At 69.8% G+C, this 112,972-nt stretch carries 101 protein-coding genes, 1 tRNA gene and 2 pseudogenes (1 of these 104 cut by a window edge); 58 read left to right on the top strand and 46 right to left on the bottom strand.

Annotated features, from left to right (window positions below; all coding sequences use genetic code 11):
- A protein-coding gene (locus tag ACFQVD_RS43045; protein ID WP_343966830.1) for a hypothetical protein crosses the window boundary here: on the top strand, positions 1 to 24 show its end. Its footprint begins 150 nt before the window's first position; only the last 24 of its 174 coding nucleotides appear in the window; the start codon falls outside the window, past its left edge; it ends in the stop codon at positions 22 to 24.
- A 460-nt stretch (positions 25 to 484) separates the two neighbouring features.
- Here ACFQVD_RS43045 and ACFQVD_RS43040 read toward each other — a convergent pair whose 3' ends face one another.
- The 8 genes and pseudogenes from ACFQVD_RS43040 to ACFQVD_RS43005 all read right to left on the bottom strand — a co-directional run bounded on the left by ACFQVD_RS43040 (position 485) and on the right by ACFQVD_RS43005 (position 7,126).
- Positions 485 to 1,366 (bottom strand): haloalkane dehalogenase, encoded by an 882-nt coding sequence (locus ACFQVD_RS43040; RefSeq protein ID WP_343966832.1) that lies wholly within the window; start codon positions 1,364 to 1,366, stop codon positions 485 to 487.
- Positions 1,367 to 1,660: 294 nt separating this feature from the next.
- Positions 1,661 to 1,786: pseudogene (locus tag ACFQVD_RS43035) on the bottom strand (oxidoreductase); the annotation flags it as partial.
- Between the two features lie 362 nt (positions 1,787 to 2,148).
- Positions 2,149 to 2,682 carry a hypothetical protein gene (locus tag ACFQVD_RS43030; protein WP_343966834.1) on the bottom strand — a complete coding sequence of 178 codons (534 nt, stop codon included), beginning with the start codon at positions 2,680 to 2,682 and terminating at the stop codon, positions 2,149 to 2,151.
- 335 nt (positions 2,683 to 3,017) lie between these two features.
- Positions 3,018 to 3,188 (bottom strand): annotated as a pseudogene (locus tag ACFQVD_RS43025) (tyrosine-type recombinase/integrase); the annotation flags it as partial.
- A gap of 97 nt (positions 3,189 to 3,285) precedes the next feature.
- A complete protein-coding gene (locus tag ACFQVD_RS43020; RefSeq protein WP_386273921.1) occupies positions 3,286 to 4,212 on the bottom strand; it encodes an ADP-ribosylglycohydrolase family protein in 927 nt (308 codons plus the stop codon).
- 122 nt (positions 4,213 to 4,334) lie between these two features.
- Entirely contained in the window at positions 4,335 to 4,697 is a 363-nt protein-coding gene (locus tag ACFQVD_RS43015) for a hypothetical protein (protein WP_343966840.1), read from the bottom strand.
- Positions 4,698 to 5,069: 372 nt separating this feature from the next.
- A complete protein-coding gene (locus ACFQVD_RS43010) occupies positions 5,070 to 6,386 on the bottom strand; it encodes an MFS transporter (protein ID WP_343966842.1) in 1,317 nt (438 codons plus the stop codon).
- 74 nt (positions 6,387 to 6,460) lie between these two features.
- Positions 6,461 to 7,126: an ArsR/SmtB family transcription factor gene (locus ACFQVD_RS43005; protein ID WP_343966845.1), complete on the bottom strand. Its 666-nt coding sequence runs from the start codon at positions 7,124 to 7,126 to the stop codon at positions 6,461 to 6,463.
- A gap of 429 nt (positions 7,127 to 7,555) precedes the next feature.
- Here ACFQVD_RS43005 and ACFQVD_RS43000 point away from each other — a divergent pair, with 429 nt between their 5' ends.
- The gene (locus ACFQVD_RS43000) at positions 7,556 to 7,750 is read left to right on the top strand and encodes a hypothetical protein (protein WP_343966847.1); all 195 of its coding nucleotides are present in this window, start codon (positions 7,556 to 7,558) and stop codon (positions 7,748 to 7,750) included.
- Between the two features lie 515 nt (positions 7,751 to 8,265).
- Here ACFQVD_RS43000 and ACFQVD_RS42995 read toward each other — a convergent pair.
- The 7 genes from ACFQVD_RS42995 to ACFQVD_RS42965 all read right to left on the bottom strand — a co-directional run bounded on the left by ACFQVD_RS42995 (position 8,266) and on the right by ACFQVD_RS42965 (position 19,466).
- Positions 8,266 to 10,065 (bottom strand): RICIN domain-containing protein, encoded by a 1,800-nt coding sequence (locus tag ACFQVD_RS42995; RefSeq protein WP_343966849.1) that lies wholly within the window; start codon positions 10,063 to 10,065, stop codon positions 8,266 to 8,268.
- A 182-nt stretch (positions 10,066 to 10,247) separates the two neighbouring features.
- Positions 10,248 to 11,705, bottom strand: coding sequence for a family 43 glycosylhydrolase (locus tag ACFQVD_RS42990; protein ID WP_343966851.1), 1,458 nt, complete (start codon positions 11,703 to 11,705; stop codon positions 10,248 to 10,250).
- A 664-nt stretch (positions 11,706 to 12,369) separates the two neighbouring features.
- On the bottom strand, positions 12,370 to 13,035 hold the full coding sequence (locus ACFQVD_RS42985) for a YoaK family protein (protein ID WP_343966853.1): 666 nt from the start codon (positions 13,033 to 13,035) through the stop codon (positions 12,370 to 12,372).
- A 340-nt stretch (positions 13,036 to 13,375) separates the two neighbouring features.
- Positions 13,376 to 13,948, bottom strand: a complete 573-nt coding sequence (locus tag ACFQVD_RS42980; RefSeq protein ID WP_343966855.1) for a histidine phosphatase family protein — start codon at positions 13,946 to 13,948, stop codon at positions 13,376 to 13,378.
- A gap of 446 nt (positions 13,949 to 14,394) precedes the next feature.
- Entirely contained in the window at positions 14,395 to 15,999 is a 1,605-nt protein-coding gene (locus ACFQVD_RS42975) for a serine/threonine protein kinase (RefSeq protein WP_386273915.1), read from the bottom strand.
- Between the two features lie 883 nt (positions 16,000 to 16,882).
- Positions 16,883 to 19,096: a family 2 encapsulin nanocompartment cargo protein terpene cyclase gene (locus ACFQVD_RS42970; protein WP_343966858.1), complete on the bottom strand. Its 2,214-nt coding sequence runs from the start codon at positions 19,094 to 19,096 to the stop codon at positions 16,883 to 16,885.
- A 148-nt stretch (positions 19,097 to 19,244) separates the two neighbouring features.
- Positions 19,245 to 19,466, bottom strand: coding sequence for a hypothetical protein (locus tag ACFQVD_RS42965; RefSeq protein ID WP_343966860.1), 222 nt, complete (start codon positions 19,464 to 19,466; stop codon positions 19,245 to 19,247).
- Between the two features lie 178 nt (positions 19,467 to 19,644).
- On the opposite strand from ACFQVD_RS42965, the gene ACFQVD_RS42960 reads away from it, so the two are divergent.
- From ACFQVD_RS42960 to ACFQVD_RS42945, 4 genes are all read left to right on the top strand, one after another.
- Positions 19,645 to 21,516 (top strand): class I SAM-dependent DNA methyltransferase, encoded by a 1,872-nt coding sequence (locus ACFQVD_RS42960; protein WP_386273912.1) that lies wholly within the window; start codon positions 19,645 to 19,647, stop codon positions 21,514 to 21,516.
- A 237-nt stretch (positions 21,517 to 21,753) separates the two neighbouring features.
- Positions 21,754 to 24,108 (top strand): putative Ig domain-containing protein, encoded by a 2,355-nt coding sequence (locus ACFQVD_RS42955; RefSeq protein WP_343966864.1) that lies wholly within the window; start codon positions 21,754 to 21,756, stop codon positions 24,106 to 24,108.
- A gap of 225 nt (positions 24,109 to 24,333) precedes the next feature.
- Entirely contained in the window at positions 24,334 to 25,236 is a 903-nt protein-coding gene (locus tag ACFQVD_RS42950) for a hypothetical protein (RefSeq protein WP_343966866.1), read from the top strand.
- Positions 25,223 to 26,440: a helix-turn-helix domain-containing protein gene (locus ACFQVD_RS42945; RefSeq protein WP_343966868.1), complete on the top strand. Its 1,218-nt coding sequence runs from the start codon at positions 25,223 to 25,225 to the stop codon at positions 26,438 to 26,440. Before ACFQVD_RS42950 ends, ACFQVD_RS42945 begins: the two co-directional genes overlap by 14 nt.
- Here the strand turns inward: ACFQVD_RS42945 and ACFQVD_RS42940 are convergent.
- The 5 genes from ACFQVD_RS42940 to ACFQVD_RS42920 all read right to left on the bottom strand — a co-directional run bounded on the left by ACFQVD_RS42940 (position 26,415) and on the right by ACFQVD_RS42920 (position 30,524).
- Complete coding sequence (locus ACFQVD_RS42940; protein WP_030912140.1) at positions 26,415 to 26,639, bottom strand: hypothetical protein; 225 nt, start codon at positions 26,637 to 26,639, stop codon at positions 26,415 to 26,417. The genes ACFQVD_RS42945 and ACFQVD_RS42940 overlap by 26 nt on opposite strands.
- 401 nt (positions 26,640 to 27,040) lie before the next feature.
- Entirely contained in the window at positions 27,041 to 27,505 is a 465-nt protein-coding gene (locus ACFQVD_RS42935) for a hypothetical protein (protein ID WP_364148943.1), read from the bottom strand.
- Positions 27,506 to 27,582: 77 nt separating this feature from the next.
- Positions 27,583 to 28,395: an SAM-dependent methyltransferase gene (locus ACFQVD_RS42930; RefSeq protein ID WP_343966874.1), complete on the bottom strand. Its 813-nt coding sequence runs from the start codon at positions 28,393 to 28,395 to the stop codon at positions 27,583 to 27,585.
- A 157-nt stretch (positions 28,396 to 28,552) separates the two neighbouring features.
- Positions 28,553 to 29,467, bottom strand: a complete 915-nt coding sequence (locus tag ACFQVD_RS42925) for a helix-turn-helix domain-containing protein (RefSeq protein ID WP_343966876.1) — start codon at positions 29,465 to 29,467, stop codon at positions 28,553 to 28,555.
- A 148-nt stretch (positions 29,468 to 29,615) separates the two neighbouring features.
- Entirely contained in the window at positions 29,616 to 30,524 is a 909-nt protein-coding gene (locus ACFQVD_RS42920; RefSeq protein WP_343966878.1) for a LysR family transcriptional regulator, read from the bottom strand.
- Positions 30,525 to 30,591: 67 nt separating this feature from the next.
- Between ACFQVD_RS42920 and ACFQVD_RS42915 the strand changes: the two genes are divergently transcribed.
- Complete coding sequence (locus ACFQVD_RS42915) at positions 30,592 to 31,824, top strand: MFS transporter (RefSeq protein ID WP_343966880.1); 1,233 nt, start codon at positions 30,592 to 30,594, stop codon at positions 31,822 to 31,824.
- Here ACFQVD_RS42915 and ACFQVD_RS42910 read toward each other — a convergent pair.
- Positions 31,763 to 32,488 carry a hypothetical protein gene (locus tag ACFQVD_RS42910; RefSeq protein ID WP_343966882.1) on the bottom strand — a complete coding sequence of 242 codons (726 nt, stop codon included), beginning with the start codon at positions 32,486 to 32,488 and terminating at the stop codon, positions 31,763 to 31,765. The two genes, ACFQVD_RS42915 and ACFQVD_RS42910, sit on opposite strands and share 62 nt — an antisense overlap.
- A 364-nt stretch (positions 32,489 to 32,852) precedes the next feature.
- Between ACFQVD_RS42910 and ACFQVD_RS42905 the strand changes: the two genes are divergently transcribed.
- The 10 genes from ACFQVD_RS42905 to ACFQVD_RS42860 all read left to right on the top strand — a co-directional run bounded on the left by ACFQVD_RS42905 (position 32,853) and on the right by ACFQVD_RS42860 (position 42,818).
- On the top strand, positions 32,853 to 34,205 hold the full coding sequence (locus ACFQVD_RS42905) for an ABC transporter substrate-binding protein (RefSeq protein ID WP_343966884.1): 1,353 nt from the start codon (positions 32,853 to 32,855) through the stop codon (positions 34,203 to 34,205).
- Between the two features lie 2 nt (positions 34,206 to 34,207).
- Complete coding sequence (locus ACFQVD_RS42900) at positions 34,208 to 35,164, top strand: carbohydrate ABC transporter permease (protein WP_343966886.1); 957 nt, start codon at positions 34,208 to 34,210, stop codon at positions 35,162 to 35,164.
- Positions 35,158 to 36,003 carry a carbohydrate ABC transporter permease gene (locus ACFQVD_RS42895; protein ID WP_343966889.1) on the top strand — a complete coding sequence of 282 codons (846 nt, stop codon included), beginning with the start codon at positions 35,158 to 35,160 and terminating at the stop codon, positions 36,001 to 36,003. The genes ACFQVD_RS42900 and ACFQVD_RS42895 overlap by 7 nt, the downstream gene beginning before the upstream one ends.
- Entirely contained in the window at positions 36,000 to 38,009 is a 2,010-nt protein-coding gene (locus tag ACFQVD_RS42890) for a beta-galactosidase (RefSeq protein ID WP_343966891.1), read from the top strand. Before ACFQVD_RS42895 ends, ACFQVD_RS42890 begins: the two co-directional genes overlap by 4 nt.
- Positions 38,006 to 38,743, top strand: coding sequence for an SDR family NAD(P)-dependent oxidoreductase (locus ACFQVD_RS42885; RefSeq protein WP_343966893.1), 738 nt, complete (start codon positions 38,006 to 38,008; stop codon positions 38,741 to 38,743). The genes ACFQVD_RS42890 and ACFQVD_RS42885 overlap by 4 nt, the downstream gene beginning before the upstream one ends.
- Positions 38,740 to 39,453 (top strand): FadR/GntR family transcriptional regulator, encoded by a 714-nt coding sequence (locus ACFQVD_RS42880; RefSeq protein ID WP_343966895.1) that lies wholly within the window; start codon positions 38,740 to 38,742, stop codon positions 39,451 to 39,453. The genes ACFQVD_RS42885 and ACFQVD_RS42880 overlap by 4 nt, the downstream gene beginning before the upstream one ends.
- A complete protein-coding gene (gene dgoD / locus ACFQVD_RS42875) occupies positions 39,450 to 40,595 on the top strand; it encodes a galactonate dehydratase (protein ID WP_343966897.1) in 1,146 nt (381 codons plus the stop codon). The genes ACFQVD_RS42880 and dgoD overlap by 4 nt, the downstream gene beginning before the upstream one ends.
- Before the next feature lie 2 nt (positions 40,596 to 40,597).
- Complete coding sequence (locus ACFQVD_RS42870; RefSeq protein ID WP_343966899.1) at positions 40,598 to 41,236, top strand: bifunctional 4-hydroxy-2-oxoglutarate aldolase/2-dehydro-3-deoxy-phosphogluconate aldolase; 639 nt, start codon at positions 40,598 to 40,600, stop codon at positions 41,234 to 41,236.
- A 41-nt stretch (positions 41,237 to 41,277) separates the two neighbouring features.
- Positions 41,278 to 42,282, top strand: a complete 1,005-nt coding sequence (locus tag ACFQVD_RS42865; RefSeq protein ID WP_343966901.1) for a sugar kinase — start codon at positions 41,278 to 41,280, stop codon at positions 42,280 to 42,282.
- Positions 42,283 to 42,359: 77 nt separating this feature from the next.
- On the top strand, positions 42,360 to 42,818 hold the full coding sequence (locus ACFQVD_RS42860) for a PepSY domain-containing protein (RefSeq protein WP_343966903.1): 459 nt from the start codon (positions 42,360 to 42,362) through the stop codon (positions 42,816 to 42,818).
- Positions 42,819 to 42,978: 160 nt separating this feature from the next.
- Here ACFQVD_RS42860 and ACFQVD_RS42855 read toward each other — a convergent pair whose 3' ends face one another.
- Positions 42,979 to 43,641: a hypothetical protein gene (locus ACFQVD_RS42855; RefSeq protein WP_343966905.1), complete on the bottom strand. Its 663-nt coding sequence runs from the start codon at positions 43,639 to 43,641 to the stop codon at positions 42,979 to 42,981.
- 125 nt (positions 43,642 to 43,766) lie between these two features.
- On the opposite strand from ACFQVD_RS42855, the gene ACFQVD_RS42850 reads away from it, so the two are divergent.
- Both ACFQVD_RS42850 and ACFQVD_RS42845 read left to right on the top strand, forming a co-directional pair.
- Complete coding sequence (locus ACFQVD_RS42850; protein ID WP_343966907.1) at positions 43,767 to 43,979, top strand: hypothetical protein; 213 nt, start codon at positions 43,767 to 43,769, stop codon at positions 43,977 to 43,979.
- A 134-nt stretch (positions 43,980 to 44,113) separates the two neighbouring features.
- Positions 44,114 to 44,386 (top strand): hypothetical protein, encoded by a 273-nt coding sequence (locus tag ACFQVD_RS42845; protein ID WP_343966910.1) that lies wholly within the window; start codon positions 44,114 to 44,116, stop codon positions 44,384 to 44,386.
- 98 nt (positions 44,387 to 44,484) lie between these two features.
- Here ACFQVD_RS42845 and ACFQVD_RS42840 read toward each other — a convergent pair whose 3' ends face one another.
- The gene (locus ACFQVD_RS42840; protein WP_343966913.1) at positions 44,485 to 45,114 is read right to left on the bottom strand and encodes a uridine kinase; all 630 of its coding nucleotides are present in this window, start codon (positions 45,112 to 45,114) and stop codon (positions 44,485 to 44,487) included.
- Positions 45,115 to 45,408: 294 nt separating this feature from the next.
- On the opposite strand from ACFQVD_RS42840, the gene ACFQVD_RS42835 reads away from it, so the two are divergent.
- Positions 45,409 to 45,801, top strand: a complete 393-nt coding sequence (locus ACFQVD_RS42835) for an isoamylase early set domain-containing protein (protein WP_343966915.1) — start codon at positions 45,409 to 45,411, stop codon at positions 45,799 to 45,801.
- Positions 45,802 to 45,951: 150 nt separating this feature from the next.
- Here the strand turns inward: ACFQVD_RS42835 and ACFQVD_RS42830 are convergent, their stop codons facing one another.
- Positions 45,952 to 47,064 (bottom strand): acetate/propionate family kinase, encoded by a 1,113-nt coding sequence (locus ACFQVD_RS42830; protein WP_364148926.1) that lies wholly within the window; start codon positions 47,062 to 47,064, stop codon positions 45,952 to 45,954.
- A gap of 207 nt (positions 47,065 to 47,271) precedes the next feature.
- Between ACFQVD_RS42830 and ACFQVD_RS42825 the strand changes: the two genes are divergently transcribed.
- Positions 47,272 to 47,640 (top strand): STAS domain-containing protein, encoded by a 369-nt coding sequence (locus ACFQVD_RS42825; RefSeq protein WP_343966919.1) that lies wholly within the window; start codon positions 47,272 to 47,274, stop codon positions 47,638 to 47,640.
- A gap of 66 nt (positions 47,641 to 47,706) precedes the next feature.
- On the opposite strand, the gene ACFQVD_RS42820 is transcribed toward ACFQVD_RS42825, so the two are convergent.
- Entirely contained in the window at positions 47,707 to 47,925 is a 219-nt protein-coding gene (locus ACFQVD_RS42820) for an EF-hand domain-containing protein (protein ID WP_343966922.1), read from the bottom strand.
- A gap of 156 nt (positions 47,926 to 48,081) precedes the next feature.
- On the opposite strand from ACFQVD_RS42820, the gene ACFQVD_RS42815 reads away from it, so the two are divergent.
- From ACFQVD_RS42815 to ACFQVD_RS42795, 5 genes are all read left to right on the top strand, one after another.
- Positions 48,082 to 48,564: a GNAT family N-acetyltransferase gene (locus ACFQVD_RS42815; protein WP_343966924.1), complete on the top strand. Its 483-nt coding sequence runs from the start codon at positions 48,082 to 48,084 to the stop codon at positions 48,562 to 48,564.
- A 333-nt stretch (positions 48,565 to 48,897) separates the two neighbouring features.
- Positions 48,898 to 49,938, top strand: a complete 1,041-nt coding sequence (locus ACFQVD_RS42810; RefSeq protein WP_343966926.1) for a lytic polysaccharide monooxygenase auxiliary activity family 9 protein — start codon at positions 48,898 to 48,900, stop codon at positions 49,936 to 49,938.
- A 111-nt stretch (positions 49,939 to 50,049) separates the two neighbouring features.
- Positions 50,050 to 50,559: a cellulose binding domain-containing protein gene (locus tag ACFQVD_RS42805; RefSeq protein WP_343966928.1), complete on the top strand. Its 510-nt coding sequence runs from the start codon at positions 50,050 to 50,052 to the stop codon at positions 50,557 to 50,559.
- 289 nt (positions 50,560 to 50,848) lie between these two features.
- Entirely contained in the window at positions 50,849 to 53,221 is a 2,373-nt protein-coding gene (locus ACFQVD_RS42800; protein WP_364148922.1) for a Tex family protein, read from the top strand.
- 602 nt (positions 53,222 to 53,823) lie between these two features.
- Positions 53,824 to 55,167: a ricin-type beta-trefoil lectin domain protein gene (locus ACFQVD_RS42795; RefSeq protein WP_343969883.1), complete on the top strand. Its 1,344-nt coding sequence runs from the start codon at positions 53,824 to 53,826 to the stop codon at positions 55,165 to 55,167.
- 70 nt (positions 55,168 to 55,237) lie between these two features.
- On the opposite strand, the gene ACFQVD_RS42790 is transcribed toward ACFQVD_RS42795, so the two are convergent.
- The 3 genes from ACFQVD_RS42790 to ACFQVD_RS42780 all read right to left on the bottom strand — a co-directional run bounded on the left by ACFQVD_RS42790 (position 55,238) and on the right by ACFQVD_RS42780 (position 58,410).
- The gene (locus ACFQVD_RS42790) at positions 55,238 to 56,680 is read right to left on the bottom strand and encodes a WGR domain-containing protein (RefSeq protein ID WP_343969880.1); all 1,443 of its coding nucleotides are present in this window, start codon (positions 56,678 to 56,680) and stop codon (positions 55,238 to 55,240) included.
- A 169-nt stretch (positions 56,681 to 56,849) separates the two neighbouring features.
- Entirely contained in the window at positions 56,850 to 57,476 is a 627-nt protein-coding gene (locus tag ACFQVD_RS42785; RefSeq protein WP_343969877.1) for a DUF998 domain-containing protein, read from the bottom strand.
- 259 nt (positions 57,477 to 57,735) lie between these two features.
- On the bottom strand, positions 57,736 to 58,410 hold the full coding sequence (locus tag ACFQVD_RS42780) for a hypothetical protein (protein ID WP_343969874.1): 675 nt from the start codon (positions 58,408 to 58,410) through the stop codon (positions 57,736 to 57,738).
- 136 nt (positions 58,411 to 58,546) lie between these two features.
- Between ACFQVD_RS42780 and ACFQVD_RS42775 the strand changes: the two genes are divergently transcribed.
- Positions 58,547 to 59,710 (top strand): sensor histidine kinase, encoded by a 1,164-nt coding sequence (locus ACFQVD_RS42775; protein ID WP_343969871.1) that lies wholly within the window; start codon positions 58,547 to 58,549, stop codon positions 59,708 to 59,710.
- Between the two features lie 25 nt (positions 59,711 to 59,735).
- A complete protein-coding gene (locus ACFQVD_RS42770; RefSeq protein ID WP_343969867.1) occupies positions 59,736 to 60,386 on the top strand; it encodes a response regulator transcription factor in 651 nt (216 codons plus the stop codon).
- On the opposite strand, the gene ACFQVD_RS42765 is transcribed toward ACFQVD_RS42770, so the two are convergent.
- From ACFQVD_RS42765 to ACFQVD_RS42735, 7 genes are all read right to left on the bottom strand, one after another.
- On the bottom strand, positions 60,380 to 60,823 hold the full coding sequence (locus tag ACFQVD_RS42765; RefSeq protein WP_343969864.1) for a protocatechuate 3,4-dioxygenase subunit alpha: 444 nt from the start codon (positions 60,821 to 60,823) through the stop codon (positions 60,380 to 60,382). The genes ACFQVD_RS42770 and ACFQVD_RS42765 overlap by 7 nt on opposite strands.
- On the bottom strand, positions 60,823 to 61,503 hold the full coding sequence (gene pcaH / locus ACFQVD_RS42760; RefSeq protein ID WP_343969861.1) for a protocatechuate 3,4-dioxygenase subunit beta: 681 nt from the start codon (positions 61,501 to 61,503) through the stop codon (positions 60,823 to 60,825). Before pcaH ends, ACFQVD_RS42765 begins: the two co-directional genes overlap by 1 nt.
- Positions 61,500 to 62,675, bottom strand: a complete 1,176-nt coding sequence (locus ACFQVD_RS42755; protein WP_343969858.1) for a 4-hydroxybenzoate 3-monooxygenase — start codon at positions 62,673 to 62,675, stop codon at positions 61,500 to 61,502. Before ACFQVD_RS42755 ends, pcaH begins: the two co-directional genes overlap by 4 nt.
- A 62-nt stretch (positions 62,676 to 62,737) precedes the next feature.
- Positions 62,738 to 63,484 carry an IclR family transcriptional regulator gene (locus ACFQVD_RS42750; protein WP_343969855.1) on the bottom strand — a complete coding sequence of 249 codons (747 nt, stop codon included), beginning with the start codon at positions 63,482 to 63,484 and terminating at the stop codon, positions 62,738 to 62,740.
- A 24-nt stretch (positions 63,485 to 63,508) separates the two neighbouring features.
- Complete coding sequence (locus ACFQVD_RS42745; protein ID WP_343969852.1) at positions 63,509 to 63,952, bottom strand: SRPBCC family protein; 444 nt, start codon at positions 63,950 to 63,952, stop codon at positions 63,509 to 63,511.
- Positions 63,953 to 63,975: 23 nt separating this feature from the next.
- The gene (locus tag ACFQVD_RS42740; protein ID WP_063766221.1) at positions 63,976 to 64,881 is read right to left on the bottom strand and encodes a phosphotransferase enzyme family protein; all 906 of its coding nucleotides are present in this window, start codon (positions 64,879 to 64,881) and stop codon (positions 63,976 to 63,978) included.
- Entirely contained in the window at positions 64,881 to 66,329 is a 1,449-nt protein-coding gene (locus ACFQVD_RS42735; RefSeq protein ID WP_343969848.1) for a helix-turn-helix domain-containing protein, read from the bottom strand. The genes ACFQVD_RS42740 and ACFQVD_RS42735 overlap by 1 nt, the downstream gene beginning before the upstream one ends.
- Positions 66,330 to 66,561: 232 nt before the next feature.
- Here ACFQVD_RS42735 and ACFQVD_RS42730 point away from each other — a divergent pair, with 232 nt between their 5' ends.
- The 3 genes from ACFQVD_RS42730 to ACFQVD_RS42720 all read left to right on the top strand — a co-directional run bounded on the left by ACFQVD_RS42730 (position 66,562) and on the right by ACFQVD_RS42720 (position 68,121).
- Complete coding sequence (locus ACFQVD_RS42730; RefSeq protein ID WP_030912059.1) at positions 66,562 to 66,846, top strand: hypothetical protein; 285 nt, start codon at positions 66,562 to 66,564, stop codon at positions 66,844 to 66,846.
- Positions 66,847 to 67,113: 267 nt separating this feature from the next.
- Positions 67,114 to 67,842: a glycosyltransferase family 2 protein gene (locus tag ACFQVD_RS42725; protein WP_343969844.1), complete on the top strand. Its 729-nt coding sequence runs from the start codon at positions 67,114 to 67,116 to the stop codon at positions 67,840 to 67,842.
- A 36-nt stretch (positions 67,843 to 67,878) separates the two neighbouring features.
- On the top strand, positions 67,879 to 68,121 hold the full coding sequence (locus ACFQVD_RS42720) for a hypothetical protein (protein WP_343969841.1): 243 nt from the start codon (positions 67,879 to 67,881) through the stop codon (positions 68,119 to 68,121).
- On the opposite strand, the gene ACFQVD_RS42715 is transcribed toward ACFQVD_RS42720, so the two are convergent.
- Positions 68,099 to 68,683 carry an HD domain-containing protein gene (locus ACFQVD_RS42715; protein WP_343969838.1) on the bottom strand — a complete coding sequence of 195 codons (585 nt, stop codon included), beginning with the start codon at positions 68,681 to 68,683 and terminating at the stop codon, positions 68,099 to 68,101. The genes ACFQVD_RS42720 and ACFQVD_RS42715 overlap by 23 nt on opposite strands.
- Before the next feature lie 244 nt (positions 68,684 to 68,927).
- Between ACFQVD_RS42715 and ACFQVD_RS42710 the strand changes: the two genes are divergently transcribed.
- Entirely contained in the window at positions 68,928 to 69,818 is an 891-nt protein-coding gene (locus ACFQVD_RS42710; RefSeq protein ID WP_343969835.1) for a nucleoside hydrolase, read from the top strand.
- Between the two features lie 37 nt (positions 69,819 to 69,855).
- Here ACFQVD_RS42710 and ACFQVD_RS42705 read toward each other — a convergent pair whose 3' ends face one another.
- Positions 69,856 to 70,221: an STAS domain-containing protein gene (locus ACFQVD_RS42705; protein WP_343969832.1), complete on the bottom strand. Its 366-nt coding sequence runs from the start codon at positions 70,219 to 70,221 to the stop codon at positions 69,856 to 69,858.
- Between the two features lie 99 nt (positions 70,222 to 70,320).
- Positions 70,321 to 70,695 (bottom strand): STAS domain-containing protein, encoded by a 375-nt coding sequence (locus ACFQVD_RS42700; RefSeq protein ID WP_343969828.1) that lies wholly within the window; start codon positions 70,693 to 70,695, stop codon positions 70,321 to 70,323.
- 99 nt (positions 70,696 to 70,794) lie between these two features.
- On the opposite strand from ACFQVD_RS42700, the gene ACFQVD_RS42695 reads away from it, so the two are divergent.
- Positions 70,795 to 72,033, top strand: coding sequence for a hypothetical protein (locus ACFQVD_RS42695; RefSeq protein WP_343969825.1), 1,239 nt, complete (start codon positions 70,795 to 70,797; stop codon positions 72,031 to 72,033).
- A 334-nt stretch (positions 72,034 to 72,367) separates the two neighbouring features.
- On the opposite strand, the gene ACFQVD_RS42690 is transcribed toward ACFQVD_RS42695, so the two are convergent.
- Positions 72,368 to 73,708, bottom strand: a complete 1,341-nt coding sequence (locus ACFQVD_RS42690; RefSeq protein WP_343969822.1) for an APC family permease — start codon at positions 73,706 to 73,708, stop codon at positions 72,368 to 72,370.
- A 133-nt stretch (positions 73,709 to 73,841) separates the two neighbouring features.
- Here ACFQVD_RS42690 and ACFQVD_RS42685 point away from each other — a divergent pair, with 133 nt between their 5' ends.
- Positions 73,842 to 74,237, top strand: coding sequence for a hypothetical protein (locus ACFQVD_RS42685; protein ID WP_364148893.1), 396 nt, complete (start codon positions 73,842 to 73,844; stop codon positions 74,235 to 74,237).
- A 209-nt stretch (positions 74,238 to 74,446) separates the two neighbouring features.
- On the opposite strand, the gene ACFQVD_RS42680 is transcribed toward ACFQVD_RS42685, so the two are convergent.
- The gene (locus ACFQVD_RS42680) at positions 74,447 to 75,562 is read right to left on the bottom strand and encodes a glycosyltransferase family 4 protein (RefSeq protein ID WP_343969816.1); all 1,116 of its coding nucleotides are present in this window, start codon (positions 75,560 to 75,562) and stop codon (positions 74,447 to 74,449) included.
- Between the two features lie 102 nt (positions 75,563 to 75,664).
- Between ACFQVD_RS42680 and ACFQVD_RS42675 the strand changes: the two genes are divergently transcribed.
- The 3 genes from ACFQVD_RS42675 to ACFQVD_RS42665 are packed head-to-tail and all read left to right on the top strand — an operon-like array spanning position 75,665 to position 80,977.
- Positions 75,665 to 76,456, top strand: coding sequence for a PIG-L deacetylase family protein (locus tag ACFQVD_RS42675; protein ID WP_343969813.1), 792 nt, complete (start codon positions 75,665 to 75,667; stop codon positions 76,454 to 76,456).
- Between the two features lie 34 nt (positions 76,457 to 76,490).
- The gene (locus ACFQVD_RS42670; protein WP_343969810.1) at positions 76,491 to 77,552 is read left to right on the top strand and encodes a lysylphosphatidylglycerol synthase transmembrane domain-containing protein; all 1,062 of its coding nucleotides are present in this window, start codon (positions 76,491 to 76,493) and stop codon (positions 77,550 to 77,552) included.
- Positions 77,553 to 77,605: 53 nt separating this feature from the next.
- On the top strand, positions 77,606 to 80,977 hold the full coding sequence (locus ACFQVD_RS42665; protein ID WP_386273888.1) for a BTAD domain-containing putative transcriptional regulator: 3,372 nt from the start codon (positions 77,606 to 77,608) through the stop codon (positions 80,975 to 80,977).
- A 6-nt stretch (positions 80,978 to 80,983) separates the two neighbouring features.
- Here ACFQVD_RS42665 and ACFQVD_RS42660 read toward each other — a convergent pair whose 3' ends face one another.
- Positions 80,984 to 81,529, bottom strand: a complete 546-nt coding sequence (locus tag ACFQVD_RS42660; RefSeq protein ID WP_343969805.1) for a hypothetical protein — start codon at positions 81,527 to 81,529, stop codon at positions 80,984 to 80,986.
- 222 nt (positions 81,530 to 81,751) lie between these two features.
- Here ACFQVD_RS42660 and ACFQVD_RS42655 point away from each other — a divergent pair, with 222 nt between their 5' ends.
- The 5 genes from ACFQVD_RS42655 to ACFQVD_RS42635 all read left to right on the top strand — a co-directional run bounded on the left by ACFQVD_RS42655 (position 81,752) and on the right by ACFQVD_RS42635 (position 86,232).
- Positions 81,752 to 82,231, top strand: coding sequence for a DedA family protein (locus ACFQVD_RS42655; protein WP_386273885.1), 480 nt, complete (start codon positions 81,752 to 81,754; stop codon positions 82,229 to 82,231).
- Between the two features lie 154 nt (positions 82,232 to 82,385).
- Complete coding sequence (locus ACFQVD_RS42650) at positions 82,386 to 83,312, top strand: D-alanyl-D-alanine carboxypeptidase family protein (RefSeq protein WP_343969798.1); 927 nt, start codon at positions 82,386 to 82,388, stop codon at positions 83,310 to 83,312.
- 95 nt (positions 83,313 to 83,407) lie between these two features.
- Positions 83,408 to 83,854, top strand: coding sequence for a RidA family protein (locus ACFQVD_RS42645; RefSeq protein ID WP_343969795.1), 447 nt, complete (start codon positions 83,408 to 83,410; stop codon positions 83,852 to 83,854).
- A 358-nt stretch (positions 83,855 to 84,212) separates the two neighbouring features.
- Positions 84,213 to 85,193, top strand: coding sequence for a hypothetical protein (locus ACFQVD_RS42640; RefSeq protein WP_343969792.1), 981 nt, complete (start codon positions 84,213 to 84,215; stop codon positions 85,191 to 85,193).
- 295 nt (positions 85,194 to 85,488) lie between these two features.
- Entirely contained in the window at positions 85,489 to 86,232 is a 744-nt protein-coding gene (locus ACFQVD_RS42635; RefSeq protein ID WP_343969789.1) for a hypothetical protein, read from the top strand.
- Between the two features lie 71 nt (positions 86,233 to 86,303).
- Here the strand turns inward: ACFQVD_RS42635 and ACFQVD_RS42630 are convergent, their stop codons facing one another.
- Together ACFQVD_RS42630 and ACFQVD_RS42625 are read right to left on the bottom strand one after the other, a co-directional pair.
- Positions 86,304 to 87,161, bottom strand: coding sequence for a TrmH family RNA methyltransferase (locus ACFQVD_RS42630; protein WP_343969786.1), 858 nt, complete (start codon positions 87,159 to 87,161; stop codon positions 86,304 to 86,306).
- Positions 87,154 to 87,963: a DUF4184 family protein gene (locus tag ACFQVD_RS42625; RefSeq protein ID WP_343969783.1), complete on the bottom strand. Its 810-nt coding sequence runs from the start codon at positions 87,961 to 87,963 to the stop codon at positions 87,154 to 87,156. Before ACFQVD_RS42625 ends, ACFQVD_RS42630 begins: the two co-directional genes overlap by 8 nt.
- Positions 87,964 to 88,150: 187 nt before the next feature.
- Between ACFQVD_RS42625 and ACFQVD_RS42620 the strand changes: the two genes are divergently transcribed.
- The 9 genes from ACFQVD_RS42620 (at position 88,151) to ACFQVD_RS42580 (ending at position 101,507) form a co-directional block, all read left to right on the top strand.
- Positions 88,151 to 88,777 carry a hypothetical protein gene (locus ACFQVD_RS42620; protein WP_343969780.1) on the top strand — a complete coding sequence of 209 codons (627 nt, stop codon included), beginning with the start codon at positions 88,151 to 88,153 and terminating at the stop codon, positions 88,775 to 88,777.
- A 242-nt stretch (positions 88,778 to 89,019) separates the two neighbouring features.
- Positions 89,020 to 90,801 (top strand): substrate-binding and VWA domain-containing protein, encoded by a 1,782-nt coding sequence (locus ACFQVD_RS42615; RefSeq protein ID WP_343969777.1) that lies wholly within the window; start codon positions 89,020 to 89,022, stop codon positions 90,799 to 90,801.
- A 190-nt stretch (positions 90,802 to 90,991) separates the two neighbouring features.
- The gene (locus ACFQVD_RS42610) at positions 90,992 to 92,746 is read left to right on the top strand and encodes a sigma factor (protein WP_343969774.1); all 1,755 of its coding nucleotides are present in this window, start codon (positions 90,992 to 90,994) and stop codon (positions 92,744 to 92,746) included.
- A gap of 521 nt (positions 92,747 to 93,267) precedes the next feature.
- Positions 93,268 to 94,395, top strand: a complete 1,128-nt coding sequence (locus tag ACFQVD_RS42605) for a GNAT family N-acetyltransferase (protein WP_343969771.1) — start codon at positions 93,268 to 93,270, stop codon at positions 94,393 to 94,395.
- Between the two features lie 153 nt (positions 94,396 to 94,548).
- On the top strand, positions 94,549 to 95,379 hold the full coding sequence (locus ACFQVD_RS42600; RefSeq protein ID WP_343969768.1) for a glycosyltransferase family 2 protein: 831 nt from the start codon (positions 94,549 to 94,551) through the stop codon (positions 95,377 to 95,379).
- Between the two features lie 2 nt (positions 95,380 to 95,381).
- Positions 95,382 to 96,323, top strand: coding sequence for a glycosyltransferase family 2 protein (locus tag ACFQVD_RS42595; protein WP_343969765.1), 942 nt, complete (start codon positions 95,382 to 95,384; stop codon positions 96,321 to 96,323).
- Positions 96,320 to 97,123: a polysaccharide deacetylase family protein gene (locus tag ACFQVD_RS42590; RefSeq protein WP_030911982.1), complete on the top strand. Its 804-nt coding sequence runs from the start codon at positions 96,320 to 96,322 to the stop codon at positions 97,121 to 97,123. Before ACFQVD_RS42595 ends, ACFQVD_RS42590 begins: the two co-directional genes overlap by 4 nt.
- 254 nt (positions 97,124 to 97,377) lie before the next feature.
- Positions 97,378 to 100,182 (top strand): hypothetical protein, encoded by a 2,805-nt coding sequence (locus ACFQVD_RS42585; protein ID WP_343969759.1) that lies wholly within the window; start codon positions 97,378 to 97,380, stop codon positions 100,180 to 100,182.
- Positions 100,183 to 100,277: 95 nt separating this feature from the next.
- Positions 100,278 to 101,507, top strand: coding sequence for a DUF418 domain-containing protein (locus ACFQVD_RS42580; protein WP_343969756.1), 1,230 nt, complete (start codon positions 100,278 to 100,280; stop codon positions 101,505 to 101,507).
- A gap of 18 nt (positions 101,508 to 101,525) precedes the next feature.
- Here the strand turns inward: ACFQVD_RS42580 and ACFQVD_RS42575 are convergent, their stop codons facing one another.
- Positions 101,526 to 102,848: a GH39 family glycosyl hydrolase gene (locus ACFQVD_RS42575; protein WP_343969753.1), complete on the bottom strand. Its 1,323-nt coding sequence runs from the start codon at positions 102,846 to 102,848 to the stop codon at positions 101,526 to 101,528.
- Between the two features lie 265 nt (positions 102,849 to 103,113).
- Complete coding sequence (locus tag ACFQVD_RS42570; protein ID WP_343969750.1) at positions 103,114 to 104,139, bottom strand: phosphotransferase family protein; 1,026 nt, start codon at positions 104,137 to 104,139, stop codon at positions 103,114 to 103,116.
- Positions 104,140 to 104,336: 197 nt separating this feature from the next.
- Between ACFQVD_RS42570 and ACFQVD_RS42565 the strand changes: the two genes are divergently transcribed.
- On the top strand, positions 104,337 to 105,425 hold the full coding sequence (locus ACFQVD_RS42565) for a GNAT family N-acetyltransferase (protein ID WP_343969747.1): 1,089 nt from the start codon (positions 104,337 to 104,339) through the stop codon (positions 105,423 to 105,425).
- Here the strand turns inward: ACFQVD_RS42565 and pdxR are convergent.
- Positions 105,379 to 106,854: a MocR-like pyridoxine biosynthesis transcription factor PdxR gene (gene pdxR, locus ACFQVD_RS42560; protein ID WP_343969744.1), complete on the bottom strand. Its 1,476-nt coding sequence runs from the start codon at positions 106,852 to 106,854 to the stop codon at positions 105,379 to 105,381. The genes ACFQVD_RS42565 and pdxR overlap by 47 nt on opposite strands.
- Before the next feature lie 67 nt (positions 106,855 to 106,921).
- Between pdxR and ACFQVD_RS42555 the strand changes: the two genes are divergently transcribed.
- From ACFQVD_RS42555 to ACFQVD_RS42530, 6 genes are all read left to right on the top strand, one after another.
- Positions 106,922 to 107,563 (top strand): pyridoxamine 5'-phosphate oxidase family protein, encoded by a 642-nt coding sequence (locus ACFQVD_RS42555; protein WP_343969741.1) that lies wholly within the window; start codon positions 106,922 to 106,924, stop codon positions 107,561 to 107,563.
- A gap of 206 nt (positions 107,564 to 107,769) precedes the next feature.
- A complete protein-coding gene (locus ACFQVD_RS42550) occupies positions 107,770 to 109,455 on the top strand; it encodes a serine/threonine-protein kinase (protein WP_343969738.1) in 1,686 nt (561 codons plus the stop codon).
- Positions 109,456 to 109,474: 19 nt separating this feature from the next.
- On the top strand, positions 109,475 to 110,893 hold the full coding sequence (locus tag ACFQVD_RS42545; RefSeq protein WP_343969735.1) for a hypothetical protein: 1,419 nt from the start codon (positions 109,475 to 109,477) through the stop codon (positions 110,891 to 110,893).
- A 55-nt stretch (positions 110,894 to 110,948) separates the two neighbouring features.
- Positions 110,949 to 112,049 carry a DUF2510 domain-containing protein gene (locus ACFQVD_RS42540; protein ID WP_343969732.1) on the top strand — a complete coding sequence of 367 codons (1,101 nt, stop codon included), beginning with the start codon at positions 110,949 to 110,951 and terminating at the stop codon, positions 112,047 to 112,049.
- 21 nt (positions 112,050 to 112,070) lie between these two features.
- Positions 112,071 to 112,673: an oligoribonuclease gene (gene orn, locus ACFQVD_RS42535; protein ID WP_343969729.1), complete on the top strand. Its 603-nt coding sequence runs from the start codon at positions 112,071 to 112,073 to the stop codon at positions 112,671 to 112,673.
- 76 nt (positions 112,674 to 112,749) lie between these two features.
- Positions 112,750 to 112,825 (top strand) — tRNA-His (locus ACFQVD_RS42530).
- The last annotated feature ends 147 nt before the right edge of the window (positions 112,826 to 112,972 follow it).

Below are 112,972 nucleotides of genomic sequence, written 5' to 3'. Positions count from 1 at the left end.
ATCATTCGCTCTGGCGAGCGCTGACATGACCTGGACGTCTCCGTGTCTCTATCTCCCCGGGAAAGCGGCTTGCCGTCTGGTCCCGATGCGATGTTCGCGGTCACCGTCCGCCGGGAGTACCGCGTCACGAGTCCAAGCCCGGCCATGCGCTTCGCCTGCGTCTCCAGCCGTGAGAACTACCGCGAGCTGCTCGAAGATCCCTCGTCTACCTTCGTCTGGTTCTTCCCGCCGGCGGCAGGTCTGACCGGCGAGCTGGTGCAGTTCACGGTAGATGGCCGGGACAGGAACATCCGCCGCAGCGGACGGGCCAAGGGCCAGGTCTTCACCGTGACCACTGGAACCAGCAAGGAAACGGAGCCGCGGGAGGTCACGATCTCCTACACCTTCCGCACCCGCGCAAACCGCGGACGCCGTGATCATCGAGCAGTCCTGGCGGGAGCCCGAGCGCTTCTCCGCCGTCTTCGACCGCTACTACACGGACTTTTCAGGAGAGATCTCGCAGCCAGGAGGCGATGGCCGCCCCGATTTGATCGGGAGCGTCTTCTTGAACCATGTGGCCACCCGTGATCGTGATGTGTGCCTGATTCGGCCACGACCGGGCGATGGCCCGGTGTGTTTCAAACATTGTTCCTGGAACCGCCTCGATGAACAGCTTGGGAACCGAAGACTTAGCGAGCCATTCCGCATAACGCGTGACGACATCGTGAACATCGCGTGGTTCGCCCGCAACGGGAACCTCGCGTGGCCAAGTCAGCGTCGGTCGGCGTGACTCGCCCGGTTCCGTGTAGGGACGACGGTAGACGGCCATCTCCGCCTCCGACAGCCCTCGCAGCACCTCTGCAGGCAAGACGTCGTCAACGAAGAAGTTTTGGTCGAGGACCATCTCTTCACCTGCAGTGGAGCGGATCGCCTGGAAGAGCGCAACCGCAGGCTCCGGCCAGTCGCTCCACGAGGGAATCGGAGCCACGAACGCCTCCATGTAGGCGATACCCCGGAGTGCGGAAGGCTGACGGTACGCCCAATCGAAACCCAGGGCCGAACCCCAGTCCTGCAGCACCATGACCACCCGCTCACGTACGTCGAGGGCCTGAAGGAACGCATCGAGATAGCGGCGATGCTCGACGAAGCGGTATGAGCCCGGCCCGCTGGCCGGAAGTTTCGCGGACTCGCCCATCCCGATCAGGTCCGGGGCGATGCAGCGCCCTTTGTCCGCCAGATACGGGATTACATTCCGCCACACGTACGACGAAGTCGGGTTGCCGTGAAGAAAGACGATCGGATCACCTTCTCCCTCCTCGACGTATGCCATTTCAAGCCCATCGACCTCAATACGACGCTTCCGATATCGTTCCTCAGTCGAGATCATGACTCTCCTCATTTCGCGGGTTCTTGCTTCGGTCGGAAATTCTGCAGCACGACCCGGGTCTTGCCACAAGCCCCCCGGTGCGCCATAGTGTGCGACCGCTGTCAGCCTTGACCTCACGAGAACCCGGCGACCTTCGAGGCACTGTTCCAGGCCGCGGCCGGCGACGTGCACCGGTGTCCAACGCCCGCGGCACGGAGCCGGCTTGGGCCCGGCCGGAGTGAACACCTGCCCGACGGCGGGGACGGCCGAGGGACCCACCGGCCGCGTTCCCGTGGTGTCGGGGTGGGAGGCGCGGCCCGCGTGCATGATCTGAGCGAAGATACGCCCGCCGTTGGTGTGGACCGCATCGGTGACCGGCAGCCAGGCCGTGACCTGGGCGTCGGTGTGCAGTACCGGGGTGCCCGGGTTGGACTGCCCGATGAGGCTGGACTGGATTCCTTCCGTGTGGTCGATGACGAGGGCGTTCAGGGCGGCCGCCTTGTCGACTTCGATGGGCAGGGCATGACGGCAGGTGATGTCGAAGGAGCCGCGGCCGAGAAGATCGGCGATACACCGCCTCGGCGGACGTGACCGACCTCAGCCGCAGTACCGGTGAGGACAGAGCAGTGTCCGTGCCCGTTGCGTGCCCGTCAGAGAAGTGATCAAGGAGGACTCACGGAGAATCACGGTCACTCGCCCTGCTCCTCCGCACGTCAGCGTCTTCCCAGCTCAACAGCCAGGCACGATAGAGACTTCCCAAGCTGATGACGCCGCCCGATCTCTTCCGTGCCGGCCTTACCGCATCACCCGGCGCTCAGCCAGTATCGGAAATATGAGCTGGTGGACTTGAGTACGACGGGATCACTGTGCAACGCCGGCCAAATTTGAAGAAAGTAGTGATCGATCACCACATCGGAAAAATTCTTTTCACGGGCGGCGTCCATTCCACGCGCGTGATACCGGAAGCGATACGTCCCGGGGCCGGCGGATAACGAAGGGATGCCGTGAACGCCTGCACCCCCCGATTCATACAGCGAGATGTAACCTGACGGCGACTCGAAGCTGATCTCTACTATGTCTTCATAGCCCTCAAGGTCGGCACCCGGATCCTGATCGGCTACAGCTACGGTGAAACTCACCGTGCCCGTGTGAAGACCGGTGATCAGGAAGGCGATGCCCTTTTCCACTCGGATGATCCCAACGGGGTGAGCTGGAGAGTCGTCCAACATGCCGTCTGGATAGCAGTCGTCATCCTCATCGAGGAGGTAAGCATGTCTGTAGTGCACTTCGACGTCCATCTGTGCGGTTTCCACCGTAGGAGTTTCGTCTCTTTCCATGGCCGAGGAGCATAGGGGGCTCCACCGACAAGATCACTGCGCTGCCGCGCACCTGCCTCCTGATCACCACGCCAATCCGGGGTTGCACTTCGGGTTGCAATACAGGGGCGTTCAGAGCCGTTCAGGATGGACCGCACACGTCCGCCGGCCTGCATTGAACTGTCCGGAACAGCGCGAAGCCGATCTTTTAATCCGTAGGTTCTTGGTTCGAATCCCAGGCTCCCTGCCTGCGAAAACAGCAGTTATCGATCCTGCTTTAAAGGGCGATGACAGCAGCCTTTGACAGCCATGAGGGCCGAACCTCGCCAAGAGTCCGGCCATCAGCATGTCTTTGATCACCCAAAAAGCTTCTTGGCGACCACGTCGACGGCCGCCCGTTCGATGTCCGGGAGCGCGTGCGTGTACGTGTTCACGGTCAGTCCGATTTGACTGTGCCCCAGTGTCTTCATCACGGCTCCAAGCGAGGCGCCGAAGGCGAGGAGAAACGAGGCGCAGGCATGGCGTAGATCGTGAAGCCTTAGTCAGTGGAACCCCACCAACAAGCGTGATCTGATCCTTCCCAATGCCTTCCTACGTGATCAGGATCGATCATCACCCCCAGCGTTACGGTTGGGAACCGCCTGAGGCGCCCGGTTCACGGCTGAGTGGTGGGACATCCGCCCAGTCCGGTAGCGGCTCGCATCGCCTTCTCCACTCCGAAGGCGGACGGGCGCTCCCTGAAGCCGCGATGATGCCGCCGACGATGGCGCAGGTGGTGTCGATGTCACCACCTGCCGCCGCGGTGGTCCACATGGCCGCTTCGAAGTCCTGGCGTTCGCGGGCGGCGACCCAGAGGGTGAAGGGCACTGTGTCGTGCGCGCTGACCTGCCGCCCGTTGCCCAGCATCGTGGCGGCGAGGTCGGGATCATCGATGGTGAGGAGTCGCCGGGCCTCGACGATGCCGTCGTGGACCATGCTCGCGGGCACGTGTTCCCTGATCCTGTCCAGAAAACCCCCTGCTGAGAGATGAGGCTCCGTGACGGTCGTCGCCGCGGCCACGGCCACGGCTATCGCGCCGGCCACTGCTTCAGGGTGGGTGTGGGTGACCTGCGCCGACAGGGCGGCCTGGTGGACGACGCGCGCGAGATCATCGGCGAACCAGGCGCCGAGCGGCGCCACCCGCATCGCGGCGCCGTTGCCCCACGACCCCTTGCCGTCGAACAGTTCGGCCGAGAGCATCCGCCAGTCACCACCTTCGCGGACGAGACGGAGCATCCGGTTGGTTGCCGGGCCGTACCCGCGGTCGAAGTCGTGACGGGTGGCGAAGCCGACGGTGAGCCGATCCTGGTCGATGGTGCCGTGGTCGGCCAGGACTCGGTAGACGGAGCACGCCATCTCTGTGTCATCGGTCCACTGCCATGGAGCGGGCGGAAGCAAGCGGTCGGAGAAGGCTTGTCGATTGGCCGGAACGAAGAACTGGGAGCCGAAGGCGTCGCCCAAAGCCAGGCCGTGAAGAGACGCGGTAGCACGCACAAGAAGGCTGGAGGACATCTCCTTCATTGTGGGGTACGCCGCATCTTCACCGTCATGACGGGAGAAGCGGCCCTTGGGCACGGACGTGTTCTCCATACCGGCCGAGCGGGTGGTGAACGTCCTACGGGACCGCTTCGAAATCACAGTTGTACCGTCCCGGAGCTGTCGATCAACCTGACGCAGAAGAGCGTGAGCGCTATACCTGTTTCGACAAGGTCCTGGTCGCCGGCCCGGGTTACTACGGCATCACCTCCCATGCCGGAGGCCGGGCAGTAGAGCATGGAGATGGTGGCATGGGGAGCGGTGGTGGTGCCGAGTTCACCGAGGACCGTGTCAACCAGTGGCTGGGTGTGTATCAGGCCAACCTGCTCTACGCACAGGAGCGCGGTCGAGGCGAGGACCGACGGATTGACGGCGGGACCGCTGCGAACGCAGATCGAACAATGGATGGATCTCGGGACGCGTCTGCCTTGACCTGCAACGATCGAGGCGGTCGCCGCCATGGAAAGAAGTGCCGCCGTAGGCCGGCGACCATGGGGCGCAAGAAACGGTCACGGGCTGTAAACCCGTCGGCGATTTGTATCGCCCTTACGATCCCTGATGCCGGGTGGTCTCCGTACGCGGTTTAGGGCGGTCGACGATGCGCGCTTCATCCCTCGATACGGCTCACTACCAGACAGACGCGACCTGCCCGGTTTGTATACCTACGCCCAGCGCAAGGTAGACCGAACAGTTCATGCTCCACCATGGCCCGACGAACGGGTATGCGGAGAGTGGTATCCCGTCGCCTCCCGCTGGGAGGGTCGCGGTGATGGCCGCCGAAGGACTTCCCATCCAGGTCCGCTGCCGCGTTCAAGCGTCTCGGAGTCGGGCTTTCATGCCTGGAGAGACCGGCCGCCCTCGGCCCGGCACTCAACGCCGTGGTGCTGTTCACCAGTCGCCACATCCACACCGCCTTGTGAGGCGTCTTCCTTGGAGCGTGGCTTCAGGCTGCCCCGCCCACCCGTACGGTCCATCTCGCGCCACTCCGGCCGCAGTCCCGTCAGATTCGTGGTGAGAAAGTACACGGTCCCGCAGACGAGCAGTACCGGCGCGAGTCCGACAGCGGCCACCGCCGCCCCAGCGAGCAGGCCGCCGAGAGGGATCCCGGCCCAGCCCAGCGAGTCACCGAGCGCGTTGACCCGGCCAAGCATGCGGCGCGGCACCCGTTCGAAGAGGACTGCCCCCAGCACTGGGTTGATGAAGCCGGCCCCGAACCCACTGACGGCAAAGACGGTCAATACTACCCACAGCGGGGCATCGAAGGCGAGGATCAGGAATCTCGGTGCCCCGGCCAACAGGAATCCGGCGAGAAGCACCACCCTGCGATTCAGCCTGTGCGCGGCCGCCGCAGCGATCAGGCTCCCGGCGACCGCCGCGGCTCCCATCACACTGCCCATCAGGCCGATCGCGGTCGGCCCGTTGCCGGACTCTCTGGCCCAGACGGGGATGAGCACCGCGTTGATCGCCGCGTCCAGCAGGTTGGTGATCCCCACCATGACGATGATGGTGAGCAGCAACGGCTCGCCGCGCAGGAAGGTGAAGCCCTCGCCGAATCGTCGCCAGTAGCCCGGTCCCGTTTCGTCTTCCTGCGACAAGGCTTCCTCGGTTGCGTGCCCCATACCGCGAGGCAACGCCAGTCCGATGATCACTGATCCGAGAGCGAAGCAGCCCGCGTTGACGACAAGCCCTGTCAAAGGGCCGAGCAGCGCCACCAGTGAGCCGCCGACTGCTGGACCGACGGTGGAAGCAAGCCGTTCGATCACGCCGGACAGACCGGTGGCCCGCTCCAGCGGTACTCCACCGCGCTCAGCCGCTTCCGGCACCATGACTTCCTTGGCCAGGTCGCCTGGGCCACGGGCCGCGCCAATCACCGCGACCAAGACCAGCAGGAGCGGAAAGGACAGCAGGTGCAGGGCGTGGAGCAGAGGAACCATGGCAGCGGCGGCCGCGCTGACCAGATCCGTGGTCCAGGAAACAGGCCGTGGGCCGATCCGGTCCACCAGTGGCCCGGTGAACGCCTTGACCACCACATATGGAGCCATCTGAAAGAAGGCGACCAGCCCGGTCTGGGTGGCGCTGCCGGTCGTCACGAGCACGAACCAGGGCAATGCCACGGCCGAGATCCGAGTACCGGTCAGCGACACGGCCATGGCCGCCAGCACCCCACCCAGCGGCCGTAAGGACCGCTGGCCGGATATCCGGCCAGCGCCCGAAACCCCCTCCCTCATAACCTCTCCGTTCCTGCCGCATTCTCGGGACCGGCCTGAACTGCCGCCGCTGCGGGCGCGTCCAGCTCAGGCAGGAGGTAGGTGATAAGGGCGACCCGTTCGGCTCCCTCCGGGGCCCTCGCCGCCATCTCCGGCGTATCCCGCCGGTAGCGGGCGATGACGTCCCGCAAATCCCGGTACAGAGCGGCGGTCTCCTCGGGCGTGAGCCGAAGGGCCCAGTCGCTCATGTCGAAAGAATCCCGCCACGCGCGAGGCATCGTCTGCAGCTCGTTCAGCGTCTGCTGAGTGCGCAGGGTGTAGATGGCGGCGACAGACCGCAGGTAGGCCAGTGCGGCCTCGGGCTCTCGCTCGGCCAGGTCCGGGTCATTGAACCAGGTCGTCCGGTATACCGAGCGCCACCAGCGCTCTCGCGCGTTACCGCGTTCCGTGTCCTCCTCGACAAAACCGGCCGCGCCGAGCTGACGCAGGTGGTAGCTGGCCGTGCCGGAATTCACGCCCAGCCGTTCCGCGAGGCGGGTAGCCGTGGACGGGCCGTACTTCCGCAGCAGCCCGACCAACTGCACGCGCACCGGGTGCGCCAAGGCGCGCAGCCCCTTGGCGTCCAGAACAACCGCGTCCGCTTCGGTCTGCGGACCATCCAGCTTCACTCTCGGGTCAGTCATACCGTCACCCTAAACTGCGAAGACTTCTTCGCAAAGATTCCTTCGCGAACAAGTCTTCGCGGTTTGCGGTCCCGGCCGAGCACCGGAACCGGCCGTACGCAAAAAAGTTGGACCTCCAGGTCTTCTGACCGGTGGGACGAGATGGGCGGCTAACGGTGCCGGCGGCCGGACCACCCGCACCCTCCGGTGTCGGACCGGTTCCTCCCCGGAAAGGTGGCGCGAACGGGGACGCGTGTTCGATACATAGCGGAAGCCCCTTCCCGTCGCGACTCAGGCCGGACAGCTGCGGGAGTGTCCCGAACTTCAACCGTTGTCCGGATGCCGCGCAAAGTTGAACCGGCTCTCTCCAGGTAGTCATATGAGTGCGCACAGCAATGGAGAGGCGGCCCGCAGCAGGTGGGCCGCCCTCGCCCAAAGGAGAAGACCGCGATGAACCGCAGCACGATCGCCGCTGGGCTGATCACTCTCGGCGCCGTCCTGGCCGCGCCCGTACTAGCCGCCGGTCCGGCTCACGCGACGGCCTCCCCCTCCGACCCGTGGGACGGACTCGGGATCGGAATCGGAGACGGGGTCGGGAACGGGATGCCCCTCGACTACGGCAACATCGGCATCGGCATCCTCTAGGGGTAACCGCAAGGACCCGGTCACACCCGGCTGCTCACCGTCGGAGGAAAAGCGCGGCGGAGGGGTCACGTCTACCGGTGGCGGGTGATGGGGGCGCCCCCGGCCCGCCACTGGCCTTCGCCCATGGTGGCCGCACGCCGCCGAGCGGGATCCGGGCCCCTCCAACACCCCTGAACCGCGCTTTCAGCACGCACGACGACGCGCGACCCGCAACTCGGTCAGATAGCCACCTTCTCCACCCGTACCGCCGGGTCGATCCAGTGAGTCGACGTGGTGACGTTGCACTCGGACAGGCCCTACCGTGACGCGCTCGAACGCGAGGGCATCGTTGCGCACAACGCCATACTGAGGTTCCCTCAGTAGTTCGGACACCGGCGGTGTGCCATCAGGCTCCCGGGTCCGCATGTCCGAAGGCGCAGAAGGCTGAGATCGTGCGCGGGCGAGGACCTGCTCGGGTCTGGAGACCTCGATCGGAGACAGCCGGTCCCGGTGGTGCCCGTCGCCCGCCGGACCGGTCAGGTCGCCCGGAGGTGGAACCGCTGGCAGATGTTGTTCAGCCACGACCACTGCACGATGTCGGTGCCGTCGGCGAGCCCGCAGTTGGCGAGGTCGAGTGCCTTGCCGCTGTGCCGTGCCAGGAACCTGACCGAGCCGTCGGCGAGCACCTCAAGGCGCCACTGGGCGTTGGTGCCGGAGCAGGCCCCCTGCGCCACATCGGCGCCGTCGGCGGTGGAGGCCGCGTTCACGATCAGGCAGCTGCCGCTGCTGTGGGCGGGTTGGATCCGCTGGTAGCCGTTGTCGGTGTGGGTGAAGGTCCACTTCTGGCAGGCGGTACCCAGCCAGGGCCACTGCCGGACGTTCGCGCCGTTGCCGGTCGAGCAGTCGGTGACGTCGAGCACCTTGCCGCTCTGCGCGCTGGCGACGGCGGCCGTGCCGACCGGCTGCAGCCGCCACTGCTGGCAGGTGTTGCCCAGCCAGGCCCACTGCCGGACGTTCGCGCCGTCGGCGGTGCCGCAGTCGGCGACGTCGAGCACCTTGCCGCTGCTACGGCTCTGCAGCCGTAGCCAGCCGTCGGTCGTGGTGATCGGCTGCCACTGCTGGCAGGTGTTGTCCAACCAGGCCCACTGCCGGACGTTGACGCCGTCGGCGGTGCCACAGTCGGCGAGATCGAGCACCTTGTTGCTCTGCTTGTTGACCAGGCGGTGGTAGCCGTCGGCGGTGGAGTCCAGCACCCACTGGGCGGCGGAGCCGGCGCAGGAGTGCTGGGCGACGTTGGCGCCGTCGGCGCCGGAGCCACCGGTGGTGGCCAGGCACAGGCCGCTGTTGCGGTTGACGAGTGTGTACGCGGCCCCCTTCACCGCCGCGGTGAGCGGGCCGCGCTCACCGGAGGGCACCGGCAGGTCGACGGTGGTAGCGGCGGGCGTGCCGAAGTCGGGGGTGCCGTCCGCGTTCCAGGCGAACTTCTGCGCCCTGGTGGAGCGGGTGTTCCCGCACCCCTGGGCGGTAGAGGCGTTGCCGTGGTAGACGATCCAGTCCTCGGAGCCGTCCGGGGACTTGAAGAAGCCGTTGTGTCCGGGGCCGTACACGCCGTTGCCCTGCTGGAAGACCGGGTTGGCGGACTTGGTCCATGACGAGGCGCTGAGCGGGTCACTGCCGGTCAGCGTCAGCATGCCGAGCTTGTAGTCCGGGGTGTTGCAGGAGCTGGCCGAGTAAACGATGAAGGTCTTCCCGCCCCGCTGCAGCACCTCCGGGCCCTCGTTGACCCGACCGCCCACGGTCTCCCAGCCGTAGGTGGGCCGGGAGATGAGCACCTTGGAGCCGGTGATGGTCCAGGGGTTGGTCATCCGCGCGATCCACATGCTCTGGTCCGCTCCCTGCCACTCCGACCAGAGCAGGTACAGCTGGCCGTTCAGCTGGAGATAGGAACCGTCGATGTTCCAGGTGCTCGGCATCGGCGAGCCTTTGAGGCTGTAAGGCCCCAGCGGGTCGTCGCCGGCGCTCTCCAGCACGCTGAGGTGCTGGCGGTCGAGGGTGCCGCTCTGCCCGGAGGTGTACATCATGTACCAGCGGGTTCCGCTGGGGCCGTTGAGCCGGTGGAACTCGAACGCCCAGAAGTTGCAGCAGGCGCCGGCGGAGGTGTCCGACCAGACGTACTGCGGAGCGGCGGTGCGCAGGCCCGCCAGGGTCGGTGACTTGCGCATCACCAGCTGGGAGTTCCAGGTGGTGCCGGCCAGGTAGTAGTTGCCCTGGTGGTACTGCAGCCACGGATCGGCGCCGTCGGCCAGCAGCGGGTTGCGGAAAGTGGTCTCCCCCACCGCCTGGGCGGGCGCCGTGAGGGCGGCTATGCAGCTGAGACTGAGAAGAAGCGCACAGATTGCGCCAATGATGCCCTTTTTTCGCGACATGGGGGCTCCTGGAAACGCTTCGGAATGGGTGTGGCGGGAGCAGCGGGCCGCCCGCATCGAGCATGGGCGGCCCGGGAAACCAGGCCGGCGGGTCACTCCAGGGTGAAGGTGGCGCCGGTACGGAAGGCCGCCGAGCCGTCGTCGCGCTCCACCCACATCTGGAGGTCACGATGGCGCAGGTAGTAGCCGGGGAAGTTGACGGACTCCAGCGACACCGCCGAACCGTCGGCCAGGCCGGCCCGGCGGGTGAAGGTGGCGTCGGCACGGAACGTCGCCGAGCCGTCGTCGCGCTCCACCCATGCCTGGAAGCCGCGATGGCGCAGGTGGTAGCCGGGGAAGTTGACGGACTCCAGCGACACCGTTCCCCCGCCGCCCAGGCCCGGCACGATCCGGAACTGTGAGTCGGCCAGCGGTGAGACGTTCGCGTCGAGGCGGGCCCGGAACTCCCAGTGCCGGACGAAACGATCGGGCTGGTCGTAGGACCTCAGCCGCACCGGTGTGATCCCGTCGGGTACCGGGATGCCGAAGTTGGGGGTGCCGTCCGCGGTCCAGTACACCTTCTGGAGCCTGGTACGCCGGTTGGGATCGTTGAGTGGGTCGCCGGAGATGTCCCGGTAGTTGCGGTCGTGATAGACGAGGATGTCGCTCTGCCCGTCCTCGGAGACGGTGAAGGAGTTGTGGCCCGGCCCGTACTGGCCGGTCGTGGCGTTGGTGGCGAACACCGGGTTCTGGCTCTTGGTCCAGGAGGAGGCGTTGAGCAGGTCGGCCGAGGCCGAGGCGGTCAGCATGCCGAGGCAGTAGTTGGCGTCGGTGGCGCTGGCGGAGTAGGTGAGGAAGATCCGGCCGTTGCGCTGGATCACCGTCGGCCCTTCGGCGACCTTGTACCCGCGTGTCTCCCAGGCCAGCGTCGGCACGGTCAGCCGCGTCGTCGACCCGGTGATGGTCCACGGGTTGGCACCCATCCGGGCGATGTACAGGTTCGAGTTGGTGGCGATGCCGGGTTCCTGCTGCGCCCAGGTCAGGTACCGGACGCCGCCCGCGACGAACGTCGAGGCGTCCAGCGCGAAGGTGTCCCAGGGGGTGGCGATCCGGCCGCGTTCGGTCCAGGTGCCGGTCAGCGGGTTGGCGGCGCCGCTCTCCAGCACGTACATCCGGATCCGCCAGACGTCGTCGGCACGGCCGGCGGCGAAGTAGACGTACCACTTGCCGTTGATGAAGTGGATCTCCGGTGCCCAGATGTGGGCTCCCATCTCGCCGCTCGCGTGCCTGCGCCAGATGACCGTCTCGGGCGCGGTGGACAGGCCCTGCAGGGTGGTGGCCCGGCGCAGCACGATGCGGTCGTACTCAGGAACGGTGGCGGTGAAGTAGTAGTAGCCGTCGGTGTGCCGGAAGATGTGGGGATCGGCTCGTTGCGTGGCCAGGGGGTTGGTGTACTGGACGGCCGGTGTGGCGTGGGCCGCGGGGGCCGTCAGCAGGGCGGCGATCAGGCTCAGCACGACCATGGCGGTCAGCGCCGCCGGCCGCGACGGGCGGCGCAGGAGCCTGTTCATCGGCTTCCCGCCTGCCCGATCGTCACGACGTCGACCGCCGCGCGGGGGGTGATGCGCAGCATGCTGGTAATCTCCTAACGCATGTTAACGCTAACAAAAAAGCAGGTGACGGGCCGCGAAAGTCATGAGGGGATTTCACGGAGGTTTCCGCCCAAAGCGTTAACGCAAACATTGCTGACGTCAAGAGCGGGCGTCGATTCCCCGCCGCACTTCGCAGGGTGGTGAGAATCCGGGCCGCCACCGGCCTCGGCTGCCAGGCCGTGATCAAGTGCGGCAGGCCGGATCTTCTGCCACGCTCTCCACGCTTTCGTCGGCGACGGTCGCCCACAAACATATGCGCTGCCGCACCGCCGCGACCGGCCGAGCCGCTCCGTACACCTGGGTGACCCGGCGCCGCCGTGGCCGACACCGCCCCTGCCGTTCCGACCGGATGTGGCGGTCGCCGGGAAACCCGGCAGACCCCAGCCGGGCACTCTGCGGAAAGACCCGCCGACCGCCCCGCACCTCCCGAGGCGATTCACTGGAACTCCTGAGACGACGGCCTCTACGGCGGTGGCGGCCTATGGTTGGCGCTGCCCACGTTCAAGAAAAGGCCGGCGTGTCATCGCGGCGGACGGATCGGTGGTCCAGGGCTACTTGATCGGCCGGTGAGACCGGTAGCGAGTCAGCGGGCACGTGTCGGCGAGGTGCGCCAAGCGTAGAGGGCGGTTATCACGGCCATCAGGAGGGTCAACGCCGCCAGCGTGGCGTTGAACCCCAAGTGTCGCAGTAGCAGGACACCCACACAGGCTCCGAGGACCAGCGAGACGATCTCCCCCGCGCGCCGGCGGGCCCGCGTGCGCTTTCCGGTGCCGAGCACCGAATCAGCCGCCAGGTTGGCCAACGTACCGGTCACCACGGTCGTGCTGATCTCGGGGATCTTGAGGCGGCGCACGACGGTGTTCCGTCCGCCCATGGCGAGTCCCAGGGCGACGATCAGCGGGTAGCGGCCGGCCTGGGTGGTGGGCAGGAGGAACGAGCCCACCGTGGTGACGGCGAACAGGCTGGTCTCCATGGTCATGGCGAGGACCATCCTGCGGCGGACGTTCGACACCCTGTCGGTGAGCCGACCGGCCAGCCCGGCCCCGAGGAAGAAACCCAGCACGGCGATGGCCGTCGCGACGAGCGGGAACTTGGACGGGTCGCCCGCGGCGAAGCCGAGGATGAGCAGGTTCCCCGTCATGTTCGCCATGAACACCTGACCGATGCCCACGTAGCTGATCGCGTCCACGAGTCCGCTGATGGCGGTCAGGCCGGCCAGCGACACGTCGGACGGCCGACCGTCCCTCACCTCCGGCATCGTGACCGAGGGAATCCGTGGGCGCCGGTGCCCCCTGTCACGGCGCTTCCCCGCGGCCGGGCGTGAACTCCCCTGGACGGCATAGTCGAACCTCTCGTTGCCCGGTACCCGCGTCGGCTGCCTCTGAGCGGACACTCTCCACCCGAGGCGGAAGGAGAAGGCCATACCGAAACCCGGGCTCGTCGAATTTTGGCCAGCATTTTCGGATGACCGCGAACAGCACTATCCGGCTGTCAGGCCACCGGTCGATCCCGGTACCGCGACCGCAATGCTGGACGTCGGGCCGTACGGCGGGGTCTCTCAGCACCGTGCCTGAGGTCGTGGCTCGCTGTCAGACCGGCGGCCGGTCAGGCTCTGTCGCGCGCAGCTGCCAGCGGCCGTGGTGGGCGGTGAGCCGAACCCGGGCCAGCGGCGGGACGTCGACGCGCCAGAACGAGGTAGGAGGCGCGGCGAGCACGTTCACCAGCGCGGCCCGGATGACCGCGGCGTGCGTCACCGCGACCGCGCGGCCGTGGAAGGAGTCCCGCCACAGGCCCGCCAGCCAGTCGCCGGTCCGCTCGATCAGATCCACGACCGACTCCCCGCCGTGCGGCCTGGCGGCAGGATCGGTGAGCCAGTCCTGGATCGCCTCGGGTTCGGCGACCTGGACCTCGGCGAGCCTACGACCACGCCAGCGCCCGTAGTCGCAGTCACGCAGCGCGGGCTCGATCGACGGGTCCAGTCCGAGCGCCGCCGCGGTCTCCCTGGCCGCGGCGGCGGGGCTGCACCAGGCCGTCGCCGCGGACTCCCACCCGTTCCCGGCCGCCTGCCCACCTCGTTCGGTGAGCGGTTCGTCGGCCGGGAAGGACGCCCGGGAGAGTGCGACGGTGGGACCATGACAGACCAAGATCAAACGGATCGTCACACGGCGGCTCCGAATGGTGAGCATTTGATTTCCTTACGGCCCACGGACGGAGCCGGACTCGCATCGTACGTTGTCATCAACCTGACTACGACGGCGAGTGGAATCGGTCGGATCTGAGCCGGCATGCCACTGTGAACGTACCGTTGCGGCCTTCTGGACCACGTCTGCGCATCGTCGTAGCCTCCCCACGATCGGGACGTGGCATTCCCGAAGGAGACGGTTCCATGGCACAGGCCGCCGTTACCGCCCCCAGCCCCTCCGCGAAGTCCCCTCTTGGGCGATCTTCGGTACGGTGCTGCCGCTCCTCCTCCCCTACTTCGTCGGAACCAAGGCGGTGATCGCCTCGGTGCAGGTGGGGCGTCGCCTGGCGGCGTGGCCGCCCGGACGTCCCACGACCGGCGCACGACGTGACCGAGCGGGACGTCCGACGACCGCTCGCGGCCCCGTCAGCGGGGGACATAACAGTAGTTCGAACTGTTCTTGAAACGGTGGACGGCTTTCGGCTTGTCGAACCGCCACCGGCAGCCGGCGTCACGTCGGGCCTGGGTCAGATACATGGTCTGGTCTCCCTTCCGCCTGACGCAGTAGGCGCCCGGCCTGGGGATCTTCCGGTATTCCACCCACTCCCAGCCGATCGCCCTGCAGTAGCCGGTGAAACGCCCGGGGCCGAGTTCGACGAGTCCTGCCGATGCCGGTTCGGGCGACGACCGTCCGGGCCGCAAGTCTCCGGGCGAGGGTTCGGGGCCGGTGGAGGCGGAGGGGTCGCGAGAGAACGGGGGCACCGCCGGCTCCGTCGCGGGGCGACTGCTCCCGACGGGAGCGGACACCGATGGTGCCGGCGCCTCAGGAGAGGCCACCCCCGTACCGGCGGAGGCAGAAACACGGCCGGTGACGTCCTCCGGCGTTCCCATCGCGCCGGCCGACACCCGCGAGGTCCCCGGCACGGTCGAGTCTCCGACGGGTAGCAGAGCAACGGAGGCCCCGGCGACGACCGTGAGGAGCGCGAGGACCGCGAGAACCGTCGTACGCCTCCTCCCGCGCGCGTCCGGGTCCGTGTCGGCGCCCATGACGCCGGAGGCGTCCGCTCCGCCCCTGGTCGGGAAACCCGACTCCGCGTCCCGGACCGACGAGTCATCTCCACCGTTCCCGCCCGGCGAGCCCGGCCTCCCTGCCCGGACCGGTGATCGCGGAGCGCCGTCTCCCCCGGGAGTGCCCAGGCGGGGGACAGCGCGGGTCTCCTGTGAGCCGTCAGAAGCGGGCCCCCTCCCACGCACCAGCCGATCGAGGATCTGCTGCGCCGTGGGCCTCCGGCCGGGGTCCTTGGCAAGGCATTCGGCGAGCAGGTCTCGCAGCGGCGTCTCGATCCCGTCGAGGTCGGGATCGAGGTTCAGAATCCTGTTGATGACCACGGGGATGGCGTCGTCACCGAACGGCGGCCGGCCGGTGGCCGCGAAGGCGACGGTGGAGGCCCAGGCGAACACGTCCAGGGCGAGACCGGGCCGACCGGCGCTCAGTTGCTCGGGGGCCATGTAGGCGGGTGTTCCCACGATCCTGCTGGTCACCGGGCCGGTCCCGGCGAGGTCGCGGGCGATGCCGAAGTCGATGACCCGGGGGCCGTCCGGGCCGATCAGCACGTTCTGCGGCTTGAAATCCCGGTGGACGATTCCGGCGTCATGCAGGGCGACCAGGGCGGTGGCCGTGCCGATGGCCAGGCGTTCCAGAGCGCTGCCCGAACGCGGCCCCTCCTCGGTCACCAACTCCTGGAGCGCGCGGCCCGGGACGTACTCGCTCACGATGTACGGGCGGTTCCCCGAGATGCCGAAATCCAGGACCTGTGCCGTGCAGAAACGAGCGACCCGTTTGGCGACTTCCAGTTCGCGCTCGAAGTCGTCACGGACGGCGCTGTCTCGACCGAGCCGGACATGGAACAGCTTTATGGCCACGAGAGCGCCGGAATCCGTCTCGCCCAGATAGACGACGCCCTGCCCACCTTCCCCGATCTTCCGAACAATGCGATAAACGCTGATTCGCGAAGGCTCCCCTGATTCCATAGATTGATCATCCTTCATGCGCCCTTCGCCGGATATGAACTGTTCGACATAAATATCGGCCACGACAGCACAGGTCGGCGCCCCCAGAGACCACACTCCGGAGATGGCGGCTAAACTCCCCGGCCGCGATCATCCGTATGACGGTGAGGGATTCCCCGAACAAAGAAGAAGTGTTCAACCTGACATCCCGTGGAGGACGGAATGGTCACACCGCGCCCTTCCGCCCGGTAGAGATTCGCGAAACCGCCGGCCCAGGCTCGGATATCGCAGTCCGCATTCGCCCAGCGCATGGACCGTCACCTTGAACGCGACGGCCATGTACCCGACCGGCGTCGCCGGCCCCCGCATGATGTCAACCGTGTCAGCGAGCGGGCTTGACTCCTCCCCCGCTTGAAAGCAGGGGACTCCTGGCTCACGCCGTCTGACGGACCGGCGGACCCGTCAGGTCTTCCACGATCAACACCAGCCGGGTTGAGACCAGCCCGGACGAGCATCACGCGGGCGGAGTTCTCATCCCTACCGGCACCCCTTCGACAGGGTCTGTCCGCGCTTCGGTTTCCGCCTGACCATCATCTTCTGGTGGCGGGCCGGCCACCGGGCTGTTTCCCGCCGTGCTCGGCGGGGGGGCAGGTCGTGGTCGTCGCCGCTGATTGATGACAGACGCAGCCGGTAGGTGTACCGGGCCGTGCCTGGCCTCCGACTCGCCTGATGCCGTCATACGGAACCGAGCGAGAGGGAACAGAGCCGGGTCCCGCTCCTGACCGGGGCCCGGCCGTACGATGAACCTCACTCCGGACCGGAACGCGGTCGCACGGTGAACTTCCCCTTCGGCGGCCCGCGGCCGGGCTTCCCGACCGGAGACCGGTCACGGTGGGTGTGTCGTTCAGCTCCCGCCGACGTAGGCGGCGAGGGTCCCCAGCCCGGTGGGACCGCCGACCGGGCGGGTCGTGGCGGGTGGGTGGCGCAGCTCGGACTCGTCGTAACGGCGGGTCTTCATGTGCCAGAGCAGGACGCCCGCCATCCAGTCCTGCAGCTCCGCCACGTATCCGTTGAGTGTCTCCCGAGCCTCCTCGTCGAGGTCGAAGTCGTCGAACAGAGCCGGGAGCTCGGTGGCGACGGTGTGCTCGAACTGCCGCATTCGAGATGTCATCAGGTCGTTGACGATGGCGACCGCCTGTCGCAGGTCGCAGTTGAGGAAGTCCTGGACGACCAGCACGCAGTTGTGCAGCTCGCCTTCGAACTGGATCTCCTTCTGGTAGGAGCAGAGGTCGTTGACCAGGCAGGCGTAGTCGGCGGCCGAGTCGTCCAGCCCGCGCATCGTCCGGGTGTTGTAGACCTCGGGCGGCACCGACTGGCCGTGGGCCAGCCGGGACAGGCTCATGGTGAGGTCGGAGCCGAAGGTCTTGCGGCGCATCTCGATGTAGTCGACCGGGTCGGGAACCCGGTTCTGGATGTGGTTGGCCAGCTCCCACAGCCAGCTCTCCGTCATGTCCTCGACGGCCCGGCGGAACCTGGCGCGCGCGCTCTCCGTCATGGGGGGCGCCGTACGGAACCACAGGTCGGCCAGGCCACGCTCGATCGGGTTGGCCGGCGGCGGGGTGGCGGAGAGGTCGAGCGGCATGAACGCCGACAGCCGCTCGTTGAACACCTTCGCGCCGAGCATGTCACGCCGGGGCCCGAACACAACCGGAAAGTAGTCGTCGGCATAGGTCCCCCAGGTGAGCCAGAACGTCGAGATGTCCAGCTCGGGGCCGGGCGCGTCCGGGTTGATCGCCCCGGCACAGACGGCGAAGTCGTAGCCGTCGAGCTTGTGCTCGGTCCAGACGGCCAGCCCGGGGAAGCCGGGTAGCTGCTCGAACATTCCCATCTCGCGCGCCCACTCCACCGCGTGGCGGCGGGCACTGTCCAGGTTGGGGTTCATCCTGGCCTGGTACGGCATGTAGATCTCGGGCAGCGGCACCGGCCCCACCTTCCGCAGGGGGACGTGGGTGTGGCTCCTGATCCCACCCGGGCCGGTGATGCCGGGCGCCAGCCTGATACGCGCCGCCGAGGTGCCCAGGCCGGTGGGACCGCCGAGGAGGGCCGGGGCGACCGTTGAGGTCTGCGAGGTCCCGTTCATGTAGCGGCTGGAGCGCATGTGCCACTCATGGCCACCCGACTGCCAGTCCTGGAGTCCCTTGACGTACGCGAGGACGTCGATGCGGGACTTGAGGTCCAGGCCGTGCTCCTCGAAGAGGGCCGGCAACTCGGTGAGGGCGGTGTTCTCGAACTGGTGCAGCCTGGAGGTGATCAGGTCGTTGACCGCGTCGGCCGCCTGCTGGGTGTCGTAGCCCAGGAAGCGCTCGAAGACCAGCACCCCGTTGCTGAGCTCGCCCTCGTCGCCGACCTCCCGCTCGTAGGAGAAGAGGTCGTTGCGCAGGTGCACCCCGTCGGAGAAGGTGTCCCTCAGCACGCGCATCGGCCGGCTGGCGGCGATGGCGGCCGGGACCTCCGCGCCCGCGGCGTGCTCCACCAGATTGGCCGACCAGGGGGCGCCGCCGACCTTACGCCGCATCTCGATGTACTCGATCGGGTTGGCGACGCGTCCGGCGTTGATGTTGGCGAGCTCCCAGAGGGACTCGTCGAGGAGGTTCTTCGTGCTCTCGACGAACCGGGCCCGCCAGTCGGCGGACATGGCCGGGATGGTCCGGGCCCACAGGTCGGCCAGGCCGCGCTCCACCGGATTCTCCGGCTCGGGAGCGGGCCCGGTGGGGTGCACCGGCATGAAGGCCGCCAGCCGGTCGAGGTATTCCTTGGCCCCGGCCAGGTCACCGCTGCGCTTGAAGGCCTCCAGGAAGTGGTCGTCGAAGAAGAACACCCACACGTACCAGTCGGTGATGAGATCGAGTTCGGGGGCGGGCGCGTCGGGATGGGTGTAGGCGCAGAGCAGGCCGTAGTCCATCGCCTCCAGCCTGTCCTCGTCCCAGATGCCGAGGTCGGGATCGAGGATGCCCATGTCGTGCGCCCAAACCCTGGTGTGCTCGCGCGCGGTCTCCACGTGGGGGTTCAGCCTGGCCGGATACGGCAGGTAGAAGTCGGGGAGCTCGAAGGGTTGCATGTTCTGTCCTTCCGTATCCGACGTCGACGCGTCCGGGGGCGCCCTGGGCATCGGGCGTCAGGAGCACGGCGAATCGATGAGGTGGCCCCTCTTTCCAGAGGCCACGACAGGCAGAACGTTACGCAATGACCACGGAGAGTGAAAGGGATTATCGCGAATACGCCATGGCACGGTCAGGACATCCGGCGTCCACCGACCAGTGCTCCGGGCGACCCGGGCGCGACGCGCCGGCCGCGAGGTCGCGGAGCTGGTCGGCGAACGCGAGTGCCTGTTCCGGTGTCATCCGGGGCTCGGTGCCGACGTAGAAGACCACGATGTCCCCGCTCGGGGACGTCGTGGCGGTGAACGGGAGAGACGGGTGGATAACCATGATGGGGTCATCCTTGCCTGCCCCACCGACAATTCGCAGGTCCTTTTTTACGCCCGGCACCCTCGTCACGTGAACCAAATACACGTACTCGATACCGCCGATCGACGCCCGTCAACGCTGTGAGATAAGTTGTCGTCCACATGTCAAATGGGCTGACGTGGGAAAACGGAGGCTGGCGATGGCAGGGGACGAGGCGAGCGTCACCGCCGCCGACATCGCACGGATGGCGGGCGTCGGCCGCGCGGCCGTGAGCAACTGGCGGCGACGGCACGAGGACTTCCCCGAGCCCGTGGGCGGGACTGCGACCAGCCCGACCTTCTCGCTCGGCGCCGTCGAGGCGTGGCTGCTCCAGCAGGGCAAGGTGGCCGAGCTCCCGCTACGCGAGCGCGTCTGGCAACAGGTCCGCGCCGCCGGCGACGACCTCAGGCTCGGCGAGGTCGTCGCCGAGGCCGCCGAGCTCCTGCTCGGCCAGGGCAGGCCGCACACCGTCCCGGCCCCCGCGTGGGAGCTGATCAGGCGGTACGCCGAGGAGGAGGGCGGCCCCCAGGCCGTCCGCTTCCTGCTGGACCGCTACGCCGACGTCCACTCGCGCCGCCTGGCCGAGACACCCGCCGAGATCGCGGACTTCATGGCCCACCTGGCGGGGCCCGGCGCGCGGTCCGTCCTCGACCCCGCCTGCGGCCTCGGCGTCCTCCTCGCCGCGGCGGCCCCGGGGCGGCGCGCGTACGGGCAGGAGTACGACGACTCCCTGGCCCGGCTGGCGCGGTCACGCCTGACACTGGCCGGAGCGGGTGGGGCGCCGGAGACCGGTGGCGAGGTCAGGGCGGGCGACTCGCTGCGCCGTGACGCCTGGCCCGACCTGACCGTCGACGCCGTCGTGTGCCATCCCCCGTTCAACGAGCGCCACTGGGGATACGACGAGCTGACGAGCGACCCGCGCTGGGAGTACGGGCTACCGCCCAAGATGGAGTCGGAGCTGGCCTGGGTCCAGCACGCGCTCGCCCACCTGGCGCCGGGCGGCGTCGCGGTGCTGCTGATGCCCGCGATCGCCGCCAACCGCCGCTCGGGCCGCCGCATCCGCAGCAACCTGCTGCGGCGCGGGACCCTGCGGGCCGTCATCGGCCTCCCCCCGAAGGTCGCGTCGGGCGGCACCGCGCTGCCCGTGCACATCTGGGTGCTGCGCAAGCCCACCGCCGACGACCCCACCCCGTCCCGCGTTCTGATGGCCGAGGCCGACCTGGGAAACCTCGACACGGTGGCCGAGCGGTGGCGCGAGTTCCGCGCGGATCCCGACCTCGACGTCGACAGGCCGGGCGAGAGCCGCACTGTCCCGATCATCGAGCTGGTCGACGAGGACGTCGACGTCACCCCCTCCCGTTATCTCGGCACCGAGGAGCAGGTCTCCGCGGAGGGTTACCTCCTGCTCCGCGAGCGGCTGGCCGAGCGGCTCGGGCGGCTGGCCACCCTCGTCCCCGAGGCCGTCCCCGGCACCGGCCAGGAGTTGCCGTCCGTCACGCTGGCGGAACTGGAGCGGATCGGGGCGCTGGCCGTCTGGCAGGCGGGGCGCTTCGAGATCGACGGCTCGGGCGATCCGGTACTGACCGACCGGCACGTCCTGGACGGGGGCGCGGTGGAGACCCGCACCCGCCCCGAGGGCCGGATCAGGATCGAGCCCGGAGACGTGGTCACCGCCATCGGGACCGGCGGCCTGGCCACCCGGGTGATCGAGGAGCCCGGCCTGCTGCTCGGTCCCCGGCTCGTCCTGCTGCGCCCCGACCCCGACCGGCTGGACCCGTTCTTCCTCGCGGGCTTCGTCCGGGCTCTCTCCCCGGGTGCGACGACCGGCACCCAGTCCGGCTCCACCCGCTTCGACCCGCGCCGCGCCCAGGTGCCGCGCCTCTCGGTCGAGGAGCAGCGGAGGTACGGCGACACCTTCCGCGGGATCTTCACCTTCGAGACCGAACTCCGGGAGCTGACCGCCTCGGGCCAGGCCGCCGCCACCGCCCTGACCCACGCCCTCGCCGCCGGAACCCTCGCTCCCCCGACCTGAGGTGTCCTCCCGTACGGGCGGCACGACCCGGCCCTGCCGACAGCTGCGGGGTCGACACCGCCGAGGCTGACGCGTTGCCGACGCCAATGTGTCCGCTTTTTGATGATTTGTCGGCAAAGCGATAACTCCCGTTCAATCAGCCCGGCCACTCTGTCACCGATAGATGAGCAGCCGTTCGCGGCCACCGCGACCGGACGCCCCAGCCGAGGCGTGGGCGATGTTGTGAAGGAGTGACGCATGCGCGGCAACAGGATGACGCGCCGTACCAGGAGAGTGGCGGTGTGGGCCACCTCGACCTTCATCGCCTCGATGCTGGGTCTCGGCACCGTCCCAGCTCTGGCGGCCGACGGTGACACGGTTGTTCTCGCCGAGGACTTCTCCTCTGGGCGGCTTCCCAGCGGGTGGACCAGCCACCTCGGCACCTGGCAGGTAAAGAACGGCCGCCTTGAGGGCACCTCCGTCAACGGACAGCGTGCTCGCGTCACGTTCGGCACCAGCTACGAGAACTACCGGCTTGAGGCCACGGCGAACTTCCTGCAGGTGGCGAACGACTCCCGCTGGCTCAACGTGGCCGCGGACTTCCACGGTGCGCAGGACTACGGTTCGGTGTTCGTGGTGCGCAGCAACACCAAGCTGAGCAACGGTCTCGAGTACGCGGTGAGCAAGGCGGCCGGCGCGGCGTACGCGTCCCCCGTCACCGCCGCCGCGGGCGTCGCGCTCAACACGAACGAGACGCACGCGCTCTCGCTTGAGGTGCGCGGCACGCGGGCCACCCTCTCGATCGACGGTGTCCCGTACCTGTCGACGAAGGACATGTTCCGCGCCGACGGAACCCTCGGCCTCGTCGTCAACAACTCCACCGTCGCCTTCGACGACATCAAGGTCACTCGACTCGCCCCCGAGGCGACCCCGCCGGGCACGCCACCGGGCCTGCACGTCTCGCAGAACGACACCCAGGCCACGCTGACCTGGTCCGCGCCCACCGACGCGGGCAAGACCCCCGCGGGAACGCCCGCGACCGTGACCGGCTATGAGGTCGCGATCGGCACCACCGAAGCCGACCCGGCCGGTCTGGCCTGGTCTCCGGCGGCTGGAACCGCGCACACCTTCACCCCCTCCAAGGCCGGTGTCTACAAGCTGTGGGTGCGTGCCGTCAACAGCGAGGGCAAGGTGAGTGAGCCGGCGAGCGCGACCGCATCGCCGGGGGTTCCCAAGATCAAGGGCTTCAACAAGGCGGTCAGCGGCGGCGCCTGGAGCGCGGGCCACGTGCAGGGCATCGCCATCGACCAGACGAACGGGTACATCTACCACTCGTTCACCACGCTGCTCGTGAAGACCGACCTTGAGGGCAACGTCGTCGGCACGGTGGGCGGGTTCACCGGACATCTCGGTGACCTCGACTTCAACGAGGCCGACGGCCGCGTCTACGGCTCGCTGGAGTACAAGGCGCAGAAGGCCTTCTACATCGCCGTCATCGACGTCGACGCGATCGACAGAATCGGGATGGCGGCGCAGAACTCCGAGATCGTGAAGACCGTCTACCTCAGCGAGGTGGTCAATGACTTCACCGCCGACATGGACGGCAACGGGATCTTCGACGGCGACATCGGGAACACCCCCGACCACCGCTACGGCAGCAGCGGCATCGACGGCGTCGGCTTCGGCCCCAAGTTCGGCACGACCGGCGGCAAGCAGTACCTGACGGTGGCCTACGGCGTCTACTCGAACCTCAACCGCACGGACAACGACCACCAGGTGCTGCTGCAGTACGACACGAGCGACTGGGCCGGCTACGAGAAGCCGCTCGTCGAGGCGGCCCCCCACCACAGCGGCCCAGAACAGGCACCGGGCAAGTACTTCGTCCGTACCGGCAACACCACGTACGGTGTGCAGAACCTGGAGTACGACGACTTCCTGCGGCGCTGGTTCATGGGCGTGTATGCCGGCGCCAAGCCGACCTTCCCGAACTACACGCTTTTCGCGGTGGACGCCGCGACCCGGCCCGTGCCCGGCGAGCTCGTCGGCAACGGCGGGGAGCAGGGCCTGCTGATCCCGCTGGCGGAGGACGGCCGCACGCACGAGGCCGGCGGCGTCCGCGGCTGGGTCCAGAAGGCGGACGTGGGCATGGAGTCGCTCGGAGACGGACTCTTCTACCTCGCGCGCAACGGCACCAGGAACGGGCAGCAGACCTCCGACCTCACGCTCTACCGGTGGACCGGCGACGCCAACGCGCCGTTCGCGGCGGTGAACAGCGAGAGCGAGCTCTACCGCGCCCCCGTCATCACCTCTTCGGCTCCGGCAGGCGGCCAGGTCGGCAAGGCGTACTCCCACACCTTCACCGCCTCGGCGTTTCCGAAGGCGAGCTTCACGGTCACCGCCGGCAAACTGCCCAAGGGGCTCACCCTTGACGCCGCGTCCGGCATGCTCTCCGGCAAGCCGGTGAAACCCGGCAAGGCCACCTTCACCGTCACCGCCACGAACGAGGTCGCCCCGGCCGCCACGCAGAGTGCGGTCATCAAGATCAAGCCTTCCAGGAACGACACGAAGGGCAATGGAAAAGAGGGCGGGAAAGGTTCCTCCCACAACAGGTAGGTGAGACAACCGGATCCAGGCGCCCCGCGAAGGCGATGCACATCACCACGCACGCGGGTGCTCCGCATCTCTCATGATCGCTTTCGCTCGGTGGCCAAAGCCTGCCGTCCTCACGCCCGCCGAGCGGGGCCGTCGGCGACATGGGAGACAGACAACATCAAATAGAGCCCGTGCGGGAGTACGATGCACGGAAATGAAGTGTCGGCGATGACCGTCTGACACCGGGTGAAGCGTGAGCGGAGGTCGTCGATGGGCGAGGGGGCGTTGTCACCGGGCCGGGCGGGGTCGGCGCGAGTGGGGTCAGGCTGGGCGAGCGAGCGGTTCGGCGAGCGTGCCGAGGTCGTACGGCGGCAACTGGCCGTCTCGCTGCTTGAGGCGATGGGCAACGCGCAGGACGCGCAGAGCTCCGCGCACAGCGACAAGCGGTACACCTACGGCTTCACCATGATGGCCAGGCGCTACGAGGCGCTCGCCGAGGGACTGCGCGACGAACCGGGCTTCCGGCTGGTCAGGCCGCACGGCTCGCCGCACCACCTGGTGGTGCTCGGCGGCAACCTGCTGCTGCCGTTCCGCTACGCCGAGGACGACCGCACGCCGATCTCCGAGGCCCGGATCAGCGACGGCCGCATCTCCTCGCTGGTCCGCGAGCTGTTCGACCGGTTCGGCCCCGCGACCTCCTACCGGCAGGAGGAACTGGACCTGGCACTCGACGGGGACGGTGCCCAGGAGGAACTGGACCTGTCCGCGGGGGCGGACGGTCCGGCCACGGTCCGCCCCGCGCTCACCGGGCTGCCCGACGAGACCCGGCTGGTCCCGGTCGCCTACGCGGGCAACGCGCAGGCCGGCCTGCTGCGGCTCTACTGGGGCGAGGCGGAGCTCGTCGACGAGTTCGGCAGGATCCGCTGGCTGCACCACGAGCCGATCCCGCTGCCGGCCGCCCCCGCCGGTCCCCTCGCCGGCCCGTGGGCGACGGAGCCCGGTGCCGCGTCGCGTTTCGACGGCGGTCTCCTGCCCGACCTCGCGCTGAGCACGCGGTCTTCGGCCGAGCGGAAGAATGGCAAGATCTTCCCCGTAGGCAGTGAGGCACCAGAGGAAACCGTGGTCACCGGCGACAATGAGCAACCGTAACCAGCCCCCCCTGTTCGGCGTCGCCGAGGGCGGCCCGAGCCCGCAGGCCGTTACCGACGCGTTCGACCAGGCGCGGCTGACCCAGGCGCGGCAGCTGGCGGGGATGACGAAGAAGGACCTGGCCGAGCGGATCGGCGTCACCCCCGCGGCGGTGGGGCAGTACGAGACGGGCATGACCCGTCCACGCCCCGAGCTCGTTCCCCGCCTGGCCGACGCGCTCGGCGTGCCACCGGCGTTCTTCCTGCTCGGCCGCCCGCACGGCAAGCTGGACGGGTCCATGGCGCACTTCAGGAGCCTGCGCTCCACCCGTGCCCACCAGCGCGCCAAGGCCGCGGCCTTCGTCGAGCAGGTCTGGGAGCTGGCCCACGCCCTGGAGAAGCAGGTCAGGCTGCCGGACGTGGCCCTTCCCGGTTTCTCCGGCGGCGAGGTCCACTCCGGCGTCGAGTTGCCCCGCGACCCCGTCCAGGCCGCCCGCGCCCTGCGGCGGCTCTGGCGGCTGGGCACCGGCCCGCTGTCGCACGTCGTACGGCACATGGAGGCGCAGGGGATCGTCGTGGTCCTCCCGCCGCCGGACGAGGACGCCACCACGGTGGACGCCTTCTCCACCTCCCAGCTGCCGCGCCCGATCGTGGTGCTGACCGCCAACCGGTTCGACGACATCCACCGCTACCGCTTCACCGCCGCCCACGAGCTGGGCCATCTGGTGCTGCACGGTGACGCGGCCTCGGGAGACACCCAGCAGGAGCGCGAGGCCGACGTCTTCGCCGCCGAGTTCCTCACCCCGCGCGACAGCATCCTGCCCGAGCTGCCCGGCCGCCTCGACCTGCGCAGGCTGGTCGAGCTCAAGCGCACCTGGGGCGTGTCCGTCGACTCCCTGCTGTACCGCTGCCGCGAGGTCGGTCTGATCTCCGACTCGGCGGCGAGCCGCGCCTACCAGCGGCTCAAGACGCTCCGCGACCAGCCGGGCTTCGCCGCCGAGCCGATAAGCGGCTACCCCGGCGAGCAGCCCGTGCTGCTGCGCCAGGCCTTCGACCTGGCCGTCGGCGAGACCGGTCTCACCATGGAGCGGCTCGCCACCCAGCTGGCCTGGCCGGTCTCCCGGGTGCGTGAGCTGCTCGACCTGCCCGACCCGCGCCCGGCGTTGCGCCTCGTGCCCGACGCGTCCGCGGCAGGCGGCCCTACTCGGCCTCGACGCGCTCCCTGATCCACTCCATGCCGTCCTGCCAGGAGGCGAACGCCTGGAGGTAGCGGCCGTCACGGGCATGGAAGGCGTGATACCTGAAGTCCCCGTCGCTGCCCGTACGGATCAGGTCGTAGACGTCACCCTTGGAGCGGTACCACACGCACTCGCCGTCAGCGGGACGCGAGGGCGAGGCATAGGCGAACTCACGCGTGATGGACATGTGACGGATGCTACGGATCGACGAATCCGCAGGCAATGCCGTATCCATTTCATTCAGGGATAAAGTTCACCCTCCGTCTCGGCCGGCTCGCGGGCGACCGTGACGATCAGCCGATGCCGTCGCGCCACGGCGCTCCCCCTGTGTCTCCTCCGCTCCCGAGGGGAGCGGCTTCTCGCCGGCCCGCCCGTGGACGTCCCGCCGACTCTAGTAGTGCTAGACAAGAGATCTCTGACAGAAATATCGCGGCTCGCACATCTAGCGGCGCTACGGCAAGTGATCCGGCCCCGGACGAGACGACGCGCCCGCTCGTCCGGCATCCGGGCTGCCCCCGGGCCGCCCCGGGCCGCCCCGGGCCGCACGGAGACCCCGGGCCCGCCCGGCACGGGCCCGTGTCTCCGCCGTCACCCGGCGGGCGGTGTGGGGGTGGGGGTCACCCGGTGGTCGGTCAGGTGCAGGTCGCCTCCGAGCGTCTCGCGCAGCTCGTCCAGGACCTGCCTGGCGCCGAGTACGGTCCACAACTCCCCGACGAGATGGGGGTTGTACTCCGGCGCCTGGTCCATCCACTGGTCCTTGCCGTGCTGGGTGACGAAGGTGCTGATGAAGAACCGGCCGGCGGAGGTCTCGCAGGCTCCGGTACGGATGTCGACCGCGTCGACCTGGATCTCGGCCTTGCAGCCGACCTTCCTGGCGAGCTGCTCGACCGTGGGCGGCGGCCCCGCGGGGACCGCGTCGCCCGCCGCCACGGCGGCGGGGGGACCCGCGGGCCGGTCCGCGCTGCAGGCGATGGAGAACGACAGGGCGAGGATCGCCGCGGCGATCGCGCGCGCGTTCCTGACGACACCGGACTGGCACGAATGTGTCAACATCCTGGAGATACGCACGTCCGGCCCGACAAGTTCACCGCCCGCCCAGGTTGGCCGCCTGGGGAAAGGCGCGTCGCCGGTCAGGGAACCCGGCCGACGGCGCCCACCGTGACGGCGCCGGCTCCCGGCGGGATGACGACGTCGCTGGGGTCGGGCCGCCAGTCGTAGACGGGCACCAGACCGGGTTCGAGGATCTCCAGCCCGTCGAACAGTCCGCGGATCTGGGTGAGGGTTCGGGGGAAGACACCGCCCGCGGTGGTCGTGCCGTAGACACCACGGCCCTGGCGGACCTGCTCCTCGCTGAGGTCGCCGGAGGTGACGTGGGAGATCACCACGTGGCTGCCCGAGGCCAGCCGCCGCCCGAAGGAGGTGGCGATGTCGGCGGCCTCCTTGTCGTCCGCGACGAAGTGCAGGATGGAGACCATGAGGACGGCGACCGGCTGGTCGAAGTCGATGCGCTCGCGGACCTCCGGGTGATCCAGGATCGCGTCCGGCTCCCGCAGGTCCCCGGAGATCACGGTGGTCTGCGGGTTGTCGGCGAGCAGCGCGCGGGCGTGCACGAGCACGATGGGATCGTTGTCGACGTAGACGATCCGGGAGTCGGGCGCCTCGCGCAGGACGACCTGGTGCACGTTCTCCTGTGTCGGCAGGCCGGCGCCGATGTCGATGAACTGGCGGATCCCCGCGGCGGCGAGATGCCGCACGGTGCGCCCGAGGAAGGCGCGGTTGGAGCGCGCCACGTCCTTCACGTTGGGGACAAGCTCCACGATCCTGTCACCGGCCGCCCGGTCGGAGGCGAAGTTGTCCTTGCCTCCCAGGTAGTAGTCGTACATACGGGCCACACTCGGGACCGTGGGGTCGATTCCCGCCGGTGCCTGCTCGCGCTCAGTCATATCCTCGCCTTCACCACTCTTTCGCGCATGCTAGACGAGTGGCCGGTACTTCAGATCATGAAACGACATATCATCTGATCGAAAATTAGGACGGCCCCGAACTCCCGGGCAGCGCATTCCCCCGGAACCGCCGGCGAACAGCCCTTGCGGTCCCGTATCAGCCCGAGAGCTCCTCACGAAGGTCCTCCAGGAACCTCCGGCTCTCGGCGAAGGAGTACGCCTGGACGCACAGGCGGTCCATGACCTGCATGTAGTGGTCGGTCTCGTCGAGCTTGTCCAGGTAGAGGGCGCTGTTGAGCTGTTCCATGTAGACCACGTCGGGCAGTTCCCGCTCGGGGAAGCGCAGGATGGAGAACGGACCGCCAGCCGCGGCGTGACCGCCCCGGTCGAACGGCATGATCTGCAGCCTGACATTGGGCATCTCGACGGCTTCGAGCAGGTGGTCCACCTGGGCGCGCAGCACCTGGGGCCCGCCGATGGGCCGCCGCAGCACGGCCTCGTCCATCACCGCCCAGAGCGTCGGAGCGTCCGGCCTGATCAGCCGCTGCTGACGGGCCATACGGAGCGAGACCCGGCGGTCGACCTCGCTCGCCGAGGCGCCGCCGTGCACGAGCATGATGACGGCCCGCGCGTACTCGGGGCTCTGCAGGAGGCCGGGGATGAACTGCACCTCGTAGGTCCGGACCGTCGAGGCCGCCTCTTCGAGCCCGACGTAGACCTCGAACCAGTTGGGGAGCAGGTCGTTGTACTTGTGCCACCAGCCGGGCGCGTTGGCCTGACGGACCAGTGTCAGCAGCGGGGCCCTTTCCTCGGTATCGGTCACCCCGTACATCGTCAGCAGATCCGCGACGTCGCGTTCCTTGAAACCGACCCGCCCGAGCTCCAGCCGGCTGATCTTGGCGTGCGAGGCGCGGATGGCGTAGCCGGCCTGTTCACGGGTGATGTTCTTGGCGACGCGCAGCCTCCGCAGCTGGGCACCGAGAAGAATGCGCAGGACGGTGGGGCCGCCACCTCCCGCGTAGCTGAGAACACCGCTCTGCGCGCCGCTGTTCTCGGCGGTCCCTCTGGCCATGCCGGCTCCCTGTCGCACCTTCCTACGGTGCCACAGTTTCACATATACAGTGCGAATCTCACAGTCCCGCTAGGCACGCACTTGCGTATGCACTTGCAATCGCATGTGCATACATAGACAAATCTTCCTTTACAGCCCATTTTCCGACTCAGGAACCCGTGTCCGAAACCGGTACCCCGAGCGCGTGCCCGACGGCCGCCTCGTTGAACGCCCGGATCGCCGCCGTCTCCGCCGCCTTCACCCAGGCCAGGCCGAGGATCGAGGGAGGCAACCCTGTGACGGGGACGAAGCTGACATCCGGGCGCCCGTGGTAAGCCGCCGTGGGTGTGCAGAACAACATGCCGCCCCGGTTGAGCGCCACCTGGGTCAGTCCCTCCTGGCTGGTGGCCACCGTACCGGCCCGGGGAATGGGACGGCCGGAAGGGGTCGCGGACGGTGCCACATGCTCGCGCCACGTGCGCGGAGCCGGGCCGTCCAGGCCGATCAGAGATACGCCGGCCAGTTCCTCGGCGCCGATGCTCGCACGGGCGGCCAACGGGTGGCGTGAGGAGACACCGAGCCGGTACGAGACCCGGTTCAGCCCTTCACCCGTCGCCAGATCGGGCTCGTCCACCGGGAGCAGCGTGAACGCGATGTCCACCTGCCCGGCCCGCAACTTGCCGAAGGGGTCGGAGAGCGGGATCTCCACCAACTCCGCCTCGCACCCCGGGTACCAGCGCTCGAAGACACGCACGCTGCCGGTGACGACATCCGTGGGCGTGGCCAGGAAGCCGAGCCTGATCACGCCTGTCACCTCGCGGGCGGCCGCCTTGGCCCGGCTGACCGCGTTCGCGAGGCCGTCGTAGGAGGGGCGCAGGTCGGCCAGGAAACGTTCGCCCAGGGGCGTGAGGCGCACGCGCCTGCTGGTCCGGTGGAAGAGCCCGCCGCCGAGCCTGGTCTCCAGCGAGCGCATGAGCTGACTCACCCTGCCGGGCGACAGGTAGAGGCGCTCGGCCGTACGCGCGAAGTGCAGCTCCTCGCTGAGTACGACGAAGCACTCCAGCTCCCTGAACTCCATCCCCACCTCCACCTGATCGTTTAGTCCACCTAAACCAAGCCTTCGACCTTCGCCATTGTTCCCGCTGGTGACCGGCAGAAAGCTGGCCGGCATGACCATGACCGATGTTTCCGCCGCTCCCCGGGCGCGCTGGCTCGCCGTGTCCTCGGTCGCGGTGGGCACCTTCACCATCGTGACCAGCGAGATGCTGCCCGTTGGCCTACTGACCTCGATCGCCGCCACCCTCGGCGTCTCCGACGGGACGGCCGGGCTGATGATGTCGGCGCCCGGGCTGGTAGCCGCCGTCTCCGCGCCCGTGCTGGCGATCACCGCCCGACGGCTCGACCGGCGCATCACGCTGCTGGGGCTGATGGCATTGCTGGCGGTGGCCAACCTGGCGGGCGCGTTCGCGCCGAACTACCCCGTCATGCTGGCCGCCCGGGTGCTGACCGGGGTGAGCATCGGCGGGTTCTGGGCCTTCGCGGCCGGACTCGGCCTGCGACTGGTGCCCGAAGGGTCCGTCGGGCGGGCCACGTCGATCATCTTGGCCGGGGTGTCGGTGGCGTCGGTACTGGGGGTGCCCGTGGCGACGTTCATCTCGTCGTTCGCGGGGTGGCGGACCGCGTTCATCGCCATGGGGGTGCTGGCCTTGGTCCTACTCGCGCTGCTGGCCGCCACCCTGCCGCCTCTGCCCGGCGAACCCCGAGCCCACGCGTCCGAGCCGTTGCCCCGCGAGGCCCCGGCCCGCGCGTCGGAGGGGCGGTTCACGTGGCTCTCCGGCCCGCTCAAGGTCGTCCTCGTCCTGACCGTCTTGATCGTGGCCGGTCACTTCGCGGCCTACACCTACGTCCGGCCGTTCCTGGAGCAGGTCTCGCACGCCGGTCCCGCCCTCGTCAGCACCGCCCTCCTCCTGTACGGCGCCGCGGGCGTGGCCGGCAACTTCGCGGCAGGCGCACGGGTGGCCAGGAACCCCAAGCCGGTCCTGGTCACGCTGGCCGTGCTGATGGCACTCTCCATGGCGGCGCTGCCCCTGATCGGCCTGCCCCTGATCGTGCTCATGGTGTGGGGCCTGGGCTACGGCGGCGTGGGGGTGACCCTGCAGCTCTGGATCATGCGGTCGGGCGGCGGCGAAATGGGCACGGCGCTCTTCGTCGGCGCCTTCAACGTCTCCATCGCGCTCGGCTCGTTCGCCGGCGGCCGGATCGTGGACAGCGTGTCGATCTCCGCGGTGATGTGGGTGGGAGCGGCGCTCGCCGTGATCAGCGCGGCCGTCGCCGGCTCGACCTGCCGGACGGGTTCATCGCCGAGACCGGAGTCGTGATCTCCGGCTTTCTTCCTCGGTACCGGCCCGAGGCGAGGTCGCAGGTGTCGTCATGTGCGACATCCCGGCCGGCCGCGGTACGGCGGGACAACATGCCGCGCACGATGTCGCACAGCTCGCTCGTCTCCCTCGGCGACAGCACCCGGCTGAGGCGGCGCTCGACCGCTCCCCCGCTCAACGATCCCGGCGCCCTCGTCGCGTTGAGGTAGCCGGACAGGAACGCGATCCGGAACAGCTTCTCCTGCGAGGGCGACTCGGCGGCGGCCCGCCCGGCCGCCTCCCCTCTGTCCCGGGGCGCCTCCAGCCCACCGAACAGCAGGTGCGCGGCGGCCCGTTGCAGGGCCAGCCCGTACAGGCGCATGGCCCCGTCCGGGGAGAAGGCGACGATCGAACGCCCGACGGCCTCGGCCGAGTCGGGCGACAGGTCGGCGATGCCGGTCTCCTCGCCGAGGCGGGTGTAGACGCGCACGACCTGCTCCCCCACGTACCCGGGCTGGAGGTGCTGGGAGAGCGTGACCGTCACCGTGGACCCGTCGGGGTTGCGCACCTCGGCGATGTCGGCCGCGTGGGTGACGTAGGCGGTGGAGTGCGCACGCTCGCACCACGGAGGGCACGGAGCCTCGATGTGGGGGCGAGAAGTCCTGACAGAGGCAGTGATGTCCATCCCGATCCTTCCAGCGTGAGGATGTGCACCGTCAAGGGCGTGCGCGAGCCGTGAGCCGGGGTCCGGCTCGCACGCCGGTGTTCGATGTGGCTCTCACCGGCAGGTACGCAGGATCCGGGCGCCGAGTTCACCTGGCCGCCCGGCATCCGGCGCGACGATCTCGGCCACGCCTGGCGATCCATGGATAAGAGCAGGTCAAGTGGCATCTAACGACAAGCAGGCAACGTAAGGCAACGACTCGGAAACACTCTTGTATTATTAATAAAATATGACTAATGTCCCTCGGTAATCGGATCCTGCAGGTCTGCCAGGCACTGCCCGGAAGCTGTCCACCGGGCATCTCCTCCGTTCACAGGGAGTCAACATGGGATCGAAGATGCCGAGGGTGGCGCGGCTTGCGGCCGTGGCCGCCGCGGCCGTGACACTGGGCGTGACCGCGGCCTGCGGCGGCGCGTCCGGCGAGCCCGCCGCAGGTCCGGCGGGCGGTGACCCGGCCCAGCCGGTCACCCTGAAGTTCTGGTCCTGGGTGCCCAACATCCAGAAGGCGGTCGACGCCTTCAACACCTCCCACCCCGGCATCAAGGTCCAGTTGGAGACCATCACCGCCGGCCCCGACGGCGGCTACGCCAAGATGCTCGCGGGCGTCAAGGCGGGCAACGCGCCCGACGTGGCCCAGGTCGGCTACGACTCCCTGCCCTCCTTCCTGGTCAACGGGGCGCTGGAGGACATCACCCAGCACGCGGAGCGGCACGCGTCGACGTTCGTCGACTGGCAGTGGCAGACCGGGGTCTTCGGCGGCAAGGTCTACGCCATCCCGCAGGCCAGCGGGCCGATGGGCTTCTACTACCGCAAGGACCTGTTCGACAAGTGGGGCATCGAGGCCCCGAAGACCTGGGACGACTTCGCCGCCGCGGCCAGGACGATCCGGAAGAAGGACAAGGACTCCTACATCTCCACCTTCGCCGCCAACCAGGCTCCCTGGCTGATCGCCCTCGCCCAGCAGGCCGGGCAGGGCTGGTTCGGCACCGAGGGCGACGCCTGGAAGGTGACGATCGACAACCCCGACACCCGCAAGGTGGCCGACTTCTGGCAGAAGATGCTCGACGACAAGCTGGTCAAGACCGAGGCCGACATGTCCAACGCCTGGTACAAGGACCTGCAGACCGGCGGCGTCGTCGGCTGGATCGGCGGCTCCTGGGGAGACGCGATCATCCGCGGCAACGCGCCGAAGACCTCCGGCAAGTGGGCCGTCGCCCCGATGCCCCAGTGGGCGGGCAGCACCGGGTTCGCCTCGGCCAGCTGGGCCGGCGGCTCCTCCTCGGCCGTGCTGAAAGGCACCAAGCACCCCGCCGAGGCCACCGCCTTCGCGGTATGGCTCAACAGTGACCCGCAGAGCGTCAACATCCTGCTGTCGGCCGGGTACGGCTGGCCGTCGGTCAAGGACACCGGCCAGATCACCAACCTGCAGCAGGACGACACCGTCTTCCCCTTCTACGGCGGCCAGAACATCTGGGACGTCTTCAAGGAGGCCGACGCGGCCGTCAGCGGCGACTGGCGCTGGCCTCCGGTCAGCGAGGCGCTGTACGCATCGGTCACCGACAACGCCAAGGCCGCGGTGCAGGGCGAGGGCACGCTCGCGGACGCGTTCGCCAAGAGCCAGCAGGCGATGGTCGAGCAGCTGAAGGCCAAGGGCCTCAACGTGGTGACGGGAGGCTGACGGTGACGGGGGTGCTGCAGAGGGAGACGCCGAAGGCCGGAGCGGAGGCGGACCACACGCGTCCGCGGCACCCCCGCCGCTCCCGGTCACACGTCGCGGTCTTCGTCATACCCTTCTTCGTGGTCTTCGCGCTCTTCTTTCTGGCGCCCATCGGCTACGCGGTCTACCAGAGCTTCTTCAAGCTCACCAGCAGCGGCCTCGGGCTGACCGAGCCGACCCTGGACTTCGCCGGTCTCGACAACTACGTCACCGCGCTGACCTCGCCCGCCTTCGTCGGGAGCATCGTCAGGGTGCTGCTGTTCAGCCTGATGGAAGTGCCGATCATGGTGGTCTGCGCGCTGGCGCTGGCCCTGCTCCTGGACTCCGCCCGCGCGCGCTTCCGGGCGTTCTTCCGGGTCTCCTTCTTCCTCCCCTACGGCGTGCCCGGCGTGATCGCATCCCTGCTGTGGGGCTTCCTGTACGTGCCGCAGACCAGCCCGCTGATCGACCTGCTGGCCGCGGCGGGCCTGCCACACGACTTCCTCGGTCCCGACACGGTGCTGCTGGCCATCGCCAACATCTCCACCTGGCAGTTCGCCGGCTACAACATGCTGGTGCTGATCGCCGGTCTCCAGGCCATCCCGCAGGAGCTGTACGAGGCGGCCAGGGTGGACGGCGCGAACGAGCTGCGGATCGCCTGGCATGTCAAGATCCCCCTGGTCCGTGCCCCGCTCGTCCTGATCACGGTGTTCACCCTCATCGGAACGCTCCAGCTCTTCGTCGAACCGCTGGTCCTCAAACCGCTCACCACGGCGATCAACAGCGACTACACCCCGAACCTGGCCGCGTACAACCAGGCCTTCGCGCAGAGCAACATCCACCTCGCGTCCGCGGAGGCGACGCTGATCGCGATCATGTCGTTCGTCATCTCGTTCGGGTTCCTGCGCATGGTCAACAGGAAGGGGAACCGGGCATGGTGAGGCGGATCCGTCCCTCGTCGGTCGTGGTGCTGGCCCTGCTGGGCGCGGCGGCGGTCTATTTCCTGCTGCCGGTCGTCTGGGTGCTGATCGCCGCGACGAAGAGCTCCGCCGACCTGTTCGGCACCTTCGGGCTCTGGTCGCCGGAGCCGCAGCTCGGCACCAACCTCGGCCGCCTGTTCGGCACCGAGGACGGCCTGTTCGGCCGCTGGATCCTGAACAGCTTCCTGTACGCGGGAGCCGGTGCGCTGGTCACCACCCTGCTGTCGGCCGGCGCCGGGTACGCCATGGCCAAGTATCCGTTCCCCGGCAGGGAGGTGCTGTTCAACCTGGTCCTCGCCGGGGTCCTCGTGCCCGCCACGGTGCTGGCGCTGCCGACGTACCTCATCTTCAGCGAGGTGGGGATCACCGGCACCTTCTGGTCGGTGCTGCTGCCCAGCGTCGTCAGTCCCTTCGGGGTCTATCTCGCGCGCATCCACGCCAATGCGGCGATCCCGGATGCGCTGCTGGAGGCGGCGCGGCTGGACGGCGCCGGAGAGTACCGCATCTTCTTCCGGATCGTCCTCAAGATCATGAGTCCGGCGCTCGTCACGATCTTCCTGTTCCAGTTCATCGGCGTGTGGAACAACTACTTCCTGCCCCTGGTGATGCTCTCCGACCAACGGCTCTACCCGGTCACCCTGGGCCTGGCGCAGTGGAACTCGCAGACCTTCAGGGACCCGGCCTTCTACGAGCTCACGGTCACCGGCGCGGCGGTGTCCGCGCTCCTCCTCATCCTCACCATGGCCTCGCTCCAGCGTTTCTGGCGCGCGGGCCTGACCTCAGGGAGCGTCAAGGGTTGAACAGGATCACCCACCTCTACGACCGGCTGGACGGCCTCGGCTTCGGCGCCGACTACAACCCCGAGCAGTGGCCCCCGGACGTCTGGCGCGAGGACGTCCGGCTGATGCGCGAGGCCGGGGTCAACTTCGTCACCCTGGGCATCTTCTCCTGGGCCACGGTCGAGCCCACCCCCGGCGAGTACGACTTCGGCTGGCTCGACGAGGTCATGGACCTGCTCGGCGAGGCGGGTATCGCGGTGTCCCTCGCCACCGGCACCGCGTCGCCGCCCTCCTGGCTGCCCCGGCTGCACCCGGAGACCCTGCCCGTCACCCGTGACGGCGTCACCCTGTGGCCGGGGTCGCGTCAGCACTACTGCCCCAGCTCCCCCGTCTACCGCGACGCCGCCGTGGCGCTCGCCCGGCGGCTGGCCGTCCGGTACGGCGAGCACCCGGCCCTGGCGCTCTGGCACGTCGGCAACGAGTACGGCTGCCACCTGGACGAGTGCTACTGCGAGGTCTCCGCGGCGGACTTCCGGCGCTGGCTGCGCGAGCGGTACGGCGACCTCGACGCGCTGAACACCGCCTGGTCGACGACCTTCTGGAGCCAGCGCGTCACCGACTGGGCCGAGGTGCACCCGCCCAGGACGGCCCCGACGCTGACCAACCCCGCCCAGGAGCTCGACTTCCGGCGCTTCAGCTCCGACGCCCTGCTCGCCTGCTACCGGGCCGAGCGCGAGGCGCTGCTGGAACTGACCCCCGGCGTCCCGGTGACGACCAATGTCATGGGCCTGTGGCGGTCCGTCGACTACTTCTCGTGGGCCGCCGAGTTCGACATCGTGGCGCTGGACATCTACCCCGAGCCCAAGGACCCCCGGGCCCACGTCGACGCGGCGCTCTTCCACGACCTGATGCGCTCGCTGCGCGGCGGGCAGCCGTACCTGATGATGGAGAGCGCGGCGGGAGCGATCAGCTACCGGCCGCCGAACCGGCCCAAGCACACCGGTCTGAACCGGCTCTGGAGCCACCAGGCGCTGGCGCGGGGCGCCGACGCGGTCATGTACTTCCAGTGGCGCGCCTCCGCGGGCGGCGCCGAGAAGTTCCACTCGGCGATCGTCTCGCACGGCGGAACCGACAACCGGATCTTCCGCGAGGTCACCGCACTGGGGGCCGAGCTCGGCGAACTGCGCGACGTGACGGGCTCACGGGTCCACGCCGACGTGGCGATCGTGCACGACTGGGCGAACTGGTGGGCCCTCGAACTGGACGCCAGACCCGGGGAGCTGAAGCTGCCCGAGCGGCTGCGCGCGCACTACACGCCGCTCTGGCGGGAGAACGTCACCGCGGACGTGGTGCCGCCGGACTCCGACCTGTCGGGCTACCGGCTGGTGGTCGTGCCCAACCTCTATCTGTGCTCGGACGCCGCCGCGGCGAACCTCCGCGAGTACGTGCGGGCGGGCGGGCACCTGCTGGTGTCCTTCTTCAGCGGCATCGCCGACGAGTGCGACCGGGTACGCCTCGGCGGCTACCCGGGGGCACTGCGCGAACCGCTCGGACTGCGGATCGAGGAGTTCTGGCCGCTGAGCGAAGGCGAGCGCGTCAAGCTGGTCCCGGGCGGCCCGGAAGACCGGGAAGGCACCGGGAACGCCGGAGGCTTCGGGGGGACGGCCGACCTGTGGGCCGACCACATCGTGCCGGAGGGCGCGAGTGAGCTCGCCGCCTACGCTGACGGACCGCTGGCCGGGCTGCCCGCGGTCACCCGGCACACCTTCGGCTCGGGCACCGCGACCTACCTGGGCACCCGCCCCGACGAGGACACCATGCGCGAACTGGTCCGCGACGCGCTCCGCCTGGCCGAGGTCTCCCCCGTCCTGCCGAACCTCCCCGACGGCGTCGAGGCGGTGGCGCGGGTCGCCGGAGACGGCCGCCGATTCCTGTTCCTGCTCAACCACGGAGACCGTCCGGTACACGCCGCGGGTGTCGAGCTGGCGCCCCACGACGTCACGGTGATCCGCCAGGAGGACGCGTGACGGGCCGCTTCGCCGACAGGAGCGCCGTGGTGACCGGAGGCGCGTCGGGCATCGGCGCGGCGACCGCCAGGCAGCTGTCCACCGAGGGCGCTTCCGTGCTGGTCGTCGACGTGTCCGAGGCCGGGGAGGCGCTGGTCGCCGAACTGCGCGCGGCGGGTGGCGAGGCCACCTTCCTGGCGGGCGACGTGAGCCGCGAGGAGACCTGGGACCGCATCGCCGGACGGGGACCGATCGACGTGGTCGTCAGCAACGCGTACACCGTCGAGGTGGCGCCCGCGCACGAGACGTCGCTCGACTCGTGGAACCGGCAGATCGGTGTCAGCCTCACCGGGACCTTCCTGGCCGCCCGCCGGCTGTTGCCCGATCTTGCTCGCACCGGTGGCGCCATGGTAATCACCTCATCGGTACACGCTCTCGTCGGGCTTCCCGGACATCCCGCCTACGCGGCGGCGAAGGGCGGGTTGACGGCGCTCACCCGGCAGCTCGCGGTGGAGTACGGCCCGGCCGTACGCGTCAACTGCGTCATCCCCGGGCCGATCATGACCCCGGCCTGGGACCGGGTCGACGAGGAGGGCCGTGCCGGCAGTGTCAGGGCGACCGTGCTACAGAGGTTCGGCTCGCCCGAGGAGGTCGCCTCGGTCATCTCCTTCCTGGCGTCGTCCGAGGCCTCGTTCGTCACGGGCGCGTCGCTGGTCGTCGACGGCGGATGGAGCATAGTGAAGGACTCGGCATGATGGCTGTGTACAGCGGACGGGGCCTCCACGGACAGACCGTCGAGGCGATCGCCGCGATGATCTTCAGCGGTGAGTGCCGCGAGGGCGACCCCCTCGACGTGTCCGTCCTGCAGGACAGGCTCGGCGTCAGCTCGACCGCGCTGCGCGAGGCGATGAAGGTCCTCACCGCCAAGGGGCTCATCTCCGCCCGGCCCAAGCTGGGCACGTACGTGCGTCCGCGTTCCGACTGGAACCTGCTCGACGGCGACGTGATCCGGTGGAAGTTCGCCGGCCGCCCCGACCACGGCTTCCTGCGCGACCTGCATGAGCTGCGGGCCATCGTCGAGCCGCCGGTCGCCCGCCTGGCGGCGCTGCGCCGTACCCCCGGGCAGCTGGAGGAACTGCAGGCCGCGCTGGACCGGATGGCCGAGGCGGGGGACGCGGGCGATCCCGGCGCCGTCGTCGAGGCCGACCTGCTCTTCCACCGCGCGCTGCTCGCGGCGGGCGGCAACGAGCTGCTGGTACGCATGGAGGTCGTGATGGGCGCCGGGCTCGCCGGGCGCGACCGGCTCGTCCACGGCTCCCGCGACAGCGACGACCCGGTGCCCAGCCACCTGGCGGTTCTCGACGCCGTCAGGGCCGCCGACGAGGCCGCGGCCGAGGCCGCGATGCGGGATCTGCTGGCCAAGGCGTGGAACGACGTCGAACGGCTACACCTGGAGGGAAAGTGAAGATCGAGAGGATCGAGACGTTCCTCGTCCCTCCGCGCTGGCTGTTCTGCCGGGTGGAGACCGACGACGGCGTCGTCGGCTGGGGGGAGCCCGTCGTCGAGGGCAGGGCCGAGGTCGTGCGGGCGGCGGTCGAGGTCCTCGGTGAACACCTGCTCGGCCAGGACCCGTTGCGGATCGAAGACCACTGGCAGGTGCTGACCAAGGGGGGCTTCTACCGGGGTGGTCCCGTGCTGTCGAGCGCGGTGGCCGGGCTCGACCAGGCGCTGTGGGACATCGCGGGCAAGCACTACGGGGCGCCGGTGCACGCGCTACTGGGCGGACCGGTCAGGGACCGTGTCCGGGCGTACGCGTGGGTCGGCGGCGATGACCCCGGCGAGCTGCGCGAGGCGATCGAGAAGCAGGTCGAGGCCGGGTTCACCGCCATCAAGATGAACGGGTCCGGCCTGATGGACCGGTCGATCGGCGCGGCGGGCCTGGCCGCCGTCGTCGAGCGCGCCGAGGTCGCCAGGGCGACGCTCGGCACCTCCCGTGACTTCGCCGTCGACCTGCACGGCCGCGCCGGAACGGCCAGCGCACGGCGGATCATCGCCGCGATCGCCGACCTGCACCCCATGTTCGTCGAGGAGCCGCTGGCGCCGGAGTACCTGCACCGGCTCGGCGAGCTCACCGCGTCGACCGAGGTGCCCATCGCGCTCGGCGAGCGCCTGTACTCCCGTTCCGACTTCCTGCCCGTGCTGGGCTCCGGGCTCGCCGTGGCACAGCCCGACCTCTCCCACGCGGGCGGCATCTCCGAGGTACGGCGCATCGCCTCGCTCGCCGAGACGTTCGACGTACAGCTCGCGCCGCACTGCCCGCTCGGGCCGATCGCACTGGCCGCCAGCCTCCAGGTGGCCTTCGCCACGCCGAACTTCCTCATCCAGGAGCAGAGCGCCGGCATCCACTACAACGAGGGCGCGGAGCTGCTCGACTACGTCCTCGACCCCACGCCGTTCGCCTTCGTTCAGGGGTACGCCCACCGCACCCCGCTGCCCGGCCTCGGCGTGACGGTCGACGAGCAGGCGGTACGGCGGGCGGACAAGCGGCCCCACGCGTGGCGCAACCCGCTGTGGCGGCACGACGACGGTTCGATGGCGGAGTGGTGATCATGGAATTCCCGGAAACGGCCCGCCTCCTCGAACTGCTCCGGGAGCGGCGCCTGCTGGCCATCGTCCGGGGCCGCGACCCGGAGGGCTCGTTCCGCACGGCGTACGCGCTCGTCGAGGAGGGGATCGACGTCCTGGAGGTGTCGCTCACCGGCACCGGGGCGCTCGACGTCATCGCCCGGGTACGTGCCGAGTTCGGAGACGCCGTGGTCCTCGGCGCCGGAACCGTGCTGACCGCTGCCGACGCGGACGCCGCCGCCTCGGCCGGAGCGGGCTTCGCGGTGACCCCCGCCATGGGCGAAGGGACGGCCCACGCCATCGAGCTGGGCCTTCCCACCCTGATCGGCGCGATGACGCCGACCGAGGTGTGGAACGCGACGACCGCCGGAGCGACCGCCGTCAAGGTGTTCCCCGCCTCCGTGGGCGGACCCGGCTACCTCTCCGCGCTGCTCGACCCCTTTCCCGGTGTGCCGCTCGTGCCGGTCGGCGGCGTGCGCGCCGACCAGGTCCGCCCCTACCTCGACGCCGGGGCCGTGGCCGTCGGGGTGGGCTCTCCCCTGGTCGGCGACGCCCCGCACGGAGGCGATCTGGCCGCGCTGCGGGAACGCGCCCGCGGCTTCCTGAAAGCGGTGCGGCCTTGACACTCGATGAGACCCGACGGCCTGCCGGAGGCGGTGAACCGGTGACGACACCGGACGGGAACGGCGGGCGGCACATGATCGACGTGCTGACCGTCGGAGAGGCGATGGCCTCCCTGCACGGTGCGGGTCCGCTCCGTCTCGGGGGCAGCCTCGGGCTCTCGGTCGCCGGGGCGGAGGCGAACGTGGCGATCGGGCTGGCCAGGCTCGGCCACACCGCCCGCTGGGCGGGCGTGATCGGAGCCGACGAGCTCGGGCTACTGGTGCTGCGCACGCTGCGGGCCGAGGCCGTCGACGTCCGCGCGGTCCGGGTCGACCCCGAGCACCCGACGGGCCTGCTCATTCAGGAGAACCGGATCGGCGACGTCGCCCGTGTCCACTACTACCGGTCTGGATCGGCCGGATCGCGGTTGAACCCCGCCGATGTGGCGGCCGCGCTGACCTCTGACGGACGCGGGGGCTCGGGCGGGGACGGTGAGGTGGGCGGGGGGACGCCGAGGGTGTTGCACGTCACCGGCATCACCCCCGCACTCGGCCCGGAGCCCCGGGCCGCGATCGAACACGCCGTGCGGCGGGCCCGCGAGCTCGGCGCGCGCGTGTGCCTCGACGTCAACCACCGCGCCCGGCTGTGGGACACCACGGAGGCGTCGGCCGTGCTGGGCGGCCTGCTGCCGTACGTGGACGTGCTGGTCGCCTCGGACGGCGAGCTGGCGCTCGTCGTGTCCGGCGGTGCCGAGGGCGCGCTCCTGGCGGGGGTGGATGAGGTGGTCGTCAAGCACGGGGCGGCGGGTGCCGAGGTCTGGACGGCCGACGACCGTGTCGCGCTGCCCGCCCGTCCGGTCCCGGTGGCGAGCACGATCGGTGCGGGGGACGCCTTCGTGGCCGGTTACCTCTCCGGGCTGCTGGACGGCCTGCCGCCGGCGGGCCGCCTGGACCGCGGCGTCACCCTGGGTGCGTTCGCGGTGGCGACCCACGGCGACTGGCACGGCCTGCCGACCCGCGAGGAACTCGGCCTGCTCTCCCTCGCGGCGGGCGAAACCGTCCGCTGAACCGACCGGCGGGCCTTAACCTGCTTTTAGGGTTGGCGCAGCGTGCCACTAACGGGGCACCCGGCAGGCTCGTGGGCATGCGAAACACTACGAAACTCACCATCGCCGCCACCGGACTTCTCGCCGTCATCGCCGGAGGCGGCGCGGTCGCCTCCGCCGGAACCCTGACCCCCACCCCGGCCCCCAGCGGCACCGCGACGACTCCCGCCCCGGTGAACCCGACGTCCGGCACCGAGAGCACCCCCGCGCCCGGCGAGGCGGAGGCCAAGATCTCGCGGGACGAGGCCGTCAGGATCGCTCAGCAGAAGGTGCCCGGCGCCAAGCTCGTCAAAATCGAGTTCGACGGCGACGAGACTCCCGCCAACTGGGAGGTCGAACTCCGCGAAGGCGATGTCGAGCACGACTTCGACATCGACGCCACCACCGGCGCGATCCTGGAGCAGGACCGGGAGACCGCGGACGACGACGCCGACGACAGGGACGACCGGGACGACCACGACGACCACGACGACCACGACGACCGGGACGATGACTGACCGGCCGGCCGGTGTTGAGGAGCCCGTGGCGCCCCGGTGTCACGGGCTCCCCTGCCGAAGGGCCGCGGGGCACGGCCCTCGACACCCCGCCCGACGTCCTCGGCGACGCCTTCCAGAGGTGCCCCCTGCCCGGTGAGGGCCGCCGCGGAGAACGCGGCCGTCAGCGCCGCCGCACCCGGTAGGCCAGCGCCGCGAGGGCGGTGACCCCCAGGAGCCCCGCGACCAGGTACGAGGGCCGCCACCAGGAGCCGCGCTCCATGACCGCCACGGTGGTCGTACCGCCGGGCGAACCCCCCGCGGGCACCGCCGCCGGGGTGGCGACGGGTGTGGCGGGAGCGCCGGAGGCGGGATCGCCCAGGGGGACGGCCGGCGGCCGGATCGCCCCCCAGTGCTCCTGCGGCGGCTGGGCGGCGATCGACTGCCTGAGCTCACTGGGAACCGGGGCGATCTCCAGCCCTCCCGGCACGGTGAGGGTGCCGATCCGGTATGGCGCGAACCAGCCCTGGACGGCCTCCACCTCCCACGTTCCCTTGGGCAGCGAGATCGCGGCGGCGTAGTGGGCGGGCTCCGTCAGCTCCACCCCGACGAACTTGAGGTTCTTCTTCCCGTCGGTGAACCTCAGCGCGACCTCACCCAGGTCGTCGCCCAGGTACGGGTGGGTGCCGTGCTGGAGCAGCCAGAAGCCGAGCGTGTACGTCGTGTCCGGGTCCGTCTTCGCGGGAACCGGGTCCATCACGGTGATCGCCCAGCCTCCGGCCCTCGCCGGTGCGGCCAGGGTCAGCAGGGGAACGATGAACGCCAGGAGGACAAGGATTCGTCTCATGCGGGAGGTACACCGGCCGGTCCGGTCAGGTTCCCGTCACCGGGCGGGCGCGAGGTGGGAGCGGCGGACCCGGCGAGGCGGCCGCGGCCGGGAGTCGAGGCCGAAAGCAGGGGTATGGACAGCAGATGAGCCTTCAGGAAGAACTGCGGCAGGTCGAAGAGGATCTGGAGAGACTGCGTAGCGAGGTCGCCGAGATGCGCAGGCAGGTCGGAGAGCTCGGCCCCACCGACCCCGTCGAACGATCAATGATGATCAACCAGGCCGACGAGCAGGAGATCCTCGTCAACGAGCTCGACGCCAGGCGCGAAGACCTCCTCAAGCGCATCGGCAAGGAGTGAACGGCACGACGGAACCCCCGACACCAAGAGGCCCCTACCTGTGATTCGTCACATTTGGTTATCTCTGACTTCCCAGGGTAACCATAACAGCGAACCACCATCAGGGGGATGAAATGATCAGTACGCTTCACAAAATGGGCGTGAAGTCCAACGCGATGTACATCGCTGGGATCGCCTCGGTCGGCCTGTCCTTCGCGGCGTGGCTGGCATCGAGTTCGGCGGAGAAGGCAGGCATCGACCGGGCGGACCGGTGGGGGATCTTCATCGGCGAGTGGGCGCCCACCTTCTTCGGGATCGGGATCGCGCTGCGCATGGAGGAGACCCGCGACGAGATGCGGCCGACGGAGCAGGAGATGCTGCACGGCACGTATGCCGAGGGCAGGATGCCCTCGCGCGCGGGTGTCTAGCGGCGCTGCCGGATGATCGAAGGCGGGGCGCGTCCTTCCGGGACGCGCCCCGCCTTCGTACCCGGCCCACCTGTCGCCCCGTCCTGCCGAAAGACCGGTCACGGCGCTGTGACCAGGGCCGGATGTCTCGGGTCGTCGACGCGGACGACCAGGTCGGCGACCCGCGCCGGTGCGACCTCCGCCTCGTAGCGCGCGTAGGCGGGCAGCGTCCAGCGCTCCTCGTCCGGGGTGCGCCGGGCGAGCGCGCCCGGTGAGAGCCTCAGGTGCACGGTCAGGTCGAACGGCAGCCCCCTGCCCAGCAGCAGGGGGCCGGCCAGCAGCAGCACCCCACCCGGGGCGACGGTGACGTAGGGCGCACGGGTGGCCCGATCGATCGTGCTGTCCCACAGCGTGGGCAGCACCTTCCCCGACCGGCCGGGAGCGAGCGGCCCCAGAACCTCGCGGACCAGCCCTTTGTAGTCGAACCAGTCGGTGTAGAAGGATTCAGGATCGGTCCTGCCGTACTCGAAACGGAGCGAGGCCGGGCGCAGGAAGTCGGCGGAGAGGACACGGAGCACCTCCCGGCCGCGGAGCCGGAGCGGGTCGACCAGCGCGTCGGCGAGATCCCCGGGCCGCGCCGCCGGCGCTCCGTCGAGCGCGACGCGCACCCAGGAGTCGCGGGGCTCCGCGTCCACCCGGTCCGCGACTTCCTCCACCAGTGACGACGGCGAGATCGGCGTTATGTCCACTCCACCATCCTGGCCGACACCCGACCTGTCCCCGACCGTTGATCGGCCGACGGCCATGCCCGGGTCAAGGTCGGACGTGATGCCGATCAAAAGTCGGCCTGCCCGGGTTGTCCCGCCGCTACCGGCGGTAACGATCCATATGGGATCGACGGCTCGGCCGTGACCGGGCGTCGGCCTCCCGGTCGCGTCACGTCCCTGTCGGCGCGGCCCGGTGGTTGGCGTGATCTTCACGTCTTTCCGCAACCGAGATCACGGCACGTTACGCACGGAGACAGTGATGTCAGGAGGATTTCAGTGATCAAGCGCGGTAAGCCGACCAAGAACGGCCAGGTCAAGCTGACTTTCACCATAACGGACGGCCCGGCCAGGGGAGGGGTTTCACTGGTCGGCGACTTCAACGGCTGGGACCCCTACGCCCACCCCATGCAACGCAAGGAGAACGGCACCTACCAGGTGAGCCTGACCGTCCCCGCACGGCAGCCCATCCGTTTCCGCTATCTCGCGGACGGCGGCGTGTGGTTCGACGACGCCGACGCCGATCACCACGACGAGCACGGCGGCCGGATCAACCCGGTGGACGTCCAGGAGGCGCCGGAAGGAATCACCTCGGCGCCCGGCGTCGGCAAGCCGATGCGGCAGACGCTCACGGCGGGACAGCCGGTCACGAACTCGGTATCCGCCTCGTAAGGCCTGGCAACAACCACGCATGGAACGGGATCCCGCTCACGGGACAGACCGTTGCGCCGTCTCCGCGATCATCGGGGTGACCTGCCCCTTCCCGTCCCTGCGAGGGCGTGAAAAGGCAGGCCGCCCCGCCCGCGGACGGTGACCGGGTTCTCACGGACGGCCGCCGAGCACGCCGAGGGTGTCGCGGGCGAGTTGAAGCTCCTCTCTCGGACGGATCCCCAGCACGGGCACGGGTACGCCGGGTGCGCTGACCATCCCGTCGACGTCGAGGTCGGTGCGGACGGGCGGCTCGACCCCGAGCAGCGCGAGCCCGCGGCAGACGGCTTCGCGGACCTCCGGCTGATCCCAGCCGATCTCCCCGGTGAAGACGAGCGCGTCCAGCCGGTCCAGGCTCGTCGCGGCCGCGGCGATCTCCCGGCTCACCCGGTACGCGAACACCTCCAGGGCCAGGGCCGCGGCGGGATCGCCGGAGGCGACCAGTTCCCGGGTGTCGCCCGACTTCCCGCCCGAGAGTCCGAGCAGTCCCGACCGGTGTTCCAGGCCGTCGCGCAGCTCGTCGAGTGTGAGCCGGGAACCGGACAGCAGCCAGAGCAGCATGCCGGGGTCGACGCTCCCCGAACGCGTGCTCATCGGCACTCCCTCCAGCGGGGTGAACCCCATCGAGGTGTCCACGCTGCGGCCCTCGCGTACCGCGCACACCGAGGAGCCTCCGCCGAGGTGGGTCAGGACGACCTGGAGTGCGCGAACGGGCCGGTCGAGCAGTTCCGCGGCCCGCCCCAGCGCCCAGGCGTAGGACAGGCCGTGGAAGCCGTAGCGGCGCAGGCCGTACCGGCTCCTCCACCGCGCGGGCAGCGCGTAGGTGGCGGCGCGGTCCGGAAGCGCGGCGTGGAAGGCGGTGTCGGGGCAGAGCACGTGCGGGAGGCCGGGCAGCCGGCGCCGGGCGGCCTCGACGAGCGCGAGCGCGGGCGGCACGTGCAGCGGGGCCAGGTCCGCGTACTTTCCCACCGCGTCCAGCACATCGTCATCGACGACCGTCGGCCTCCGTACGGCCTCGCCGCCGTGTACCAGCCGGTGGCCGACCGCGGCGAGGTCTCCGTCCGGAGTGTCGGCGAGGAAGTCCCCGATCGTCCGCTCCGCCGCCCCGGAGTCGGGACTCCGCTCGCTGTGCTCGGTGCGCAGGACCTCGCCGTCGCGGACGAGGTGAAGCTGGAGGCTCGACGATCCCGCGTTGACGGTGAGCACTGCCAGTCCTTTGGTTCCCATTTTCCCGGCCTGCCCTGGAGGGGGACGGGCAAACGGCGCCTCCCCGAGCCGGTCCGCTTCGCGTCGGGCGCCGTCCTGACATCCGCCGTTTCACGGTCACCCGTTGAACTGTCACAAGCCACGGGCGTACGGTGGTGTCATTGGCACCGGTCCTTGCACGGCTCCCGACAGGGCGCTGTCTCCAACTGCCGTAGACAGCGGGGCGATATGACTCGGCTTTCCGTCACCGTGGACGCGCGTCCGCAGTTCTCCGTAGTGACCCTGATCGGCGATCTGGACAAATCATCGGCTCCACTGCTGGAGGAGAGGATCGCGGAGTTCATGAGGCGGGGTCATGTCTGCCTGGTCGTCGACACGACGGAGCTGGGATTCTGCGACTCCACGGGCATCTGGGTGCTGTTGACGAGCCTGCGGCGCGCCTACGAGCGGAAGGGCTGGCTGCGTCTCGTCGGCGTGCACGGATTCCTCGGCCGCCTGCTCGATCTGACCAAACTGCGAGACGCGTTTCCCATCGCCTCCACGGTCGAGGAGTCGGTGCACGAACTCTCCGGTGGGAGCGTCATCGCCTCCCGCTGATTCCCGGACGCCCTCCGGTGATCGGCCCTGGGCACGCCCGCTCTCCGAGGAGAGCGGGCGGGCGGATCAGCCGCGGTAGACCAGGCGAACGAACTCCTCGAACGAGAAGCGACCGTCGCCGTCGGAGTCACCGACCCGGTTCAGTGACCCGATGGCCTCCGCGGGCAGGTCGGGGAAGTGCCCGCGGAACTCCGCCTCCGTGACGAATCCGTCACCGTCGGCGTCGATGGCCGCGAACGCCTGCCTGAGTTCCGCCAACCGCTCCCCCGTGGGCTCTGTCGACATGGTGACCCGCCTCTCTCAACGACCCGCACTTCGATCAGCAGCCAACTTACGGGAGGAGCCACTCACACAGCTACACCGCCACATATGTCATGTTTTATTATCAAAAATCCGCTTTGCTGGCGCAGTCCCTCCGTACCCCGCGCCTAGACTGCGAGCATGATTCGCCCCGCAACACCGGATGACATTCCGACGATCATCGACATGATCCACGGCCTCGCGGAGTACGAGAAGGCCCCGGATCAGGTCAAGAACACCCCGGACCTGCTCCGTGAGGCGCTCTTCCGCCCCTCCCCCAGCGTTTTCTGCCACATGGCCACCGACGGGGACAGGGCCACGGGGTTCGCGATCTGGTTCGTCTCCTACTCCACCTGGACCGGCACGCACGGGGTCTACCTCGAAGATCTCTTCGTCCGCCCCGAGCACCGGCGTGGCGGGTACGGCAGGGAACTGCTCACCGAACTGGCCCGTATCTGCGTGGAGCGCGGCTACGACCGGTTCGAGTGGTCGGTGCTCGACTGGAACGCCCCCGCCATCGACTTCTACCGGTCGCTCGGTGCGGAACCGCAAGACGAGTGGGACAGGTACCGGCTCGCGGGCCCCGCGCTCGAAAAGCTCGCCACGACGGAGAGAAAGCGGTAGCCACACCGGGTTCGTCCTCGCCGCCAAGACCGGCCGGAACACCATTCCGGCCGGTCTTGGCGTTTTTCGCGTGGCATTCCCCGAACCATCGGAAGCCCTCGCGTGAAAACCTCACCGGAACACGCTCGGACTGTGAACCTTTCATCTCGCGGAACCGCCGTTCACCCCTCCGACCTGCTACGACAGCCTGTCCTCGAACCCGTGGAAAGGCACTCCGTTTACACCCCGGGATCGACGACCTAGAGTCCGTCTCGCGTGGGCGCCTCACCGCCATTGATCAACTACTCGTCACCCCTCGAAAGGGAGGGTAATTCTGTGAGTAAATGGCGAAGTATGGCCATCGCCAGTGTGGCCACATTAATGACCGCACTGCTCGCCGTCGTCCTCGTTCCCCAGTCGGCCTCGGCGCACGGCGCCATGATGACGCCTGGCAGCCGGACCTTTTTCTGCTGGCAGGACGGCCTGTCCCCGCAGGGGAACATCGTGCCCATCAACCCGGCCTGCTCGGCGGCGGTGGCCCAGAGCGGGGCCAACTCGCTCTACAACTGGTTCAGTGTGCTGCGCTCCGACGGCGCCGGGCGGACCCAGGGGTTCATCCCGGACGGACAGGCGTGCAGCGGCGGCAACCCCGGCTACAGCGGGTATGACCTGCCGAACGCCGACTGGCCGGTGACGCACCTGACCTCGGGCGCGCAGATCCAGTTCAAGTACAACAAGTGGGCCGCCCACCCCGGCTGGTTCTACCTCTACATCACCAAGGACGGCTGGAACCCCAACCGGGCACTGACCTGGGGTGACCTGGAGAGCACGCCCTTCCACACCGCCGACCACCCGCAGAGCGTCGGCTCGCCGGGCACCAACGACGCCCACTACTACTGGAACGCCACGCTGCCCTCGAACAAGACGGGCCGCCACATCATCTACTCGGTGTGGAAGCGCTCCGACTCGGCCGAGACCTTCTACAACTGCTCCGACGTGGTCTTCGACGGCGGCAACGGCGAGGTGACCGGTGTCGGCCGGGCGGGCCCCAGCCCCCAGCCGACCGTGACGCCGACCGTGACGCCGCCGCCGGGGAACGCGGCGTGCACCGCCTCCTACAAGACCGTCAGCTCCTGGTCGGGCGGCTTCCAGGCCGAGGTGACCGTGAGCAACCCGGGTTCCGCCGCCATCAACGGCTGGACCGCGACGTGGACGCTCGGCAGCGGCAGCACCATCAACAGCCTGTGGAACGGCACGCACACCACATCGGGGTCCACGGTCACGGCCAAGAACGCCGACTGGAACCGCACGATAGCGGCCGGAGGCTCGACCACCTTCGGGTTCACCGCCTCGGGCACCAGCGGCTCCCCGACCGTCACCTGTACCAGCCCATAACGGGACATGGTCCCGCCGGTGCCCCGACGGGCGCCGGCGGGACCACATGCGTTTCCCCGTCTCACCCCGCCATGTCCGTACCGGGCCCGTGTCCTCGCGGAAGGGATTCCCGTGCCGCCCACCACGAAGATCGCGCAACTGCTGGGTCTCGTCTCGCTCGGCGCGGCGGTGGCCCTGATCGCGGTGGCCTGCGCAGGCCGGACGCCGGAGGGCGGGCACACCGCGGCGCACCTCCCCTCCCCGATCCCCCGTCAGGCCACCTCGGCGCCACCGCCTTCCCCTGCCGTCCGGCCGGACACCCCGGCCGCGCTCCCGGCCGCGGCGAAGTGCCGGGCGACGGTCACCCTGGTGGAGTCGTGGCCCGGCGGCTACCGGGGCGCCGCGACGATCACCAACGACGGTGAGCAGCCACTGGGCGGCTGGTACATCCAGTGGATGCTGCCACAGGGCGCGACCCTCACCCAGGCGTGGAACGGCACCCACATGCAGAGCGGCCCCGTCGCGATGATCCACGCCTTGGGCGACAAACCGCCGCTGCGGCCGGGAGCGACCGCCACCGACATAGGCTTCGTGGGAGCCGCCGCGACACCCCCGACCTTCACCGAGATCACCTGCGGTTAGCGGCACCCCGGGCTGGGCGCCCGCGGCCGGTCGGCCGAGGCCGAACGCGTCCGCCGACGTCTCCGCCCGGGCCTCGAACCGCCGGCGATCAGCTCCCCGCGCGCCGGGCGGCGGCGCGCGGAGCACCGGCGGCGGAATCCACCTCAGAGGCACCGAGACCGCGGCGTCCCGGGCGTCCTTCCCCTTCGGCTCTTTTCCGGCTCTCGCGTGATTCCCGCCTCCGGCTCTCCGACCCGCCGGGGAGGTGAGGCGGTAGCTTGGGGACCGCCATCAAGAAGGAAGAGAGATCGTGACCACGTCTATTCATCAGCGGATCGCCGAAGAGCTGGGTGTGCGCGAGCGACAGGTGCGGGCGGCGGTGGACCTGCTCGACGGCGGCGCCACCGTGCCGTTCATCGCCCGCTACCGCAAGGAAGCCACCGAGATGCTCGACGACACGCAGCTGCGCACGCTGGAGGAGAGGCTGCGCTATCTGCGGGAGCTGGAGGAGCGGCGCACCGCGATCCTGGAGTCGATCGACGGCCAGGGCAAGCTCGACGACGCCCTGCGGGCACAGATCATGGCGGCCGACTCCAAGGCCCGCCTGGAGGACATCTACCTTCCCTACAAGCCCAAGCGGCGGACCAAGGCGCAGATCGCCAGGGAGGCGGGGCTCGAACCGCTCGCCGACGGCCTGCTGGCAGACCCGTCGGTCGACCCGCGGGCCGCGGCGGAGGCTTTCGTCGGCGAGGGGGTGGCCGACGCCGCCGCCGCGCTTGACGGTGCCCGCGCGATCCTGGTCGAACGGTTCGGCGAGGACGCCGACCTGGTCGGCGAGTTGCGCGAGCGGATGTGGACGAAGGGACGCCTGGTCGCGGCGGTCCGCGAGGGCAAGGAGGCGGAGGGCGCCAAGTTCTCCGACTACTTCGACTTCGCCGAGCCGTTCACCAAGCTGCCCTCGCACCGGATCCTGGCGATGTTCCGGGGGGAGAAGGAGGAGGTCCTCACCCTCACCCTGGAGCCGGAGCCCGAGCCCACCGGCACCTACGAGGGCCGCGTCGCGCACCGCTTCGGCATCGCCGACCAGGGAAGGCCCGCCGACGCGTGGCTGGCCGACACGGTCCGCTGGGCCTGGCGCACCCGCATCCTCGTCCACCTCGGCATCGACCTGCGGACGCGCATGTGGCAGGCCGCCGAGGAGGAGGCGGTCCGCGTGTTCGCCGCGAACCTGCGCGACCTGCTGCTCGCCGCGCCCGCGGGGAGCCGCGCGACCATGGGGCTGGACCCCGGGTTGCGCACCGGCGTGAAGGTCGCGGTGGTCGACGCGACCGGCAAGGTGCTGGCCACCGACACGATCTACCCCCACGAACCGCGCCGCCAGTGGGACCAGTCGCTGGCCACCCTCGCCGCGCTGGCGAAGAAGTACGACGTGGAGCTCGTCTCCATCGGCAACGGCACCGCCTCGCGCGAGACCGACAAGCTCGCGGGCGAGCTGGTGAAGCTGGTCCCCGGGCTGACCAAGGTCGTGGTGTCGGAGGCCGGGGCCTCGGTCTACTCCGCCTCGGCGTTCGCCGCGCAGGAACTGCCCGGCATGGACGTGTCGCTGCGCGGCGCCGTGTCGATCGCCCGGCGGCTCCAGGACCCGCTGGCCGAGCTGGTCAAGATCGACCCCAAGTCGATCGGCGTCGGCCAGTACCAGCACGACCTCGCCGAGACCAAGCTCTCCCGCTCCCTCGACGCCGTGGTGGAGGACTGCGTGAACGCGGTCGGCGTCGATGTCAACACCGCCTCGGCACCGCTGCTCACCCGGGTGTCGGGCATCGGCTCCGGACTCGCCGAGAACATCGTCCAGCACCGCGACGCCAACGGTCCGTTCCGGTCCCGCAAGGCGCTGAAGGACGTGGCCAGGCTCGGCCCGAAGGCCTTCGAACAGTGCGCGGGCTTCCTGCGCATCCGCGGCGGCGACGACCCGCTCGACACCTCCAGCGTGCACCCGGAGTCCTACCCGGTGGTGCGGCGCATCCTGCAGAGCACCGGCGGCGACATCACCACCCTGATCGGCAACGGTACGGTGCTGCGGGCCCTGCGCCCGGCGGAGTTCGTGGACGACACCTTCGGGCTGCCGACCGTCACCGACATCCTCTCCGAGCTGGAGAAGCCGGGCCGTGACCCGCGCCCTGCCTTCAAGACGGCGACCTTCAAGGAAGGCGTGGAGAAGCTCTCCGACCTCACCCCCGGCATGCTGCTGGAGGGCGTGGTCACCAACGTGGCGGCCTTCGGCGCCTTCGTCGACGTCGGCGTGCACCAGGACGGCCTGGTGCACGTGTCGGCGCTGTCGCACAACTTCGTCAAGGACCCGCGCGAGGTGGTCAAGCCCGGTGACATCGTCCGGGTGAAGGTGCTCGACGTCGACATCCCCCGCAAGCGCATCTCGCTCACCCTGCGCCTGGACGACGACGTCAAGCCGTCCGGCCCGCGAGGACCGCGCGACCAGCGCGACCAGCAGGGCGGTGGCGGTCAGCGCCAGGGCGACGGCGGCGGCCGGCGGGGTGGCGGGCAGGGCGGCGGGCAGGGACGCGGCGACCGGCAGGACCGCGGGGGCCGGCAGCGTAACGCGCCGAGTGGCGCGATGGCGGACGCCCTGCGCCGCGCCGGGCTCGACGGCTCCGGCGGTCGCCCCTGACCCCGGACCGGGACGGTCCGGACACCGGGTAGGAGACCCTCGTGCGGCGGCTTCCGGGAGGAGACCGCCGCACCGCACGCGGCCAGGACGAGGACGGGCCCGGCGGCCTCCGCGAACGAGGCCACCGGTGCCGCGCGATCCCCCGCGCGCCGTCAGCGCATCGCGGGCGTTCTGACGCATTCAGCTGACAGGGACGACTCCTGGAACGGTCCCCTCTCCGACCTCCCGCTTCCCGCCCCCACACAGATCAGGGCGCTTCGCACAGGGAGGCGAACCAGGCCGCACGACTTTTTTTACCTCTTGCATTGACTGGAGAACGAAGTCTGACCTAGGGTCCCGGGCAAGCGAGATCTTGCCTTGAAGGGACCCCCCATGACTCGCTCTCTCCAACGCGGGGCGTTGGCGGACGCGAGACGCGCCGGCCGCTCTCCGCCCGGGCAGGACCTCGCCTCCCCCTGCCGTATCCGTCGCGGCAGGCCTCCAGGACAGGCCGAGCGACGTGCCGTCACACGTCAGGCCCACCGGGCCGCGTACGGCCACTCGCGAAAGCACGCTCGTCACGTCCGGCCCTCGCACGCCCCCCAAGACGGAAGGAATCAGCGATGATCTCCACCAGCCCGCGTCCCCTACCGGAACCGCCCGGCGGCGCGCGACGCCCGCGAACCCCGCTCGCGCGAGTCGGCGGCCTCCTCGCGGCGATGCTCCTCACCTCCGCGGCCCTCGTCCCCTCCGCCGCGGACGCCCAGACCACCGCCGTCCGGAGCAGCACCGCCCAGAGCACCGCCCAGGTCGCCGCCCCCGGCCCCCTCGTCTGGTCCGACGAGTTCGACGCCGCCGCGGGCACCGGCCCCGACACCACCAAGTGGCGCCGCGACGTCGGTGGCGGCGGCTTCGGGAACAACGAGCGGCAGTACTACACCGCCGGCAACGAGAACATCGCCCACGACGGCGCCGGCAACCTGGTCATCACCGCACGCAAGGGCAACCCCGCCGGTTACTCCTGCTGGTACGGCTCCTGTGAGTACACCTCGGGGAAACTGACCACCGCCGCGACCTTCACCCGCGCCTACGGCCGCTTCGAGGCGCGGATGAAGCTGCCCCGGGGCAAGGGCATGTGGCCGGCGTTCTGGATGCTGGGTGACAACATCGGGTCGGTCGGCTGGCCCGCGAGCGGCGAGATCGACATCATGGAGAACGTCGGCAGCGTGCCGGGACAGGTGCTCGGCAGCCTGCACGGCCCCGGTTACTCGGGGGGCAGTCCGCTGAGCGGCAGCTACACCCTGCCGGGCGGTCAGGCCTTCGCCGACGCCTTCCACACCTTCGCCGTCGACTGGGAGCCCGGCTCGGTGACCTGGTACGTCGACGGCATCCAGTACTCCAGGAAGACTCCCGCCGACACCCGGGGCAACCCCTGGGTCTACGACCACCCGTTCTTCATGATCCTCAACCTGGCCGTCGGCGGCAACTGGCCCGGCTCGCCCGACGCCTCCACGGCCTTCCCCCAGCAGCTGACCATCGACTACGTCCGCGTCTACGCCCAGGGCGTCGGCAGCGGCGGCCGTACCGGGCAGATCACCGGCATCGCCGGCAAGTGCGTCGACGTCGCCGCCGCCGGCACCGCCAACGGCACCGCCGTCCAGCTCTACGACTGCAACGGCACCGGCGCCCAGCAGTGGACCATCGGCACCGACGGCACCATCCGCGCCCTCGGCAAGTGCATGGACGTCACCGCCGCCGGCACCGCCAACGGAACGCAGATCCAGCTCTACGACTGCAACGGCACCGGCGCCCAGCAGTGGGTCCACACCGCGGCCCACGACATCGTGAACCCCGCCGCCGGCAAGTGCCTGGACGCCACCGGCCAGTCCAGCGCCAACGGCACCCGCCTGCAGATCTGGGAGTGCAGCGGCAACCCCAACCAGAAGTGGACCGTCCCGGCGGCCTGACCACCCCGTCATGGGCCGGGAGTGCTCGGCCCATGACGGGCTCGGCCGTGGAGCCGATGTCGCCCCTCGGTCAGAGCAGGCGCCTGATGTCGCCGTAGGCCCGGTAGAAACCGCCCCGCTCGGAGAAGCGGACGCCCTCGACGAGGTAGCGGGCCCCGGCCTCGCGCACGCCCTTGGGGAACTGCACGTTCCGCCGCACGTCGTAGCCCTCGCTGACCACCCGCACCCGGAGCCGCTCGCCCTCGCGGAAGCACTCCACCACCACGCCCTCGCCGGTGTGCGAGACCGTGTCGAGCACCACGGTTTCCAACTCGGTGGTGGGCTCCACCACCGCCAGCCCGGCGGACGCCTTGACGTCGACGGACTCGGGGACGCTGCCCCCCTGGGCCGCCACGATCGCCTCCTCGCTCACGTCGATGCAGGCCAAAGTGCCGTCGGTGGTCACGATGTAGAGGCGGTCGTCGAGATACTGCATGGAGAAGGCGGAGCCGCAGCCGGTGGCCAGCTTCCACAGGCGCTCGCCGCCCTGGTCGAAGCAGTAGATCGAGGAGTGGTTGTCACCGGCGAAGACGTAGCGGCCTTCGGGGGCGGTGGCGCAGGAGAAGACCGTGGCGTCGCAGCGGTAGACCGCCTGGCTGACGCCGTCCGACTTGCGCAGCCGGTGCACGGCGCCGCGCGAGGTGCCGGCGTAGACCGAACCGGTCTCCTGCCAGCCGAACAGCACCGCGCCGTTGATGGGCGTCTCCCAGACCGGCACGCCGTCCGCGGCGTCATAGCGGGCCACCCCGTTGGAGTGTCCGTGGTAGACGGCCTCGTCGTCACAGCGGACCATCCAGGCCGAGTCGCCCTTGCCCTTGCGCGCCCACTGGAACTCGTCCTCGTGGTCGATCGTGGTGATCCGCCCAGCACGGTCGGAGACGCCCAGCACGCCGTCGTGGATGTCCAGCCAGTAGATGTCGACGTCCTCGGCGATCTCGTACGCGACCCTCGGGACCTTTCCACCGAGGTCGTAGACCTTGCCGTCGTCGGCACCCGCGTAGATCCAGAAGTCGTCGCCGACGATGCACTTGACCCCGTCGGGGAGCCGGAAGCGGCCGGTGACGGTGCCGCCGTGGGTGACGGTGTAGACGTCACCGCGCTGGTTGCCGACCCAGCAGCGCTCGGAGTCGACGAAGATGCCGAACGCCGCCGCACCGCTGGCGAAGCGCCAGAGCACCGGCGCCTGGGCCGCGGTGGAGCGGGCGCTCTCCACGCTGCGCCTGGTGACCGCGCGGCGCTGGCGCACTCCCTGCACGGCGGGGGCGTAACCCCTGCGGATCTTCTCGTTGATCTTCTTCGCGGCGGCCGCCTCGGCCTTCGCGACGCTGGCGAAGGCCGATGCCTTGGACTGGCCGGATTCGCCGATGCGGCCGTACCTGATCGTCACCTGGGTTCCGTCGAGCACCACCTCGTAGAACTTGTGCGAGCTCCCGCCGTCCTCGGACAGTTCCAGGTACGTGCTCCGCGCGGTCATGCTCCACCCTCTCCGTTGATCGTCGCTTCCGGAGCGTAGAGCAGCTGTACGACAAATAAGAAAAAGTCAGGAAAGTAGAGGAATGGTGGTCGATCAGCGGCCGGACCGTCCGTGTTCCGCGCTCCGGTCTCCCCTGACCGGAAGTACGTCACCCCGGATCGCGAGAGGGTCAGCCGCGAGCGGCCACCGGGAGTGGGCGGCGGGTACGGCCGCACCGGGCTCCGGCCATCAGGCCCAGCATGGCCAGCACCGCCACCTCGAAGCCCACCACCAGCCGCTGCGTCACCCCGGCGGGGATGTCCTCGCCCGCCAGGTCCACGCCTGCCATCCGCACCACGTACGGGAGGACCACCAGGACCAGCACGCCCAGGGAGGCCAGGCTGAGCAGCCGGATCGCGCGGGCGTACGGGCCGGCCGCGTGCCGCCTGGCCAGGAGCAGTCCGGCGACCGGCATCGTCAGGAAGGCCACGAACGCCGCGTACCTGTGGATGCCACCGGACATCGACAGCGGCACGCCCGGCTCGTCGGTGGGGAAGGCGCCGATCAGCAGCATGCACAGGCCCCAGATTCCGACCAGCAGGGCCGCCGCGCGGTCCTCGTCCCGCCGGGCCAGCACGGCCCCGATGACGGTCGCGGCGGCGGCGAAGAGCGTGAGCGACAGGGGCAGCAGCCAGCCGTCCGCCTCGAACGCGTACTCGCTGATCACCGTGTGCACCGGGTCGAGACCGGTGACCACATGCAGCCCGAGCATCGTGGCGGCCCCGGCGCCGATCGCCGCGTAACCGCCGAATACCATCGCAGATCCCGTGAACGCCTGACTTCCCATGCCTCAACGATGGCGACGATCAAGATTCCGGAATATCGGAGAGAGCCCCCTGACGTCCCTGAACGGCCCCGTAAGGATCTCGGGGCCAGGTAGTGCCGTCCTTCCGGGGGCGCTCCCCGCGACATCTCCCTGACCTGCGCGAAAACCCGCGGTGGTAGGGCGGCCCTCATCAGGGTCGCCCCCGGGACGAGGCCCGTCTCCCGCGGGCACGCCGCCCGTCGGGAGGCGGTCACGCACCGACCGGCGCGCGGTGCGGGTTCCACTCCTCGTCGCTCATCCGGATCATCGCCACGCCCACGGCACCGAAGACGACCAGCAGGAGAAGCGGCCCCGAGTAGCCGAGCAGCGGATTCCAGAGCCGGGCGCCGACCAGCCAGACCACCAGCCCGACGAACACGCCGGCCGGGAACCACCACCCGGCCCGCCCCGCGCGGGCGTACGCCACGGCCACCAGGACCAGGCCGAGGAAGGAGCCGGCCATACCCGGGATCTGCCAGGCGACGATCAGCGCGGGCTGGGCGGCGTCCTGCAGGATCTTCGTGGCCGTCTCCACCGGGAGCTGCTGGTAGAGCACGATGTCGAAGAAGTCGGAGATCATCAGCGCGGAGAAGTTGATCAGGCCGAGCACGGTGACCACCCCGGCCAGGTGGGCGAGGACGACACCCCTGCGCCGGACGAGGTGAACCATGCCGATCACGCCGGGCACCCAGAGCACCCAGGCGTAGTGCAGGAGCGTCGCGCTGACCCCGGTGGCCCCGGGGTTTTCGGCATAGCCGAGGGTGTCCTCGACTCCGAACTCCAGGGGATCGACGATCATGCCCAGCAGCAGGCAGAGGGGGGCGAGGATCAGGCTGACGCCCGCGGCCCCGCGACGGAACGCGTCAGGATCGGTAAGAGTGAACATGGCTCGGAAACTACGAACCGGGCCCCATCTCCGTCATCAAGGCCCGCCTTGACCCGCAATCCCCCCGAAGATGGATGTCAACCGCCCTTCCCGCCCCTTACCCTCACGTCATGCCGCACCCCCCTCCCCCCGCGTCATGAGCCGCCGTTTTCCGCCCACCGCCGTCGACTGGCTGATCGCGGCGGTCATGGCCGTGTTCGGGCTCGCCGAGGAGCTCAGCGAGCGCACGTCGGCCTTCGACCACGAGCAGTCCCCGTGGTGGCTGATCGCGGTGCTGGCCGCGGCGGCACTGGTGCTCGTACGGCGCCGTGCCCCGTTCACGGTCCTGACCGTCTACTCGCTGGCGAGCGCGGCGAGCTTCGCGTACTTCGGCGACCTCGCCGCCGCCTGGCAGTTCTACACCCAGCTCATCCTGCTGTTCACCCTGGTCAGCGAGGTTCCCCCGCGAGATCCCAGAACCGTGGGCGGGCTCGTGGTCACCGGGCTCTTCATCGGGTCGATGATGCTGGCCGTCGACCAGCACTTCGGCCCGGGGGACATGGCGGTGGCCGTGGTGATGGCCTCGATCGCCGGCGGCACGGGCCTCGCCGTGTGGCGGCACCGGCAGGTCGCGCTTCAGGCCCGAGAACACGGCGAGCTGCTCGCCCGCGAGGCCGTGGCCGAGGAGCGCACCCGGATCGCCCGCGAGCTGCACGACGTGGTCGCCCACAGTGTCAGCGTCATGGTCATGCAGGCCGGCGCGGCCAGGCTGATGCTCCGCCCCGACCAGCTGGTCGAGCGCGAGACGCTGACAGTGGTGGAGGAGGCCGGCCGCGAGGCGGTCGAGGAGCTCCGCCGCATGCTCGGCCTGCTGCGCACCGACTCCAGCGAGGACGGGCTGGCCCCGCAGCCCAGCCTGGCCCGGCTGGAGGACCTGGTGGAGCAGGTACGCGCCGCCGGGCTGGAGGTGGAGCTGACCGTGCGGGGCGAGGCCCGGCCGCTCCCGGCCGGGCTGGAGCTGTCGGCCTACCGGATCATTCAGGAGGCGCTGACCAACACGCTCAAGCACGCGGGCCCGGCGCGCGTCACGGTCACCGTCTCCCACCTGCCTCGTACGCTCAACCTGGAGGTCGTCGACGACGGCCCCAGAAACGGCCACGTCGGTCCCCAGGGTGCCGGGCACGGTCTGATCGGCATGCGGGAGCGGGTCGCGCTCTTCCACGGGCGGCTCGCCACCGGGCCGCTGCCGGCCGGCGGTTACAGCGTCAGCGCCTCGTTCCCGCTGGCGATGCGGGTCAGCGGGGAGAGACCCGCGGACTGAGCGGGAGACCATGAAGGAGAGCCGAATGACCATCACCGTCATGCTGGCCGACGACCAGGCCATGATCCGCCGTGGGCTACGGCTCGTCATCGGCACCCAGCCGGACATCCGGGTGATCGGCGAGGCCGCGGACGGGCGCGAGGCCGTGGAGACGGCCAGGCGCCTCGGGCCCGACCTGGTGCTGCTCGACATCTCGATGCCCCGGATGTCCGGCATCGCCGCGGCCCGCGAACTGCTGGCCGACCAGGCCCCGCCGAAGATCCTCATCCTGACGACGTACGACACCGACGAGAACCTCGACGGGGCCCTGCGCGCGGGGGTGAGCGGCTTCCTGCTCAAGACCTCGCCGCCCGAACAGCTGTTCACCGCGATCCGCACCGCGGCGCGGGGCCTGGGCGCGCTCGACCCCGCCATCACCACCCGGGTCATGGCGGGGTACGTGGGCACCTCCCCCCTCCCGCGGACCGTCACCCAGCGGGAGCGGGAGGTCCTCACCCTGATCGGCCGCGGCCTGAACAACTCGGAGATCGCCGCCACCCTGTTCGTCGCCGAGTCCACGGTCGGCACCCACATCAACCACCTGCTGGCCAAGCTCGCCCTGCGCGACCGCGCCGAGGCGGTCAGGTACGCCTACGAGCACGGCCTCGTCCGCCCCGGCGAGCACCGGGATCAGTAGGCGAAGAACACCGTCTCGCCGTCACCCTGAAGGCGGACGTCGAACCGGTAGGACCGCTCCCCCTCCGGCACCGCGACGAGCGTGCTCCGGCGCACCGGATCCACCTCGGCGGGGAACGGCGCCTCAGCGGTGAGGTAGACCCGGGTCCAGACCGGCTTGAGCAGGCCGCGCGCGAAGATCAGCAGAGGAATGTAGCCGTCGGGCCTGGCCGTGCGGAAGCGGTAGGAGCCGTCGGCCCCGGTCTCGCAGCGACCGAACAGCCCCGGCTGGCAGATCTCCAGCAGCGCGTCGGACACCGGTTCGCCCGCGCCGTCCAGCAGCCTGCCGCGCAGCTCGATCATGTCCGGATGGTCCTCCGGCACGACGAGGGGTCCCTCTTCGTACGGCAGGGCGAACGAGAAGAACGGGCCCACGGTCTGCGACGGGGTCTGCGACATCACTCCTCCTCAAAGGGGGTCGCACCCAGCACGACGTCCCAGCGGTAGCCGAGCGCCCACTCGGGCTCGGTGACATCCAGGTCGAAGGCGGAGACGAGCCGTTCGCGGTCCTTCGGCTCCGGGACCGACTGGAAGATCGGGTCGTAGGCGAACAGCGGGTCGCCGGGGAAGTACATCTGGGTGATCAGGCGCTGGGTGAAGGCGGTGCCGAACACCGAGAAGTGGATGTGCGCCGGACGCCAGGCGTTGGGGTGGTTACGCCAGGGATAGGACCCCGGCTTGATCGTGACGAACCGGTAGCGGCCCTCGGCGTCGGTCAGGCAGCGGCCGAATCCGGTGAAGTTGGGATCGAGCGGGGCAGGGTGCTGGTCCACCGGATGGGCGTACCTGCCGGTGGCGTTCGCCTGCCAGACCTCCAGCAGCGTGTTCGGCACCGCCCGGCCCCGGCTGTCGAGGACCCGGCCCGTGACGATGATGCGCTCGCCGATCGGCTCGCCCGCGTGCTGCCTGGTCAGGTCGTGGTCCAGCGGCCCGACCGGCCGGTGGCCGTAGACCGGGTCGAGCAGCTCCGCCGCCTCCGGATCGAGGGCGGGTCGCACCGGCGGGTACGAGGGAGCGCGAAGCAGGGTGCTGAGATAGCCAGGGGTGAGGTGGTGCGGGTGCGGATCTGTGAGGGTCACGGATGGGCTCCGAAATCGAAGGGCAGGCCGACGTAGTTCTCCGCGAGCGTGGTCGCGGCGGCCTCTGAGGAGGTGACGTAGTCGAGGTGTGCGGTCTGCAGGCGCCGCCCGTAGGGGTCGTCGGCGTCGAAGGTGTGCAGCAGCGTGGTCATCCACCAGGAGAAGTGCTGGGCACGCCAGACCCGTTTCAGGCAGTTGCCGGAGTAGGCGTCCAGCAGATCGCCGGAGCCCGTCGCGTAGAACTCGGTCAGGGCCTCGGTCAGCAGCCGGACGTCCGCGACCGCCAGGTTGAGTCCCTTGGCCCCGGTGGGCGGCACGATGTGGGCGGCGTCCCCGGCGAGGTAGAGGTTGCCGTGGCGCATGGGCTCGGCGACGAACGAGCGCATCGCCGACATGTCCCTGGAGATGATCGGCCCCTCGGCCAGCGTGAAACCGGGGACCGTCTCCAGGCGTGCCCGCAGCTCGGCCCAGATCCGCTCGTCCGGCCAGTCGTCGAGCGAGGCGTCCGGGGGGACCTGGAGGTAGAAGCGGCTGATCTCCTCAGAACGCATGCTGTGCAGCGCGAAGCCCCGCTCGGTGTGGGAGTAGATCAGCTCCTTGGCCGACGGAGGGATCCGCGCGAGGATGCCGAGCCAGGCGAAGGGATAGTCCCGTTGGAAGACCGTCAGGACGCCCTCGGGAATCGACCGCCGCGAGACGCCGTGGAAGCCGTCGCACCCGGCGATGACGTCACAGTCGAGGCGCTCACCCTGGAAGGTGAGGTAGGGGTCCCTCTCCAACGAGTGCAGGGCGACGTCCGGGACGTCGAAGAGAATCTTCCCTCCGTCGGCCAGTCTGCGGGCGACGAGGTCCTTGACGACCTCCTGCTGACCGTAGACGGTGATGGCCCGGCCGGGAACGAGCTCCTCGAAGGGGATGCGGTGCCCGGCCCCGCCGTACCGCAGCTCGATGCCGTGGTGCGGCAGCCCCTCGGCGCGCATCCGGTCGCCGACGCCCGCCTCGTTGAGCACGTCCACCGTGCCCTGCTCCAGCACCCCGGCCCGCACCCGTTGCTCGATGTAGTGCCTGCTCCGTGCCTCAAGGACCACCGAGTCGATGCCCCGCAGGTGGAGCAGATGGGAGAGGAGCAGCCCGGCGGGGCCCGCTCCGACGATCCCGACCTGAGTTCGCATGCGTCGAGCATTCCGCACCGTCCACCCCCGCACGCGTCACTCTTCCGCTCAGCGGAAATCTCTCAGCTCCGCAGGGCGGCGAGATCCCGGGAGAGGGCCCCGGCCGCGGTCAGCACGGCGGATGCCAGCCGGCGCTGATCGGCGTTGTGCCGCCAGGCCACCAGTGACAGCGCCGCCACCACCCGGCCGGTCGCCCCCCGTACCGGCACCGCGACCGAGCAGGTGCCCACCGACATCTCCTCCTGCGTACAGGCGATCCCGGTCCGGCGGATCTCCTCCAGCTCGGCACGGAGCCGCGTGGGGTCCACCACCGTGTTGGGCGCGTGCGGGGTGAGCTCCCCGGCGAGCACCCGCTCCACCGTCTCCGGGTCCGCGTAGGCCAGCAGGACCTTGCCGACCCCGGTCGCGTGCAGCGGCAGCCCTCCGGCCACCCGCGAGACGATCGGCACGGAGGTGGGCCCGCGCAGTCGCTCCAGGTACAGCGCCCGGTCGTCACGGAGCACCGCGAGCTGCACGTTGTCGCGGGTCGCGGCGTAGAGGTCCTCCATGTACGGCAGGGCGAGCTCGCGCAGCTCCCGAGGTTCCGCCGCCTGGGCGCCGATCTGCCACAGCAGCATTCCGACCCGGTATGAGCCGTCGGGGAGCCGCTCCACGAATCCACCCGCCACCAGCTCCGCGACCAGCCGGTGGCCGGTGGCGGGAGGCAGCTCGGCCCGGTGGCAGATCTCGGTGAGCGTCAGCCGCACGTCTCCCGGCAGGAACGCGCCGAGGATCGCCATCACCTTTCCGGTGACCGTGGGCGCTCTCACGCGTCCCGCTCCGGCCGCCGAGGCCTAGGGGGCGGAGCCCAGGCGGGTGGCCAGGATCCCGGCACGGGCGAGCTGCACCTCGCGGGCCTTCTTCGCGGCGTAGCCCAGCATCGGCCTGACCCAGGCGTGCACCACGAGGATGTCCTCAACCTCGGTGCCCCCGTTCTTCTCGCTGAGGGTGAACCGGTAGTCCAGGCGCACCCCGCCGGGACTGTCGACCTCGCCCTCGACGGTACGCGGCGTGTTCCGCAACGTCACCTTGATCATGTTGTCGTACTTGACGACGCCGAGGAACCTGAAGCGTTCCACCGAGGTGTAGCGGGTCTCGGTCTCCCCCTGCTCGATGTCCTTGACCGCGACCACCATGGGTGAGAGCCCTATGTAGCTCTGCGGCTGGCTCAGGTGGGCACGGAGCGCCTCCGGGGTGTTATGGACGTAAAAAGTATTGCGAAGCGTGACCTTTGGCATGCTCTGTCCCCGCTTGAAGATCTTTATTGGGAGACACTAGCGGGTTCCGCCATGTACCAGCGAGCATGTTGTTCACCTCGGGTGAGGGAATCGAGCCTGCGAGGCAACTCGCGCCGGGAGAAGGGATCCGCGGCGGCGTTGCGGATGTGGATCCCCACCGCGTAGATGTCCCTGACCTCCATGAGGGTGGAGTATCCCGGCCAGGAACGCAGATCGCTGCCGTACGCGTCGGCGAACGCGTCCACGTCGGCGGCGGTCAGCCCGAAGCGCCGCTGGCCGTGGTAGGTGTGGACCAGGTCCCACTCGCGAGGGCCGACCGCGACGCCGTCCCAGTCGCAGAGCACCACGTGGCCGTCCGTGCAGCGCAGCAGGTTGTCGATCCAGGCGTCACCGTGCAGCAGCACGGGCTCGTCCTCCACGCCGAGGTCCAGCCAGCGCTCCGTCAGCTCCGCGATGCGGTCGCGCAGCCAGGCCCGCTGGCCGGGAGTTAGCTCTTCGGAGCGGTCCACGGCGCGGCGCACCTCGCACAGCGGATCGACGAACCGCCGCAGAGCCATCGGCGGCACCGGCAGCAGGTGCAGGCTGCGCAGGATCTCACCCAGTTCCGTGGTGGTGGGGCGGCCGCTGGCCGGCACGTAGTGCCAGAACGTGACGACCCTGCCCTCGTGCACCACGGGCTGCTCGGAGATCTCATCGGCCGGGCGCACCGCGGGGAACCCCTGCTCGGCGAGCCAGCGGGCCACCGCGAGGACCAGCGGCAGCCGGGTCAGCGCGTTGGGCGCGGTGGCGATCCTGACCACGATCTCACTGCGCAGCTTGAAGACGGCGTTGCTGCGCACCCGCAGCAACTCCGCGTCCCGGTGATCGATGCCGAGATCCTCGCAGACCTCCCGCAGGACGGTGAAGGCCTCCTCGGCGAGCGACCCCATCAGCTGACCGGAGCCGCGCCGGCGACCAGGTCGTTCAGGCGGCGCACCGCCGCCACCCTGTGCCTGGTCTGCGGCACCTCCGACAGCAGCGCCCTCGCACGGTTGAGCACGATGGAGGTGCGGTGCTCCGGCGGGACCTGAAGCAGTGCCTTCTCCGCCAGATGGCAGGCGTCGTCGACCTTGCCGTCGCGGACCAGGTGCGCCGCCTGGTCGAGCAGGATCAGCACCGGGTCGATGGCGTACGGTTCCGAAGGGCTGGTGGGCCCCGGCTTCCAGTCGACATCCTCACCCAGCTCGATCAGGGTGCCGATCCGGTAGAACTGCAGCCGCCGCTCGGAGAAGCGGAAGGCCAGGTGGTCGTGGCCCTCGGGGGGCATCCTGGCGAAGATCCGCTCCGCCTCGGCCAGCGCGACCCTGGCCGCCTTGTGCTCGCCCATCCGGGCCAGTGCCCGCGCCTCGGCCGCCGCGCCGAGCGCCGCCGGGGAACTGGGCGCGCTCCCCGCGAGCATCCTGGCCTCGCGCGCCAGCCGCACGGTCTCGGCCAGGTCTCCGTAGTAGTACGGCAGCATCGCCTGCTGTGCCCGGACGAGGGCGCGCAGCCGCACGTCGCCCATGTCGTCGGAGGCGTTGCGCGCGGTGCCGTACCAGGCGTGGGCCTGACGGGTGTCGCCGAGCTTCATCAGCGCGTCGGCCGACAGCAGCGCCAGCATGACCGTGGCGTTGAGCAGGCGGCGCTGGGCCATCGCGGGCTGACGGGTCAGGGAGAGCGTCCTGACGTCCGACAGCTCCAGCATGAGCCGGTAGAGCATCGGCACCGGCGCGCTGCTGATGTACTCGCGCCGGTAGCGCAGCACCTGCTCGTCGAGCCGGTCGAGCTGTTCCTCGGAGACGGTGGAGATGGCGAGCGTACGGTCCAGGTCCTGACGGGTCCGCTCCACCTCGGCCAGTAGCCGGCCCGTCATCACGGACCGCGAGCCGAGCAGGGCCTGGTGGAACAGCGCCCGTCGCTCGATGTCGTCTTCGGACCGCTCCCGCTCCTCGGCCTGGTAGGGCGAGCGTCCCTCGCCGCCGGAGACGACCACGACCTTGGCGCCTCCGCCATCCTCGCAGTAGTCTCCGGCCAGGCCCAACCTGACGGCGTTCGCGCGGTACAGTCGGGCCAGCAGATCGATGGTCTGCGGGCGCGGTCTGGCCCGGTTGTTCTCCCAGGCGTTGAGCAGGTCGATGCTGGCCCGCGCCTCGCCCAGGTCCTGGCGCTCACAGAGCTCCTCCAGCTCCTGAACGGACTGCCTGGCCGACCATCCCCTGGCCAAACGGTGCGCCTTGAGCAGGCTCACCCCGCAGCAACCATGGATGGCCTGCGCGGTCTGCCAGTGGGTCCACTGCCTGGACGCCGCCTGCTCGCGCCAGCGTCGCGCACATGCGGGCGAGTGCTCACCTCGGGCCACGGCGTCCCTCTCCCGGTCGCTGTTTACGCAACATTAACAAGGGCGCACCACAGCGTAAACGCGTCCGTGCGCTGGATTCCTTTTATTCGCGGTTTCTCCACGGAACATCCATGACTTTCCGGTCTATTCCACTGATCCCGAGGGGGTTTGCGGAAGGACCGATTGCCTCAAGTGCCACGAAACCGCACTCTGCAAAGAGGCAAGTCACGAGTGTCCGCCAGGAGTGATCCGGATGATGGCAGAACGCGGCGAGGCCGTCGACCACCTGCGTCGGTTGGCAGCCCAGTTGGAGGCACACGCCTTCCAGGTACGCCTGAGGTCGGCAGCGGGGCTTTATCCAAGGCTCCATGTGATCAACCCGATGGCCCCCGCCAGGACCGAGGACGTGCTAGCCGCCCATGAGGACGACGGCGAGTGGTGGTTCTGGTTGTCCTGGGCCGGTCGCATCGGCCACGCGGAGGACGTCGCCACGGCCGCGGAGCGTGTGGCCAGTGTTCTTCATGTGATACGGAGATAGGTGATTCTTGGGGCTGACATGGGTAACACCCGATGATCCAGCCCAGAATGGAGCGGCATCGTGAAAAGGATCCTGGTCGTGCAACGCCCCCGTCCCCCCCGCAACCCGGTACCGCTCGACCTGCGCAGCCCCTCAGGTCGTACGCTCCCTTTCTGACCGTCGGCGAAGAGACCCTCCCCGCACACCCATGGGCGGGGTCTTCCATCCCAGACGGACTTGCAAGGGGCTTTCAAGCGTTCTGCAGGCGGTTCGGTAGACCTTATACGCATGAACAGCGCCCCTTTCGCCTTCAGTGTCAGTGTGGTCGTCCCCGCCATGAACGAGGCTGAGAACCTCCCCCACGTCTTCGCGACCCTGCCGTCCTGGATCGACGAGGTGATCCTGGTCGACGGCAACTCCATCGACGACACGGTGGCCGTGGCCAAGGCCCTCCGGCCCGGGCTGCGCGTCGTCAGGCAGACCGGCAAAGGCAAGGGCAACGCTCTCACCGAGGGTTTCGCCGCCGCGACCGGTGACATCATCGTCATGATCGACGCCGACGGATCGACCGACGGCAAGGAGATCCACGCCTTCGTGACCGCGCTGGTCGAGGGCGCCGACTTCGCCAAGGGCTCGCGCTGCGCCCCCGGCGGAGGATCCGACGACATCAGCCCGATCCGCTCGCTCGGCAACACGGTGCTGACCAAGATGACCAACCGGCTGTACGGCACCCGCTACACCGACCTGTGCTACGGCTACAACGCCTTCTGGGCCCGCCACCTCGACGTGCTCGACCTCGACTGCGACGGCTTCGAGATCGAGACCCTGATGAACATCCGCGCCGCCCAGGCCGGACTCGTCATCCGCGAGGTTCCCAGCCACGAGCGCAGCCGGATCCACGGCGCCAGCAACCTGCACGCCGTCCGCGATGGCCTTCGGGTGCTCCGCACCATCCTCCGCGAGCGCGAGGGCCGCGTCGGCGGCGTCCGGCTCCGCCGGGAGCAGGTCGCCGCCTGACCTCCTCGGCCGGCGAGATCGTCCGAAGACCCGCGGATGATCCCCCGCTACGGAGAGATCGACATCACCGAGCACCGTCGTCTCGAAGGCGGCACCTCCGGCTCCGGGCACTTCCTTCTCGCCGCCTCCGGCCGGGATGGCGAGGAGGAGTTCCCCCGGCCCGAGGGCCGGGGCAGCGGCCCGTACTCCGCCGGAACCTTCCTCAAGGCTGTGGACACGCCCAGCGCGCTCCCCGCCCGAGACCGTCCGGTGAGCGTCAGGTGTCTCGATCCCCGTTGAGCACGCGTGTCACCCACTCGAGCGACCCCGTGCCGAGTGCTTCGTCCGCGAGGCGTTTGGCGGACGGCGTCTTCAGCGCGGCGAGAGAGCTGTCGATCCACGGCTGCATGTTCTGATACCCCTGCTCGCGGTACTCGATCGCCTGGATCAGGCACTCCAGCTTGTCCGCGTCACGGGCGCAGACGGCTTCGAGGCTGGTCTTCTCCTCGTACTCCTCGACCGCGCCGCTCACCATCTCCGCCACGGGCCCGGGGAGACCGCGCACCTGGTCCGCGGTGACCTCCTCGTTCTGTGCCGCCTTCAGGTAGGGCTTGGCGAGGTAGGGGATGTCGGTGACCCGCGACTCCTGCGTGTCGTGGAACAGGCTCATGAAGGCCGCCCGCTCGGGGTTGCCGCCTTCCAACGCGGTGATCACGCTCGCGATGATCGCTGTCCGGAAGGAGTGGTCGGCGATGCTTTCCGGGTCCCGTACTCCCGCGACCAGCCAGCCCGTGCGCCGGTAGCGCTTGAGCAGCCCGATCTCATACAGCAGGCCGGCCAGCCTCGACGGTTCCTCGGCCATGGAAGCCCCTCTCCCCCTCGGTGGATCACACTTGGAGCTTGAACTCCTACCCGGTCTGAACCCCGGGGATTCTTCCCGTCGCACCGACTGAGCGGCGCGAGAGTTGACACTTCATGACATGCCGGACAATCGACCAGGGATCTGACCGAGCGGCATGATCGCGCTAAATGACTCGCGTCATCTCCTCGCGGGTTCATACGATCAGTGGACTTTTCACCACAACACAGGAAGGTCGCGAGACGCGATGCTGGATCTGTTGTTCGATCTGGAGACCCAGGATCCCGACGACGTGCTGACCCTGTGCCTGGTCGCGACCCATCCGGCGGTACGGCTGCGCGCCGTCACCGTCACCCCGGGATCACCGGCCCAGGTCGGGCTGGTCCGGCGTGTGCTCGGGCTGGTCGGCCGGGACGACGTCCCGGTGGGCGCCAGTGATCCCGGCACCGGCAAGGACCACGTGTCCGCCTTCCATCACCGCTGGCTCGGCACTCCCGTGCCGGCTCTGCCGGACGCCCCGCCCGATGCCCTGATCGCCCAGACCCTGGAGCACCACCCCCGGGCCACGCTTCTCACCGGCGGACCGCTTCACAACCTCCGGCGGTTCCTCGACGAGCAGGCGGGGGTGAGGCTGAGCCGGTGGGTGGCCCAGGGCGGGTTCGCCGGTGACAACGTCGTGCCGCCCGAGCACCGGCTGCCGAAGTTCGACGGCCGTACCGCGTGCCCGACGTTCAACTTCAACGGCGCCCCCGGGGCGGCCCGGCTCGCGCTGTCGTCCGGCGACCGGATCGCCCGGCGCGAACTGGTGTCCAAGAACGTCACCCACGGAGTTCGCTACGACCGGGAGTTCCACGAGCGGCTGCGGCCGTACCGGGACCGCACGGCCGGACTCGCCCTGGTGTTCTCGGGCATGGAGCACTACCTGCGCAAGAAGCCGGGGGGAAAGCTGCTGCACGACCCCACCGCGGCCTGCGTGGCCATCGACCACGCCATCGCCGGCTGGGCGGAGGTCGAGATGGTCCGGGAGGAGGGCGGCGCGTGGGGCGCGTGGCCGGCCGCCGGCAGCCAGACGTTCATCACGACCGCGCTCGATCACGATCGGCTCTTCGAGACCTTCGTCGGCGAGGGCACCGTTTGATCTCGCACGGTGGTCGCGCGTCGTGCGGAACCCCGCCTCAGGCCGCTTCCAGCGCCTCGGCCACGGAGGGGAACATCTCGAACACCTGGGTCAGACCGGCCAGGTTGAGCCGCCGGGCGAGGTTGCCCTGAACGCCGGTGAGGATGACCCGCACCCCCTCGCTCAGGCCGTGGTGGCGAACCTGGAGCAACTCGCCGATCCCCGAGGAGTCGCAGAAGGTCAGGGCCGACAGGTCGAGGATGAGAAGCTGCGAGGGCAGGACACCCCACGCCCTTCCCATCTCCTCCCGCAGCACGCGCGTGTGGTAGTGATCAAGCTCTCCACTCGCCCGCACGACGAGCGCGGTGCCGTGCAACCCCGAGGTGGCGGTGAAAGCAGGCTCCGCCTCATTTCCCACGAACATGACCAACCTTCTGACCTACCTTGTCCCAAACAACACAACTGTCTCATACGCCGTGAACCCCCCCGGTAGACCACGGAGCACGCCGGTCTCACCGGTCGTTCACGTCGTCCCGGGAAACACCTTCTTCGCCTCCTCGACCGTACGGCGGGTGTCGAACAGCTCTGCCACTCCGAGGCGGCTCAGCCGGTTCCTCATCGCGGCGGAGAGGCCGACGAGGACGAGCGAGCCCGTCAGGCGACGGACGCGGGTGAGGGCGTACATCAGCACGCCGTACCCGGTGGAGTCGCAGAAGGTGACCTCGGTGAGGTCGATCACCAGGCGCGGGTGATCGGTCGCCCGCAGGGCGATGTCGGCCTGCTCCTTCAACAGGGGCGCGGACCCGTAGTCCAGTGCCCCCGCCGCGTACAGGGTTGTGAAGTGACGGTGCCTGTCGGCCCGGATGTGGAATCCCGCACCGTCTTCGCCCCTCGACATCGGTATCCCCTCCTGACTATGTGCCAGGTGCCCCCGAACAGGCGGTTCCAATCCTGGCGGGCACGACCAACCGATGGTGATATAAGGAACAATGACGACATGTTGAAACCGCGTCCGATGGCGGTCACGGTCATCGGAACGCTCCTGGTCGCCGCGTGCGGTGCGGGCCGGACGGCGCCCGAACCCAGCTTTACACCGACGCCGAATCGTCCGGACTCCCAGAGCCTGACGCTCCCGGCCACCGCCTCTCCCGATGCCGGGTCCCGGAATCCCGCGGCGACTCCCCCGGCGAACACGGTGATCGCCGCGTCCGCCGAGTGGGCGGTGGAGGCGGGAGGCTCGAAGCTGTCGGGCGCCACGGCACTGCTCGACGTGGCGGCGACCGGCCCCCGGGACGCCTGGGCCGTGGGATACCAGGACAGCGCGGAGGATCGGGAGGGCACGCCCGCGATCCTCCGCTGGGACGGGAGTCGCTGGCGACAGGTGCCCCTGGGCGAGGTCGACGCCTACCACCTGGAGGCGGTCAGCGCGGGCGGCCCCGACGACGTGTGGGTGGCGGGCAACGGCTCGAGCCCGTTCGCCGCACACTGGAACGGGCGGGCGTGGAGCACGCACCGGCCCTTCGGGGTGGCCGAGGACTACCGGCTGGCGGACGTCGCGACGAGCGGCGGCACCGCGTGGTTCGTCGCCAACGGCCCCTCGGGGGCCGTCGTCGTGGAATGGCGGGACGGCGAGTTCCGCAACGCGCTGAACATCGAGAAGAGCATCCTCGAGGCGGTCACCTTCAGGAAGGGACATGTCTGGGTGGCGGGGACGGGCGAGACCGGTGCCCCGCTGGTCTGGCACGGCGTGGATGGATCGTGGGAGCAGACGGAGACGCCCCAGATCCCCGGTGGCAGGCTCAACCGGGTCTGGCAGGTCTCTCCGACAGAGGTGTGGGCGGTCGGACGGATCTCCACCGCCCCGGACGCGTTGCCGGACCCGAAAGGCGCGCAGCCGCTGGTCATCCGCTGGGACGGAAGCCGCTGGACCCGGGCCGAGCTGCCGGTCTCGCGAGGTGTCCTGCACGGTGTCACCGCCTTCGGACCCGGCGACCTGTGGATCAGCGGCGTCGACGCCGACCACCCGGGGCAGGTGCTCATCCTGCGCTTCGACGGCACCGCCTGGTCACGCGAGTACGGTCCGCTGTTCCGCGCCTACACCGCCACCCAGCAGTACGACGAGACCGACGACGTCGGCGACACCGGTCTGGCCCGGGTGCCGGGCACCGGCACGCTGTGGGCGGTGGGCTCGGTCGGCATCGGCGACGACGAGAGAGCCTTCGTGCTCCGCCGCTGAGTCCGCCCCGGCTCTCCCCGCGCGATCACGAGGTCGCCTACCTGGAACAGACGGTGCCTCTGCCGGAAACACGAGCCCCGTACTCTACCGACACAACGCGCCTCAGCCCTCAAGCCGCCACGACTGACCTCATCAACCACACAGCCGGGATGCCGGCCCCGTACCTCCGCCTCCGCCCGGTCCGCGCTCGGCGAAAAAATCTGCGAAAAAGTCAGTCAGCTGGCGTAGTCTCTCTCGAACTCCAACAAAGAGGGAGTAGGACATGAAAAAGGCCCTAATCCTCCAAAAGCCCCGGCCACCTCGGAAGCCCGCCCCCCTCGACCTCCGCACCCCCTCAGGACGAACTCTGCCCTTCTGACAGGAAGAGCCGGTTGACGAACCAGAGGATCATCCCGATCGCGAGCAGGACCCCTGCTCGGATGTAGACGTCCGCCCCCCTGCCGGTGACCGGCAGCGCCAGGACGAGACAGACCAGCGCCCCCAGGGCGGGCATCCAGCTCGGTGCCCGGAAGTGCTCGTGGTCCACCTGCTCCCTGCGCAGGACCAGCACCGCCACGTTGACGATCATGAAGACACAGAGCAACAGGAGCACCGTGGTGTCGGCCAGGTTGCCCACGTCGCCGGTGGCCACCAGCACCGCCGCGACCCCCACGGTGAAGACGATGGCCACCCACGGGGTGGATCTCGTCGAATGGACCGACGCGAAGATTCGCGGCACGATCCCCTCTCGCGCCATGCCGTAGACCAGGCGCGAGGCCATGAGCATGTTGATCAACGCGGTGTTGCCCACCGCGAGCAGTGCGATCAGAGCGAACAACTTGGGCGGGAACGCCAGCCCGGCGACCTTGACCACTTCGAGCAACGGGCCGGACGAGGTGGTCAGCGTCCTGGTGTCGACCAGCATGGTCGCCGTGAACGCGACCCCCATGTAGATGATCGCCGCGACGGCCAGGCCGCCGAAGAGCGCCCGGGGAAAGTCCCGCTGCGGGTTCTTGGCCTCCTCGGCCAGGTTGACCGAGTCCTCGAAACCGAGCAGCGCGTAGAAGGCGAGCGCCGTGCCTCCCAGAACGCCGAGGAAGGCGCCGTTGACCGGGTGGAACTCCAGGGCCCGGGACGGCTCGCCGTCACCGGACAGCAGGGCGTAGATGCCGATCGCGATGATGACCAGCAGGCCGAACGCCTCGATGATCGTCAGCACCACGTTGACCTTGATGGACTCGGAGATGCCGGCGAAGTTCACCAGGGTGACCAGGCCGAGGAAGATGAACGCGCCGACGACGACCGGCAGCGTGACGAACTGCGCGAGGTAGTTGCCGCCGAAGGCCCGCGCCGCGGCACTCGCCGAGGTGATCCCGCTCATCATCACCGCGAACGCCACAATAAAGGTAACAAAAGGGATATTGAACGCTTTATTCACATAAAGCGCAGCACCTGCGGCCTGCGGATATTTACCGACGAGTTCGGCGTAGGCGGTCGCCGTCAGCGCCGCCAGCAGGAAGGCGACGAGGAAGGGCAGCCACAGGGCTCCCCCGACATAGCCCGCTACCTTCCCGACCAGCGCGTAGATCCCCGCGCCAAGGATGTCGCCCACCACGAACAGCAGCAGGACCCTGCGCCCGATGACCCGCTTGAGCGAGCGCTGACCGGAACCGGATTCGACGATCACCTCAGCCATACTCCGCTCTTACCCACCGCGAGGGAGAAATCACACCGGGTCACTTGAGTCACTTCTGTAAGCACGATGAAAGTGGCGCGCAAGCCCCTATGCTTACCGTCTTGCCTGTCACGAAATGCAATGAAAGGCAAAAATGTTCCGCGCCCTTTCCTCCCGCCGCATCGCCGTCGCCGCCGCGGGGGCCGCTCTCATATCGATGACCGCCGCCTGCGGCGGGTCGTCCACCAACGACGCGATCTGCGCCGAGGCCGCCTGGTCGAAGATCTTCACGGACTACAGCACCGCCGCCACGGCGGGCGCCGGTGACCTCGGCAAGTTCAACGACGCCACCGCCAAGCTCGCCGCCGACCTCAAGGCTCTGGCGGACACCGCGGACGGCGACCTGGCCGCCGCGCTCACCGACCTCTCCACGTCGTTCGGGTCATTCAAGATCGACCCGAACGACCCGGCCGCCGCGGCCACGGCCGCCGGGACGTTCGGAACGAAGATCCAGGAGGCGAGCAACAAGCTCGTCGCCGCCTGCTCGTAACCGGATCCGTGCCTCCTGGCGACAGGGGGCACTCCCGGTACGGTCGCCGCTCCGCCTGCGGGGGGCAGTGCGGCGCGGCGGCCGTACCGAACATCCTCGAGGCCCCTGCCACCGCGCGGCAGGGGCCTCGCCGTTTCACCCACCCCCGACCGGGGGCGAAAAGGCGCCGGCCCGAGTGTTCCCCCGGACCGCACGGGGCCGCGGACCCGTCAGGCCCCGCGGGTGCGAGCCTGCTCGTAACAGCGTTCGAAGCCTTCGAGCACCGTGGGCCAGGAACTGCGGACGGGCTCGGTCTCCCGGTTGTTCGCCGCGATCGCCTGGCGCAGCTCACGGTCGCGCACCAGCCTGGCCACCGACGCGACCAGGTCGTCGAAGCTCCGCCCGAGCAACCCCTCCTTGCCCTGCCGGACGAAGTCGGCCACCCCGCTCTGCGCGCGCGCCACCACCGGTACCCCCGCCGACCTGGCCTCCAGCGCCGCCAGCCCGAAGGACTCGCGGGGCGCGGGAGCGACGAACACGTCCGTCGCGGCGAGCAGCTCGCGGATCTGGTCGCGGCTGTAGCGGCCGGGAAGCGAGACCCAGCCGGTCATCCCGTTGGCCCTCAGATAGCGCTCCATCCGCGATCGGGCCGGGCCGTCCCCGACGATCGTGGCCCGCATCGGCGTCTCCCGAGGCACCAGGGCACGGGCCTCCCGCAGGAGCCGCAGCAGCCGGACCGGCTGCTTGCGGGGCGCCAGCCGCCCCACCGCGACGACATGCACCGGGTCGGACCGTACGGAATCCACAGAAACGGCGGGGGATACGGCGCGCCAGCCGGAGACGTCCAGGCCGTTGGAGACCACGTGCACCGGCACGCCGGGACCGGCCACCGCGCGGATCGGCAGGGCGGCCGCCTCGCTCACCGCGGTGCCCACCAGCCCCCAGCGGTGCCATCCGAACAGCAGCCGCAGCCCTCGGTAGAGCGCCCTGGTGACCGGATCCCACATGCTGTGCACCGTGACGACCAGGGGCAGCCCCGCCCGCGTCGCCGCCCGCACGCCCATCCAGGCGAACGGCGAGACCGCGCCGGTGTGCACGTGCACCACCTCGGGGCGCCGCGCTTTCAGCAGACGGAGCAGGTGTCCCACCCCGAACGGGTGGACCGGCAGGTCGAAGGGGAGTCCCGCGACGATCCTGTGCACTCCGGGAAGAGGCTCCCCCGGGGTGGCGGTCGCCACCTCGACATGGTGACCGGCCTCCCGCTGCATCCGGATCAGATCGGCGACCTGCACCTCGATCCCACCGAGGCGCGGCAGGTAACAGTCACTGATGTGGAGGATCCTCACGATGCCAGCGTAGACCCGCGTGAGATCATGCCTGCGTGCCCCCCGAGGGCACATCCAGCCCTCGCGAACGGAGTCAGCCTGATCAGCAACGTCAAGACAGCGGTGTTCTTTCATGCCCATCCCGACGACGAGGCCCTGCTGACCGCGGGCACCATGGCGATGCTCGCCGCCGAGGGACACCGGGTGGTGCTCGTCGTGGCGACCTCGGGTGAGCGAGGCCAGGCCGACCTCGAACCCGGTGAGGCACTGGGCGCCGCCCGGATGGCCGAGCTCTACGCGTCGGCGGCCACGCTCGGCTGCGCCCGGGTGGTGAACCTCGGCTACGGAGACTCCGGGCTGGCCCCCGGCGGCGGGATCGCCGACGACAGGCCGGACAACGCCTTCATCGACGCCGACGCGGAGGAGGCCGCCCAGCGGCTGGCCGCCGTCCTCACCGAGGAGAAGGCCGACCTGCTGACGACCTACGATCCGGCGGGAGGCTACGGGCACCCCGACCACGTCCAGGTGCACCGGGTCGGCGGCCGGGCCGCCGAGATCGCGAAAACCCCGATCGTGCTGGAGGCCACGGTCAACCGTGACCCTCTGCTGCGGGGACTGCGGCTCGTCCGGAGGTTCTACCCGCAGCTCGACATCCGCGCCTTCGAGCGGGCCTACTCCCCCGGCGAGGTGATCACCCACCGGGTCGGCGTGCGGCGCTTCGCCCGCCAGAAGCGGGCGAGCATGGCCGCCCACGCCTCCCAGGCCACCGGCGCCGACACCCGCACGCTCGGAGTCATGCTCAAGATCCCCCAGCCCCTCTACCGTCTGGTCTTCGGCACCGAGTGGTACGTCAGGCGGGATGTCCCCCTGGGCTCCCGCCTGAGGCACCCGTTCGAAACTCCTCCCCGAGGATGAGTCCGGAAGCGGCACACTGGGGCAGGGGTGTTACGTGAAGAGCAGATTGCTCCAGGTCGGGTTGTCGGTCGCGTCGCTGGCGCTGGCCGCCACGCTTGTGATCTTCCTACCCCAGATAGTGGCGGCCCTGACGGGCAAGCACGTCTCCTGGTCACAGATCGGCGCCCAGTTCGCCGGGCTGGGGCCCGGAGAGGTCGCGCTGATGGCCGGCGTCTGGCTGCTCAGCCTGCTGGCCTACACGTTCGTGCTGACCGCCTCCCTTCCCGGCCTGACCCACCTGCAGGCCCTGACGCTGAACGCGGGCGGCAGCGCGGTGAGCAACCTGCTCCCCTTCGGCGGCGCGGCCGGGGTGGCTATGACGTTCGCGATGACCAAGGGCTGGGGTTTCTCCGTCCGGGCCGTCGTGGTCTCCACGCTGACCAGCGGCATCTGGAACACCCTGTTCCGGTTCCTGCTGCCCGCGGCGGGAATCGTGGCCCTGCTGTTCAGCGGGCAGCCGCTCAGCCCCGCGGTGGCCAGTGCCGGCTGGGCGGGCGCGATGTCCATCCTGGTACTGGTCGCCGTGGTGACCGTCGCGCTCTACTGGGACCGCGCCGCCGACGTCCTGGGCCGGGTCCTCGACGCCCTCACCCGCCTGCTCCCCCACCGGATCCGCCCCGGCGACCACGCCGCCTCCGAGGCGCTGGCCAAGCTGCGGGCCGACACCTCCGAGATCGTGCGGAACCGCTGGGCCGGGCTGACCCTGGGCATGATCTTCTTCCTCGGCTTCCAGTGGCTGATCCTGGTCGTCTGCCTGCACGCGACCGGCGCCTACCCGGGTCTGGCCCAGTCGATCGCCGCCTTCGCCCTGTCCCGGGTGCTGACCACGGCCTTGGTGACTCCCAGCGGTACGGGGATAATGGAGGCCGGAACCATCGGCGCGCTGGTCTTCTTCGGTGCGCCGCTGGACTCCGCCACCGCCGCCGCACTGCTTTTCGGGTTCTGGACCTACACTGTCGAAATCCCCTTCGGTGGACTGGCGCTCGGCGCGTGGTCGTTCCTGCGCCGGCGTGAGAACGCCGCACCGGCCCCTGAAAAGGAGTCGATCAGCCGCTAGATTGGGAAATACCTTGTGTGCGATTGGAAGGCCCACATAGCGTGGCGGCTGACATGGTGGCGTTCCGAGTTCTCGGCCCGGTCGAGGCGCATTCCGGTGAGGACCAGCTCGACCTGGGCGGGCTCCGGCAACGTGCGGTCCTGGCACGCCTGCTCGTCGCGCGCGGACAGGTCGTCCCCGTCGACTCCCTGCTGTACGACCTGTGGGACGACGACGCGGCCAAGGGCGCGCAGTCGGGCCTTCAGGTCTACATCTCCCGGCTGCGCAGGGTGCTGGAGCCCGGCCGGCCACGCGGAGGTCCCAACCGGCTGCTGGTGACCGTGGCCTCGGGCTACGCGCTGCGCGCCGCCCCCGAGCAGGTCGACGCGCTCCGCTTCGAGACGCTGGTCCGCACCGCCGGAGAGCACCTGGAAGGCGACGACCCCGCCTCCGCGCGGCCTCGCCTGGAGAAGGCCCTGGGCCTGTGGCGCGGCACCCCGTACTCCGACTTCGCCGACCAGCCGTGGGCCGAGGCCGAGGTCAACCGGCTCGCCGAACTGCGTCTGGTGGCCCGTGAGCGGCACGCCGACAGCGGCCTGCGGATGGGCATGCCCGCGGAGGCGGTGCCCGACCTGGAGGCGCTGACCACCGAGCATCCGCTCCGTGAGGAGGGCTGGCGGCTGCTGGCCCTGGGCCTGTACCGCTGCGGGCGGCAGGGCGAGGCGCTGGCGGCGCTGCGCAGGGCGCGCACGATCCTCTCCGAGGAGCTCGGGATCGACCCCGGCCCGGCGCTGCGCAAGCTGGAGTCCGACATCCTGTCCCAGGACCCCGGCCTGCAGCTCGCCACCCCGCCGCCGGCCAGGCAGCGCCAGCAGGTGACCGCCGACACCTGGCCGCCCAGGCCGGCGGTGGCCCAGGTGGAGCTTCCCCCACTGGAGCCCGAGCCGTTCGTCGGCCGCGACGCGGAGCTGAGCAGGCTGACCACCGCCGCGGCCAGGACCGGCCGTTTCACGGTCGCGATCATCAGTGGTGACGCGGGCGCGGGCAAGACCACCCTGGTCCGCCAGCTCAACAGGCGGCTGTCCGAGGACGGGTGGGGCATCTCCTCCGGGGCCTGCCCCGACAGCAGTGCCACCCCCCCTGGCTGGGCCTGGGTCGAGATCCTGCGCACCCTGGTGAGCGCGGCCGGTCCCGGCGAGTACGCCGCGCTGCTGGCCCCGCTGCTGGACGACGCGGCCCCCGAGCCCGACGACGACCAGGCCTCCGGCGGATTCCGGCTGCACCGGGCGGTGGGCGGCTACCTCGCCGCCGTCGCCAAGGAGACGCCGATCCTGCTGACCCTGGAGGACCTGCACTGGGCCGACGACCAGACGCTGGCGCTGCTCCGCGCGCTGCCGAGCCTGCTGGCCACCAGCCGGGTGCTGCTGGTGGTGACCTGCCGCGACAGCGAGCTGAGTGACCAGCAGGCCGACGTGCTGGCCGCGCTGGCCAGGCTTGGTCCCGTCCGGGTCGGTCTCACCGGGCTCGACACCAAGGCGGTGGCCGAGCTGGTCCGGGCGACCTGCGTGCGCGAGGTGGACGAGGACGCGGTCAACAGCATCGTCGAGCGCACCGGCGGCAATCCCTTCTTCGTCCGCGAAACGGTGCGCCTGCTCGACGCCGAAGCGGTGAGCGACCGCGCGACGGCCGCCGAGGTGATCTCCGGCGTCCCGTCCGGCGTCCGTGACGTGCTGCGGAGGCGGATCTCCCGGCTGCCCGCGGCCGCCCAGCAGATCCTGCTGCAGGCCGCGGTGATCGGCCGCGATGTCGACGTGGACGTGCTGGTCGACGTCTCCGGCGACGAGGACGCCGTGGTCGACGCGGTGGAGGCGGCGCTGCTCGCCGGGCTGGTCACCGAGCCGGGCCCCGGCATGCTCCGGTTCGACCACGACCTGGTCCGCGACACGCTTTACTCCGACGCCTCCCGCCTGCGCCGCTCCCGGATGCACGCCACGGTGGCCGCGGTGATCGAGCGCAGGAATCCCGGTGACGTGGCCGCGCTGGCCCACCACTACGACTCGGCGGGCACCAGCGAGACCGCCATCAAGGCGGTGCACTACGCCCAGCTCGCCGCCGAACAGGCCGAGCGCCGCTTCGCCCACCGCGAGGCCGCCACCCTGTGGGAGCAGGCCATCGCCGCCTTCGACAGGTCGGGCATCACCCACACCCCCGACAGCACCAGGGAGCGCCTGCTGCTGACCCTGCGGCTGATCAAGGCATTGGCGCTCTGCGGCGACATGGCCGCGGCCCGCAGGCGGCGACGTGAGGCGATGGACGCCGCACTGCCGCTGGGCAACCTGGAGCTCACCGCCCGGGTGGCCGCCTCGCTGGCGGTGCCGCACAAGGGCATGGCCCGCGACTTCACCCGTACCGCCTGGGAGATCGTCGACGTCGCCGAGCAGGCACTGGTCGAGTTGCCCGCCGGTGAGCAGTCGCTGCGGGCGAGCCTGCTGGCCACGCTCGCCCTGGAGTTGGAGGGGTCGGCCACCCCCCGGGGCGAGCAGGCCTCGCTGGAGGCCGAGGAACTGGCCAGGCGGTCCGGTGACCCCGCCCTGCTCGCGACCGCGCTGAGCGGGCGGCTGCGCCAGTCGTACGGCATCACGCCGGTGGGCGAGCGCGAGGTCATCGGCAGGGAACTGCTGGAGGTCGGCAGGGCGACCGGGCAGATCTCGGTGCAGGCACTGGCCCACCTCGTGCTGATGGAGTGCGCGGCCGCCTCGGGCGCGTTCGCCGAGGCCGACGCGCACGTGGCCGCCACCGAGAAGCTGGCCAGGCAGTACGGCCTGTCCGCGCCGGCCGCCGTGGTCGCCTGGTACGCCGGGCAGCGCCTGATGATCGCCGGTGACTTCGCCGGGGCCGAGCGCGCCTACCGCGACGCCGCCCGGCTGACCGCCAGGGCCGGCATGCTGGAGGGCCGCCAGGACCTGCCGCTGATCACCACGTTCTGCCTGAACCTGGTCAACGGGCAGGCCGCGGAGATGGTCGGGCCGCTGGCCGAGGCGCACCAGCGCGGGGCCAAATGGACACTCGACGCCTACGCGGTGGCCCTCGCCTCCGCGGGTCATCATCGCGACGCGAGAGCCGTCATCGCGGTGAAGACGCCGGTGCGCCCGGACTTCCTCTACGAGCTGGCGATGATCTGGCGGGCCCTGGCGGGCATGCTGCTGGACGACCGGGAGCGGATGATCGAGGCGTACGACACGCTGAAGCCGTTCGCCGACCGGATCGCGGGCGCCGGCACCGGCGTGGTGGCACTCTGGCCGGTCGCCCTGACCCTGGGCGACCTGGCGTTGCGGCTGGGCTTCACCGACGCGGTGCGGCCGCACTACGAGAACGCCCTCGCGGTGGCCGAGCGGGTCGGCGTGAGCCGGTGGGTGGAGGCGGCGCGGCGCTCCCTCGGCGGCTGACCGGCCTCAGCAGGCGACCATGAACTTCTCGCTGCGCAGCGGGGCGTCGCCGGGGACCGAGAGCACGACGCGGTACCAGCCGGGGTTGTTGACGATCCTGGGCTGCCACTCGACGACCTGGGCCTCGCCGGTGAAGCCGGAGCCGGTGCCCAGGTAGGCGTGCCAGCGGTGGGTCTTCGAGCTCCAGCGCTCCAGGCGCCAGCCGTAGGAGACGGTGGCCCGGGGGTCGTCGTTGCCGACCACGCTCTGGGCCCGGTAGGGCCTGTCGCAGGGACCGAACGCGTCGATCTCGCTGACGGTGACCTCACCGGCCACCGGGGCCTGCTCCGTGATGGCCGGCATCGACTGCGAGGAGAGCACCACGGTCCGCACCGGTTCCCCCGTCGCCGTGCCGGCCGTGCTCGCCGTGCCGGCCGGGGTCCGGGCGCCGGTGCCGTACGCGGTCTCCACCCCCAGGTAGGCTCCGGTAAAGGCAAGGGTGGCGACGAGCAGCTTGGCGACACTCGCGGTTCCACTCGCCACCACCGGCGCCACACTGCTACGCGAACCCATCACAGACACCTTCCTCCGTTACTCCCAGGTGTATGCCAGGGCGGTTGCTCTGGAGTTGACGTCCGCTTGCAGTCTGTGTGCCTGAGAGGGCTCCGCCATAACGGATGAGGTAAGCCTGGCCTAATATCGAGTCAAGCAGGCGGAACAACCATGGCGGTGATGTTCAGAGTGCGATCTGTTGCGGCGGGTATCCCTGACCCGGCTTCCGCGGCCTTTCTGGGCATGCCCCTGTGGCTCTGGGTGATCGTCGGCGGCGTGGCCCTGTTCGGCGCGTTCCAGGTCTACTACTGGGTCGGCCACGTCCTGGGCTCCAGGCTCTACACCTCCCGGCTGGGCGTCAAGATCGGCCAGGAGAACATCCTGCGGGTCGAGAAGGTCGTCAGGAAACGGGGCGCGCTCGCCGTCTACGCCTGCTTCTGGGTGCCCGGGCTGCGCCACACGCTGCCCTGGGTGGCCGGAGTGCTGCGGATCTCCTATCCCTGGTACGTCGTGGCCAGCGCGCTCGGCTGCCTGACCTGGGTGCCGGTGACGTCGTTCGGCCTGTACTCGGTGATCTGGGGCTGGCTGGAGTTGGCCGTGCGGTCGCCGCTCCTGGCGGGCCTGGCGGCGGTGGCGGCGATCGCGGTGATCGCCTGGTTCGTCCACCGGCGCCGGCGCCGGGTCGCCCGCAGCGAGGTGGAGAGCCCGGCCGCCGCTCCCTGAGTCTCCGTTCGCTCCGAGGCCTTCGGGCCGTTCGGCGCGTCGGCACCGAGAGTCGCCTCTCCCGGTCTCGCCCGCCCGACGCCGATGTCAACTTTTCCATAGCCAAACAGCCAACTTCCGCATATCGACGGTGGCCTCTGTCAGCATGGCTCGCATGCATCACGGGGGAATCCGCCTCATCACCCGCGCGGCCCTGGTCGCCACGGCCGCCCTGGTCACCGCGCCGCAGGCACCGGCCCTGGCCGCCGGACCCCCGACATCCGCCCCGGCCGCACCGGTTTTCAGCGCCGCACCCGCCGGCCGAGGGCGTGCCTCCGTGCCCTCGGCGCCGGGGCGGGCCGCGTACCTGTACGACACCGGCACCGGAGCGGTCCACCTGAGCAAGCAGGCCGGCAAGCGGATGCCGGTGGCCAGCCTGACCAAGGTCATGACGGCGTACGTCGTGCTCAGGGAGGCGAGGCTGGACGACACCGTCACGATCCAGGCGGCGGACGTGCGGCACGCGGCCTCGAACGGCGCGACCCACGCCTCGCTGCGCGCCGGAGAGCGGTTGACCGTCAGGGACCTGCTTTACGCGGTCATGCTCCCCTCGGCCGCGGACGCCTCCCATGCCCTGGCCCGCGTCTACGGGCCGGGCAACACGAGGTTCGTGGCGAAGATGAACGCCACCGCCCGCTCCATGGGCCTGGTCGACACCGCCTACGCCAGCGCCGACGGCCTGCCGAAACCGGCCCCCGGCCATTCCACGGCCCTGGACCAGGCGAAGCTGGCCGAGATCGCGCTGCGCGACCCGGTGCTGCGGACCATCGCCTCCAGCAGGCGCCACGTGGTGGCCAGCTCCAAGGTCCATCGGGCGCACTCCTGGACCAACTCCAACAAGCTGCTCGGCAAGACTCCCGGGGTCCTGGGCCTCAAGACCGGCTACACCGGCGCCGCCGGATACTGCCTGTCGTTCGCCGCCGACCGCGACGGCCACCGCCTCGTCGGCGTCATCCTCGGCGAGTCCAGCGCCGACCGGCGCTTCCAGACCGCGAGGCGGCTCCTGGACTGGGCGAGCGAGCAGACGCCGCCCGAGCTGTGATCAGGCGGTACGACCCGAACTCGCCGACGATCCGTGCGTACCGCGAGAACACGAAGGATTGGACGTACCGGCGCCAAGTGCCTACGGTTTGCCGCATGACAGAGCGGTTCGCGATCCTGAGTGGTTCGACCTTCGAGGAGCAGATCGGGTACGCGCGGGCGGTGGTCGACGGCGACCGGGTGCACGTGTCCGGGACGACCGGCTTCGACTACGCGACCATGACGATCTCCGACGACGTGGTCGAGCAGGCCGGGCAGTGCCTGCGCAACATCGAGGCGGCGCTGAGCGAGGCGGGCTGCTCGTTCGCCGACGTCGTCCGGGTGCGCTACCTGCTGCCCGACCGCGAGGACTTCGAGCCCTGCTGGCCGACCCTGCGCGACCGCTTCGGCGGGGTCCGCCCCGCGGCGACGATGCTCGTGTGCGGCCTCGCCGACCCCCGCATGAAGATCGAGATCGAGGTGGACGCGCGCCGCCCCGCGGCACCGGCCGCCGTTGAGGCCGATGACGTCGCGCCCGATACGGCGCCCGCGGCGGAATCGTGATCGTCGAACGCGCGTGACCCTCGACCTGTCCGGCCGCCGAACGACGCCGTCAGCCGGGTGTGGAGATTCCCGCCGGCCGCCGGAAAAAGATCACTGACGAGAATGCGACAAAATAGCATTAAATAATATATTTCCGCAATTACTGCCTAAATAAGTCGCCGAATTGACGGATGATCTTCTTGGGCTCCCCTCCGGATACGGCCGCACGGAGGGCGGTGACCGCTGTCCCCAAGATCTTCCGAATGGAGAAATGGCCGCGCGCCCGATATTTCTTCCCACCCTCACATCCGGGGCAATACCCTGGTAGGAACTGAAGCACGTGGTATCGAGGCCCCGGAGACGCGCCCGGAGGGAAACCGTGCTGAAGTCGAGACTGCGCGACCGGGGGTATTCCTCGCGGAGGGGGACGGCATGGGGAGGCGCGGCCAGGCGTTATCGCGTCGAACCCCAGAGACGGCGGCGACCAAAGTCGCTGGCCGGTTCTGTGACATGGCCGTTTGAATTCATCTGGATTCGAAGGGGATGGTCCACCATCACGGCGAGCCGTCCATCACGGCGGAGACAACTGGCGCGATGGGTCATACTTTTCTATGCCACCAATGTGCTCTGGAACATGTGGGAGACCTACCAGGGCAATCCGCAGGGCTTCACGACCTACCTCCGCGGCGAACAGGACCTCCTGCCGCTCCTCTATCTCCCGCCGCCCCTGCTCAAGGCGGACCTGTCCTCGTGGATGGACCTGTCGTTTCTGGCCGTGATGCTCCTGATCCTGTTCTGGGCGATCGGCCCGCACAGCCTGCTGAAGGTGACGATTTATCTTCTCGTCGTATTCGGCATAGCGCTGATAGCACCGATCAGCCGCGGATCCACCCGCGCCGCGGTCGTCTCGGCGTGGACCTGGTGGATTCAGACGGCATGGCCGTGGCTCGTCAAGGCCGCCCTGAGCCCCTGGACGACAGCGGTTCTCGGCCTGCTGCTGGCGGCCGGTTGCCTTTTGGCCTTCCTTTTCACCGGCCACCAGGTCATCCGTATGGCCGGAGGACTGATCACAGACGAGATGGACCTGCTGGACGCGACGCGATTCCTTACCTTTGTTCTCGGGGGCGCGATCGTTCTCGGCGTTATCTCGGAGATAGCCGCGTGGTCCGTTCAGCTCATGCGAAACAGCCACGCCTTTCCCGGTTGGCCGCCCTTCCTGTGGACCGTCTTCATCACGACCCTGGCCGCCACCACCGCCGTCACCCTGGAGATGGCGTCGGAGGTCCGGCCTCCCGCCGCTGAGGAAACCAAGCCCGCGACCCCTCACCGTGAACCCGACGAGGATGACCCCTGGCTCTGACCCGGGACCGCCTCGCACGCTGAGATCAGCGGTGCGGGGCGGCCGCCACCACCTTCGCTCCTCTCGCGCGAAGGCACCGCGCGTCAACCCGTGGCACGCGATCGCGGCGGCGGCCACCACGTTGAGCGAGTCCACGCCCGCGGCCATCGCGGTGGAACCCATGACGTGGACCCGGCCTTCCCGGAGGTCGGCGAAGGGCCCGGCCCAGCGGATGCGGTCGTTTCCAAGAGAACACCAAGCCTGTCTTGCAAGGTTCCTGCCAGCGGCGACGTGGTGTCGCCTGAACGGGAGAACCATGAGCGGGAAAAAGAGCACGCTGGCGGTCGGCGTGCTGGCCGGGTTGCTCGTCGGCGGTTCGGGGATGGCGATCGCCAACGTGGCCGGCGACGACACGACGATCACCGCCTGCGTCAACGCCAGGGGCTCCGTCAGGATCCCCGTGCAGAGCGCCTCGGACCCGGAGACGGTGGGTTCGGCCACGCCCAGCCCCCTGCCCTCGGGCTCGTGCCTGGCGGGGGAACAGCCGCTCACCTGGAACCGGCAGGGACCGGCCGGCCCCCAGGGCCCCGCGCTCGGCGGGCGGACGAGATACCTGAACATCACCAGTGGACCGGAGCTCAAAAACTTTCGCGACACAAACGTGCTCTGGATCCCGATGGACGCGGGATCGTATGTGATCGACGCCCAACTGACGTTCGCGGCCAATGTCACCCAGACCCGAAAGGCCTACTTCGCCGAGTGCACCGTCCTCGCCGCCCAGCCCCACGCCGATCCGGGTGGCTCCTTCTCGACCGGTTACACGGACGAGGACTGGACGTCCCTGGCACTCCGTTACGCGTTCACCTTCTCCGATCCCGGGTTCCTCATCATGAACTGCAAGGGGGGCTCCTTCGTCGACGACTCCTTCAAGGTGCGCAACACCAGCAACAGCGTCGTCATCCAGGAGGTCTCCTCGGTCACCCAGGAGACCTATGCCACCCCGCCGCCCGTTCCTACGGCGCTGCCCTCATCGTGGCCGACTCCCGGGGCGGGAAACTGAGCCACGACCGCCGCGCAGGCGACCTCCGGCTGGAAAGGAGCGGATGTACCGTGGAGCCGGGCCGGTAGAGCTCAGCCCGCGCGCATCAGGCCGTGGCAGGCGATGGCGGCGGCGGCGACCACGTTGAGGGAGTCGACGCCGAGACCCATGGCCGTCGGGCTCATCGGGATGCAGACCGGCTCGTCGGCCTCACGCAACCAGCGGGAGGAGAGCCCGTCCCCTTCCGAGCCGAGCAGCAACGCCACCCGGTCGGCCATGTCGACCCTGTCCAGAGGCGTGGCGGACTGGTCGGGGGTGAGGGCCAGCGTCTGGAAGCCCGCTTCGCGCAGCTCGGCCAGACCCGCGTACCAGTCGGTCATCCGCGCGTACGGGATCGCGAAGACCGCGCCCATGGAGACCTTCACCGATCTTCTGTACAGCGGGTCGGCGCAGCGCGGCGAGAGGACGACCGCCTCGACTCCCAGCGCGGCGGCGCAGCGGAAGATGGCGCCGACGTTGCCGTGGTCGACGAGGTCCTCCAGGACCAGGACACGCCGGGGCCGGATGCCCGGCTCCGGAGCCGCTCTCTCCGGAAAGGAGGCCCTGCCGGACAGGATCTCCTCGACGGAGGGCAGTGGGAGACGTTCCATCGCGGCGAGGGCACCCCGGTGGACCTGAAAGCCGGTGAGGCCCTCCACGACGGCGTCGTCCACGATGTGGACCCGGCCTTCGAGGGTGTCGAGGAGGTCGGCGAGGGGCTCGGCCCAGCGGGGGGTGAGCAGCACGGAGCGCACGGGGTAGCCCGCCGCGACGGCGCGGCGGATGACCTTCTCCCCCTCGGCTATGAAGAGGCCGTGCTCGGCCTCCAGGCTCTTGCGCAGCTCGACGTCGCGCAGGTCGGCGTAGTCGGCCAAGGGGCCGGCCAGGTGGGGGTCGATGGCTTCAGGCACCCTCGAATACTGTCACGACCCGCCTGAGCTGCCATATCAGCGCGTGGACCAGGAGCATGGCGGAGCAGCCGACGATTACTCCCGCGCCCAGCCTTGTCACGAGTTCCGCCATGCCGCGTGGCGGGAAGGCGATCGGCCAGGCGATCGCGCCCAGCAGGACGGACAGGGCGGTGGCCAGGAACACGGCCATCCGCCCGCGGGCGGAGATGATCAGCCGCTCGGGGACCGGCCGGGGCTCCATCCCGGACAGCCCGCGCCAGGCCCACCAGAACACGACCGCCAGGCCGACCACCGTGGAGGTGTACTGCAGCAGGCGGAACAGCGGAATCACGTCCGCCACCCGGGTGTCCAGCCAGCTCCAGCCCCACATCGCGGAGCTGTAGGAGTGGGTGAAGGAGTCCCAGAGCTTGTGGGTGAGGGCGCCCACCGCGCCTCCGGCGATCACGGCGGGCAGCCGCCGCACCCCGTACATGCCGGGAGTCAGGGCTGCGGCGCGCCCGGCGAGGCCGGGGGGCAGTAGCGCGGTCAGCGGGTCGCGGAGCACCAGGTGGAAGACCGCCAGCAGCACGGCCACGGCGAACGGGTCGATCGTGAGGACGCCCTCGTAGGAGTGCCAGATCGTGTAGTCGGGCAGGAACGGGAAGAAGATCGGCAGATCGGGCACCATGGCCCCCAGAGCGAGTGCCCAGGGATCAAGCAGGCGGCGCATCCGCTCCGAGGAGACCAGCGGCAGCACGGCGGCCACATGACTGGGCGTGAACGGCACGGGTTTCCCTTCGACGATCCACTGGGGCAGATCCATCCTGTGACACGAACACAGCGCGCGGGCACGCCGCCGTGCGGCCGGGGCTTGGCCGAGGGAGGCGAGAGGCCGTCCCCCCGGGAGGGGAGTGGCCGGCGCGGCGGGGAGCCTTGCCACTTCCCCACATGCGAACACTCTGTGACGACTAGATTACCGGACGCCGTTGATCGGGGATTCGGAGGTTGTCGTGACCGACCAAACTGTGCTGGTGCCCAGCGTCGAGTGGCTGCGCGACGCCCGCAGGGCCCGCCTGCTCTCCGTGGTCACCCTCCTCTGGCTGGGCGCGGAGAGCGTGCTCGGCATCGCCGCGGGGCTGGGAGCGCACTCCGTCGCCCTCATCGGCTGGGGCACATCGGCCCTGGTGGAGGCGGCGGCCAGCCTGATCGTGGTCTGGCGGTTCACCGGTTCGAGGACCGGTTCCGCGCACGCCGAGGAGCGGGCACGCAAGGCGGTGGCGGTCAGCTTCTGGCTGCTGGCCCCCTACCTGGTGCTGCATGTGGCACACGACCTGGACGCGGGGCACCGGCCCCTGCCGAGCCTGCTCGGGATCGCTGTGACGGCGACCAGCGCGATCGGCATGCCGTTCCTGGGGGTGGCCAAACGACGGCTGGCCATCCGGCTGCGCTCGGCGGCGACCGCCGGCGAGGGGACACAGAACCTGATGTGCGCGCTGCTCGCCACCGGGGTGCTGGCCGGACTGGCACTGAACACCGCCGGGTGGTGGTGGGTGGATCCCGCCATGGCGGTGCTGCTGGCGGCGGTGGCGGTGCGGGAGGGGTTCAGGGCGTGGCACGGGCACTCCTGCCGGCACTGACCGCGCGCGTCGACCGTGCGCACCGACCGCGCGCCTCCGGCGGACGGGCACTCCCGGCACCGGCGATCACCGATCGATCCACCAGGACGCAGGGTGTCACCACAAACACATATGGTGATAACAGCACCAAAAGGAGTGTTTTGCCACAGTAACCGTTCCAAGTACAGTTCCGTGAATGTTGCGGACAACCGCCCGATAGGGTGACCCGCTAGCTTCCTGACATCGACATCGAAGAGGGAACCGTGGGACGTCACCGTACGGATGAACTCGAGGACGGCTACCCCTCCTACAAGGAGGCGAAGCCCAGGCGGAGGCGTGGCGGACGCGGCAAGGTGCTGGTCCCGCTGGCCGGTTCCGTCGCCCTCGCGGTGCTGCTCGGGGTGGCCGCGTTCGTGGTCATCAACCGTGACCGTGGGTGCGCGGGTGACGCGCTGCCGCTGCGGATCACCGCCTCGCCGGACATCCAGCCCGCCCTGTCCCAGATCGCCGAGCGCTTCAACAAGGCGGCCCACGAGGTCGAGGGCAGGTGCACCACCGTCGCGGTGACCAAGGGCGCCTCGGCGACCGTGGCCTCCTCCCTGGGCGGGGTCGGCGGCAAGGCCGCCGCGATGGACCTGTGGATCCCGGACTCGGGACTGTGGGTGGCGAACCTGCGGGCGAGGAACCAGGATGTGCCGGAGGCGGGCGCGTCCGTCGCGCACTCCCCCATCGTCATGGTGGCCTCCGGCTCGGTGGTGCCGAACCTGAAGAAGAGCTTCGGCGAGGCCAGCTGGGGCGGCATGATCAACGCCGCCAACGTGGCCAATGTCGACGGTCCCGGCCGCAAGGTGCGCGTGCTGGTGCTGGATCCCTCGCTCAACGCCGCCGGGCTCGGCGCGCTGCTGGCCGCCGCCGGGGTGGCCACCGCCTCGGGCGCGGGCGAGGAGCAGCTGGTCGGCGCGCTCAAGAACCTGTCGGGATCGACCTCCACGGTCCGCGACCAGGACGCGCTGCTGTCCAGCCTCGGTGTCAAGGGCAGCAAGGCTCCGCTGGGCATCGCCTCGGAGCAGGGTGTCTGGGCGTTCAACAAGGTCAAGAAGCCCGAGGTTCCCGCCGTGCCGCTCTATCCGGCCGAGGGGACCATCAACCTCGACTACCCGGTGGTGATCACCGCGAAGGACGCCGCCGTGCGCAAGGCCGCCGAGGCGTTCCAGAAGGAGCTCGACAGCGAGTCCTCCAGGAAGACCCTGCAGGATCAGGGCTTCCGCACCCCGGACGGCAAGGGCGGAAAGGCGATCTCCGGCTCCGCGGGCTTCCAGGCCAAGGCGCCGCAGGCGATCGAGACGCCCGACGGCAAGACCGTCGCGAGAATGTCGCAGACCTGGTCCCGGATCAAGCTCGGCACCAGGCTCGTCACCCTGCTGGACGTCTCGGGGACCATGGCCCTGCCGGTGCCGGGCACCGGCCTGACCCGGATGCAGGCGATCAGCAGGATCGCCGTCGAGGGCATGAAGCTCTTCCCGGCCAAGAGCGAGATGGGGCTGTGGGAGTTCTCCACGCACCTCGACGGCCAGGGGGTCGACTACCGTGAGACGGTCCCGGTCGGCCCGCTCACCGAGGACATGAACGGCGTGCTGCGCAGGGACGTGATCAACCAGAAACTGATCGGGGCCCAGGCCAAGGCGACCGGCGACACCGGGCTCAACGACACCCTGGCCGCCGCCTACCAGCAGATGACCGACGAATACCAGAGCGACAAGATCAACACGGTGCTGATCCTCACCGACGGGGCGGGCAACGACGACCCGGACGGGGGGATCAGCAACCAGCAGATCCTGAAGCGGCTGAAGGAGCAGTTCGACCCGGAGAAGCCGGTCAGCGTTCTGATCATCGCGTTCGGCCCCGACGCCCCCAAGGGCAAGCGGCAGATGGACGCCCTGGCCAAGGCGACCGGCGGGGACGCGTACATCGCCAAGGACGTCCTGGAGGTCAGGAAGTTCTTCCTGGAGGGCATGAAGCGCCGGCTCTGCGCTCCCAACTGCTGATCCGGCATCGCGTACGGCTGGTGTCACATTGGCACCAGCCGCACCAATTTCCCCAGGTCATACCAGGTCGGCATGATATTGACCCATCTGGTCAACCGGTTGCGGGGAGGTGACGTCCTACGCGTGTGGGGCCTGGAACGGGCGAGCGACGAAGCCCGTGAACGAGCCCGTCCCGCGGGGAGGAATGTCCGTGCCCGGATGGCCGACCGTCGGCCGAACCGACGACCAACAACTCGTTGAGACGCTGCGGCGCGCCGACGCGACGGCGCCCGCGAACCTCTACGACTCCTATGCCGAGCGTCTCCACGACTATGCCCACTCGCTGCTGGGCGACCGCGAGAACGCCGCGGGCGCCGTACACGACGCCCTGGTCACGGCCCAGGGCCACGTGGACCGCCTGCGCGACCCCGGCCGTCTGCGCGCGTGGCTGTACGCCCTCGTACGGGTCCGGTGCGCGGGCGCGGAGCGCGGCGGCCCACGGGGGACGGCAGCGCCTCCCGACGTCCATGACGACCCGGGCGAGCGGGAGTTGGCCGCCCTGGTCCACGAGGCGATGGCGGAGCTGGGCGGGCAGGAACGCGAGGTGCTGGAGCTCTCACTCCGTCACGATCTCGGTGGCGGCGAGGTCGGCGCGGTGCTCGGACTGACCTCCAGGCAGGTGGCGGCGAGGCTCTGCCGGGCCCGCGACCACCTGGAGAACGCGGCGGCCGCCGTGGTGCTCGCCAAGGTCGGCCGGGCGCACTGCCCCGACCTGTCGGCGATGGTCGACTCGTGGGAGGGCCCCCTCACCACGATCCTGCGCAGGCGGCTGTCGGCCCACATCGGCCGCTGCGAGGTATGCGTGGAACGCAGGGACCGGCATGTCTCGGCCGGGCGGCTGCTGGACCTGGTGCCACCGGCCTACCCGCCGCTCTCGTTGCGCCGCCGGGTGATCGAGACCTGCCTGAACCCGGACCTGAGCGAGGAGCGCGCCTCCGTCGTCGCCCGGGGCGACCACTTCGACAGGACCGGTTTCCCCGCGGAGGGGCAACGGTCACCCGGCCGCCGGCGGTCAGGGAGGAAGGAGTCGGCCGGCGGACGGACGCGCGGCAAGGGGAGCCGTGGAACCGGACAGGCGGCCTCCCCCACGGGGAACGCCGCGGGCACCCGGTCCCGGCGCGCGGCGACGCCGCCGGATGGCGAGGGGCGGCGCACGGAGGTGCTGCCGGCGCAGCGGCGGAGGCAGCGGAGGCGCAGGGGGCCCGTGCTACTGCTGGCGGCGGCGTGCGCGCTGGCGGCCACCGGGGCGGTGGTCGCGGTGGGCGGGCAGGACCTGGCCGGCGGGGCGTCGGGAAACGCCCAGGCCGCACCGGGTACGGAACACGCGCTGATCACGCTGGAGCCCGGCCCGGAGCCGACACCCGACCTGCCACCGGAGGACCCGGAGACGGCTGCCCCGGAGACGGCGGACCCGGAGAGCGCGCCGACCCCCACTCCGCGAAGGACCCGAACGACCGGGACATCCGCCCCCGCCCCCACCGCGACGCGGCCGGCGCCGACCCGCAGGTCCTCGGCGGGACCGGCCCGCGCCACCACCCCGCCTCCCGCGGCCGGGCGGCTGACCGTCTCGTGCCCGTCGGACATCGGAGAGGGCGCCGGGCAGATTCAGCTCGCGGCCCGCAACGCCGCGCTCTCCTGGTCGGCGACCACCTCCGGCGGGCTCGACGTGCATCCCGCCCGGGGACGGCTGAAGGCGGGTGCGAGGGCCATGATCTGGGTCACGGCCAAGGACCCCTCGGAGAGCGGCGCGGGACGGGTCGCGTTCAGGTCCGCCGGGGGCAACACCGGATGCGCGATCTCTTGGGAGAACCCGGAGGCGGACGCCACCGCGCCTCCCCCGGATCCGGCCCCCGACCCGACCCCGGCCCCCTCCGCCGGAGCGAGTTCCGAGGGGGAGGCAGGCTGATCCCCGCATCTCGTTTTACCTAACACCGAGACTTCTCTCAGGAATCCGGTAAACCATGGACTGGTGCCGAGCGTCGGCATTGACGTCCATGCTGAGTGATTGATCACATGAAGGCGCGATCAGTCACGTCATTACCAACCGGGAGTTTCGGAGATGTCGATCAACCGCAGAGTGCTCAAATGGGCGCTCACCTTCGCATGTGTCGCGGGGGCCGTGATCGCCTTGGTGGACATCGACACCCCGTTACGCCTGGTTCTCACCCCCCTGTTCCTGTTGGCGGTACCAGGCGTCGCAGTGGTAGGACTGTTGCGTGATCGTGACCCTCTTGCGGCACTATCAGTGGGGGCAGCGGCAAGCCTGGTTGTGAACGTCCTCTTGGCCGCTGCCATGCTCACTTTTGACGCATGGTCGCCTCGTGCCGGAGTCGCGACGATCGCGGTGCTCGGCGGTTTCATATACGTACTACGCGTGTTGTATCGGGGGAGCGGGAGCTTGCAGACCGAACAGGGGGTCAGGTCAAGGTGAACATCGTCATCGTTCGCCCGGGAGACCTCGGGGAGTCCGAGATCTCGCGATGGCGGGAGTTACAGGTAGCCGACCCGTCGCTGGACAACCCCTTCCTCTCCGTGGAGTTCGCGCTCGCCATGGGGCGCCTGCGCGACTACGTCCGCGTCGCGGTCATCCAGGACGACGGCAAGATCGTGGGATTCTTCCCCTACGAACGGCACAGCTTCGGGATCGGCAAGCCGCTCGGCGGCTTCCTGACCACCTGCCACGGACTGATCTCGGTCCCCGGGCTCGACCTGGACGTCCGTACCCTGCTGCGCGCCTGCAGGCTCTCGGTCTTCGACTTCGACCACCTGGTCCCCGGCCAGCCGACGTTCGCGGCGTACGAGACCGACGTGCGGCCGGCGCCGGTGATGGACCTCAGCGTGGGCTTCGAGACCTACATAGAGCAGGTGAAGGCGAACTCGCCGAAGAACCTCAAGACCGTCCGCTACAAGGAGCGCAAGCTCGGCCGCGAGCAGGGCGAGATCCGCTTCGAGTGGGACTCGTCCGACCTCGGCACGCTCCGCACGCTCACCAACTGGAAGTCCGACCAGTACCGCAGGACGGGCCGCGTCGACCGCTTCGCCCAGCCGTGGATCGTCCAGTTGCTCGACGAGATGCACGCCGAGAAGTCCGAGAGTTTCGCGGGTGTCCTGACCATGGTCTACGCCGGAGACAGGCCCGTCGCCGGGCACTTCGGTCTCCGTACCGCGACGACCCTGGTGGGCTGGTTCCCCGCCTACGACACCGAGTTCGCACGCTACTCCCCCGGCATCATGCACCACCTGCACATGGCCGAGCACGCCGCCGGCTCGGGACTGCGGCAGGTCGACATGGGCAAGGGTGGGCGCGAGTACAAGAGCTGGCTGAAGAGCGGTGACCTCTTCGTCGCGGAAGGCCGCGTCTCGCGTCCCTCTCCCGCGGCCGCCGTCCACTGGATTGGCCGTACTCCGGTCAACAAAGCACGAACGATCGTTACGGATCGCCCGCATTTGTACAGACTTGCCGACCGGGTGCTGAAGGGGTTCGGCCGTATGCGCTCCCCCGCGCAGAACCAATCCAGCACCCCGGTCGTCAAGGAACCATGGGGAGTGGGTTAGACCGCTCCCGTCATCGCACCCCATTCGCCAGGACCCTCGCATGCAACCCTCATCGCATTTGCCATTTCCCCCGATCCCTCCGATCGCCTATGGCCTCGGGTCCGTCCGCCAGTCGCCCCTGACGACAGACCGCCCGGAAGGACATCCGTCATCATGAGTCCCGAAGTCGCCAAGCACTACAACAACAAGCCCCCCCTGAGGGCGGTGCCGCCCATCGAGCGGTTCACCCCCATCACCCCCAATGTGGCGATCTCCCCGACCGTCAGCGTCGTCGTACCGGCCATGAACGAGGCGGAGAACCTTCCGCACGTCTTCGCGACGCTGCCGCAGTGGATCGACGAGATCGTCCTGGTGGACGGCAACTCGGTGGACGACACCGTCGCCGTGGCCAGGAAGCTGCGCCCCAACGTCCGCGTGGTCCACCAGACCGGCAAGGGCAAGGGCAACGCCCTCTCGGCCGGATTCGCCGCCTGCACCGGCGACATCATCGTGATGATCGACGCCGACGGGTCCACGGACGGCCGCGAGATCATCCAGTTCGTGGGCGCGCTGGTCACCGGGGCCGACTTCGTCAAGGGGTCGCGCTACGCGTCCGGCGGCGGCAGCGACGACCTGACGTTCATCCGCAAGTTCGGCAACAAGTCGCTGACCGCACTGGTCAACAGGATGTACGGCACCAGCTACAGCGACCTGTGCTACGGCTACAACGCCTTCTGGGCCCGCCACCTGGACGTGCTCAACCTCGACTGCGACGGCTTCGAGATCGAGACCCTGATGAACGTCCGCGCCGCCAAGGCCGGGCTCAAGGTTCACGAGGTGCCCAGCCACGAGCGCTGCCGCATTCACGGTGAGAGCAACCTGCACGCCGTCCGCGACGGCATCCGGGTGCTGAAGACCATCATCCGCGAGTGGCGGAGCAACCCGGCTCCCGTGGTGCACGAGCCGGCCACCTCCACCCGCGCGGCGGACCAGGGCGCCGCGTAGCCATGAGAAGCAGTGTCGTCATCTGCGTCTACACCGAGGAACGCTGGGAGGACATCCGAGCGGCCGTCGAGTCGGTCGAGAACCAGAGCCGCCGGCCGCACGAGATCATCCTGGTCGTCGACTACAACCCGGACCTCCATCTGAAGCTGAAGAAGGAGTACCCCGGCGCGATCGTGGTGGAGAACGCTCAGGAGAAAGGGCTGTCCGGTGGCAAGAACACCGGCGCGGCGACCGCCTCCGGCGACATCGTGGCATACCTGGACGACGACGCCGTCGCGGAACCTGGCTGGCTGGAAGCACTGGAGGAGGGCTTCCAGGACCCGACCATCGTGGGGGTGGGCGGGCTGACCAGGCCGCTGTGGGGCACCGGGCACCGGCCCGGATGGTATCCCTACGAGTTCGACTGGACCGTGGGCTGCAGCTATCGCGGCATGCCCACGCAGCGGGCGCGGATCCGCAACGTCATGGGCGGCAACGCGGCCTTCCGCAGGGAGGCCGTACAGGAGGTCGGCGGGTTCCACACCGGCATCGGCCGCAGCGTGCAGGGGCGCAAGCCACGCCCGCTGGGCTGCGAGGAGACCGAGTTCTGCATCCGGCTCTCGCAACGGAAACCCGGCTCGGGGATGCTGTTCGAACCCGCCGCGGTGATCGGCCACAAGGTGCCGGCCGTGCGCGCCACCTTCGCCTACTTCCGCTCGCGGTGTTACGCGGAGGGCCTGTCCAAGGCGCTGGTCACCCAGAGCGTGGGAGCGGGCGACGGGCTGTCGAGCGAGCGGGCGCACGCGATGAAGGCGCTGCCGCTGGGCGCGTTGCGCGGGATCGGCGAGGCGTTGCGGGGTGATCCGTCCGGTCTCGGCAGGGCCGGCGCGATCGTCGTCGGCCTCGCCTGGACCACCTGGGGTTACGTCATCGGTTCCCTTCGACTGAAGCGGGTGCGTTCATGATCCGCGTACCGATCCTGATGTACCACTCGGTCTCCGACCGGCCCAACGCCGAGACGAAGCCGCTGGCGGTACGACCCTCTGCCTTCGCCGAGCAACTGGCCTACCTGAAGGAGAACCGGTTCACGCCGCTGACGGTGGCCGACCTGGTCGCCTCGCTGCACAAGAACAACGGCCGCTCCATCCCGGAGCGGCCGGTGGTGGTGACCTTCGACGACGGGTACGCCGACTTCCACAGCGAGGCGCTGCCCCTGCTCGAGCGCTACGACTTCCCCGCGACCGTCTTCCTGACCAGCGGGTGGGTCAGCGACGCGGGCAAGGACGCGGCGGGCAGGCCGCTGGACACGATGCTGTCGTGGAGCCAGGCGCGCGAGGCCGCCTCGTGCGGCATCGAGATCGGCGGGCACAGCCACAGCCATCCCCAGCTCGACCAGCTTCCGGACGACGAGCTCCGCCAGGAGCTGCGGCGCAACAAGGCCCTGCTCGAAGACAAGATCGGCTCCCTGGTCTCGACGATGGCCTACCCGTACGGCTACTCCAGCGTGCGGGTGCGGCGCGAGGTCAGGCGGGCCGGCTACTGGGCCGCCTGCGCGGTGAACAACGCCATCGCCGCCGACCGGCACGACGTGCTCGCGCTACCGCGCCTGACCGTCGCCGAGGGCACGTCGATGAGAATGTTCAGCCGGGCCGTCGAGGGAAACCAGGTCCCGCTGATCTACATGAGAGAACGGATGCTGACGAAGGGCTACGCCGTCGTCAGGCGCACGAGATACGGCCTGCGGCGGGTGCGCGGCCAGGTGTGAGCGGCCGGTCCGCTCCGGGAGGGCAGCGGTCCGCGGGCCGGCGCCCTCCCGGGATACCCGGTCCGCTCCGGTGCCCCCCGCGCGGGGGGCAGGGCGGCCGGACAGGTGCCGCCGGACGGGGGTTCGGTCGCGATATTGCTCTTCAACGGTCTACGCAAAACAGCCGAACATGACGTATCTTCCCGTTCGCTCGTCGCACCCCGGTCCGCGTAGCCGCCATGATGTTAGACGTGAGGCAACGGGCAGGTAATGACGTGACGACGACGCCGGCGGCGGAGACCGCCGAGGTCGAGGGGACCGATCCCACCCACCCCGCGCCTTCGGACGGAACGCGGGCCGGGTCCGACAGCGGGCCCACCGGCACGGCGCCCTCCGAGGCTGCCGAGGTTCCGGACGAGGCGCCCGACGGTGGGGTTCCCGATCCCGACGCACCGGTCGACGGCCGTGACGGCGGCGACAGGGCATCGGACGAGGCCGACGACGCGCCGGACACTCCGGGTGCGCCACCGGAGGTGATCTCCGACGGCGACGACTCGGAGGTCACCGCCGTCATGCGGCTCCCCGCGCGCCCGATCTCACCGCCCACGGCGGACGCTCCCGAGGCCGGGGACGCCTCCGAGGGCGAGATCGACACCACGACGGAGATGCGTCTGCCCTCGGCACCGCTCCGCCCGACGCAGGAATCCCCTGCGCCGGAATCCGCGACGCCGAAGCCCACGGAGCCGGAACGCACGGGCCCGGTGGCCGCGGAAGACGGAACAGCGGAGCGGAGACCGCGGGAAAGGGCCGTCGCGACGTCCAGCCCGCCTCCGGGGACCTCTGAGACCGCCTCGGAGGCCATGCTAGCTCCAGCCGATCGGGAGCCGCAGAGCGCGCCGCTGAGCCCGGAGAAGGCGACTCCGGCCGCTGCCAGGCCGTCGCGGACGACGACGATGATGCGGTCGGCCGCGATGTGGCTGCCACCGTTGCTCACGATCGAGGGCCTGATCATGTACGTGCTGGCCCTGCGCGTGGCGCCGGGCCCACTGCGGGGCGTCGACGTGACCAAGATCGACGCCCTGGGCCTGATCTCGGCCATGCCCGTGACCGCGTTCGCCGCGATCCTGCTGATGCTCGTCGCGTTCTTCGTCACGATCGCGCAGAACACCGACCGCAAGTTCCTGCTGCTCTTCCAGATCGCGGCGATCACCTTCGCCCTGCACGGGGCGTCGGCCCTGATCTCGGACGAGGCCAGGTTCCCCACCGCCTACGTGCACGCCGGCTTCGTGGAGTACATCAACCGCACCGGCGAGTCGTCCGCGATCCTCGACGCCCGTCTCGCCTGGCCGGGGTTCTTCGCGCTGGTGGCGTTCGTCACCAAGGCCGCCGGCGTCACCGACCTGTCGACGATCATGCGGTGGACGCCGCTGCTGTCGAACCTGCTGTACCTGCTGCCGTTCGTGCTGATCCTGCGCCAGGTGGTCGCCACCACCCGGGCCCGCTGGTTCGCCGCGCTGCTGTTCGTCATCGTCCAGTGGATCGGCCAGGACTACTTCTCCTCCCAGGGCTTCACGTACGCGATCTACCTGGCCTTCGTGGCGATCGTGCTGCGCTGGTTCGGCAAGGTCGAGCCCCGCGACAAGCCGATGCCGGCCAAGGGACGCGTCCGGCGGCTGCTGGCCCGGCTGGACGGGCTGACCCCCGGCGAACTTCCCCACTCGACCGGCGTCTACGACCGGGTGATCATGCTGATCGTGCTGATCGGCCTGTTCGGCACCGCGACCGCCTCGCACCAGATCACCCCGTTCATGATGCTCGGCGCGCTGAGCGGCCTGATCCTGCTCCGGCGCACCTCGCTCAGCTGGGCGCTGCCGTTCTTCCTGGGCCTGATCGTGCTGTCGTGGATCAGCTACCAGACCGTCACCTTCTGGAGCGGGCACATCGACCAGCTCTTCGGCGGTCTGGGCCGGATCCTGCAGAACCTGCAGAGCAACACCGGCGACCGGATCGACGGCAGCGACCCCAGACACGCGCTCGTCCTGATGGCCCGCCTCGGCATCTGCGGCGTCATCCTGGCACTGGCCGCCATCGGCCTGCTGCGCCGTGTGCGGCGCGGCGTCGGCGACCGCGCGGCCCTGCTCCTGCTCTGCATCCCGGTGCTGGCGCTCGGGCTGCAGAACTACGGCGGCGAGATCGGCCTGCGGATCTACCTGTTCGCCCTGCCCGGCGCCTGCATCCTGGCCGCCTACGCCTTCTTCCCGAACCTGCCCGCCGGCACGGAGGACGCGCCGGAGGAGACGGTGCCGATCCGCAGACGCAACATCCGGTTCAACCCCGAGCTGACCCGCCGGATCTCGCTGCTGCTGGCCGCCGGGTGCGCCATGGCGCTGGCGATGGTCTTCCTGGTCGCCCGGTACGGCAACGAGCAGTTCGAGCGGGTCTCGGCGAGCGAGGTCGCGGCGATGCACTACATCTACGACCACGACGAGCCCAGTGCCCGCGTCCTCTATCTGAGCCCGACACTCGGCCCCGAGGTCACCCCCATCATCCCGTGGGGCGAACGGGACTTCGACAAGATCTCCTACGAGCAGGTAGAGGTCTCGGAGGATCCGGCCGACCTCTCCGGCACGCTCACCAAGCTTCGCGCGTCGCCCCCCAACACCTACCTGGTGGCGACCCGCGCGCAGGCCGGGTACCTGCAGCTCAACCACGGCTACCCCGCTGACTGGGCCCCCCGGTTCCGTGCCGCGCTGGACGCTCACAAGGATCTCAAGCGGGTGTTCAACGGCGAGGACGCGGCCGTCTACACGCTGAAGTCCTTCCCCGAGGGCACCGAGATCCCCGAGCGCGGGGTGCCGATCGGTGGCAGCGACCCGACCTCGCCGTGGACACCCGTCGGCCTGGTGGCACTGGGTGTCACGTGGATCGCGCTCTTCACCTACCAGGTGTTCCTGCTGCGTGGCGGTGAGCGGAGGAGCAAGGCGAGGAGGCGCATCCTGTTCATCGCGGTGCCCGCCTTCGTGCTGGCCCTCGCGGTGATCGCGGAGCGCTTCGTCGTCATCGGTTACCAACTTCAATAAAGGACAAAGTCTCCTGGCCGACGGCCTCCTCGCGCCATACTGAGCACCGTTTGCCAGGAGACACCTGTCTCAGAGCCTGGTCGAAGGACGGTTGGATGTTCACAGGGGAACCCCGTGGCCGGGCGGGGAGCTCCACCCAGACCTCGGGACGGCGGATCGCAGCGGTCGACGCGTTGCGCGGTTTCGCGCTGCTGGGCATCGTGGTGGTCAACATCACCTACCTCGCCTCCGGATACCGGATGGCGGGGCTGGCGACGCCGTCGTTCTCCGCGCCGCTCGACTGGGAGGTGCGCTGGGTCGTCTCGCTGTTCTTCGAGAACAAGTTCTATCTGCTGTTCGCCTTCCTGTTCGGCTACAGCTTCACCCTCCAGCTCGACTCGGCCCACGCCTCGGCGACGGCGTTCGTCCCCAGGTTCCTGCGCCGCCTGGGAGGGCTGTTCCTGCTCGGCCTCGCCCACGGCATCCTGCTGTTCCCCGGTGACATCCTGGCCACCTACGCGGTGGTGGGGCTGGTCCTGCTGGCGGTGCGGCGGATCACCCCGCGCACCGCGATGGTCTCCGCGGTCGCGCTGACCGTGGCGCTGGCGGTGGGGATGCTGCTGCTGGCCTTACTGGCGACGCTGGGCACCGACGCCTCAAGGGCCGTCTCCGAGAACGCCGCCCAGGCCGCCATGTCCGACCGTGCCCTGCACGGCTCCGCATCCATGATCATCAATGAGCACCTGCACAAACTGGCCAGGATCTTCGTGCTGCGGGTCTTCTTCCAGGGGCCCACGGTGCTCGCCGCCTGCCTGGTCGGGCTGGCACTGGGCAAGATGCGCCTGCTGGGAGATCTGTCCGGGCACACGGCGACGCTGCGGCGGTTGCAGTGGGCGGGGTTCACCGTCGGCCTCGCCGGGGCCGTGGTCTACACGCACGCGACCTGGTCGGGCGGCGGGCACGCGTACCACATGGTCGGCCAGTCGGTGAACCTGGTCACCGCGCCGTTGCTGGCCGCGGCCTACGCCGCCACCCTGCTGCGCCTGCTCCCCGCGGCACCTCGCCTGGCCGGGGCGCTCGTGCCTCCCGGCAGGGTGGCGCTGACGAACTACCTGGGGCAATCTCTGATCAGCTCACTGATCTTCACCGGCTACGGGATGAGCCTGGTCGACCAGCTCAGCCCGTTCTCCGTGGTGTCGATCGGCATCGCCATCTTCACGGTCCAGGCCGTGTGGAGCCGATGGTGGCTGAGCCGCCACCGGTACGGGCCGGTGGAGTGGCTGCTGCGCTGGTTCACCAACTGGCGCAGGCCCTCCCGCTCCCCGGCCCGCCCCGAGCGCGCCTAGCCGTCCGCCCTGCCGCGCTCACCCCTCGCCGGTGCGCTCGCTCCACTTGACCTCGTACGGCTTCAACTCGAACTGCTTGCCGTCCACGGTGGTGTTCGCGGCCGCGTCGGTGGTGTTGACCATCACGAGCTGCCGCTCCTGGGCGAGGACCCGCACCTTCTCGTTGGAGGAGGTGACCGTCTCCAGTTCGGTCCCGAGGGGGAACCACTTGGTGAAGCCGCTCAGGATGCCCGCCATCGGCATCTCCGCACCGGTGCTCGGGTGCCACAGGCAGCCCAGGCAGATCTGGTCGTCGCCGGTGGACTTGCGCTGGGGGCTCCAGTAGAGCGAGGTGGTGACGCCGCTGGTGGCGAACTCCATCATCGCGGCGGTCTGCACCGCGATGCGACGCTCCTCGCTCCACTCCCTGCTGTCCGGCTCGACGTACCACTCGGCCCACCAGACCGGCAGGTTGCCGCTCTTCTGCCGCAGCCAGGTGGTGAGGGCTCCGAACTTGCCCAGGGCGGTGAACTCGTCGGGGTAGGCACCGGCCTCCCTGGTGACCGAGGCCCCGTCGACGACGATGAAGTCGGCGCCCTTCTTCTTCTCGATCCAGTACTCGACCGCCTCCAGGTCACGCTGGACGACGCTGCCCCACGGTCCCTGGATCTCCGCCCCCTGCTCGGGAGTGGTGGTGCTGCCGACCGACACGTACGGCCCGCCGACCTTGATGTCCTTGTCCACGGCCTTCAGCGCGTCGTAGACCTTGTTGTAGAGCTCGGTGTAGCCCTCGATGTCCCAGCGGTTCTGGGCGTTGTTCCAGAAACCCTTCAACTCGTTCCAGACCATGTAGTGCTTGACCGTGGGGTAGCGCCTGGCGACCGTCGCGGCGAGCTTGGCGTAGTCGTCGAAGTGCTCGCGCCGGGGCGCCGTCTCCAGCTGCGTCCAGTCGGTCCGGCCGGAGGTGCCGCCCTTCATCCAGTCGGGCGCGCAGCAGAGCGTGATGATCGGGATGGCCTGGGATCTGGACATGAACCTGACCCGACGGTCGAGGTCGCGGAAGTCGTTCTTGCCGGGTGCGGGCTCGGGGTTGCCCGCGCCCCAGCCCATGATGTGCTGGTTCTGCAGCATCGGGACCCGGCTGAGCATGTGGGAGGCGGACTCGGTGACCGCGCCGCTCTCGTTGTCGGCGCTGAACTCGGTGTGGGTGATGCCCCAGCGTGGCCAGCTCTGGACCGCGGGTGGTTCCTCCAACGTCGGTGCCGCCTGGGTGGGAGGAATTGTCATGCGCTGTCCGCGGGGAATATCCGGTTTGACAGCGAAGGCGATGATGCCGACCACCAGCACCACCGTTACCGCCATCGCTCCCAGTGCGACCGGCCAGGCCGGGCGCCGTCGCTGGTGCCGTCCGTTAGTCGGTATCACCGATTCCTCGATCCTCGCAGGTCAACGAATGTAGCGTTCCACAGCGACAACGGACGTGACGGTGAGCCGAGCTGGTTCACAGACAAGCGTTACCGGTCGCGTCGCCAGCGTATCCATGGCGACTTGCATGACGGTTGAAACCCAGAAGTAGTTCCCGTCACGCCCATGGTTCACCTGGCCGTGCGACACCCGCACCGCGGGTTCAGCCCTCCAGGACCCGCAGCGCCCGGTCGACGAGGGTGGGGACGGCGGCGCCGATGTGCTCGAAGCCCTCACCGACGGTCTTGCCCTGCTTGAACCTGGCGTGGATGCCCTCCACGATGACGGCGAGCTTGTAGTTGCCGAAGGCCAGGTAGAAGTCCAGGTCGGACAGGTCGGCGCCGGAGGCCTTGGCGTAGTGCGCGGCGAACTCGCGGGCGGTGAGGAAGCCGGGGGCCACGGTGACGCCCGCCGCGACCGGGATCGAGGCGCGCTCGGTGTCGCCGGGGTCCTGCCAGTAGGTGAGGGTGAGGCCGAGGTCCGCCAGGGGATCGCCGAGCGTGGACATCTCCCAGTCGACGACGGCGAGGATGTCGGGGTCCGGGGAGACGCGCACGAGCGTGTTGTCGAGCCGGTAGTCACCGTGGACCAACGTCGAGGCCGAGCGGGCGGGCAGCCGCTCACGCAGCAGGGCCACCAGGCGGTCGTAGGCGGGCAACTCGCCGGTCTTCGACCGCTCCCACTGCTGTCCCCAGCGCTCCAGCTGGCGGGCCATGTATCCTTCGGGGCGCCCGAAGTCCCCCAGGCCCGCCTTCTCGTAGTCGATCGCGTGGATCTCGGCGAGCACCTCGGCCAGCCGCTCCGACAGCCTCCGGGTCTGCTCGGGGGTGAGATCCCGGGTGTCCTCCTGGCTCCGCACCGCCGCGCCGTCCACATGCGCCATGAGGTAGAACGGCGCCCCGATCACGTCCTGGTCGGCGCAGAAGGCGACCGGCTCCGGCACCGGGACCGAGGTCGGCGCGAGCGCCGAGATCACCCGCCACTCGCGCCTCATGTCGTGGGCGGTCGGCAGCACGTGGCCCAGCGGCGGCCGACGCAGCACCAGGCGGCGCTCGGAGGTCTCGACGATGTACGTCAGGTTGGACCTGCCACCGGCGATCAGGGAGACCCCGGTGGGCTCGCCGGCGCCGGGGACGTTGGCCGCGATCCATTCGACGAGGCGGGGCCAGTCGATGCCAGGGGTGCTCATGGCCCTTATTAGAACGCCACTCGGGTGGGTGGCGCCAGCCGGAGTCCCACAATGAGATCCCGAAACGTTGCCTCCCCGCTACGAGGAGATCCCTTCCGTACTTTATCGTTACATTACGTCCCTACCAGCATGCTTGGGCTTTGCGGCATCCTGCACAGGATGACGTAAGGGGACCCCGCACATCCCAGTAGGAGCTCATGCGCGTCTCAGTCGTTCAACCCCGTGATCTCGGACCGGTCGACATCGACCGCTGGAGAACCCTCCAGGGTGCCGACGCCGCTTTCGACAGCCCGTTCCTGTCGCCGGAGTTCACAATCACCGTAGGTGCCCTGCAGGAACGCGTCCGGGTCGCGGTGCTGCACGAAGGACAGGACGTGGTGGGGTTCTTCCCCTTCGAACGCCATCCGATGGGTATCGGCATGCCCGTGGCCGCGGGCCTGACCGACGCGCAGGGGCTGGTCCACGCCAAGGATGTGGAGATCGACGCGCAGAGCCTGATCAGGGCCTGCGGCCTGGCCGTCTACGAGTTCGACCACCTGATCGCCGGGCAGCCGCTGCTCCAGCCGGGGCACAGCAGGCACCCTTCACCGATCATCGATCTCCGTGACGGCTTCGAGTCGTACATCGAGACGATCAAGGTGACCTCCGGCAAGACCTACCGCTCGACGGCGTACAAGAGCCGCAAGCTCCAGCGCGACGCCGGGCCGCTCCGGCACGACTACGCCACCACCGACCTGGCGCCGCTGCGCACACTGCTCGGCTGGAAGACCGAGCAGTACCGGCGCACCGGCCGCAACGACAGGTTCGCCCGGCCGTGGATCGTGGAGCTGGTCGAACGGTTCCTCGCCACCGACACCGAGCACTTCGGCGGGGTCCTCGACATGGTCTACCTGGACGACCGGCCGATCGCCGGGCACTTCGGCCTGCGCACCGGGACCACGCTCGCGGGCTGGTTCCCCGCCTACGACACCGCCTTCGCGAAGTACTCCCCCGGTCTGATCCACCACCTGGCCATGGCCGAGAAGGCCGCCGAGGCCGGGATCCAGGTCATCGACATGGGCCGCGGGGAGAAGGAGTACAAGGAGAAGCTGAAGAACGGCGAGTACGAGGTCTCGGAGGGCCGGGTCGCCCGGCTGAGCCCCGGAGCCGGGGTCCACTGGATGCTGCGGGTGCCGGTGCGCAAGGCGCGTGGCACGGTCCTGGCCAACCCGCTCCTGCGCACCACCGCCGACCGCGCGCTCAAAACGTACGGCCGCCTGCGGACGTCCCTGCAGTCCTCCTCCTGAGGAGGGTTCGCGGCGGGGTGGGAACGGTCCTTTCTGGCCCGATCAACTCGGCGACCACCGAGACGCCCCGCCTGAGGTCCGCCTGCGACACGGAGCCGTAGCCGATCACCAGGCCGTGCCGCAGCTGCGGCCCGTGGTAGTGGCGGGTCATCGAGTCGAGCAGCACGCCACGGACGCGAGCGGCCTCGACCAGCGGCGTGACCGCGTGCTCCGTGAGCTCCACCATGACGTGCAGGCCCGCGGTGTCGCCGGTGACCCTGGAGCCGAGGATGTCGACGACCACGGCCCGGCGGCGCGCGTACTCCAGCCGCATCCGGCGCAGGTGCCGGTCCAGGTCCCCCCGCTCGCAGAGCACCGCCACCGCCTGCTGGGCCGGGCCGCCGGTACGGTCGGCCAGGCCGTCCCTGGTCAGGGCGATGGCTTCGATGAGGCTCGGCCGGGCGACCAGCCAGCCGACGCCGATGTCCGGCGTCAGGGCCTTGCTCAGGCTGCCCAGCAGCACCACCCGCTCGGGATCGAGGCCGTGCAGGGCGGGCAGCGGCGCCACGTCGTAGCGGAACTCGGCGTCGTAGTCGTCCTCCACGAGGATCGCGCCGGTGCGGCGGGCCCAGGCGAGAAGGCGCTCCCTGCGCGGGATGGGCAGGCGGCCGCCGAGGGGGTACTGGTGGGCCGGAGTGGTGTAGAGGACACGCAGGTCGTCCGGGAGGCGGTCGACGACGACCCCGTCCTCGTCGACCGGGCAGGGCACGATCTCCGCTCCCCTCCCGGCGAAGACGTTCCTGGCGACGCGGTAGCCGGGCTCCTCGACGCCGGCCCGATCACCGGGCCGCAGGAGAGTGGCGGCGACCAGGTCGAGCCCGTTGCCGGTGCCCCGGGTGACCATGATGTTCTCCGGTCCGACGGGGATCGCCCTGGTCCTGCGCAGGTGCTCGGCCAGGGCCGTGCGGAGCCTGGGCAGGCCGCGGGGGTCGGGGTCGCTCGCCGGCGGCAGGTCGGCCGCTCCGCGCCAGGCCCTACGCCAGGCCGCCCTGTCATAGTCGTGGACCCACGGCCGCCCGGGACGCAGGTCGATCACCTGCCCTCCGTCCCCTGACCGGGCGTCCCAGCCTGGAAGGGCGGCGGACGGTGGGGTGAGGGGGCCGGGAGCACGCTCGTTCACGGGCGGGACCACCATGTCGGCCACGTAGGTGCCGGAGCCGTGGCGTCCTTCGAGCCAGCCTTCCGCGTACAGCTGCTGGTAGGCCTCGGTGACGACGGTACGGCTGACCGCCAGCTGGCCGGCGAGGGCTCGGGTGGAGGGCAGCCGCTCGCCGGAGGCGAGGGTGCCGTCGCGCATGGCGGCCCTGAGCCGGTCGCCGAGCTGGACGGCGAGTGCCGTACCGGATTCGCGGTCCACCGAAACGGGCAGGTCGACGGCGAGGCGCGGCAAAGTGGTCTCCTGTAAGCGCATTGAAGTGGATGTGTTCTCGGTATCCACTTCTCTCTAGGCTAGTGCCATGCTCTCTACGACTCCCCGCACCACCCTCGGCCGCTCGAAGAACAGGGGCCTGACCTCTCGCGAGGATCTGTACGCGGTGCTGGACGCCGGTCTGGTCTGTCACCTGGGCGTCGTGGTCGACGGTTTCCCCATGGTCGTCCCCACCGGTTACGGCCGGATCGGTGACACCCTCTACGTGCACGGCTCCACCGGCGCCACCTCCCTGCGGAACGCGGACGAGGTCTGCGTCACGGTGACCCACCTGGACGGCGTCGTGCTGGCCCGCTCGGCCTTCAACCACTCGCTCAACTACCGCTGCGCCATGGTCTACGGCCGCGTCCGCCGGGTGTCGGGCGAGGAGCACCTGGCCGGGCTGCGGGCGATCACCGAGCAGTTGGCCCCCGGCCAGTGGGACGCCAGCCGCGCGCCCACCGGAAAGGAGCTCGCCGCGACCACGGTGCTCGCCCTCTCCCTCGCCGAGGCGTCGGTGAAGGTCCGCCAGGGCCCGCCGATCGACGACGAGGAGGACTACGAGCTGCCGATCTGGGCGGGGGTCCTGCCGCTCCACCAGGTCTGGGGAGCCCCCGAGCCCGATCCCGCGATGACCGGGGACCTGCCCGTTCCCGCGCACATCGCGTCGCGGGCCACGCCCGTTCGCTAGGCCTCCGCGACGGGCCTGTCCGCGCGAGGCCCTACCGTTCGCACCGATCAATCCGTGACTCCGCCGCTCCCGGAAGGGAGCGGCTGCTCGCTGCGCTGTTCGCGGAGTGAGACTGATTCGCGATTAATGCGCGAAATGCGTTTCCGTATGGCTAGGCTACGGTCCGTCTGTTATGGGTGGGGGCCCAGACAACTGAGGAGACCGTTATGTACGGCACGCCATCGGCCTGGCGAGTCCCCGGATACACCGAGATCCGCGAGCTGGGCGCCGGCGCGGCGGGACGCGTGGTGATGGCGCGGCATGATGCCGACGGCGTCCTGGTAGCGATCAAGTACCTGTCCGACGAGCTCAGGGGCGACGTCGGCTTCGTGGCGCGCTTCCGGCACGAGGCAAGGGTGCTCAACACCCTGAACAGCCCGCACTCCGTCCGGCTCTACGACTACGTCGAGACCGGTGACGGCGCGGCCATCGTGATGGAGCTGATCAACGGCGTCGCCCTGCGCGCGCTGCTGCGCTCGGAGGGTCCGACCGGCCCGGAGGCGGCGCTGCTCGTGCTCAAGGGCTCGCTCATGGGGCTGGCCGCCGCGCACTCGGCGGGCGTGGTGCACCGCGACTTCAAGCCCGAGAACGTGATGGTGGAGGCGGACGGGAAGAGCAAACTCGTCGACTTCGGCATCGCGCTCCGCTCCGGCGACGGCGACGCCCCCGCGGGCACTCCCCCCTACATGGCACCCGAGCAGTGGGTGGGCGGACCGGCCGGGCCCTCCACGGACGTCTACGCCGCCACCGTCGTGTTCTTCGAGTGCCTGACCGGCACCCGACCCTTCCGGGCCACGAACATCGCCGCGCTGGCCCGCCAGCACCAGGTCATGCCGCCGCCGGTCGAGGAGGTGCCCCCGGCCCTGCAGGGGCTGGTGGAGCGCGGCCTGGCCAAGCACGCCGCCGACCGGCCGCCGACCGCCTCCGCGTTCCTCACCGAGTTGGAGGCCGTGGCCGCCGACGCCTATGGCCCCGACTGGCAGGAGCGCGGCCGCCGCCGCCTGGCGGGGATCGTCGGGCTGCTGGCCGGGATGTTCCCGCTGGACGCGCCCGCCCCGGCGGCCGACACCTCGCTGGCCACCACCGACCTCGGCGGCAAGGGGGGAGGGACCTCCTCGCTCAGCAAGCTGAGCGTCAAGATCCTCATTGGCGTCGGCTGCATCGGGGTGATCGGCGGGCTGACCGCGGTGCTGGTCGGATCGGGCGGCACCACGACGATCCAGCCGCAGAGTTCCACCGTCACGAAGGACCCGACCCCCTCGGACCCGCTGGAGACGGTGATCCCCGGGGACGACGACGATCTCGACGAACCCGACGAGCCCGCGGAGGCGTCGCCGACCACGGGCGCGCCCTCGGCGACCCCCACGCCGAGCGGCACCACCTCGGGCCTCCCGCCCGCGCCGACCGCCACGACGCCCTCCACGACCCCCAAGGCGTCGGCGACGCCCACCAGGAGACCGACCGCGCGGCCGACCAGGAAACCGACCGGGGAGGCGTCGGAGCCTCCTGCCCCCGATGAGAACTCCACGCTCAGCGATCCCGGCAAACCGAACACCCCCACGACCAGGCCGCCGTCCCCGACGACGGCACCGACCGCGGTCCCGACCCAGCCGTCGGCCTCCCCCACCCGGACGCGGCCGACGACACAGCCGACCACGTCCTCGCCCCCCGAGACGACTCCCGCGGGGACCCCGACCTCCGAGAACCCCCCTCAGCTCACCACCTCGCCCCTGCCTCCCGCCGAGACGGCCCCCTCGGCGCTCCTCGCGCTGGGCCTGGTGACAAGCGGTGCCGTGCCGTTCACACTGGCCGTCAAGCGCGGCATCGCGGGACGGCACAGAAAACGCCGCTGACCAGGGAACGAGCCGAATCATGGACACTGATCGGGGCGGCGTCGCCGGATTCCGGTTGACCGGCCGCACCTGGGCCGGCGATCTGGGAATCTGGTCGTCGGCCGTCGCGGCCGACGGGCGGCGGGGAAGCACACTCAGGTTCGACCCGCGACTGGTCGCCGATTCCTCGGCCCGCGAGAGGCTGATCGCGGCCGTGGTCGCCGACCGCAGGCTCACGCAGAGCGGCCTGACCGGGCTGGTCCCGATCGCCGATCTCATCACGGCCCAGGACGAGGTCTGGCTGATCACCTCGGAACCGGCCGCACCGACGGTGCGCGACCTGCTGTCCGGCGCCCCCGGATCACCCGGGCCCGACGCGGGCAGCGCGGCCACGGTCCTGATGGAGACGGCGTGGACGCTGCTGGCCCTCCACTCCTCCGGGCTCGTCCACGGTGAGCTCCACCCGGGCACCGTGGTGATCGCCCCGGACGGGTCGGCGCTGCTCGCCGAGCGGGGGCTGCTCGACGCGCTGCTCGGCCGCCCGCCCGCGCCGGAGCGGGACGTGGCCGCCTGGGCGTCACTCGCCCGGGGGCTGGCCGCCACCTGGGCCTCTGCCGACCGGGAAGCCGCGGGGCTGCTGGAACAGGTGGCGGCGACGGCCTCCATCCGGGGGCTCGCCGCCGCGCGCGACGCCCTGCTCGCCGGGCGTGACCTGCTGCCCTCCGGGTTCACCACCCGTGCCAGACTCGCGGAGACCCTGCACCGCTGGCCGGCACATGAGGCGCCCGGCCGGGGAGGACCCCCGCCGCCCGTGCCGGCCGCCCCCGACGAGGGGGAGATCGTCACACTGCTCCACGTTCCGAGAACCGGCGAGCAGCGAACCCGGGAGGCCGACGGGCACCGGCCCGAGGACGTGGTCCTGCGGTTCGGCCCCGGGGTGCCCGCCGAGACCACGGCCGCCCAGATCTGGCGGGCCGGCCGGGACCAGCAGCAGACCGAGCCGCCCTCCGACCGGCTCAGGACCGCCGCGGCCCCCCATGCCCGGCGGCGTCGCGGTCGTACGATCCTCTCCTCGGCGATCCTCGCGTTGATGGTGGTGGGCGCGCTGGCGCTCTGGCTGTTCCGCGGCTCGTCGGCGCCGCTCGAGGTGACGAAGGTGGACGTCAGCGCCCCCAAAAAGACCCAGGGCTGCGACACGACGGTGAGGATCACCGGCGTCCTGTACACCAACGGCGCGGGCGGGGAGGTCAGCTACCAGTGGAAGCGGAGCGACCGCAAGGAGCCGATCGTGCAGACCGACCAGATCTCGTCCGGAGCGGCCTCGCACGAGGTGAGCCTGGACTGGACGGTCAAGGGCGAGGGAAGTTTCAAGGGAACCGTCGTCCTGTCGCTGCTCTCGCCGGCCCCCGAGGGCAAGAAGATCCAGGACAGGGCCACCTTCACCTACAAATGTTCATGAGTGATCCACAAGGTCCACAATGCGGTACAAAGCCGTTCTTACTACTCTGACGGCCATGACCACGCAGACCCCCTCCGGCTGGTACCCCGATCCCTACGGCTCACCGCTGTTGCGGTGGTGGGACGGCCACCAGTGGACCGATGCCACCCATCAGGCGGATGTCCCAGGACAGGGCACGCCTCAGGGATCGCAGACCGGCCCCTTCTCCTCCCAGCCTCCCGCCGCGGAGCAGGGCGCCTGGCAGGCGCCGCCCGCCTCGCAGGGAGAGCCCGCGGCGACGGGCCCGACCGGCCAGTGGAACCAGCAGACCGTACAGCAGGGACCGGCGGGCACCGGGCAGCCGAACGGCAACACGGCGCAGATGCCCCTCCCGCCGTACGGCGTCCACCCGTCCGGGCCGCCACCGCGCAAGAGCGGCCCGCTCCCGTGGATCCTCGGCGGCGGCGGCGTGCTGGTCCTGATCGTCGTGATCGTGGTCGCCACGATGTATCTGATCAACCCCGACAGCAGGAACGAGGCCGGCGAGCCCGTCACGCCCCGTACGCCGCCTCCCTCGGCGAGCCGGGAACCCAGCCTGGAGCCGACCCCCGAGCCGACGCCCTCGCAGAGCCCGCCGCCCCAGCCGGTAAACGGGCGCATCACCGACCCCGTGACCGGCCTGTCCTACCAGATCCCCGAAGGGCCGTGGCAGGTGCCTCCCAGCCCCGGCAGCGGGCTCGGGTTCAGCTGGACCAGCGCGGCCGTCGCCACCGCCCACGAGAACTTCGACGGCAAGGGCGGCAACTGGGTCGGCAACGTGCTGACCGGCGAGCTTCCCGACCAGTACGGCTACCAGGGTGTCGAGAGCATGCGCTCGATCGCCGCGACGTTGCTGCAGGTCGTCGAGCCCAACTTCTACAGCCCCCCGCACCGCCGGAAGATCGTCGAGGACAAGGCGGTCAAGGTGAGCGGCAAGGACGCCTGGCTGTTCGTCTTCGACCTGGATTTCTCCGAACAGTCCGAGGCCAACGGCTGGAAGTGGAAGCGGGAGCGGGCCGCGTTCCTGATCGTCGACCGGGGTGAGGGCAGCCGAGCGGCGCTGGCCTACATCAGCGTGCCCGACAATCTCGGCACCTCGACGGTGGACAAGGTGATCAAGTCATTCAAGCTCTCGTAACGGAGTACTACCCTGAAGGCTATGAGTGACCTGCTGGTCTGGATCGACTGTGAGATGACCGGGCTCGACCTTGGCCGTGACGCGCTCGTCGAGGTGGCCTGCGTGGTCACCGACGGCGAGCTGAACCAGCTTGACGAAGGTGTGGACGTGGTCATCAAACCCCCGCCCGAGTCCATCGAGCAGATGTCGGAGGTGGTGCGCGAGATGCACACCGCCTCCGGCCTGCTGGACGCGCTGAGCGGGGGCGTCACGCTGGCCGAGGCCGAGTCCATGGTGCTCGAATACATCAAGGGGCACATCAAGGAGCCGAAGAAGGCTCCGCTGTGCGGCAACTCCATCTCCACCGACCGGTCGTTCCTCTCCCGGGACATGACCGCCGTGGACGCCTTCCTGCACTATCGGATGATCGATGTCTCCTCGGTGAAGGAACTGGCCCGGCGCTGGTACCCGCGGGTCTACTTCGCCTCGCCCGAGAAGCAGGGCGGCCACCGCGCGCTGGCCGACATCGTCGAGAGCATCCGGGAGCTGCGTTACTACCGCGCGGCGGTCTTCGTGCCCCAGCCTGGACCCGACTCCGCCACCGCCAGGGAACTGGCCGAGACCGTGTCCGCGCGAAAACCCTGACCGGCTCGCGGGAAACCCGGTACGAAACGACTCCCAAAGACCGCTACACTTTTCATGTGCTGCCACGGCGGCGATGGTGGGCGTAGCTCAGTTGGCAGAGCGCTAGGTTGTGGTCCTAGATGCCGGGGGTTCAAGTCCCCTCGCTCACCCCATGAGAACGGCCGGTCCCTCGGGACCGGTCGTTCTGCATTTCCACTCCCTTCACCCACCAAAAGTGGATATTGCGGGTTATGCTCGCAGCTATCGCTACGCCGTAGGATCGGGGGGTTTCGGCGACCTGACCGTGTTGCAACCACGGA

This window comes from Streptosporangium amethystogenes subsp. fukuiense, assembly GCF_042665875.1.
Taxonomy (GTDB): domain Bacteria; phylum Actinomycetota; class Actinomycetes; order Streptosporangiales; family Streptosporangiaceae; genus Streptosporangium; species Streptosporangium fukuiense.
The sequence above is the reverse complement of the archived record's forward strand: the minus strand, read 5'-3'. Positions and strand labels throughout refer to the sequence as shown.

What these genes read in the sequence shown, in the direction of transcription:
- ACFQVD_RS43040 (WP_343966832.1), bottom strand. Translation starts at nt 1,366, where the DNA reads ATGATCTCGACTGAGGAACGATATCGGAAGCGTCGTATTGAGGTCGAT.
- ACFQVD_RS43030 (WP_343966834.1), bottom strand. Translation starts at nt 2,682, where the DNA reads ATGGAAAGAGACGAAACTCCTACGGTGGAAACCGCACAGATGGACGTC.
- ACFQVD_RS43020 (WP_386273921.1), bottom strand. Translation starts at nt 4,212, where the DNA reads ATGTCCTCCAGCCTTCTTGTGCGTGCTACCGCGTCTCTTCACGGCCTG.
- ACFQVD_RS43015 (WP_343966840.1), bottom strand. Translation starts at nt 4,697, where the DNA reads ATGGCGGCGACCGCCTCGATCGTTGCAGGTCAAGGCAGACGCGTCCCG.
- ACFQVD_RS43010 (WP_343966842.1), bottom strand. Translation starts at nt 6,386, where the DNA reads ATGGCCGTGTCGCTGACCGGTACTCGGATCTCGGCCGTGGCATTGCCC.
- ACFQVD_RS43005 (WP_343966845.1), bottom strand. Translation starts at nt 7,126, where the DNA reads ATGACTGACCCGAGAGTGAAGCTGGATGGTCCGCAGACCGAAGCGGAC.
- ACFQVD_RS43000 (WP_343966847.1), top strand. Translation starts at nt 7,556, where the DNA reads ATGAACCGCAGCACGATCGCCGCTGGGCTGATCACTCTCGGCGCCGTC.
- ACFQVD_RS42990 (WP_343966851.1), bottom strand. Translation starts at nt 11,705, where the DNA reads ATGAACAGGCTCCTGCGCCGCCCGTCGCGGCCGGCGGCGCTGACCGCC.
- ACFQVD_RS42975 (WP_386273915.1), bottom strand. Translation starts at nt 15,999, where the DNA reads ATGGAATCAGGGGAGCCTTCGCGAATCAGCGTTTATCGCATTGTTCGG.
- ACFQVD_RS42970 (WP_343966858.1), bottom strand. Translation starts at nt 19,096, where the DNA reads ATGCAACCCTTCGAGCTCCCCGACTTCTACCTGCCGTATCCGGCCAGG.
- ACFQVD_RS42965 (WP_343966860.1), bottom strand. Translation starts at nt 19,466, where the DNA reads ATGGTTATCCACCCGTCTCTCCCGTTCACCGCCACGACGTCCCCGAGC.
- ACFQVD_RS42960 (WP_386273912.1), top strand. Translation starts at nt 19,645, where the DNA reads ATGGCAGGGGACGAGGCGAGCGTCACCGCCGCCGACATCGCACGGATG.
- ACFQVD_RS42955 (WP_343966864.1), top strand. Translation starts at nt 21,754, where the DNA reads ATGCGCGGCAACAGGATGACGCGCCGTACCAGGAGAGTGGCGGTGTGG.
- ACFQVD_RS42945 (WP_343966868.1), top strand. Translation starts at nt 25,223, where the DNA reads ATGAGCAACCGTAACCAGCCCCCCCTGTTCGGCGTCGCCGAGGGCGGC.
- ACFQVD_RS42940 (WP_030912140.1), bottom strand. Translation starts at nt 26,639, where the DNA reads ATGTCCATCACGCGTGAGTTCGCCTATGCCTCGCCCTCGCGTCCCGCT.
- ACFQVD_RS42935 (WP_364148943.1), bottom strand. Translation starts at nt 27,505, where the DNA reads ATGTTGACACATTCGTGCCAGTCCGGTGTCGTCAGGAACGCGCGCGCG.
- ACFQVD_RS42930 (WP_343966874.1), bottom strand. Translation starts at nt 28,395, where the DNA reads ATGACTGAGCGCGAGCAGGCACCGGCGGGAATCGACCCCACGGTCCCG.
- ACFQVD_RS42925 (WP_343966876.1), bottom strand. Translation starts at nt 29,467, where the DNA reads ATGGCCAGAGGGACCGCCGAGAACAGCGGCGCGCAGAGCGGTGTTCTC.
- ACFQVD_RS42920 (WP_343966878.1), bottom strand. Translation starts at nt 30,524, where the DNA reads ATGGAGTTCAGGGAGCTGGAGTGCTTCGTCGTACTCAGCGAGGAGCTG.
- ACFQVD_RS42910 (WP_343966882.1), bottom strand. Translation starts at nt 32,488, where the DNA reads ATGGACATCACTGCCTCTGTCAGGACTTCTCGCCCCCACATCGAGGCT.
- ACFQVD_RS42905 (WP_343966884.1), top strand. Translation starts at nt 32,853, where the DNA reads ATGGGATCGAAGATGCCGAGGGTGGCGCGGCTTGCGGCCGTGGCCGCC.
- ACFQVD_RS42895 (WP_343966889.1), top strand. Translation starts at nt 35,158, where the DNA reads ATGGTGAGGCGGATCCGTCCCTCGTCGGTCGTGGTGCTGGCCCTGCTG.
- ACFQVD_RS42880 (WP_343966895.1), top strand. Translation starts at nt 38,740, where the DNA reads ATGATGGCTGTGTACAGCGGACGGGGCCTCCACGGACAGACCGTCGAG.
- ACFQVD_RS42870 (WP_343966899.1), top strand. Translation starts at nt 40,598, where the DNA reads ATGGAATTCCCGGAAACGGCCCGCCTCCTCGAACTGCTCCGGGAGCGG.
- ACFQVD_RS42860 (WP_343966903.1), top strand. Translation starts at nt 42,360, where the DNA reads ATGCGAAACACTACGAAACTCACCATCGCCGCCACCGGACTTCTCGCC.
- ACFQVD_RS42855 (WP_343966905.1), bottom strand. Translation starts at nt 43,641, where the DNA reads ATGAGACGAATCCTTGTCCTCCTGGCGTTCATCGTTCCCCTGCTGACC.
- ACFQVD_RS42850 (WP_343966907.1), top strand. Translation starts at nt 43,767, where the DNA reads ATGAGCCTTCAGGAAGAACTGCGGCAGGTCGAAGAGGATCTGGAGAGA.
- ACFQVD_RS42845 (WP_343966910.1), top strand. Translation starts at nt 44,114, where the DNA reads ATGGGCGTGAAGTCCAACGCGATGTACATCGCTGGGATCGCCTCGGTC.
- ACFQVD_RS42830 (WP_364148926.1), bottom strand. Translation starts at nt 47,064, where the DNA reads ATGGGAACCAAAGGACTGGCAGTGCTCACCGTCAACGCGGGATCGTCG.
- ACFQVD_RS42825 (WP_343966919.1), top strand. Translation starts at nt 47,272, where the DNA reads ATGACTCGGCTTTCCGTCACCGTGGACGCGCGTCCGCAGTTCTCCGTA.
- ACFQVD_RS42820 (WP_343966922.1), bottom strand. Translation starts at nt 47,925, where the DNA reads ATGTCGACAGAGCCCACGGGGGAGCGGTTGGCGGAACTCAGGCAGGCG.
- ACFQVD_RS42815 (WP_343966924.1), top strand. Translation starts at nt 48,082, where the DNA reads ATGATTCGCCCCGCAACACCGGATGACATTCCGACGATCATCGACATG.
- ACFQVD_RS42810 (WP_343966926.1), top strand. Translation starts at nt 48,898, where the DNA reads ATGGCCATCGCCAGTGTGGCCACATTAATGACCGCACTGCTCGCCGTC.
- ACFQVD_RS42795 (WP_343969883.1), top strand. Translation starts at nt 53,824, where the DNA reads ATGATCTCCACCAGCCCGCGTCCCCTACCGGAACCGCCCGGCGGCGCG.
- ACFQVD_RS42790 (WP_343969880.1), bottom strand. Translation starts at nt 56,680, where the DNA reads ATGACCGCGCGGAGCACGTACCTGGAACTGTCCGAGGACGGCGGGAGC.
- ACFQVD_RS42785 (WP_343969877.1), bottom strand. Translation starts at nt 57,476, where the DNA reads ATGGTATTCGGCGGTTACGCGGCGATCGGCGCCGGGGCCGCCACGATG.
- ACFQVD_RS42780 (WP_343969874.1), bottom strand. Translation starts at nt 58,410, where the DNA reads ATGTTCACTCTTACCGATCCTGACGCGTTCCGTCGCGGGGCCGCGGGC.
- ACFQVD_RS42775 (WP_343969871.1), top strand. Translation starts at nt 58,547, where the DNA reads ATGAGCCGCCGTTTTCCGCCCACCGCCGTCGACTGGCTGATCGCGGCG.
- ACFQVD_RS42770 (WP_343969867.1), top strand. Translation starts at nt 59,736, where the DNA reads ATGACCATCACCGTCATGCTGGCCGACGACCAGGCCATGATCCGCCGT.
- ACFQVD_RS42765 (WP_343969864.1), bottom strand. Translation starts at nt 60,823, where the DNA reads ATGTCGCAGACCCCGTCGCAGACCGTGGGCCCGTTCTTCTCGTTCGCC.
- ACFQVD_RS42755 (WP_343969858.1), bottom strand. Translation starts at nt 62,675, where the DNA reads ATGCGAACTCAGGTCGGGATCGTCGGAGCGGGCCCCGCCGGGCTGCTC.
- ACFQVD_RS42745 (WP_343969852.1), bottom strand. Translation starts at nt 63,952, where the DNA reads ATGCCAAAGGTCACGCTTCGCAATACTTTTTACGTCCATAACACCCCG.
- ACFQVD_RS42740 (WP_063766221.1), bottom strand. Translation starts at nt 64,881, where the DNA reads ATGGGGTCGCTCGCCGAGGAGGCCTTCACCGTCCTGCGGGAGGTCTGC.
- ACFQVD_RS42730 (WP_030912059.1), top strand. Translation starts at nt 66,562, where the DNA reads ATGATGGCAGAACGCGGCGAGGCCGTCGACCACCTGCGTCGGTTGGCA.
- ACFQVD_RS42725 (WP_343969844.1), top strand. Translation starts at nt 67,114, where the DNA reads ATGAACAGCGCCCCTTTCGCCTTCAGTGTCAGTGTGGTCGTCCCCGCC.
- ACFQVD_RS42720 (WP_343969841.1), top strand. Translation starts at nt 67,879, where the DNA reads ATGATCCCCCGCTACGGAGAGATCGACATCACCGAGCACCGTCGTCTC.
- ACFQVD_RS42715 (WP_343969838.1), bottom strand. Translation starts at nt 68,683, where the DNA reads ATGGCCGAGGAACCGTCGAGGCTGGCCGGCCTGCTGTATGAGATCGGG.
- ACFQVD_RS42710 (WP_343969835.1), top strand. Translation starts at nt 68,928, where the DNA reads ATGCTGGATCTGTTGTTCGATCTGGAGACCCAGGATCCCGACGACGTG.
- ACFQVD_RS42705 (WP_343969832.1), bottom strand. Translation starts at nt 70,221, where the DNA reads ATGTTCGTGGGAAATGAGGCGGAGCCTGCTTTCACCGCCACCTCGGGG.
- ACFQVD_RS42700 (WP_343969828.1), bottom strand. Translation starts at nt 70,695, where the DNA reads ATGTCGAGGGGCGAAGACGGTGCGGGATTCCACATCCGGGCCGACAGG.
- ACFQVD_RS42695 (WP_343969825.1), top strand. Translation starts at nt 70,795, where the DNA reads ATGTTGAAACCGCGTCCGATGGCGGTCACGGTCATCGGAACGCTCCTG.
- ACFQVD_RS42690 (WP_343969822.1), bottom strand. Translation starts at nt 73,708, where the DNA reads ATGGCTGAGGTGATCGTCGAATCCGGTTCCGGTCAGCGCTCGCTCAAG.
- ACFQVD_RS42685 (WP_364148893.1), top strand. Translation starts at nt 73,842, where the DNA reads ATGTTCCGCGCCCTTTCCTCCCGCCGCATCGCCGTCGCCGCCGCGGGG.
- ACFQVD_RS42665 (WP_386273888.1), top strand. Translation starts at nt 77,606, where the DNA reads ATGGTGGCGTTCCGAGTTCTCGGCCCGGTCGAGGCGCATTCCGGTGAG.
- ACFQVD_RS42660 (WP_343969805.1), bottom strand. Translation starts at nt 81,529, where the DNA reads ATGGGTTCGCGTAGCAGTGTGGCGCCGGTGGTGGCGAGTGGAACCGCG.
- ACFQVD_RS42655 (WP_386273885.1), top strand. Translation starts at nt 81,752, where the DNA reads ATGCCCCTGTGGCTCTGGGTGATCGTCGGCGGCGTGGCCCTGTTCGGC.
- ACFQVD_RS42650 (WP_343969798.1), top strand. Translation starts at nt 82,386, where the DNA reads ATGCATCACGGGGGAATCCGCCTCATCACCCGCGCGGCCCTGGTCGCC.
- ACFQVD_RS42645 (WP_343969795.1), top strand. Translation starts at nt 83,408, where the DNA reads ATGACAGAGCGGTTCGCGATCCTGAGTGGTTCGACCTTCGAGGAGCAG.
- ACFQVD_RS42635 (WP_343969789.1), top strand. Translation starts at nt 85,489, where the DNA reads ATGAGCGGGAAAAAGAGCACGCTGGCGGTCGGCGTGCTGGCCGGGTTG.
- ACFQVD_RS42625 (WP_343969783.1), bottom strand. Translation starts at nt 87,963, where the DNA reads ATGGATCTGCCCCAGTGGATCGTCGAAGGGAAACCCGTGCCGTTCACG.
- ACFQVD_RS42600 (WP_343969768.1), top strand. Translation starts at nt 94,549, where the DNA reads ATGAGTCCCGAAGTCGCCAAGCACTACAACAACAAGCCCCCCCTGAGG.
- ACFQVD_RS42595 (WP_343969765.1), top strand. Translation starts at nt 95,382, where the DNA reads ATGAGAAGCAGTGTCGTCATCTGCGTCTACACCGAGGAACGCTGGGAG.
- ACFQVD_RS42590 (WP_030911982.1), top strand. Translation starts at nt 96,320, where the DNA reads ATGATCCGCGTACCGATCCTGATGTACCACTCGGTCTCCGACCGGCCC.
- ACFQVD_RS42580 (WP_343969756.1), top strand. Translation starts at nt 100,278, where the DNA reads ATGTTCACAGGGGAACCCCGTGGCCGGGCGGGGAGCTCCACCCAGACC.
- ACFQVD_RS42575 (WP_343969753.1), bottom strand. Translation starts at nt 102,848, where the DNA reads ATGGCGGTAACGGTGGTGCTGGTGGTCGGCATCATCGCCTTCGCTGTC.
- ACFQVD_RS42570 (WP_343969750.1), bottom strand. Translation starts at nt 104,139, where the DNA reads ATGAGCACCCCTGGCATCGACTGGCCCCGCCTCGTCGAATGGATCGCG.
- ACFQVD_RS42565 (WP_343969747.1), top strand. Translation starts at nt 104,337, where the DNA reads ATGCGCGTCTCAGTCGTTCAACCCCGTGATCTCGGACCGGTCGACATC.
- ACFQVD_RS42555 (WP_343969741.1), top strand. Translation starts at nt 106,922, where the DNA reads ATGCTCTCTACGACTCCCCGCACCACCCTCGGCCGCTCGAAGAACAGG.
- ACFQVD_RS42550 (WP_343969738.1), top strand. Translation starts at nt 107,770, where the DNA reads ATGTACGGCACGCCATCGGCCTGGCGAGTCCCCGGATACACCGAGATC.
- ACFQVD_RS42545 (WP_343969735.1), top strand. Translation starts at nt 109,475, where the DNA reads ATGGACACTGATCGGGGCGGCGTCGCCGGATTCCGGTTGACCGGCCGC.
- ACFQVD_RS42540 (WP_343969732.1), top strand. Translation starts at nt 110,949, where the DNA reads ATGACCACGCAGACCCCCTCCGGCTGGTACCCCGATCCCTACGGCTCA.
- orn (WP_343969729.1), top strand. Translation starts at nt 112,071, where the DNA reads ATGAGTGACCTGCTGGTCTGGATCGACTGTGAGATGACCGGGCTCGAC.